This is a genomic window from Paenibacillus doosanensis (assembly GCF_025060755.1).
Taxonomy (GTDB): Bacteria; Bacillota; Bacilli; order Paenibacillales; family NBRC-103111; genus Paenibacillus_S; species Paenibacillus_S doosanensis.
In genome coordinates, this window is the sequence record NZ_JANYUY010000004.1 from 1 (window position 1) to 115343 (window position 115343).

Below are 115343 nucleotides of genomic sequence, written 5' to 3' on the forward strand. Positions count from 1 at the left end.
CAGCGGCAGACGCGACCGCTGCCCCGGGCGGGCCCGGCGGCGGCCAGGCCGCGGCGGAGCCGCTCAGCGGGCTGCCGGAGGCGTGGCAGCCCGAGCTCGCCCGCGCGGCTCGCGACCTCGCCAAGTGGCGGCGCATCCTGCCTTGGCTCGAGCAAGCGGAAGAGCCCGGCACGCTGCGCCGCGAGCTGACGCAGGACGAGGCTTGGCAGCTGCTGACCGACGGCAGCCTGCGCCTGATGGAGGCGGGCTATTCGGTCTTCCTGCCCGCCTGGTGGGAGCGCATCCGCCGCTGGCGGCCGCGGCTGAAGGCGAAGATCAAATCGTCCGTCGGCTCCGGACCGCAATCGATGTTCGGGCTGGAGCAGCTGATGCAGTTCGATTGGAAAATCGCGCTCGGAGATATCGAGCTGACAGAAGAGGAATTCCGCGCTCTGCTGGAGGAAAACCGCAAGCTGGTGCAAATCCGCGGCCAATGGGTTCAGCTCGACCCCGCCCACCTGCTGCAGCTGCAGCAGGTCATGAAGCAAGTGCAGAAGAAGCAGGGCCTCTCGCTGCGCGACGTGCTGGAGCTGCATCTGCTCGGCTCCTCCGAAGGCGAGGAAGAGTTCGGCTTCCAGCGCTCGCTGCAGATGGAAGTCGAGCTGAACGAACAGCTGCAGGAGATGGTAGACCTGCTCAATCATGCCAAGCGCCCGCCGCTGGTGGAGCCGCCCGCATCCTTCAGAGGCACCCTGCGGCCTTATCAGGTCGAGGGCATCTCCTGGCTGCTGTTCCTGCGCCGCTGCGGCCTGGGGGGCTGTTTGGCCGACGATATGGGCCTCGGCAAAACGATTCAGATGATTACCTATCTGCTTCATCTGCGGGAGCTGCAGCGCGCCGGCGGGGCTTCCGAAGCCGGAGCCGAAACGGCGCCGTCGCTGCTCATCTGCCCGACCTCCGTTCTCGGCAACTGGCAAAAGGAGCTCCAGCGGTTCGCCCCCGAGCTCAACGTCCATCTTCATTACGGACCGGGCCGGGCCAAAGGCGAAGCGTTCAAGTCGCGCTGCGAAGGCTATGATCTGGTGCTGACCACCTATACGCTTTCCCATCTGGACGAAACGGAGCTGACTCAGCTCGAATGGAGCTCCATTTGCCTGGACGAAGCGCAAAATATTAAAAACGCTTATACCAAGCAGGCGACCTCGATACGCAGCTTGAAGAGCCGGCACCGGATCGCGATGACCGGCACGCCGATCGAGAATCGGCTGACCGAGCTGTGGTCGATCTTCGATTTTCTGAACCCGGGTTACCTCGGAACGCTGCGCGAGTTTACGCATCGTTACGTCGGGGCCATCGAGCGCTCGAACGATCCGGAACTCGTCTCCAAAGTGCAGCGGCTTATTCGCCCGTTTCTGCTGCGGCGAGTCAAGAAAGACCCGGCCATTCAGCTCGACCTTCCGGATAAATACGAATACAAAACCTTTGTTTCGCTCACGGCCGAACAGGGAACGCTGTACGAAAATTACATCAAAGAGATGTTCGACAGGCTGGACAGCCTGAGCCCGATGGAACGGCGGGGATTAATTCTGGCCGCGCTGACGAAGCTTAAGCAAATATGCAACCACCCGTCCTTGATGCTCAAGGAGCCGGCGGGAGCTCCGTGGCAGCAGCGTTCCAACAAAGTCGAGCGGCTGCTGGAGATGGTGCAGGAGCTGCGGCAGGAAGGCGATAAATGCCTGATCTTCACCCAATTCGTGGAGACCGGCCACATGCTGCAGCGCATTCTGGAACAGGAGCTCGCCTCCCGCGCGCTATTCCTTCACGGAGGCACTCCGAAGGCGGCGCGGGATCGCATGATCGCCGAGTTCCAGGACGATGCGCAGCCTGCGGAGCAGCAGCCGGCTATATTCCTGCTGTCGCTCAAAGCCGGCGGGACGGGGCTGAATTTGACGGCGGCCAATCACGTCTTTCACTTCGACCGGTGGTGGAATCCGGCCGTTGAGAACCAGGCCACGGACCGCGCGTTCCGGATCGGACAGACGCGCCACGTGCAGGTTCACAAGTTCGTGACTCTTGGAACGCTGGAAGAGCGAATCGATGAAATGATCGAGAAGAAGCAGGGCTTAAGCCAACAAATCGTCGGCAACGGCGAGCAGTGGATCACCGAACTGTCTACCGACGATTTGAAAGAGCTGTTTGCCCTGCGCAACGACTGGGTCGAGATGTAGCGGCATACTCCGGCAGCAGGCTAGGCCTGCAGATCGAGAAACAAATAATGGGTGTCTCCGATCGGGCACGAGTACGTCTGCATCGGCCTGGAGGTGTCCAGATCGGTATATTCCTGCGACAGCATGCCTTGCCTCTGATGGCTCATACGCAGCATGTTCGGGATGAAATAAGGACGCCATATCCAATTGGAGCCCCGATAGCGGGCATCCTTCTCCCATTCCCCGATCGCATCGCGGACATAGTTGGAGGAAACCTGACATCCGTCATCGCGGCAAATATAAATTCGTACGACATTCAGTTCGATGCCCGGCAGCAAGCTCTCGATCATCGCATCCGCCTCTTCCGCCGAGGCGATCTGCGCATCCGGCCTGACCAACCCGCTCAGGCCGTTCTGCACAGAGAACAGCTCCCGGTAACGGGCAATTTCCTGTTCCGTATATCTCCGAAGCTCCTCCTTCAACAAGCTTTCGTACGCGTCCTCTTGCTGCAGGCAAGGGCCCGCTTCGGAGAACAGGAAACCTTGCACGTACCTCGCCCCCGCCCTCAGCGAATGGTACAAATCCCGCTTCGTCTCCACGCCCTCGATCAATAATGAAGAACCCATCTGGGACGATAAAATGGAAAACGAATTGAGCAGCGCCTTGTAGCCGTCATGCATAGCGCTTTTTTTGAGCAGCTTCAAATCGATTTTCAAAATATTCGGCTGAATGGAAGCGATTCTGTCATAGTTGCTGTACCCGCTTCCGATGTCGTCTATAGCAACCAGACAGCCATGACGGCGGTAGACGTCGACGACGGACGACAGCTCGTCCAATCGGCCGTGAAATTCCTCTTCGGTTACCTCGATGACGACCCGGGACGGGTCCAGACCGTGCTTCTCGATAAACTGCAGCGTCGGAAGTTCGCCCGTCGCCTTATACATCCTGTAGATCCAGGAAGGCTTCAAGTTCAGAAACAACATGGCACCTGAACCGGCCCGGGCCATCCGGGCAATCGCCTTTTCCCGCAAAATGCGGTCGACATGAAGATGCTGTTCATCCGTAATGACATCGTTTTGGAAAAACGGGCCTAGGCTCCGCACGCCCCCTTCATCTACCATCCTCCCCAATGCTTCGTAAGCCGTAATTTTTTGGGTTTGCAGCGATAGGATCGGTTGAAAATAAGGAACCAACTGTTCATCCTGCGGCATCCGATACCCGCTTAACATGATGTTTGCCCTCCTACAAGCCCACACGTCAGTTTCGTGATACATTTTCTAACATATTCCTTATTGTAAGTGACAATCGTCCGACTGGCAATTCATTATGTATCAAGCCGCAGCAGGCGAGCTGCCCACAACGCATTGGAAACGAAAGGATTTTGTCGAAGCTTTGTCGAATACGTTACATCGTCATCATCCGGCAACGGCCTTGCGCCGCCCAACCGGCGGCAAGACGCAAGACATGCTTTTTCAAATCATTTAGGCGGTGTTGTATGAACGTTACCCGATCCAACGTGTCCTTGCTTTATGTCATCCTCATTATCTTCCTGCTCGCCTGCATCAGCATTTCCAGCTTTGTCGCATCCACGAATATGGAAGCCGAGCTGGACAGCTTCGTGAAGGAAACGATCCCTCTTTCCTCCGTCGCGGAAAATATATTGGGCGACATGATCAATCAGGAGACCGGGGTTCGAGGCTTTGAGGTCACACATGAAGAGAAATATTTGGAGCCCTACAACCAAGGTAAAGCGCAGCTCGTCCAGGACCTGGAAGCGATAGCCCGATACGAAAGTCATTACCCCTCCCTAAAAAGCTTGATGGAGGGAGATATCGTCCCGCAAATTCATAAGCTCCAGGATTATTACGAATCCCAGATCGCCTTAGTCCGCGGGGGCAAGACCGATGAGGTGCTGAGCCGGGTGAATAGCGGCAGACAGCTGATGGACCGCTTCCGCCAGCTTCATGTGAAGCTGCGCACCGAGATCGACTCGATCGGCACCGATGTCTACAGCCATGCGCAGAAAACGGGCCACTATACGCGGATCATCATCGCCGGCGGCGGAGCTATCGCGATCATTATCGGCATTTGCTGTGCGTTTGTCTTCAAGCGGGCCGATCGGGCGGAAACCGCTTTGCGCAGAAGCGAAGAAACGTATCGCTACATGGCGGAAAGCCTGGAAGCGCAAAATGAAGAGATCATTGCCCAGCAGGAAGAGCAGGAGCAGACGCTGGAGAAGCTGTCCCAACGGGAGCAGGAGCTGGAGACGATCAGCACGTACCAAGAGAAGCTGACCGGGGCGCTGAATATGGGCCAATTTCTCGACTCGTCGATACCGGACCTGCTCCAGCTGCTGCAGATGGACGCTGCCCTGCTGGTCGTGAAATCGCCCGATCGCCAGACGCATGATTCGGGCCGCAGCCAGCCTGCCTACGACATTTTATATGCGGTAGGATATCCGAAGCAGCTTCCCTCCCGCATTGAGCAGCAGTTGTTCGGCCCCGCGCTTCGCGTATTCCGCGAACGGACGCAGATCGATCTGCGCAGGGAGCTGTCCGCCGAGGAAGTCGGCGTCCACCAATCGATGACTTATGCGCTCGACCAGTACCATCCTTTGTTCGACGATCATCAGGAAGTGATCGGCTTTTTGCTGCTGACCGGGTACTTGTCCTCCCACAGCGAGCAGACCCTGCGCGCCGGCAAAGGATTGGTCCGCCAATTCGGACTCGCCTTCCTCGCCCAGCTGATGAACGAGGAGCGCAGCCGCCAGGCGGCAAGATTGGAGCAGTTGAATGAGCAGCTGCTCCAAGAGAAGCTGCTTATTGAGGAGCAGCGCGATTTGATCGAAAACATACTGGAATCGACGCACGAGGGCATGATGATGTGCGACGCCTACGGCACGCTGATGTTCGCCAATCATCGCATGGAAAGCTATTTCGCCCTGAACCGCCGCATCGGAGAAAACTGGGTGCAATTAAGCAAAGACATCGAATCGCACACCCCTTCCTTCTCTCCTGTGCGAACAGCTATTGAAGGACTTCTCGAAGGCTCTCTGGACAAGCTGACCGAACGGTTCGTCTTGACCGGCGGGGAGGAGCACCGCTATATCGAGCTGTACGCCACCCTGGTGGGCGATAAGAAAAACCGGCAGGAGCAAGGCTACCTCTTCGTATTCCGAGACCGTACGGAAGAAGAGAAGGTTGACGAGATGAAGAACGAATTCATCAGCATCGTCTCCCATGAGCTGCGCACCCCGCTGGCCAGCGTACTCGGCTTTATCGAGATTTTGCTGCACCGCAAGCTGACTGCCGACAAGCAGCAGCGGTATTTGGAGACGATCTACAAAGAAGCCCACCGCCTGTCCACGCTGATCAACGACTTTCTCGATCTGCAGCGGATGGAATCCGGGAAGCAGGTTTATCACTTTACCCCGGTCGATTTGGCCGGAGTAGTCCGGGATGTGGCGGACCAATGGAAGGAAAAGCACAGCCACGCGATCCTCGTCGACGCTCCCGATGCGGAAGTTTGGGTTCGCGCCGACAGCGACCGCCTCAAGCAGATCGTCCACAATCTGCTCAGCAACGCGATCAAATATTCTCCGCAGGCCGATCGCGTAGATATCGCCGTCCGGCAGGAGAATGAGCGCATCAAGCTGCTCGTGACCGACTACGGCCTCGGTATTCCCGAAGAGTCCCGAGGCAAGCTGTTCTCCAAGTTTTACCGGGTCGACAATTCGGACCGGCGGCAGATCGGCGGCACCGGTCTGGGGCTGGCCATCGTCAAGGAAATTGTCGACGCGCATCAAGGGGCTATTTCCTTCGACTCGGTCATGGGCGAAGGCACGACCTTCTCCGTCGAGCTGGACAGCTACACGGTGCCTCATGCGGACGGCAGCATCATCGTACTGGAAGACGACGAGAACTTGGCCAAGCTTATCCAAGTCGCTCTCGGCAAGCTGGACATCCCGACCGTACATTTGCGTTCGGCAGAGGAAGGCATCGTAGCGCTGCGGCATATACGGACGCATCCTCCCCGGTTGTGCATCGTCGATATCCTGCTGGAGGGGACGAAGAGCGGCTGGGATTTCATGGCCGCGCTGTACGACCATCCGGTGACGTTCCGGACCCCGGTCATCGTCTCCACCGCGCTTGAGCCTCCTCTGAACTACCATGAGAAGGACATCGAGAAATTTTTGCGGAAGCCGTTCTCCATGGAGAAGCTGCTTCAGGTTGCCGAGCAGCTGCTGTATCATACGGACAGCTATCCGTCCTACGTGTTTCCGAAGCAGGACGAAGCCTTGATCACCTCTTCCTTGAAAAGGAAAGGCATGGAGGTCAATGAAATCACCCGCGGCCAGGATACGATCCGAATCGAACTCAAACGCAAGGCTCAGTCCGATCCGCAATAGAACGGCCTGCTATCGTTAACCGCCGGAGCATGTTCCGGCGGTTTTTTGCATAAAAGGCGTACCATACATTGTAAGCGCCTTCCCCTTTTGCGGGAGCGGCTGCATATGATATGGTACTTGTATAGCTGCAAGAAAGGGGTGCTTCCTATGCCGCATTTCAGCCAAGAGGAAAAAGAAGCCGTCTACAAAGCCATCTACACCCGCAGAGATATACGTACATTCCGGCCCGATCCCGTCGCTCCGGATACGATCCTGAAGCTGCTGGACGCCGCTCATCACGCCCCGTCCGTAGGCTTCATGCAGCCCTGGAATTTTATCCTTGTGCAATCGGCGGACGTGAAGAAACGGCTGGCTTGGGCGGCCGACAAAGAAAGACGGGCGCTCGCCATTCACTATGAGGGAGAGCGCGAGACCCGGTTCATGTCCTTGAAGATCGAGGGAATCGAACAAGCGCCGCTGACCGTTTGCGTCACCTGCGACCCGACCCGGGGCGGCTCACATGTGCTCGGGCGCAATTCCATTCCGGAGACGGATATGATGTCAACGGCCTGCGCCATTCAAAACATGTGGCTGGCCGCCTGCGCAGAGGGACTTGCCATGGGCTGGGTCAGCTTTTATAAGAAAAACGATGTCCGCGACATTCTGGGCATACCGCCGCACATCGATCCGATTGCGCTGCTCTCCGTCGGCTACACCGACCATTATCCGGACATACCGATTCTGGAATCGTCGAATTGGGAAAAGAGACGGCAGCTGGAGCCCCTGATCTACGCCGAACAATGGGGGCGGCAGGCTTGACCGGGCAGCCCCGCCGTCCTGCCGCTGCTCCGGCTGCAGCGGAACGGTGCTGAGCGGGCCGCCCTCGGCCGACGATTCAGCTGACGCTCGGGCGGCTACAAACGGTGAAAGCAAGCAAGCGGCCGGTTCATCCCACAGACCATGCTGTGCGCCGTGACGAAACGGAACAAATCCCCAAAAAGTGACGTGATGCTCTGAAGCCTATTCCGTCCGCATCCAGCCTAAGCTGGATCGGCGTCTACCCCTTCCTCTGGGATCGTTCTATGGGTAGACATTCCTTTCGGGGGTGCCCCCGGATTTCCACAGGATATGGCTGCGCATCATTTCCTAAACAAGCAGCAAAGACGCCTCCGCCGTTGATCGGGCGGTTTGGGGGCGTCTTCTTTGCGTGCCGGTCTCCGATGCGGGATGGGGCTGCATACAGCCGCGCCTTACCGGCGCGCCTATGCCGAGGACTTCCGCTTGCCGTATCCCGCATCCGCTCTGCGGCGATTATCTTCTCCGCGCCTCCCGAAGCCGGAATTGGTTCACAAGCTGCTGCAAAAAACCGCTGATCGCTTCAACATGCTGTGACGTATGACGGGCATTGACGGTATCCAACAGAAGCTCCTGCACCTTGCCTTCCACCTCGGTCGATATTTTGCGGTTTTCCATACTGACCGCAGCGATCTTCTCCATCAAACCGACAACTTCATCGACCACCTGCGTTTTTTGCGAGTCAACGGCGGCCGCATTCAAAATCCCCGATGCCGCGGCGGCCAGCTGCGTGCCTTCCTGGACGACCTGAGTTCCCTCCTCCATCGAAGAGAACGCCTCTTGGGCATTTTGGTAAATCTGCTGCACCGTGCCGTGAATTTCCTCCGTCGATTTGCGGGTTATATCGGCCAGCTTGCGAATTTCACCGGCTACAACGGCGAAGCCTTTGCCATGCTCTCCTACCCGTGCCGCTTCAATCGATGCGTTCAAGGACAGCAGATTCGTCTGATTCGAAATTTCTTCGATCACCTGCAAAACGTTCTTGATCTGCTGCGTCGTCTCCATAAACGTCAAAATCGTCCGGTTCGTTTCGGCAACCTTGACGGAAATTTGCTGCATTTTCCCGCCGATGCGCTCAACCTCCGATTGAGCGACGGCAATTTGCTCGGACGCTCGGTCTTCCATCATACGCAGCTTCGTCTGCATGTCTTCGACCGCGTCCTTGGCGACGTCGATATCCTTCAGCTGACTGCGGATGCTGCGGATCATATCGTGAATCTTGCCGCTCATCCGCTCCGTGGAGCCGGCGGTGCTGTCCGTAGAAACGCTCAGCTGCCGCTGGTTGTCCAGCACGTCCGAAGCCGCCTGCTTCACCTGCAGCATGATCCCTTCCAGCGAATCGATCATATTATTGATCCATTTGGCCAGCTCGCGCGTCTCGTCCTTGTCGAACCGCGTCACATCGAGCCGCTGGGTGAGGTCGCCTTTGCCTTCGGCATTGATGCGGATAAAACGGTTGATCGCATGCAGGCTGCCGACGATTTTCTGCGTACCCCGCTTATGAACCGTCCGGGCGACGATCAGGCCGCACAGCAGTTGAAGCGCTCCGAACCCGCAGGCCAGCGCAGCCGGGGAGAGAAGCGGCTTGCCCGCCGCCAAATAAATCAATACGCCCGACAATACGGCGAATATTGCGATCAGCGGCAGCTGCAGCTTGGTCAGCTTCCAGCCGATGCCGCGGACGCGGTACACCTCCTCGAGATCGCCCTCGCACATCATGCCCCATACGTCCGGACAATGCGGGAGCTGGAACGTTACGCCCTTCCCGATCACGGGAATGTGGCGGTAGTCGGAGTAACCGGGGAACGCGACGAATAGATTGCTGCCATTCGCAATCGTATCGGCGACGCCGGGATGCAGCATGCCTGTCGCAGGATCGGTGAATACGAGCTCCAGCTCCGTATGCTCCTTCACGGCAACGACGCCCCAATCGGTGGCGACGCCGTCCTTCAAATTTTCCCCGTGCGTAAACGTACGGTCTTCGAACCGGCTGCGCGACAGCGCCGTTCCCGGAGCAATATGGGCGTTCAGCCCCGCCCGCGCCATGAAAATATAATTATCCCCGGAATCGGGGTACACATGCCCGGATTCGCGCTGAATCAAATCGCCGATCACGTCGTTCGGCACTCTGCCGCAGAGCGCACCCTTCCACTGCCCTTCGGAGATGAGCGGCACGATGTAGAGCAGCGTCATTTTATCGTGAAAAGCCGAGGTCGTCGGCCCTATTTCCAGCGTTAGCGGATCGGCGTAGGGGCCGAACAAACATTTTCTCCCGACCTTTGCATATTCCAGACCTTTCGACAGCAGCCCGCTCCCCTTGTAACTTGTTCCTATATGACGCGGATAGGAGGAAAATATGACGTTGGATTGTTCATCCAGCAAGAACAGCTCCGAGAAATCCGCAGCCCGGTTCCGAACGGCCGCAAACAGCTTGCCTGCCATCTCGATTCCGCTCTCTTGCAAGCCGCCGGCGCTCCATATTCCTTCGGCCGCCATCTGGGTAAACAGCCGGTCGAGATGGGACCAATACTCATTTGCCCAGCCTCTGAGCAGCTCCATCCGGGTGTTGGCAATCCCCTCGAATATATCTTCGACATCCTCTTTTATGCCGCGATTTAGCCGGTAAGACCACCAGAGAGGAAGCCCCTTTCTGAACCCTAACCAATCAAACATATATCTCTCCCCCGTCCCGTTGCACATGTTACAGATATGTAAAATACTATAACACAAACTCCGTTTTGATGTGAGATAAATTTCCTATTTATCGCATTAAATTTATCATATAATCTTAAATTGCAGAAAAAAAGACCCATCCCGCTGAGGATAGGTCGGCAAATAACGCATCAATCTTATTGAAAACCGAACGTTCGTATAAATGTCAGGAAACCTTCGCGTCCTTTTTCCGTACGTTTATAAACCCCCGCATCCCGCAATACATCGGAGAATTTCTCCCCTATCGCGGTTTGCAGCAAGGATTGGGCCGCTTCAGGTGCAAGCCGGTTGCCGTGCGCGGCAATCAGCTCGTCAATCCAGCTCAGGTGCTTGTGCAGCGGATGCTCCGGATTCGAAGTTATTGCCCCGTCCAAGGGGAGGGAACCTGTCAGCACTTGGGCTAAAAGCTCCATCTCGTCTTTCAGACGGCCCGGCAGAACAGCCAGCCCCATAACTTCGATCAAGCCGATGTTTTCTTTCTTAATATGATGCAGGTTCCGATGCGGGTGGAAAATGCCGTCGGGATGCTCGTCGCTCGTCCTGTTATTGCGGAGCACAAGATCCAGCTCGTACTCGCCCGACGCATTGCTGCGCGCAATCGGCGTAATCGTATTATGCGGCGCTTTGGCCCCGTCCTGCTCCGTATAAGCATAAATATCATGCTCGGGATCGCTGTACGCCTGCCAAGCGGTCAGAATCGTCTCCGCCAGCTTGAGCAGCTGCAGCTTATTATGTCCCGACATACGGATGACCGACATCGGCCACTTGACAATCCCGAGCTTCACATTCGGGAAGCCGGGATGGGTCAGGCTGCCCTCAACGGGCGCTTTTTCCATCGGGAAGCAGTGGCGTCCCCCCTGGAAATGATCGTGATTCAGAATCGATCCGCCGACAATCGGAAGATCGGCGTTCGAGCCGATAAAATAATGCGGAAACTGATCGATGAAATCAAGCAGACGGTAGAACGTTTGCCGGGATGTCTTCATCGGGCGGTGTTCGCGGTCGAAAATAATGCTGTGCTCGTTGTAATACACATAAGGAGAATACTGAAAATACCACGGCTCGCCGTCCAGTTCCAACGGAATGACCCGCAGATTCTGCCTGGCCGGATGGTTCAGTCTCCCCGCATAGCCCATGTTCTCGATACACAGCAAGCATTTCGGATAATGGCTTTGCGGCGCTGATTTAAGCAGCGCAATTTCCTTAGGGTCTTTCTCCGGCTTCGACAAATTGACGGTAATCTCCAAATCGCCGTATTCGGTCGAGGCGAGCCAATACTGGTTTTTGGCGATCCGGTCCATCCGAATATAGTTGGAATCGATGCACATCCGGTAAAACTCGCCCGTCGCCCGCTCCACGCTGTCCCGCTTCGCCGTGCTCCAAAAGCGGGAGGCCACCTCGGACGGCCGCGGCATCAGACAGCCCATCATTTTGGCGTCCAGCAAATCCCGGAGCGTCGTGTTGTCGTCCTCCAGAATGCCGGCCGCCGCCGCATAATCCAGCAGCAGCTCCAGCAGCTCTGCCGGACTGTCCGCGTCCGTCTCCTTAACCTCGCCGCCCGCGTAGGGCTCGCCAAGCTGCAGCAGTTCCAGCAAAGCGTTGCGCGCAGCGAAGCAATCGAGCGGCTCCAGCAGCTTGCGCCGAACGCCGAATGCCAGCAGCTGCTCCACAGCCAGCCGTGCGGCTTCTTTAGCTGCATCCGACGCCGGATGGCTCCCGGTAGCTTCCTTCATAGCTATGTCCTCCTTTTCCCCATAAGCCGGTTTACTTCGCATATCCGTTCGGATGATTTTTGTGCCAAGTCCATGCCGAATTAATAATATGTTCCAGACTGTCCCGCTGCGGCTTCCAGCCAAGCTCCGCCTGAGTCCGGGCTGAGGATGCGATCAGCACGGCCGGGTCGCCGGCGCGGCGCTCTTGAACGACCGCTGGAATCGGGTGCCCGGTCACCTGACGGGCGATCTCGACCACTTCTTTCACGGAGAAGCCCTTGCCGTTGCCCAGATTGTAGATACTGCTGTCGCCGCCCTTACGCAGCTTCTCGACCGCGAGAATATGGGCGTCGGCCAGATCGGTAACATGAATGTAATCGCGGATGCAGGTGCCGTCCGGCGTCGCGTAATCTTCGCCGAAAATCGAGATGTGCTCTCTTTGGCCCAATGCAACCTGCAAAATAATCGGAATCAAGTGCGTCTCCGGCGAATGATCTTCCCCGATCCGCCCGCTTTCATGGGCGCCCGCGGCATTGAAATAGCGCAGCGACACATATTTGATGCCATGGGCGGTGTCGAACCAGCGCATCATTTTTTCCATCGCCAGCTTCGTTTCGCCGTATGCGTTCGTCGGCAGCGTGCGGTCGCTCTCCACAATCGGCACTTGTTCCGGTTCGCCGTAGGTTGCGGCCGTGGAAGAGAAAACGATTTTCTTCACGCCGTACTCGTTCATCTTCTCCAGCAAACATAACGTACCGTACACATTGTTATGATAATATTTCCCCGGATTTTGCATACTCTCGCCGACCAGCGAGTTGGCCGCAAAATGGATCACAGCTTCAATCTCGTTTTCCTTGAACACGGTATCCATGAAATCGGCATCGCGCAAATCGCCGACGTACAGCTTGCCGCCGAGCACCGCCTCACGATGCCCTTGCTGCAGATTATCGACGACGACCACCTCTTCGTTTCTTGCCAACAGCTCGGCCACGGTATGCGAACCGATATAACCCGCCCCGCCAGTAACCAAAATTGCCATATGAACCTCTCCTCTCCTGATCCAGCGATAATAGCTTTACGTAATTTATAGCTCCTCTACGCCATTGCCGATATCGCAGACGTAGAAATCGGCGGTCAGCCCCGTTTTTTCCTTATATACTCTTCCGACCTGATCAATGAACGTCGTCACGCTGTCTTCGTGAACCAGCGATACGGTACATCCGCCGAAGCCCGCTCCGGTCATGCGCGAGCCGAGCACGCCCGGTACCTTCAGCGCTTCCTCGACCATAACGTCCAGCTCCAGGCAGGTCACTTCGTACAAATCTCGCAACGAATCGTGCGAACCGATCATCAGTTTGCCGAACGACTCCAGATTTCCCTGCTCCAGCACTTTCATCGATTGCAGCACGCGGTCGATTTCCTCCACGACATGGCGGGCACGCTTGCGCACCGTCTCGTCCTTGATCAAATGCTGATACTCGTTGAATTGCTCCAGCGTCAGCTGGCCGAGCAGCGTAAGCTCGGGGAATTGCGCCCGCAGATCGCGCACCGCTTGCTCGCACTGCGCTCTTCTCTCGTTATAGGCGGAGTCGACAAGCCCCCGCTTCTTGTTCGTATTGCCGATCACCAGCTTGTAAGCGCCGCTGCGGAACGGAACATGCTTATATTCGAGCGTGTCGCACATCAGCAGAATCGCATGATCCTTCTTGCCCATCGCCACCGCGAATTGGTCCATAATGCCGCATTGGACGCCCATAAATTCGTTTTCGGCCTTCTGCGAAAGCAGGGCGATCTGCACCTTGTCCGCAGGCTGCCCTTCCATGGTAAGCAAGCCGAACGCCGTGACGACCTCGATGGAGGCCGAAGAGGACAGACCCGAGCCGTTCGGGATCGCGCCGCTGTACAAAATATCGTATCCTCCGACATTTACGCCGCCAAGCTGCAGCTGGCTAATGATGCCTTTCGGATAATTGATCCAGTCGTCCGCCGGATCGAAGGCAATATTGTTAATGGAAATATGTTTGTGAAGCGGAAAGTTGGTCGAGGCGAAGCCAACCTGATCGTCGGCGCGCCGCCGGATCAGCATCGTCGTTCCGAACGTCAGCGCCGCCGGAAACACATAGCCTCCGTTATAGTCCGTATGCTCGCCGATCAGGTTGACGCGTCCCGGCGCGTGAAAAGTATGAATTTCTCCGACTCCTTCACTGCCGTACAGCTTCACGAATTGCTCTTTCAACGCTTGTAGCTCTGCCATAGGTACACCACCTGTTATAAATTGGTCGCTGTTAAACTCGCAGCTGTTATTCTTGCTTTCAGTATACTGCCCGGACTTCAATCCCACTATGGAACGATGTCAGCATCGCATGGAAAAATGTTAGATCGGCAGGTAATGAATACCCCTCTATCATGATATACTGAATCTATCCGGACAACAACCGAGCTCTGAACGCCGCTTACGGCCTCTTCTGAACAAACCGGAACCAATCGATACCAATCGAGCCTTAGTATAAGCAACCGGCAAGCCTTTAGCCCATCGACTAATGGGAGGAGATGTCATCCATGTCCAATTCAAAAAAAAGCGACAGCTACTACGTCGTATCGAACCCTCAGCCCGCAGCGGACGACGAGCTGACCGTCCTGTTCACAGGCAGCAGCCAGACAAAGCCCGGGCATAAGCCCGGGCCCAAGGTCGTCGATTATTATTTGCTGCATCACGTTCAATCCGGCCGAGGCACTTATACATGCCAAGGTACGACATATGCGCTCGGGCCCGGGGACAGCTTCCTGATCGAGCCCGGGAAGCTGATCAGCTACCAGGCGGACGAAGAGGAGCCGTGGTTCTACCGCTGGATCGCCTTCGAAGGGCCCATGGCGGCCGCGATGCTGCAGCAGATCGGGCTTTCCTCCCAGCAGCCGGTCGTCCATACCGGCCGCAAGCGGTCCGTCGGCGTACTGTACCATCACGTCCAGACCGTGTTCCAATCGCGCATGATTCATGCGAACTTGAAGGCGAACGGCTACCTTCACCTGCTGCTCGCCGAATACGCCGAAGCGCTCCAGCCCGGACAGCGCAGCTCGCCGCAGCTCACGAGCAGCGGCGAGCATATCGTGCAGCAGGCAATTCATTATTTGTCCGCGCAGTATGCGGAACCGATCACGATCGAGCTGATGGCCGAAGCTCTCGGCTATAACCGGGCTTATCTCTCCACACTCTTCAAACGGCATACGGGGCTTACGCCCGTTACGTTCCTGCTGCGGCTGCGTACGGACAAAGCCCGGCTGCTGCTGCGCGAGCGGCCAGAGCTGACGGTAGAGCAGATCGCCTCCTCGGTCGGCTTCCATGACCCGCTTTATTTCTCGAAGCAGTTCAAACGAATTTACGGCCTCTCTCCGACCGATTACCGCCATGCGATGCAGCGGCTGGAGAGCTAAAAGCCTTAACCCAAGACGCGGGCCGGCTGCAGCGGCAGCGCAAAGCAGATGCAGGCTCCTTGCCCGAGCCGGCTTTCGGCCCAAATGCGCCCGCCGTGGAACTCCACGATCTCCTTGGCGATGGCAAGCCCCAGACCGCTGCCTCCTTCGGCGGAGTTGCGGGATTTATCCTTTTTATAGAAACGGTCGAATATATAGGGCAAATCTTCCGGATCGATCCCGCTGCCGTTATCCTGAACGCGCATGACCAGCGACGGCGTATCGACGGTAATCTGCAATTGAATGAAGCCGCCGACGGGGGTATGCTTAATCGCGTTGTAAATCACATTCGTCAGCACCTGATCGATTCGGTCGATATCGATAAATACGGTGCCCGCCGCGCCGCGCCCGTCCTGAGCTAAGGCCGCCGCCTGCACGCTGAAGCGCAGTCCGGCGTTGTTAACCTCCAGATCGTACCGGTCGCTGTAGTAGCCGATGACATCCTCTACCGTCATTTCCTGCATGGAGAAATCGATTTGCCGCGCCTCCAGCTTGGACAGTTGGAACAGATCGGAGATCAGCCGGCTCAGGCCGGTAATTCTGCCAAGAATGAGCCGCAAATATTTCTCCTGCTGATCGGGATCGACAACCACACGATCGATCAATGCCTCGACATAGCCTTGAATCAGCGTCATCGGCGTACCCAGATCATGAGAAATATTGCTCAGCAAATGGCGTCTGGAATTCTCCAGACGGCCGAGATCCTCGTTCATCTTCTCCAGCCGCCGGTTCGAACGTTCGAGCTCCGCCGTCCGTTCCTTGATCCGGTTTTCCAGCCCCATATTCAGCTCCCGCAGTTGTCTGGACAATGTCTCCACAGAAGCAAACGCTTTGAACGACTTCAGGCTAATAATAAAGGACGTCATAAAAATGAAGAAGAACAGCCCAAGCGTAGCGAAATCTCCGACATGAATCCATTGGTTATAATATAAAATATCCAGCATAATCGTAATGGAATATACGCCGCCTCCGAGCACCGCGAACATGGAGCCTTCCCGCCTCTGCAGCAGCGCCCTGATCATGCCCGCCATCACATAGGCGCATACGATGCCGGTAATCGCCTGGTACAACGGAGCCGTATAGGTAAACAACCACGAAGGAAGCGCCAGCACAGCCAGCGAAAACAACGCTCCGGCGCACTGCACGCCGCGAATGAACCAGAGGGGAAATTCCCGGGGATATAATGTGCGGCAGAACATCACGGCCAGCGGTACGCCGATGTAATAGCACCAGTACTCGATTCGCAAGCCGGTTAACCAATGAATGGAGGGAAACAGCTCGAAGACGGCGCCTTCCCCGACGAACATCGCGCGAATTCCGATCACTACGCAAAACATGGAAAAATACAGCGCCCCGATCTCCTTGAAGCGAATCAGAAATAATCCGAGGTGGTACATCCCCATCAGCAGCAGGCTGCCGACCAGCATCAGATCGAGCCCCATATGCAGACTATGGTCAGATGCCACCCCTGCAGCCTCTCCCATCTTCATATCTTTCCATATGCCGCCGAGCCGGTGATCGAAATTGGATACCTGAATGACAATATCCTGTATCGTGCCGCTCGTGTTGAAATAAACGACCTGCGGCATATAGCCCGGTTTGGACGAGGCCGCATCCGTGCCTACGGTCCCGCTCTCCGCCACCGGCTCGCCGTTTATCCAGAGCCGGTAGGCCGTGCGGATCGTCGGCAGTTCCATAGCGAGCACGCTGCCCGTAGGCTGCGTCATCACCCGCAGATGGAAGGTGGCGTAGCCTCTCCCGGTTCGCTCCCGCCCGTCTGCGGCTTGACCGTTCCAAGAGCCGGGAAGACGGATCCAGTCTGCCGATTGGCCGGCCGCCGCTTGACCCGCAGCTTCATCCGGAGCCAACAATCGGTTCCAGTAAAAATCCCATTCTCCGTTCAGCGACACGTTGCCGTCTTTTTTAAAATCCCACTCCCTTAAATCCATCACTCCGTGCTCCGCGGCGGGGGCCGTACGCCTGGATTGGTCGTTAACGCTGCTGCAACCGCCCAACAAAAGGATAGCTAAAACAGTTGGAATCCATATATAATAGAGATAGATTTTGGAAATGGATACCACATTCTTTCTTATCTTTTTTCTCTCATCGTAACGCAATTTTTGCCATTTGGAAACTAGATTGATAGAACTTCGATTGGAGATGGGGAGAAGCAATGTCAGCGGAAAAAATTTTAATTGTCGACGACGAGCCGGAGATTATCGAGCTTATTCGACTGTACCTGGCCAAGGAAGGCTATGAAATCATAAGTACCGACAACGGGCCGAGCGCTCTGGACTATATGGAACGTTACAAACCCGACATGGTCATCCTGGACATTTTGCTTCCGGGCATGGACGGTATTGAAATTTGCAGACAAATCCGCCGCAACTATCATATTCCGATTCTGTTCATCAGCTGTAAAAGCGAAGACATGGACATCATTCTCGGCCTTAGCATCGGCGGGGACGATTACGTAACCAAGCCGTTCAGCCCCAGCCAGCTTGTAGCCCGTGTGAAGGCCCATTTGCGCCGCAAGCAGCTGCTCGACCAGCAGAAGGAGGAATCGCAGCAGCTCTCGTTCCCGGGTCTTGAGATCGATCTGATCAGCCGCAACGTGTGGGTGAACGGTTCCATCGCTCCGCTTTCCTCCAAAGAATTCGATCTGCTCGCGCTGATGGCCAAAAAGCCGAACAAAGTCGTGCCGATCGAGCAGCTGTATCAGATGGCATGGGGCGTGGACAGCAACGGAGACACCCGCACCTTGCTCGTACACATAAGCAATTTGCGCAAAAAAATCGAGCCGAACCCGACCGAACCCGTATTCGTGCAAACGGTGCGCGGAGTCGGCTATAAATTCAACAGCTGTATCTAACTATAAGACTGGGCCTATATAACTGGCTGCATTACGGTTGGCGTGAACGCCGGAAGCGGCCGGCCATAACAAATCCCCCAAAAGTGACGTGATGCTCTGAAGCTTATTCCGTCCGCATCCAGCCTAAGCTGGATCGGCGTCTAACCCTTCCTCTGGGATCGTTCCATGGGTAGACATTCCTTTCGGGGGAGCCCCCCGGATATCCACAGGAAATGGCTGCGCATCATTTCCTAAACAATAAAAAATAAGAGCGATGTCCGTTAAGACACCGCTCTTTGGGTTTGCCGCGTTCGCTTATGCCGTTAACGTTTCCACGGCAGTCTTTCTGACGATAATCCGGGAAACCCGCAATTCATCCGTTTCTTCGACGATAAATTCATACTGATCGTTGAACGCGATCTTCTGGCCCCTCTTCGGCGGAATCTCGATGTGGGAATACACCCAGCCGCCGATCGTATCGTAATCCTCCGAATCGATATCCAGACCGAACCGGTCGTTGACTTCGTCAATCAGCATCCGGCCGTCGATAGAAAACGTTCTTTCGTCTCTTTGCTCCAAAGCCGGACGTTCATCCGTATCGAATTCGTCCTGAATCTCGCCGACGATTTCTTCGATAATATCCTCCAGCGTCACCATCCCCGAAGTGCCGCCGTATTCGTCGATCAGCAGCGCGATCTGCGCTCTTTTCTTCTGCATCAGCTTCAGCAGATTGCTGATCGGCATCGATTCGGGCACCTTGGTAATGGGACGGATGATTTTACGAATGTCCGTGCTATTGGCGTTGGCCTTCAACAAATCTTTTATATGGACAAACCCGATAATGTTATCTTTATCCGGATCGCACACCGGGTAGCGTGTTCGCATCTCATCCAGCGCAATTTTCATATTTTCCTCGAACGACAACTGGACGTACAAGCAGCCCATATCGGTCCGGGGAATCATGATCTCGCGGGCGTTCGTTTCGGTAAATTCAAATATATTGTCTACCAGCGTAAGCTCGGTATTATCGATAAGTCCGTTTTTGTGACTCTCCTTCATCAGGACGCGAATTTCTTCCTCCGTATGAGCCGAGTCATGCTCGGACCCGACTTCGATGCCGGCTTTTTTCAGCATCCAGTTGGAGATCGTATTCAGCAGCCAGTTGAAAGGGAACATCACTTTGTAAAAGACGATCATAGGTACGGCAGCCATCATCGTAATCTGTTCCGGCTTGCGGATCGCATACGTTTTCGGGAACTGCTCGCCCAAAGTGATATGAAACGTCGTAATAACGGAAAATGAGATAATGAACGAAATCGTATGAATCAACGTAGCGTTCAATCCCATATCCTTGAGCACCGGCTCAATGATTCTTGATACGGTGGGCTCGCCCACCCAACCTAAAGCTAGTGACGCTAATGTGATACCCAATTGACACGCGGACAGGTACGCATTCAAGTTGCCCGTAATTTTTTGCGCAAACTTGGCACCTGTGTTGCCGTCCTTGACCAATGTTTCAATCCTGCTGTTACGAACCTTAACCATCGCAAATTCTACTGCGACAAAAAAGCCATTCAATAAGATTAAAACAACAATCAATACAAGATTCCACAATAAAGGTAACGGGTCACTACTCAATAATTCCCTATCCCCTCGGTGAGGCGGATAGGTACACCTCCCTTAAAAATTCCGATTTTTATAATCATACTTTAGTAACACTTATATTTATTATATCGCAATTTATGACGGCATCCAAGGAACGAGTTGCCGATAAAGGACGTTATATTTAAAGATAAGAAGGATAAAGTATAGGTATACAAACTATTTTTCATTATTTTTGAGCTGTTTTGCATCGTTTTCGTCTCTAGAACACCTTCAATACCGATAATTCGGATGAATGAGACCAGGAATACGCGGTGTAGTATTGACAGACATTGTACATGACCGGGCTCCGCCGCGCAAGAGATGGGAATGAATAAATAAAGGTTACTGATTATGGAAATACGAACCGCGGCAAACCTCCGGCAGGGCGGAGGAGCAGTCTCTCCAAGTTGGGACCGTTCCTTCCTGCCCTACGCAGCCGATCGCCGGATTATTTATGCTCATGATCGATGCTGCGGAAGAGCTCGTTCAGTTCGCCTTCCGTTAAGTCGCGCCAGCGGCCCGACGCCAAGCCTCCGAGCCGAATATTCATGATGCGCACCCGCTTCAGTTTTCTCACCTCATAGCCGAAAGCGCTGCACATTCTGCGGATTTGCCGGTTTAAGCCCTGCGTAAGAATAATGCGGAACACACGCTCCTCCTGTTTAAATACTTGACAGGGCTTGGTCACGGTACCCAGAATGCGAACGCCGCCCGCCATGCCTTGCAAAAACATCGGCGTGACCGGCTTGTCCACCGTAACGATATACTCCTTCTCATGATGGTTCTCGGCGCGAAGAATTTTATTGACAATGTCTCCGTCGTTAGTAAGTAAAATCAGCCCTTCGGAATCTTTATCCAACCGGCCGATCGGAAAAATCCGCTCCTGATGGCCTACGAAGTCGACGATGTTTCCGCGGATGTGGCGCTCGGTCGTGCTTGTAATGCCGACAGGCTTGTTAAGCGCGATATAAACTCCCCGCTTCTTATCGCTGATCGGTCTGCCGTCGACGCGCACGTCGTCGCCCTCCTCTACCTGGCTGCCGAGCTCGGCGGGCTTACCGTTGATCGTCACGCGTCCGGCTCCGACCAATTTGTCCACTTCGCGCCGGGAGCAGAAGCCGGTTTCACTAATGTATTTATTGATTCTCATCCTTCAGGTCACTCGCTTCATCAAAAGGTTGCCACCATTATATCATGTCCGGGAGGAATGGAACAAAAAGGTACCCGAAGGCTCATCGGCTATTTTCACGAAATCCCTCGTTTGGTAAAATAGTCCTATGTAAAAAGCGCAGTTTACGAAAAGCATCCTATCGAAAAAGAGGTGTATTCCATTTGCTGTCCCATCTGTCTTATCCCGCGAAAACAGTATTTTATTTCAGCCTGTATATGTTCGTGCTCAGCCTGACTTTGCTGATCGTGCCGGGCCTATTGGCTCCGCTGCTCGGATATACGGCCGAAAGCGAAATATGGATTCGCGTTATCGGCATGTTCCTGCTGTTCCTTGCGTTCGATTACTGCGCCTCCGCTCTGGCGGGAATGTACCGCTTCTTTTACCTCACCGTATATACGCGGGCCTCGATCATCGTCTTTATGACGACCTTCGTCCTGCTCGGCATGCTGAAGCCGATTTTCATCGCTCTGAGCTTGATTGACCTGGGCGGAGCCGTCTGGACCTTTACGGCGCTGCGAGCCGCCAAACGGCGCCACAACAAGCATCCTGTCCATTCCGTATAAAACGCCTGCCGGCGGAGAAGCCCGCTCTTCGGGAGGTACTCCCTCGATGGCCGGGGCCAGCTCCCGTTCTCTCGCTCCACCGCCCCTTTCTCCTCCTGCAATTTGGACGTCCGGCACCGGCATCTCCGCAGAACCTCGGAAAATAACGCCGGCGTCCGAACATTGTAGCAGTACACAGCTTCGTTCCGCCCGTACGGGCAAGCGGCAGCACAATGCACAATGAGGGGTCCTTTATGTCCAATACATCTTTATTATCTCTGCTTCGCAAACGATGGCGCCGTAAGAAGACACAGTCCGCGGCCCGGGCCGCAGCCGGAACAGCGGCGGAAGGCAGCCCGTCCTCCGGCGCTTCGAGCAGTTCAGCCGCGGGGAAAAGAACTCGCCGAGGCCGGCTGCGAATCGTCCTCGCCACGGGTGCAGCGGTGCTAATCGCCAGCCTGGCTACCGCGGGAGCGGCGGCCGTCTGGGTCCGCGGGCTCGACATCGGCAAGCTTGAGCATCCGCTGCCCGAGCCTACGCTGATCATGGACCGCGACGGCCGGCCCGCCTCACAGCTATCCTCCTCCCGGATCGATCCGGTGCCGCTCGAACAAATTCCGGCCGATCTGCGCAATGCAGTCATCGCCGTCGAGGACCGGCGGTTTTACGAGCACGCCGGTATCGACCTGTGGTCGACGGCCCGAGCGCTGCTGCGCGACCTGAAGTCGGGCGAGCTCAAGGAAGGCGGCAGCACCTTGACGCAGCAGCTTGCCAAAAACCTGTTTCTGCAGTCGGATAAAACGTTGAGCCGCAAGCTGAAGGAAGCCGGCTATGCGCTCAAGATCAACGCCACTTACAGCAAGGATGAAATTCTTGAGCTTTATTTGAACAGCGTGTATTTCGGCGAAGGCCGATGGGGCGTCGAAGGGGCGGCCGAAGAATATTTCGCCAAGCCGGCGCAGCAGCTGACGCTGGAGGAATCGGCGCTCATCGCGGCTCTGCCGAAAGCTCCTTCCGTTTATTCGCCGCTGCAGCATATGGATAAAGCGCTGGAACGCCGCAATCTCGTGCTGTCGCTGATGAAGGAACAGCATTTCATCAGCGATGCCGCCTACGATCAGGCCGTTTCCAAGCCGATCGTCCTCAAGCAGCGTAACGAAGAAGAATCGTTAAAGGGCAAATATCCTTCGTACGTCGATTACGTCATTCAGGAAGCCGCCGATTTGTACGGCTTTACCGAGGAGCAGATCTTAACGGCAGGGCTGCGCATCTATACCGAGCTGGACCCGAAGGTGCAGCAGGCTGCGCAGGACGTATACTCCGATGACGCCTTGTTCCCCGAGAGCCAGCCTGACCAGCTCATCCAAAGCGGAACCGTCCTCCTAGATCAAACGACCGGCGGCATCCGCGCTCTCGTCGGCGCTCGCGGGACGCAGGTATACCGCGGCTTCAATCATGCGACCCAGCTGAAGCGCCAGCCCGGCTCGTCGTTCAAGCCGCTTGTCGTATACGGGCCGGCGCTGGAGCGCGGGTACAAGCCGAGCTCGCCGCTGTACGACGGCGAGCTCGACATCGCGGGTTACCGTCCCCGGGATTGGGACGGTCAGACCCGCGGACAGGTCACGCTGCGCGAGGCGATCATGCGCTCCTGGAACATCCCCGCGGTCTGGCTGCTTAACGAGATCGGCATCGACGCCGGCGTCGACTTCGCGCGGCGGTCGGGCATCGAGCTCGGCGCGGCCGACCGCAGCCTGAGCATCGCCCTCGGCGGCCTGTCCGAGGGCGTCTCCCCGCTTGAGATGGCGCAGGCCTTCGGCGCCATCGCCAATCTGGGCGTGCGGCAGCAGGCGCACGCCATCGTGAAGGTAACGACCAAGGAGGGTCTCCCCTTGGTCGAAGCCAAGGCCCAGCCGGCGCAGGTGACGACGCCGGCCGTGGCCTATACCCTGACTTTACTGCTGCAGGACGCAGTAAAGTCAGGGACCGGGCAGGCCGCTAAGCTGGAGCGGCCGATCGCAGGCAAGACCGGCACGACGCAGCTGCCGGGCACCGCGGAGTTCGCGGATATCGGCGCGAACGGCATTAAGGACGCCTGGTTCGTCGGCTACACGCCCGAACTGACGGCGGCGGTCTGGATCGGCTACGACCAGACCGACAAGAACCATTATTTGACGACAGGCGGAGCCGCGCCTGCCGGGCTGTTCAAGGAAATCATGAGCCGGGCGCTGCAAGGCGCACCGTCCGCGCCATTCACCGTACCTCCCGATTATGAGCCCGAACCGGAGCTTGAACCTCAGTCTGAGCCGAAGTCCGGTCCGCAGCCCAATGTCCGCTCGTCCTGGGAGCAAACGCTTCGGGAGAAGCTGGGCTTGGGGAAACGGGAAGCTAAGGATACGCCTGGAAATTCCCGCGGATCGTCCAAAGGAAAAAACAAGCCGAAGGAGCATTGACGCCTTCCGCAGCCATACGAGAACAGCCCTGTCCGCCGCCCAATCGGGCGTTATGGACAGGGCCGTTCTATTTATACCGCCTGCACGCAGTTTTATTTACCAGTATTTGGATTTCCAGTCCAGGCGGGCCGCCCGTCAATCATCGCGCGCCCCGTACTTCCCCTTGCCATAATCGTTCGCTTTCTCTTTATTCTTATCGTAACCTTTAACCTTGCCTCCAGGGGTCGTCCCAGGCGGATTTGAATCTGCGGGCTTTTTTTCGGGCCATTTGACGTCAACCTTCCAATCGGCCGGCACGCTCTTTAACCGGAATTCCGAAGCGATCTTTTGCTTTAACGCTTGTTCAAACGATTTCGGCTCCATCGGAAGCCCCTGCATAAGCGTACGGATAAAAGAGTCCGCTTCGTTTCCGTCCAGATGAATGACGGAGCGATCGTCCGTCTTCAAATACAGCTCGCTTTTTCCCTTGGAGGAAGCTCCCTGCTTACCCGGCTCCTGCTTCACCTTCAGTTCGAAGCCGCGGCTCTTCCAATCGAAGCTCAGCTTCTCCCAGCCGCCCGCATTCGCGGAAACCGGCGGAGATGCCGACGCTCCGGCCCCGGAAGCCGCGTCTCCTCTCGGCTGCTGACCGGAGTCAACCGGGCTGCCGGCAATCCCCGCTGCCGGCGCCTCGTCCGCCCGGAACGATCCTTGCGGCAGCTCCGGACCGATCAGCTTCTGATCGCCGGTCGCCGAATCCATCGGCGCTTTCTGAGCCGATGGGGCCGATAGCGACGCTTCTTCTCTTTCCCGTGCAGGCGCCCCGGAGGCTTCGGGCGCTTCGGACGCAGCCGATGAGGCTTGTCCCGTGCTTGCGGCTTTTATATACGCGACCTGATGCTTGCTGTTCAGGATAACATCCAGCGTATCGCCGCTTTGCAAGTCGCCTGTACCCGACTTTTGATTATCGCGGTATACCCACACGGTTGACGAAACCGGATAAACCTCCTGCTGGCCGCCAACGGTCATAACGATCTTCTTCCCGTCGTCATCCATCCGCACGAACTGCCCCGCGGCTTCCTGAGAAATTTCCGCCGACGCTTGGTCGTCTCCATAGCCGAAAACGCCATAGGAAACCAGCCCGATACATATGCAGCCGATGATGATCCATGCGATTGTTCTCATAGTCCCCTCCTGCACTCTTTGTCTTTCTGTAGGTTACTATAAGCTTCGCAACCGGACGGCCGTTTTGGGTCCTTGAGATATCCGAATTCAACCGCGCTGGATGTCAGCCGGCGATACTTCCGTTCCGGGTTCATCCGCAGCATGCCTTGCAACCGACGGCTTATTCAACCGCATCCCATCTTCCGGCAGCCTCCCTGAGCCGGGGATGAAGCTCTTGCGGCGTCTGCCCCGCCGACTTCAGATCGATCCAAAGCCGCAGTTTTTTAATCCACTCCTTGAATGATTCGAAGGAAGCGAGCTTGCTCGCCATTTCCGCCGTAACCCAAACAAAATGAGGAGAAGCGTATTTCTCCGCCAGGTAGCGGAAGGCGGTGTCGGCCGGAGTATATTTTTTGCGCTTGCTTTCGAAACGGTCCAGGACGATATCGACCGGACTTTCCGTCCGCTCTATAAGCAGCTCAAGCTCCTCGGCTCTGCGGTACCACGGGGCCGTATCGCGGTATCCCATCCTTTTTAACGTCTCTTCATGCAGCGGATAAAATACAAGCTTAGTTACTTGTTTGTGCTCGGCCATTCCGATCAGCCTTGCAAGCTGCTCCGCTCCGAATGCTTCGAAGCTGTCGTATACCCATACGGTGCCTCTCGCCTTTTTGCGTACATCTTCCTCCACATAACCGAAAGGAACTTTACCCGTCTGTCGAGCCATATCTCCATCTCCCAGCATCGGTCATTTTTACTCTTAAAACCTGCGTTTGAAAAAAACTTCGCTAAGCAAAAAACGTCTATAGAAAGTTGGCATATCCCTTTGTTCCCGGGGTTTCAAGAAATCGGGGGAGGGCCGAGACTAGAGGACGTTTTCACATGCGCAGTGATCGTTTTCCGCTACACTTTAGTATACCAACAGCGTTTCTAAACATGCCGATGCGGCCACGAAGAATAAATGTGCACCGTCAAGGCAAGTTTAAGAACAGACGCCGCTTCGCATCCTGTAATGCCGTCGGCAGCGGGCGCGGACGACCGAGGCAACCGCTATTGTCAGTTCAATAGAAAAAGGAGTTGTGGCAATCATGTCCGAAAACAAAAAGCATCAAGGCAATTACGAAGGAACCGCTTCGATGAAAGCGGAAAATCAGGATATGGAGTTCGTTAACGATACCGTCGAAGGCGTAAAAACGACCAAAAATTTGAACGGGGCCATTAGAACAAATCCCCCAAAAGTGACGTGATGCTCTGAAGCTTATTCCGATTACTTTCGGGGGAGCCCCCGGATATCCACAGGATATTGCTGCGCATAATTTCCTAAACAACGAAAAAGAAGCCGTAACACACGGCTTCTTGCCGCAGCAATCAGAGAAAGATCGCTGCATCACTGCGCTTATGCAAAAATGACCCCTTCGCCGCGGCCATGAGGTATCCAGTAAAGCGATGCAAAGCGTTATTGCATAAAGAGGGCCTTATCGGCCCTCTTTGTCGTTCCGGTAGGCGCCGATGCTTAGCGTTCGCCGTCGGCGGCATCCGTTCTTCCCTGCGGCATTTCGGACCGCCCGGCATCGCGCAGCTGCCGCCAAGCGGCAAGCTTCTCTTCGAACCGAACCGTATGAGCCGGGCTGGAGGAAGGCAGTACCGCGCAGCGAATCCGATCGCCGAGCCCCTGTTCCTTGAGGCGAGGAGCTACCTGTTTGTGAAACAGCTCGCCTGCCGCCTTTCCGTTAAAGAACACCCTGTCGATCGCCGGGTACGCCCGGAAAAATGAGGGAAAATCATTTGCTTCCGGTCTGCGGATATCGGTATCCAGACTGCCTTTCCGTTCGCAAGCCTCCAGCACGTCCCACAAGGCAATGCCGTGGGACAGAGCGAAGCTCAACCGCTGGCCGTAGCTGTCATCCGGCTCCGGATACTCCGAGCCATTCAAGCCGTCCCCGGCTTCGAACACCGCATAGAGCAGCCGCCAGAAATGGTTGCGGGGATGGCCGTAATATTGCTGCTTGGCAAGCGATGCCGCTCCGGGCATCGAGCCGAGCACCAGCGTCCTGCACGCAACGCCCGCTACAGGCGGCAGTCCTTGCAATTTCTCTCGCTCCGTACTCAACGTAACTCCCCCTCACCTCTTCCGTTGTTGCGGCGGAGGGTTCGCAGTCGCCCGTATCCGCCATTAAACGGATGTCATCCAAGCGACAACGATAACCCCCGCAAGCGGTCTATCCTCGAACCGTCCCGTCCTTCCCGGTTTGATCTCTTGCTTTACAAGCCGACTCAGCAGCACTTCGCAAATCAGTTGAAGCTGAGTCCCGTAATCGGCCCGAGACCGATCAACGCGGCGAGGGTCCAGCCGTTCGCCGGGCCGAAGGAATGCGCCCGAACGGGCACCGGTCAAACCTTGAACCTGCCCACCGTTTCCTGTAATTGCCGTCCCGCCTCGCCAAGCTTGTCCGATTGCTCCCGGGTCGCCTCCGATTCCCGCAGCTGCTGCTGCGAAGCGGCCGCCACCTTCCGGGAGTGATCGGATGCCGATCCGGCAATCCGTGCCATCTCTTCGATGCCGGCGGTCACTTCCTCCGTGCTTGCCGTCATCTGCTCCGCCGCAGCCGACGCTTCCTCCATCTGCTCGGAAATACGGTGAATCCTTTCGCTCATCTGGCCCAAGACATCGCGTACATGTCCTACCTGGCGAACGCTAAGATCGGCTTCGCGCCCGCCTAGCTCCATCGCTTCGACTGCCTCCTTCATCGAAGCCTGCAGTCCGTCGACCCGCTCATGAATGCTCGTGGCGGAAGCCTCCGATTGATCCGCCAGCTTCCGTACTTCGCTTGCCACTACGGCGAAGCCTTTGCCGTGCTCCCCGGCTCTTGCCGCTTCAATCGCGGCATTCAGTGCAAGCAGCCCCGTTTGCGCGGCGATGCCGGAAATGACATGCGCCATATCCCCGACCGTCTGCATGCCCTCATCGAGCTTGCGGATCGCCTCTCCGACCTTGCGGGCGGCCTCGCTCATCGTCCCCATCTGGTGCATAGCGTGCTGCGCGGCGCCGCTCCCTTGCTCGGCTTCTTGCACAAGCTGCTGCGTCGCCTCCGATACGCGCGCCGAGGCTTCGGCGATACGCTGAATTCCCGCAGCCATTTCCTCCATCGCCTTGGCGCTGTCCTCCGCTCCGATAGCCTGACTCTCGGCTCCCGCAGCCATCTCTCCCACTGTCCGGGATATGTCGGAGGCCATTGCAGTCGACTGGGAGGCGCTCTCGGTCAGCATCCCGGAGATACCGCCGATTCGGTCGGACATGTCCCGTACGGTACCGATCATCGTATGCAAATGAACGATGAACCGGTTCACCTCGGCGGCCAGCATAGCCATCTCGTCATTTCCTTTCACCGGAATGCGGTATGTCAAGTCGGCTTCATGCGAGTTCAAATTCGCAGCCGCCTTGAGCACGGATTGCAGCCTGCGGGCAACGATGAACCGCGACAATAGGAACAGCAGAACTAGAATGGCGGCGTACAGGGCTGCGAACGCCCCGCCCATTAGCGTACGCTGCTTCGCAACCAAAGCGTCGGAGCCCTCTTTGGATAAAGCGACCCTAACTCCGCCCCAATGCTTGCCGTCGATCACAAGCGGATAGGAGATATTCCACGTTTCGACCACTTTTCCGCCCATATTGCGGGGATACTTTTGCAGCAGAGCTTTGGACGTATCCTGGCTTGCCGCCGAATTGTAGCCGGTTTCGTCATTGAATACCCGATTGGCGCGATACTGCTGGCTCAGCAGTCCGGAGGCGCCCCATTCGTCCTTGGAGTTCTCTCCCTGCAGGCTGTATTTGCTGTTATGGGTAGCTATGTAGCCGGCAAAATCCGGATTGCTCGAATTCATCGCCGGGACGGCGAACAGCACATTATCGTCGGTCAGAAAGCTGTCGATGACCGCCTGCCAGCGATCGTCGGTATAATCGTCGAAAGCGCTTATATATTTGAGCTCATATTGGGAAAGCGGGATGGACCGGCCATCATACAGCTTCTGCGTCTCTTCCCCATAGCCGCCGCTCTTGGAGCGCTTCTTGGCCTCCTCCTCGCTTTCCGGTACAACCTGCAGCCGATCGTCGAACAAACGCTGCTTCAGTTCCTCTCCGGACAGCCGGGTCCCGTTTTTCATCACGATTCCGTTGCGGATATCGTCCTCGGTAATGCTTTGCAGCGTTTTGGACAGTGCAATGGCCAGGCTGCTTCCTTTATCCAACAGCTGAGCCTCTGCATCCCTGCTAATTTCGTGCCATTCCACAGCATAAATGCCGCTCATGAGCAATAATAAAATAACGCCGGTATACATCATAAATTTTCCCGTTAAAGATGAGAACCAGTTCATCGTAAGAGCCCCCCGTTTCCTGACAAAACATACCACCCATTATACAATGTTTTTAGGAAAATAGGCCTAGTATCAACTGGACAAATATGACATTTCATGTAACAATTCGACAATTCGCTCCGGCGTTTCTTTTGAGCTCCAACCGATTACAGCCACTTTGAAACTAAAGCGCTTAGCAGCATCAGAACGATAATGATGGCCAGCACGACGAAGAAGGCCTTGAAATATCCGGCCCAAAAGGAAGGCTCCCTGCCCGCGGCGCCGTCTCGCTCGATCCACTCCCGCAGCCACAATACCGCCGCAGTGCCAAGGGAACAACCGGCTGCATACCGCAGCAGCTTGAGAATATAATCCCTCATCGGCAAATCCCGGCTCGCAATCACGTTCCCCGCCTGACGGACCGTCTCTTTGTCGGAGCAAAACAGCAGCGCCAGCAACAAGCCGATAACAAAGCCGTACAGGCCTCCTTTAACCAGCTTCTTCTCCATTTCCGGCTCCCTCCTTGTTTACAAAGGTCTATGTGAAAGACGCCGACTGCGCCTGCAAAAACGTTCTCCGCTCGCAGCTGCAGCCGTGCTTCCGGGATGGTTAACCTCTTCCGGCCGCCGAAGCCGGGGCATATGCTTCCAGCAGCGGCTGAAGCTCTTTATGCAGCGCCCGCTCCAAATACGGATCGGCATGCAGAAACCTGCGAAACTCTACGTAGCTGCCGACAAGGGCGGCAAGCTCTGCGGGGGCGGGGCGTTTACCTTTAACGGCGCGGATCAGCACATTTTTGGGCGTATGCTCCATATCGATAAATTCCAGCAGCTGCGTCTTGTAACCCATAATATCGAGCAGCTTGGAGCGGAGCGCATCGGTCGCCAGCGCCGAGAAGCGCTCCTTCAGGATGCCGTGCGCAAGCAGCGGTCCGAGCACTTCGCTTTCGACCTGACGGAACAGCTCGTGCTGACAGCACGGCACCGACAAAATCACGTCCGCCCGCCAGCGGATTGCCTTCTCTAAAGCGGCGTCCGTAGCCGTATCGCAGGCGTGGAGCGTCACGACCATGTCTACGCGTTCCAAGCCTTCATATTGCGCGATATCGCCGACGAGAAACCGCAGCCGGTCGTAGCCGAACTTCTCCGCCAGCCCGGCGCAATGCGAGATGACGTCTTCTTTCAGATCCAGTCCGATGACCCGAATGTCCAATCCTTGAACTACCTGCAAATAGTAATACAAGGCGAAGGTCAAATAAGATTTTCCGCACCCGAAATCGACAATATGAAGCGTTCTGTCCTTGGCTAAATGAGGAACGACATCGGCGATCATTTCAACGAACCGGTTGATCTGACGAAACTTATCGTATTTTTTGGCCAGCACTTTGCCCTCGGCATTCATAATGCCCAGTTCGACCAAGAAAGGAACAGGCTTCCCTTCTTCCAGCACATAATTTTTTTTGCGGTTATGGTCCAGCTGCACCGCCGCTTTCTTCGTCGGAGGCTTCTTCAGAATGCCGGCCTTTCCTTTCTTGCTGATCAGCACCTGATAGTCCGCTTCCGCCGCTTGAAGCAGCGCCTGCCGGAATGTCTCCCCCAGCAAAGCTTCCATCTTCTCCGCGGCTTCCTCCGGTCTTACATTATCGTGGAGCACCTTCTTGCCGACAAAGGAGCTGAATTGATAGAACAATCCCCCCTTTAGTTCCACCGGCTTCACGGTTACTTTGGCGCACCCGTCTTGCTCGCGTTTCCTTGGCTGGCTGAACGTGCCCTGAATAAGGGCGCGGCTCTCGGCAAGCTCTTGCAATAATGAAGCTATCGATTCCATGATGATTCATTCTCCGTTCTTCTGTTCTTATCCCGTCTTCCTTATTATACCTAAACGCCCCTTGGGAAAGCGAGCCGCGGCATTTCCGCGGAACAATTAAAAAACGCCCGCCAAAAGCGAGCGCCGTCATATTGTCGATTATGAACCCAAAAACGATTTCAGCATCCAGGTATGCTTCTCCAAACTCGATTTGATCCCGAGAAGCATATCGGAAGTCGATTCATCCCCGGACTGCTCCGCAGCTTCCATACCCTCCTGCAGCTCTTTATTGATCGTATTGAAATCCTCGATTAAATGCCGGACCATCTCCTCGGCCTTCTCCCGGCCGGCGGCTTCCTTGATGGAAGCTTCCTGCACCATTTGCTGCATCGTAGCGACCGGGCTACCGCCCAACGTAAGCAGCCTTTCGGCGATTGCGTCCAGATGCAGCGTAGCCTCGTCATACAGCTCTTCGAATTTGACATGCAGCGTAAAAAATTGCTGTCCCTTCACATACCAGTGATAGTTATGCAGCTTAATATAGAGCACGCCGAAATTGGCCACCTGCTTATTTAACACCTTTTCAACCGACACCGTAGTTGCTGTCGCCATAATTGTTCACGCTCCTGTCTGTAATAATTGATCTTAAGCCCATTTATTTGTCGCCGCGGTCGATATGCAGTCTGGATTTGGTATTGCCGCTCGTATCTTTATACATTTCCTGTTCCTGGCTTTCGAGAGGAAAGCTTGTCAGCTCCCACTCGGTTTGGCCCATGACCGGATCGAAAGGAAATTCGTCGCCGCGCTTCAGCGTTTCTTCCCGTCCCCATTCGTTTTCGTAAATTCCGTCCGTTTCAACCTCTTCGCCGGATACCGGCTTCATGCTTTTATCATCAGCCATAGTTGACAATACCCTCCTTAAGTTGTCGAACTCGGACGTTATTATGCCCTTATTGCCGGTGAAGTATGTTGGAGGTTCAGTGAAGAACAACGGGAGAAAAACAAATTTTAAGCATACTTTAAGGCTGCGCGAGGCGCTGTTCTGATAAAATGAAGACAACACTACGTCATGTAGTGAGTAAAAGCCTCAATAGAACTACATAATGTAGTGTAAAAAGTTCAAAAAAAGCGAGTGTGATGCTCCGTTCGTTGAAATTTTGCCGAGATCTGTTTAGATGTATGAAAAAAGAAAGGAAGAACCGCATGGATTATATCGTGAAAAATTTGCATTTTATTTTGATTCATATTCCGCTCTCAATGCTCATTTTCAGCTTCATCTTCGATCTGCTCGCTTGGACCTTGAACAAACGCGAATGGCACACGGCGGCGGCGCTCTGCCTGTTTGCAGGCACGCTAGGGGCCGTGGCATCCGTGCTGACCGGCCCTTCCATGCCGAATCCGGCCGTCCAAAAGCATGCCTTGTACGGCCAGCTGTCGATGGCGCTGTTTATCGTTCTGTCGCTCGTACGTCTGTGGTTCATATGGAAAAAGAAAACGGCAGGAATCCCGCTTATTTGGCAGCCGCATTGGTGGGCGTTTTACTCATTACCTACACGGGGCATTTGGGCGGGCAGATGGTGCATAAGGAGAAAGGCCCCGGCATGCAGCGGCCTAACGGGCTGCCTGCATCGCAGAGCGGAACGCCTCCCGAAGGCGGCGGCAGAACGCAGCCTTAAGCCCCCGCCTGCCGCCAGGGGCTCATCCGAAAGGCAAAGCCTTCGCCTATGTCCGGTATGAAGCGCACAGAGCGGCATCTGGGCTTTCCGGCAACGGAACCGGCAAAAAAAAGACCCGGAAAGCCGGATGACTCCGGTGATCCAGGTCTAATGCTTATCGTGATTTGCGGCGCAAGCCGGTTTATCTCGTTTCCGTTTCTTCCGGGCTCTCCATAGGCGCCAGGCTTTGCAGCGCCGCCCGGTCTTCCGCCAAATCGGCGCGCGCTTCCTCGACCGCCTGCCGGTTTTGGCTTAAGCCCGCCTGATCCACTGCGCGCTCCCCGCGCTCGACTGCGGTCTCCGCCTGCTCGATCAGCTGCGCGCTCGGATGGCTCTGAGCCTGCTTGACGGCATGATGCGCCGTATGAACGGAGTTCTGTGCCTGCGAGATCGGATTTTGCGATTGCAAGCTGGAATCATGTCGTGCCATATAAGAAACGCCTCCCTTGATATAAACTTCATTCCCTGCTTACTATGGAACAAAGGGAGGCCTTTTATGCCACCTGATTTGTTATAAAGCGGCGGTTCGATCCTCCGTCTCAAACCGGCTCGTCTCATAGCCGAGCAGCTGCGGGTAGGCATGAAACCGCCAAATTTCATTGATTCGCTTCGGAAGCGGCGGGTGGGTGGATAACCATTCGTACCACGCGACGAAAAAACCTCGCTCATTGCGGCTTTGTTCGACATATTCGCCGATATTGACGCGCGCAAACAGCTGCTTGCCGACGGCAAGCACCGTAAGAGCACGAACGGCCGCCGCGGCGTTGCCGGTGTAAGCCGTCGCGATCCGGTCGCAAGTATATTCGCAGCAGCGCGAGTAGGCGTTGCCGAGAAACGGAATCCACAGCGCCGGCCAAATCCATACGTGCTTACGGATATGGTTGCGCTGAATATGCGCCAGCTCATGCGCGACCACAAAGCTCAGCTCCTCGTCGCTCCCCTGCTCGACCAGTTCGAAAATATCGGAGTATAGAACGACGAAATTCCGTCCCATGAACCGGGTAGCGAAAGCGTTCAGAATGCCCCCCGACTGGACGATGAACACATCGGGCACCTTTGCGATCTCCATATGGACGCACAGCTCCTGCACTTTATCGTAAACGACCGGAAATTGCTGTGCGGACAGCTTCACCCCCGAGCTGCGGATACCCGCTACGGCAAGCCCGTGAAAAATAACGGAAATCACGACTCCCAGAATAATATAAAAAATACCGATCACCGAAAAAATCAAGCTTACATAGATCAGCGAGCTGATCACCACACAAATCATAAATAAAGCCGTCTCATTTTCATGCACCAAACGGTGGTTCATGATCAATCAATCACGCCTCCTGTCAAAATAAATCAAGCTGCTTCGGGGCAAAGCCTTCAGGCTGCATGCCGAGCATCTCCATCAACTGCTTGGCGTTCGCCGCAGCATCCCCGCCCGAGTTGTTATTGAATATGACGCACAGCTCCTTCGTCTGCTCCTGCAGGTGCAATAAACGCCGTTTCCACTCCGAAAGCTCCTCGCTGTTATACCGGTACAAATACCGCACTTCCCTCCAGTTAGGCGCTCCTCCCTGATTCCAGCCTTGCTGATTGCGGCCGTGCATGCGAACAATAGTCAGCTCGCGGCTTGTCGGATGCGGCACGATCGGCACCGATCCCTCTCCCGCCTGCGGCTCGTCGCAGATGCTGTGAATCCAGCCTTCCTTCATCATAAAGTTCAGCGTCCGCTCCCTCATATCGGCGGTAAACCAGCTCTGATGCCGGAACTCCAGCGCAAGCGGGATCGATCCCATGCGTTCCCTCGCCTCGCGCAGCAAATCGACATGGATTCGCGTGCAGTCGAACCAGGGCGGGTACTGGAATAACACCGCTTTGAGCTTGCCCGCGGCCTGCACCGGGCGAATCGATTCGCAGAACGAGCGGAACATCGCTTCCTCGGAATCGAACGGATTTTTTCCCCGAAGATGGCCGGTCATGCCTTGATACGCCTTGACGATGAAACTGAAGCCGTCCGGCGTTTCTTGAACCCATCTCTCGTACGTGGTCTCCGCCTGCACCGCATAAAAGGAGCTGTCCACCTCGACGATAGGAAAATGCCTGCCGTATACTTTCAATTTGTCCCGTGCCGGGGTCCCTTGCATATACAGGTCGTCGTGATCCCCCCAGCCGGCGAGCCCGATCTGTATCATAGAAGTCACCTCTTGTTTCGGCTTGCTCGTCCGAATTTCATTGTATAATGGAAACCATTCCCTTTTCAATCATAAAATCGGAGACAACAGCCGCGCCACCGATTCGGCGGCCCGCTTCAGCGCCGGCCGATTATCGTAATGCTCCAGCGTCAGCAGCTGGCAGTGAAGGATATCGCGTTCGAAAATATGCTCGAGCCGCGAAGCGACGTCCGCATCGAATAAAAATGCATTGATCTCGAAATTCAGTTCAAGGCTCCGGCGGTCCATATTGGCCGTCCCTACGGACGCGGCCTGCCCGTCCACCACCATCGTTTTGGCATGCAAAAAACCGTTATCGTATAAATAACAGTTCGCCCCCGCGCGCAGCAGCTCCCCCAGATAAGCGAAGGAGGCCCATTGCACGAAGCGGTGATCGCTCTTCCTAGGAATCATGATCCGTACGTCGATGCCGGATAGCGCAGCAATCTTCAGCGCATTCAGCAAGCTGTCGTCGGGGATAAAATAAGGCGTCTGAATGTAAATGCGCCTCTGGGCTTCAAATATAAATTTGATAAACCCGTTCTTGATTTGCTGCCTGGCCGAATGAGGGCCGCTCGCTACGATTTGCACGGCGGTCTTGGCATTCCCTTGAGTTTCCGGAAACATCCCCTTCTCCACCATCGAGTCCTGATTCGAGGCGATGCCCCAATCGAGCAGAAACTGGATTTGCAAACGGTGAACGGCGTCCCCCTGCAGCTTCAGATGCGTGTCCCGCCAGTAGCCGATGCTGCGGTCTAAACCCAAGTACTCATTCCCGATGTTAAAACCGCCGATAAATCCGCTCCTCCCGTCGATGACAGCGATCTTCCGGTGGTTGCGATAATTCAGCCGAAAGTTCAAATAAGGAATTTTGGCCGGAAAGAAGGGAAACACTTCTCCGCCCGCAGCCCGCAGCTCATCGAACATGCTCCGCTTCACTCCGAGCGATCCGATATCGTCGTACAGCAGCTTGACCTGCACGCCTTCCTTCGCCTTGGCCGTCAGCGCCGCCACCAGTCTGCCGCCCGTTTCGTCGCTGCCGATCTTGTAATACAGCAGATGAATATGCAGCCGCGCGCCGGCAATCTCCTGAATAAGCGCCTCGAATTTCTCGACGCCGTCGGTATACAGCGTCACCTCATTGTTCTGCGTCAGCGGAGAAAACCCGTTCATTAAATTCATGTAGATCAGCCTTCGGTGATCTCGAACGGCCGGATCGTTATAGGCAAACGTATTGCGCTGCAAGCTCTGCGCCTGCTCCCGCATCTCCTCGCGAACCGTCTGCTCTATTCGCGGACGTATGCGGTATACCTTCTGTCTGGCTAAATTTTGCCCGAGGAAAATATACAACAAAAAACCGGCGACCGGCAGCAAAAGCAGCACCATCAGCCAAGCCCATGTAACTCCCACATTGCGCCGTTCCAAAAAAATGATCGCCGCCGCGAACAGCAAATTAATTAGCGGCAGCCAATCGTTCAGCGCCTTCCATAGGCCCGCCGTCCATACATGCATCGTGTTCACCCCGGGTTGCTTTTGTTATCATGCAGCCACCTCTTCTTCATATACTCTTGTTCACTGATGTACCCGCTGCCGCGAACGTCATGCCCGGCCGGCACAGGCTCCGCAGATTTCCAATCCTAATCGTACTATACCCTAATGCCGCCTTCGCGAACAACGGATGTTTATAATCTAGCAGATTCGGTAAATCTAGTTACTAGAATCGATTCAAGTAAGGAGGATAACCGATCATGCCCATTAAACCGAATCTAACTCTGCTTGTGCTTGTGTTGCTCGCCATAAACCTGACTGTAACCTCTTATGTCTATGCGTATCATGTCTCCGACGACGGCGACGATCTGCTGGAGATTACGTCCTATCATCTATCGCTGGACAGCGATGACCCGGCGCCGGAGGAAGAGGCTGTTCCCGAACCTCTTGTCTACCAGATTAATAGCGGTGATACGCTGTACCAAATTGCCCGCGATTTCAATGTGAGCGTCGCCTCGCTCATGGCCGAGAATGATATCGTCGATGCCCGCCTGCTTACCGTCGGGCAGCAGCTGAGAATCCCCGACTCCGAGGCGACGCTGCCGCTCCCGGACGGACAGCAGAAGGTCATCAAGCAGGTGCTGAGCTCCACGCTCACCGCGTATACGGCGGGTATCGAATCGACAGGCAAGACCCCTTCCAGCACCGGCTACGGCATTACCTACAGCGGCAGCAAAGCGGAGGAAGGACGGACGATCGCCGTAGACCCGAAGGTCATACCGATAGGCTCTACCGTTTTTATTGACGGCGTCGGCATCCGCACCGCGGAAGATACCGGATCGGCCGTACGCGGAGCTCGAATCGACGTATTCATGGACGATGTGACGCAGGCTCGGCAATTCGGCGTCAAGAAAAACGTCAAGGTGTATGTGTTGTCCTAAAGTATAAGCAAACCTCGGGATTTCCCCCAAAAAATTCATAGATTCAAAGACGGGACCATTATATTTCAGCGCATTTTTGTGTATTATATTAAGATAAACTATTACGTAAGAAAGGTTGATTCTGTTGGAGAACCCGTCTGCATCATCCAATTTCATCAAAAACATCGTCATGGAAGACTTAAAATCCGGCAAAGTCGACCAGATTGTCACCCGTTTCCCCCCGGAACCGAACGGTTATTTGCATATCGGGCACGCCAAATCGATCTGTCTGAATTTTGAGCTGGCCGATGAATTCAAGGGCAGAACCAACCTGCGCTTCGACGATACCAACCCGTTGAAGGAAGATACCGAATACGTCAAGTCGATCAAAGAAGATGTCGCTTGGCTTGGTTTCGAATGGGACGGATTGTTTTTCGCTTCGGATTATTTCGAAGAAATGTACAGCCGTGCCGTGCTGCTGATCAACAAGGGGCTTGCCTTCGTCGACGACTTGTCCGCGGACGAAATCCGTCTGACCCGCGGCACCTTGACCCAGCCGGGGCAAAACAGCCCTCACCGCGATCGCTCCATTGAAGAGAACCTCGATTTGTTCGCAAGAATGCGGGCCGGGGAATTCAAGGACGGCGAAAAGGTGCTGCGCGCCAAAATCGATATGAGCTCGCCGAACATTAACCTGCGCGACCCGGTCATCTATCGTATTTCGCATACGACCCATCACAACACCGGCGATAAATGGTGCATTTATCCGATGTATGCTTTCGCTCATCCGCTGGAGGATGCGATCGAAGGCGTTACCCACTCGATCTGTACGCTGGAGTTCGAAGACCAGCGTCCGTTCTACGATTGGGTCGTGGAACAATGCGAGATGGAGCATAGACCGAGACAGTACGAATTTGCGCGCCTGAACATTACGAATACCGTCATGAGCAAGCGGTTCTTGAAGCAGCTCGTCGACGAGAAGATCGTCGACGCCTGGGACGATCCGCGGATGCCGACGATCAGCGGCCTGCGCCGCAAAGGCTATACGCCGGAAGCGATCCGCAGCTTCGTGCGGGAAACCGGCGTCGCCAAAAGCTACAGCGTCGCCGATGAGCGGATGCTGGAGCATTTTATCCGCGAGGATCTGAAGCTGAAGGCTCCCCGGACGATGGCGGTATTGCGCCCGCTGAAGGTCGTTATCACGAATTATCCGGAAGATCAAGTGGAGATGCTGGACGCCGAGATCAATCCGGAAAACGAGGAAATGGGCATGCGGCAAATTCCGTTCTCCCGGGAGATTTATATCGAGCAGGACGACTTCATGGAAAATCCGCCGAGCAAGTATCACCGGCTGTTCCCCGGTAATGAAGTCCGCTTGAAGCACGCTTATTTCATTAAATGCAATGATTTCATCAAGGATGCGGAAGGCAATATTGTTGAAATCCGCTGCACGTACGATCCCGAAACGAAGAGCGGCAGCGGCTTTACCGGCCGCAAGGTAAAAGGAACGATCCATTGGGTCGACGCCAAACATGCGCTTCCCGCCGAGTTCCGCCTGTTCGAGCCTTTAATTTTGGATGAGGAAAAAGGCGACAGCGACAACTTCATGGAGCACATTAATCCGAACTCGCTGGAGGTCGTTCAAGGCTTCGTCGAGCCGAATATGAAGGACGCGAAAGCGCAGGATAAGTTCCAAATCTTCCGCCATGGCTACTTCAATGTCGATTCCCGCTTAAGCAAGCCGGGGCATCTCGTATATAATCGCATCGTATCGTTGAAAAGCTCGTTTGCGCTCTAATCGCATCGGGTTATGCAGCAGATCCGGACGCCGTTACAGGCGCGGGTCTGCTTTTTTCAATTTGAACGATTTTACTTTAATTATAAAACCGTTATGGTAATATAAATGAACAATACTGAACCCCAGCTCTGTGCAGCGCCGATGAAATTGGCAGCGCATTCATCATATCTTAATATGAACGATCGGGAAGGTGATTCGCATGGAATTCGATTATTTGCTTAGAGTGCTTCTGGCCGGAATATGCGGGGCGCTGATCGGGTACGAACGGAAAAACCGGATGAAAGAAGCCGGAGTCCGCACCCATTTTGTCGTGGCGGTCGGCGCTTCCCTGATGATGGTGATCTCCAAATACGGCTTTCAAGACCAGACCGGCTGGCATAATTTGACGCTGGACCCGTCCCGGGTAGCGGCTCAAGTCGTCAGCGGCGTCGGATTTCTCGGCGCCGGGATGATCTTCATGCAGAAGCAGACGGTCAAGGGGCTAACTACGGCTGCAGGCGTCTGGGCGACGGCGGGCATGGGGATGGCGGTCGGAGCCGGGCTGTACTGGGTCGGAGGCGGCGTCACCTTGATCATTCTGGCCGCCCAGAAGCTGCTGCACAGCCGCTTTCATTGGCTGGCCGCGCCCAAGACGGAGCATTTGACACTGCGCGTAGCTAACGAACCCGGATGCATCGAACGGGTACGGCAGCTGCTGCAAGACAGGAACGTGTCGATACTCAGCTTTCACGCCGAAACGGAGGAGAAGGATGCGGACGAGATCGTCCTGGACATGACGGTCCAGCTCCCCACCTCGACCGGCGCAGGGCCGCTGCTTTCGCTGATTCAGGACTCCTCGTCCATCAAAGCGGTAGAGATTCAGTAGGTGCGGCAAAAAGCCCGGCTCGCGGAGATCCCCTCCGGATGCCGGGCCTTTTTGCGCTTTATTCCCTCTGGTTTTTCATAGACCGCAGAGCTTCGCGGAACTGCTGATCGGTGGGGATTTTCCCGGGCGGCGTCTCCGCCGACTCATCCTGACGCTCCTGCTCCCCTGTGCCGCCGAAGTTGCGCAGCGCCTGCCGGTAATCGCTATCGCTATGCGCCTTGGCGGAAACCGCCGGAGCGGCGGGCGGCTGCGCCGGTTTCGGACGCTCCGCCGCAGCTTCTCTTACGACGGGGGCTGCTGCGGCCGGCCGCGAAGCAGCGGCTTCCGCCGGCACCGCAGCGTGGGCAGGCTCGGCCGGAGGCGCCGGTTCCTCCTGCGCAGGCCGGGCCGCACTCTCCTGCTCCATCGCCCGAACGGGCGGCTCGCCGGACCGCTCCGTCGCCTGCTCCCGCTTCTTCCGTGCGGCATCCACCCGCAAATTATACACGATTAAAAAGGCTAAGCCGACTACTGCTATCGCGCCAAAAATAATATATAGCATATGCAAAGCACCCGATTCGTTGTTATTTTGGATTCATTTTGAAGGCGATCTCGGCGACTCTTTTCCCCAGCGCCCGACCCAAAGCCAAATCGTTTGCCTTAGGCAAATTCGGCGGATCATTGGGCGAAGCCTCGACAGGACAAGTGACGCCGACCCCGTAATAGGAGCCGTACAGCGCATTTTCCGGAACATTGCCGGGCAGTCCGACAATAATCATCCCTTGATGGAGCATCGGCGTGATCAGATTCAGCATCGTCGCTTCGATGCCGCCATGAACCGTAGCCGTCGTGCAAAATACGGCGCCGATCTTGTTCATCAGCTTGCCCTGCGCCCATAAATAACCCAATTGGTCGATCCAGGTTTTCATCCCGGAGCTGATCGTACCGAAATGGCCCGGGCAGCCCCATATAATCGCATCCATATGGACCAAATCGTTCGGATTGGCCTGATTGACGTGCTGCAGATGCACCTCGGCGTACGGATGACTCGTCGCTCCCTCATAAATGGAGCTGGCGAGTGCTTCCGTATGGCCGTTCTCACTATCGTAAACCACTATGATTTTCATGGTATGTCCTCCCTGTCCTAGTGCTTCCTCATCAATTTTCCCCATGAAGCGACAAAGTATGAGAGTTCTCGCAAATTAACGAATTAGAAATTGCTGCATAAACGGCCAGCCGATCGGGGAAAATGTCTACAGAAAATCGGATGTTTGGAGGATGAAAAAAACATGAGCAGAGTAATACTGATCAATATTTTGGTTTTGATCCTTATATTGGGCGGTGCCGGCGCAGCAATTTACTACTATAACCGCTCAATTAACTATGTCACTACGGACAATGCGAAATTCGACGGCCAGCCCGTTACCGTAGCCGCCATAGCTTCAGGCCAGCTCGTCGAATGGACGGGCCAAGTCGGCAAAGCTTACCGTTCCGGAGACCGCCTCGGCAGCATACAAACCGCCGGAGGCGCATCCAAGGTCGATTTGACGCTGCCTATCGATGCAACGATTGTACAGCAATCGGTCGTGCCAAACTCGTTCGTGTCGACCGGCTCCACGCTGGCGCGCGGATTCGATATGGGCCATCTGTGGGTAACGGCCAATATCGAAGAGACCAAGATCAATAACGTCAAGATCGGTCAGTCGGTAGACATCTACGCCGATGCCTTCCCGGGAACGACGCTGACGGGCCGGGTGGATAAAATCGGCTTGGCGACGGCAAGCACGTTTTCGCTGCTGCCGAGCTCCAATACGAACGCAAACTATACCAAGGTCACTCAAGTTATTCCTATTACGATAACGCTTGACGGCTACAACGGTCTGGCCATCGTACCCGGGATGAACGTATCCGTACGAATTCATATTTAGCAGGGGGTTTGAATGGAGAATATATCGATCGGCCGCACGCTGACGGTGCTTATGGCCGGGGCGTTCGTGGCCATATTGAATCAAACGCTCATCAATGTAGCCATTCCCCATATGATGAACGATTTCAACGTCTCTGCCACGACCATTCAATGGCTGTCCACCGCTTATATGCTTGTGAACGGGGTACTGATTCCGATTACGGCGTATTTGATCGAGACGTACGGTACCCGCTCGCTGTTTCTGTTCGCGATGGTTGCCTTTACAGTAGGCGCCTTGATCTGCGCTATCTCCCCTAACTTCTCGATCATTTTGCTCGGGAGAATTATACAGGCGATCGGAGCCGGTGTGCTTATGCCGATGATCACCAACGTGTTCCTGGCCGTATTCCCTCCGGAAAAACGGGGGGCGGCGATGGGAACGATGGGGATCGTCATGATCTTCGCTCCGGCTATCGGTCCTACGCTGGCCGGATGGGTCGTGCAGAACTATACTTGGCGTATTCTGTTCTACGCCATGATTCCGCTCGGCATCCTGGACATCTTGCTGGCGGCCAAATGGCTTAAAAACGTCACGAAGCTCACCTATCCGCCCCTTGACCTGTCGGGAGCGATCTTCTCGACGATCGGCTTCGGCGCTCTGCTCTACGGCTTCAGCGAGGCCGGAAGCAAAGGCTGGACCGACGTTCTAGTCGTGTGCAGCTTCATTATCGGCGTCATCTTCCTGCTCCTGTTTATTTGGCGGGAGCTGACGACGGCCCAGCCGCTGCTCAATCTGAGCGTCTTCAAATACGATGTGTTCACGATGAGCACCATCATCGGGGCGGCGGTCAATATGGCGATGCTCGGGGCGATGATTTTGCTGCCGATCTATTTGCAAAATATCCGCGGCTTTACGCCGCTCCAGTCCGGTCTGCTGCTGCTTCCGGGCGCGCTGGTCATGGGGGTCATGTCCCCAATCTCAGGCGCGCTGTTCGATCGTATCGGCGCCCGCCCGCTCGCGATTGCGGGGCTCATTATTACCGCCGTTACAACGCTGGAATTCAGCAAGCTGACCGGCGATTCAAGCTATAACCATATCATGCTGCTGTACACGATTCGCATGTTCGGCATGTCGCTGCTGATGATGACCGTACAAACCGCCGGCTTGAATCAGCTCCCGCGGCATCTGGGAAGCCACGGCACGGCGATGTCCAATACGACGAGACAAGTAGCGGGCTCCATCGGTACTGCGCTGCTCGTCACCGTGATGTCCAGCCGCACGACGATCCATTTGGCCGATTATTCCAACGAAATCACCGAGACGAATACGACGCTGATGCAAAATATCGGGGAATTCGGCCAGCAGCTGGCGCTCGAATCGGGCCAAGCGGTTCAAGCCGGAGGCACTCTGGCCGTTCAAACGCTGTATTCCTTGGCGGCGACCCATTCTACTATTAACGGCATTAACGACGCGTTCATGGTAGCTACGTTAATCACCGTGATAGGCTTATTTTTCTCCCTGTTTCTGCGTAAGGCCAAGCATGCGAAGATACCGCAGGAATAGCCCGCTTGTCTGTGGCGCCCTCCCAAGCGTATTCGGCTGCAGGGGCCGCAGGCCTTTTCCGGCTTTGCAAAATCCATTGCGATTCGCTAAGATGAAAAGAAGCCGCAGCGGCCGGTACGGGGCTGTCACGCTCCTAAGCCGGATTCCGGCGGCATAACGGCATTATTTTCAAAAAACGGGGATGAAACGATGGAAGTCGGAACGGCGATTCGGGCGATTCGCAAAAAAAGAGGCGTTACGATAGGGCAATTATGCGAAGCTACCGGACTGTCCCAAGGGTTTATGAGTCTGGTGGAGAACAATAAAACCTCGCCCTCTCTGGCGACTCTGGAGTCGATCGCGGATTACTTGAAGGTTCCCCTTGCCTTTCTGCTGCTCAAACAGGAGGAACGAATGAAGGTCGTCCGCAAAGGAGAACGGACTTTCAGCCTGTTCAAGGATAAGCTGAAGGTAGAGCATCTCGGCGACGAAGGAGGCCTGCGCCTTATGCTGATCGAGATTCCGCCCGGGCCTCCCGCAAACGAGGAGACCCACGTGCACGAAGGCGTCGAAATTCATATGGTATTGAAAGGAACAGTGATCGTCTCCCAAGGGGAAGACGAATTTACGTTAGAAGAAGGAGATACCTTCTCCTGGCAGGCTTGCGTGCCCCATAAAGTCGTCAATGCGGGAGATGAACCGGCGGCCATTCTGATCGCCAGCTACAATGAAAGCAGAATTAAATAGCCCTCGATAGGAACAAAAATAAGCCGCAGCGCCCAACCTAAGGGCTCTGCGGCTTCAGTCGTCAGCTTTGCTCAAGCCGCCTCCTGTACTCGGTAGGGGTCAGCGTCAGCTTCTTGCGGAATACTTGCGTGAAATGCCTCATATCCTGATAGCCGACCCGCTCCGCAATGTCGGCGATTTTCAGGTAAGGGTCCTGCAGCAGCTCCTTCGCCCGTTCCATCCGCAGCTGAATAATATGTTCCTTAAACCCCTGGCCGGTCTTCAGCTTGAACAGCTGGCTGAAATAAACCGGATTCAAATAGACGACGGACGCGACCTTCTCCAACGACAGATCTTCCTCGTAGTGCGTCCGAATGTATTGCAGCGCCACATCGATGGCGCTCTCGTTGCCTCGGTCGTAAGTGACCGGGGACGAGCCGCCCGTCTGCTTCAGCTTCTTCACTTCGTCCGGTATGCCTGCGAAGTGGCTGAGCAATCCGCTGCCAGCGAGCTGAAACGGCACCTTCAAGTATTGGTGCAGATGGCTGCGCAGCTCTGCGGCGAACGTCTCAAACCCGGCCCCCTCCTGCAGCGTCACGAGCCCCAGCAGACTATGGGTATCCAGACTGACGACGAAGCCGCAGCCTTTGCGCTCGATCAGCTCGGAGAGCACATTGTCCACGATAAAATGCTCCAGATGCGTCCTGCCTTCGCTCTCCAGCCGCACCATGATCAAGTAATACTGCGGATGCTCGCGGGTCAGGGCGGACATATCGAAGCGGCCGATATCCAATCCCGACGCCCACCGCTGAAAGACGGCTTCGCGCAAATATTTCAAATTCGACTTCAGCAGCTGCGCTTCCTGGGTGAGCCGGCTGTCCCGCTGCAGCTCGCCGTCCAGCGCCGCAATCAGTCCGATCAGCTTCTCCTTGCCGATCGGCTTGATCAGATAATCGCGTGCTCCGAGCCGCATCGCTTCCTGGGCATAGGCGAACTCCGAATAGGCGGAGATGACGATCCACTTCACGTGGGCATGGCGGCGTCCGGCCAGCCTCATCAGCTCCAGCCCCGTCATCCCGGGCATCAAAATATCGGTGAACACGATATCGACATGCTCGCTGCGCAGCACCTCGATCGCCTCCTCGGGCGATGCCGCCAAAAACACACGGAAGGCCGGATATCCGGCCAAGATGGCCCGTTTGACCCCTTCGCGTATAATTTTCTCATCATCCACCACCAGGATGTTCATGCAGCGGCCCCCTCTCCTGCTCTTGACGTACGTTCAGCGGAATGGTAACTACGACGGTCGTGCCTTGCCCCTGTCCCCGGCTCTCCCCGTGGGCCCGGCCTGCGCTGCGACGGCTGCGGATATCCAGGCCGTACGGCTCGCCGAACATCAGCACGAGGCGGCGATGCACGTTCTGCAGGCCTATGCCTCGCCGCGGCTTTGCAGCCGCGGAGGCATGGGCGGGCGCGGCGCGGTCTTCCGCAGCCGCGGCGCTCTCCTCCAGGGCTCGCTCGCCGCCGCCCTGCGCCAAGCTGTCGCTTAGCGTGCGCTTAAGCCGCCGCAGCGTCGGCTCATCCATGCCCGGCCCGTTGTCTTCGACAAACAGCCGGAGCATGGCATCGTCCGCTTCGCCGTACACGCGAAGCCGCCCCGCCTCATGCATCGGCTCCAGGCCGTGCTTGACGGCGTTCTCGATCAGCGGCTGCAGCGTCATCTTGGGCAGCCGCATCGCCAGCCACCGCTCGTCGACCGCAATCTCCGTGCGGAGCCGCCCTTCCAGCCTCGTCTCGATAATCGTCAAATAATGGCGGATTTGCTCCAGCTCTTCGCCGAGCGAGACGACGGAATCCCCTTCCCAATGGCTGCTGTAGCGGAACATATGGGATAAGGAGAGGACGACCCGGCCGAGCCGGTCGTTCTCCTGCTCATCCAGCATCCAATAGATCATATCGAGCGTATTGTACAGAAAATGCGGATTCACCTGGGATTGCAGCGCTAGCAGCTGAGCGTTCTTCTCACTCTCCGACACCGCACGGATGCGGCCGATCAGCTCCCCCATCCTTGCGACCATCTGATTGAACGAGGCGACCAGAATATTGATCTCTTCATAAGAATTAACGCTGACGACTCCATGGAAATTGCCTCGCTCCACCTGTTTCATTTGATGAATAAGCCGCTTGAGCGGAGCCGCGAACGATTTGGACACCAGCGTCGCCATCACCGTCGAAACCGCCACCAGAATCGAGCCGACCAACAGCAAATAATGCTTCATCTGATCCATCTCCACGTTCATATCCTGCGAAGGCGTCAGGCTGACGAACTGCCAGTCGGCCAGCGCCGGGCGCGAAGCGACGACCAGCAGTCCGGCCGTCTCGCGGACGACCACCTCGTGCTCCTGCATCAGCGGCGGCCGGCCGCCAAGCTGCTTCAGCAGCTTCGAATCGCCCGGGGACGAGCCGGCCGAGCCCATGACCTCGCCCACCTTGGACAGCATGTATACTTCGCTGTGCGCCCCGAGGCTGAGATTGGACAAGGCGGATACGACCGGTTTCGGGTTCATCTCGATGAGCAGAACGCCTATAGGCTGGTGGGTATGAAAATCGTAGAGCCGTCTGCCGAACGAAAACACGGGCTGGGTCTCCTTCTGATCGATTAACGAATGCTCGTGAACCCCGAACCAGACAAGCTCCCCCGTCGATCGTTCTGCGGCCCGGTACCAGGACGACTCGGCATATTTCGGATCGATGACGCTCATCATGCTGCCGTAGCTGTACAGAGCGCCCCCATTCGAGATGACATGAATCCCGATCAGATCTTCCCTGGAATAGAAGATGCTGCCCAATATGTTGACGATCGTCCGCTCGTTAATCGCTTTCAAAGCAGAATCTTTATTATTCTCATCGGCCATCAGCCGCTGCATATCCAGATTGCCGGCAATCGATTTGGCGAGCGAATTGTAGCCCTGAAGCAGCAGGTCGAACAGCTCGACCGTCTGATAGACGTTTTTTTGCGCAATATCGCTGAATTTCTGATGAAATTGATCCGTCCACCGCTTATAATACAGGCCGCTGACGACCAGCAGCAGGCTGAGCATACAGATCAGAAACAGAAAAAACAGCCGGTTATGAATCGAATGCAACCCTCGCCGCACGGCCGACGCCCCTCTCCTACCGTCTGATTTAACTATACAACAATAATCCGCTTTTAAGCACCAACGGAAATGTTGGGAGAATGGGCGGGACCGCGCCGCGGGCGGGTTATGGCGCAGGCGGTTGGACAATCCGCAGCCTGCGCTCTGGAGGCCGGGTTCGGCCGGCATGTCGGGCAGCGCCGCAGCGCGCGCTTTGGGCGGGCTTGGCCCTAAGCCTGAAGAGGACGAACCGCCTGCCCAAGACTCAGCCTTTGACAGCCCCGGCGACCATCCCTTTGGAAATTTTTTCGGACAAAATGAAATAAATGACGATGACCGGCGCGGCGCCCATGACCAGAAACGCCCCGATGGCTCCGTAATTGACCGAATATTGGCTGACGAAGCTGTAGACGCCGAACGGCAGCGTCTTAAGGCTCTGCGATGAAATGAACGTGGCGGCCATAATGTATTCATTCCATACGGAGATGAACGTCAAGATGCATACGGTCATGATCGGCGGCGTGGAAATAGGCATAATGATACTGCGAAACATCCGGGTCACGCCGGCACCGTCCATAATAGCCGACTCCTCGATCTCGACCGGAATCGACCTCATAAAGCCCGATAGTATAAAAACGGCAATCGGGGTGGAGAACGTAATGTAGGGCAAAATCAGCGCCAGGTACGTATTTAAAATGCCGAGATGCTTGAAAATAATCATATTCGGCAGCAGGGTCGCCTGCAGCGGAATCATAATGCCGACAAGAAATACCGTCATAACCGCGGGGCCGAGCCGGAACCGGAAGCGTGTAATCGCATAAGCGACCATCGAGCACAAGACGATGACGACCAGCATCGTCACGGAGGTGACGAAGAAGCTGTTGAACAAGTATCTAAGGTACGAGCCCGAGACGTAAGCATCCTTATAATTGCCCCACATCAGCGTCCGGGGCAGGGAAAAGAAGCTGCCGCTCAAAATTTCCTCATTCGTCTTAAGCGAATACAGGAGCAGCCAGAGCAACGGGTAAATCTGGGTCACGAACAGGACGGATAACAGCAGCCACACGAGTCCCTTGCCCAAGGAAAAGCGGCCTCGGCGCACCGGTACGGTACGCGGCGCGGATACTGCATTCGGAATTTGGCGCATCGCGCTCCCCTCCTTTCGATATTAAGCATATTTATTTTCCAGCCAGCGGAACAGGGCGTTGAGCAGCATCGTGACGATCAGACATTCCACGACGAGGAAGGACGCGAGCGCGCTGCCGTATCCGTATTTCATGGACAGGAACGACATATTGTACATATGGGTCGAGATAACATCGGTCGCATGAGCCGGCCCGCCTCCCGTCATCACCATAATCATATCGAAGGCTTGCAGCGAGCCGATGACCGACAGCACGATCGATATTTTGAAGATAGGAAGCACCATCGGCAGCGTAATGTAGCGGTCGGCCGTCAATCCTTCCGCTCCGTCAATGCGGGCGGCTTCATAAATATCGGCGGGAATGTTCTGTACGCCGGTGAACTGAATCAATACGTGATAGCCGAGGTACTGCCACAGCGCGACGAAGAACAGGGCGAAGATCGCAACCTTCGGATCGGTCAGCCAGGACCGGGTCCAATGCTCCAGTCCCGCCGCCGTAAGCAGCTGATTGAGCATCCCCCCGAGCGATGCCGGGTTATAGATCGTCTTCCACAGCTGGCCGATGACGACGACGGACAAGATGACCGGCAGAAAATAGCTGGAGACGAGAAAATTCGGTTTGCGCACGAAACGGCTGATCAATATGGCAATAAACAGCGCAACCGGAATTTCCGCCATCGAGAACAAGGCGAACAACAGCGTCCTGCCTACCGACGGCCAGAACACAGGGTCGTTCATAAATATTTGCTTAAAGTTGTCCAATCCGACGAAGGTCGACGTGCCGATTCCGTTCCAATCGAGCATAGCGCTGTAAAACGATACGATAATGGGAATAAACACGAGTGTTATATAAAGCAGCAGGCACGGCAGCACGAACAACGCGATCGTCCGCCGGGGAACCTTTAACACATTCACCCGCAACACCTCCTAATCAAGTCCATTTCGGAAAACAGAAGGGAACCGTCCAGGTTCCCGGTTCCCTTCGCAGCCCATTCGCTTATTTATTGTTCGTCTCGAAGGCGGCCTGATGCTCCTTGGCAACCTCCTTCGGATCTTTTTGCTGAACGAACAGGTTCTGAATGCTGGTCAGGTGGGCTTGCGCCATTCCCGGATTCATCGTGTTGTCGAAAGCCAAATCGCCGCCCTGCACGTTTTTAAACAGCTCCAGCACGTCTATCGCCAATTGGGAATATCCTGCCGCTTTGAAGTCGCCGTCCACCTTCTGGGCTACGCCTACGGCATTTTTCATCTCGAACGAAACTTTAGGGAAATTGGTCATGAAGTAGTTTAGGAAGTCTTTCGTTTCTTTCAAATGCTTGCTGTTGGCGGATACCGCAAATCCGCTGCCCGGAGCGAGCATGTATTGATCGGGATTGCCCTTGCCGTCCACGGTAGGAAATTTGAACACGCCCACCTTATCTTTTACCGAGGAATCGTCGATCCCTCCCGTCGCCCACGTTCCCATGAAGTACATCGCGGTCTTGCCGCTCTTGAACAGATTCTCGCCGGCCGTATAGTCGAAGGAAGTTGCGCCCTCCTGGAACGCTCCGGCCTGCACCAGATCCTCCAGCTTCGAAACCGCCAGCTCGAATGCGGGGTCGGTGAACGTTTTCTTTTTATCCAGAACGTCCTTCAAGAAATTCGGCCCGCCGTTCGTGCGAAGCACCATATTCATGAACAGGAACGAACCGGTCCACGTATCTTTCTCGGGAATCGCGATAGGCGTAATGCCTTTGGCCTTCAGCTTCTTGGAGATATCGACCAGTTCCTCGAATGTTTTCGGTACCTCGACGCCGGCCTGTGCGAACAGCTCTTTGTTGTAATACACCACCGCGATATTGTTGCCGTCCGGCAGTGCGTAAACATTGTTATCGAACGTGTAATAATCGAGGATACCCTTCTGGAACGTATCCTTCAATCCGTTTTGCTCCAGCATGTCATTGAGCGGCGCCAGCAGCCCGGCATCGACGAAAGGCTTCATCTGCGCGCTCGGGTTGACGATGGTAATGTCCGGCACTTCCTTGGAAGCGGCCTGCGTCTTCAGCTTCATCTTCTGCTGGTCGGTGTTCAAGGAGTCGAGCTCGATCTTAACATTCGGATTGGCGGTCATGTAATCGCCTACAATTTTCTTCAATATTTTGTTTGTCGGGGTCGTCGGGTCCGGATAAATGTTCTGGAACGTAATCGTGATCGGGCCCTGCTTCTCCTTATCCTTGGACGCTTCGCCGGAGCTTGCTCCCTGGCTCGCAGGTCCGGCGGCTCCTCCGCCTCCGCTTCCGCAAGCGGCAAGACCGAACACGAGCGTTCCGGTTAAAGCCAGATTGACTATTTGCAGCTTTTTCATCATATTGCTTCCCCTTTCCTTCGGGTGTCCCCGTTACATGCTTATTATGGCATTCGCGCAGCTCATTCAACAATGAAGAAACTTAAGACATTAGGTTTGTTTTTTATAGCGGCCTAGTTTATAAATATAAATTAAATATTTGTATGATAAATATTTCTTCTTGACTGGCTAAGGAAATCATGGTACTTTTTTATCAAAAGTAATTTACTTACTTAATTAAAGCTTGATTGATTAAAGCTGTAATCACGCTACAAGGAGAGGATATTATGTCTATCGGCAGTATCATTCATACGATCGTACGCATCCTGTTCGGAGCCATGTTCATGTTTCACGGCATCGCCAAGCTGCAGATGGGCCTCAGCAACGTCGCAGGCTGGTTTAACAGCATCGGGCTGCCGGGCAGTCTCGGTTATGCCGTCGCCATCCTGGAGCTTCTCGGAGGCGTGCTGCTGATCGTCGGATTGGCTACCCGCTACATTTCATTGGCTTACATTATTTTGATGGCCGGAGCCATCATCAGCGTCAAGCTGCCTATGGGGCTGCTCGGCGACGGCAAATCGGCGGGCTTCGAACTGGAACTGGCCTATATGCTGATCGCTTTGTTTCTCACCGTGGAACCGAAGAAAGGCTGGGGACTGGACCGGCTGGTCGGAGGCTCTTCGAGCGGTGCGCAGGCGTAATGCAGCAAATATCGGATAATTCCCCCCTATACTAAGGAGGCGTTAATGATGGGAACTTCACTATTTATCGGTCATGGCTCGCCGATGCTGGCTTTGCAGGACTTGCCGTACACCAGAGAGCTGCGCAGTCTTGGCGAGCGGCTCGGCAAGCCGGAGGCGGTCATCCTATTCTCGGCCCACTGGGTCAGCCGCGGGCAAGCCGTTACTTACACGGACGGGGTCTATGAAACGATCCACGATTTCGGCGGATTTCCCGATGAGCTGTTTCAGGTTCAATATCCGGCCCGCGGCTCGCGCGAAATCGCCGATGACATTCACTCCTTGTTCGCCGCATCGGGCATCGCCGCCGAGCGCAATGCGAGCCGCGGGCTCGATCACGGCGTCTGGGTGCTGCTGCGCCATATGTACCCGGAAGCCGACGTGCCGGTTATCGCGCTGTCGGTGAACCCGCTGCTCCCGCCGGATCGGCAGTACCGTATCGGCGAAGCGCTGGCGGAGCTATGCGAGCGTCGCAACGTTGTGATCATCGGCAGCGGCGCGACCGTGCACAATTTCCGGGCCATGGACTTCGGCAAGCCCGATCAGGCCGACGGTTGGGCTAAGGAGTTCGACGACTGGCTCATCCGCCATATCGAAGCATGGGATACCGAAGCGCTGTTCGATTTCTTGAAGCAGGCGCCCCATGCCCGCACAGCGACGCCCGATTACGAGCACTTCCTCCCGGTCTTTCTCGCTATGGGGGCCGGGGCTTCCAACAAGAAGGCGAAGCTGCTCCACCAAAGCTATCAGTACGGCTCGCTGAGCCATTTGATCATCGAATATTAACCCGTCAAGACGGCCTTCAAGAGGCCGTCTTATTTTTCTATGGCCTCCGTTTCATCCCGCAACCGCCGGGGAAGATTGAAGCTTACATTTTGTGGAAATCATATGTAGTATGGCGAAGAGCCATCCATTGGAAAGGGGCTTGCGGATGCAATATAATCTCACGACCAAACATGATCTGAAAGAAATCATTCAATCGGCGGTAGAGCAAGAAAAATGGCAGGCGGCGATCAAATTGATACAAACGGTCCTCGAGATGGAACGCAGAGGGCGCGAGACGATTTTGATCGAAATCAAACAAGCTCCGACCGTTTCGGATTAATCGATTTATTGATTCTGACGCATCTGGCGCGGTGAGCACGGGCGACAGACTCGTTTTTTCGTATGCCAAGGTACCGCCCTCCCCTCCTCCTCATACGCTATCCCATGGAGGGGGTCCGCTTATGTCTTGGAACCAAGGGGTTTATCATTTGAATATTTGTACCATACCCAATTCGCCACCAAGCATTATCCGCTCAGCCAAATCCGGCACATTCTCCCGTATCCCGGATGCTATGCTCCACAACAACCGCTGTCATCTCCTGTGGGCCTGCGGCCATAAACCGTATGCATTCCGTTGACGCCGCATCCGAGCTGCCGGTGATGGCATCGCAAGCTGTCTTTCCGGGCTTCAGCATCGGGGGCAGCTTTTTTATGCCGAATTTTCAGCAAATGCTCAGCTTCGTTTAATCGGCGCTTTATAAATACCGGCTATACTAGGAGTTAACTTATAACAAGAGGAGCATTCCGATGGAACACTCTAATACTTCGGCAGTCAAACGGCGCCCGTCCTTCATCCCCTCCCAGGACAGAATCCCGTTCTACGCGGCAACCGCCACAGCGGCCGTCATTGCGGTGATGGGGCTATGGAACTTGCTTCACACCTCCCCGGATATGGTTCATGCCAGGAGCTTTAAAGAGGAATTTAAAGCATTCGGTTCCTTGGCGCGCATCGCGTTATTTGCGGTTTTGTCTCATTACGTTCTCGTTGCTATTATGAAAAGGCGATGGCTGACGCGCTGGGCGAGGGTGAAATCATTCATCGCAGCCTTGTCCAGGCTGGCAAGGAAGTGGCATACTCCTGTCGCCATTCTATCCCTTTCCCTGATCCTGCTTCATGTCGTCGGGGCGTTCATGTACGGATTCAAGCCCGATTTCCATAGTATCAGCGGGCTGCTGGCTCTGCTTGCGCTGCTTCCCGTCCCCCTGTCCGGGCTGTTCCGATACCGGCGTTTGGACCGCCAATGGCATTTGCGACTGGGATTGGCCTTTGCCGTTCTGTTTCTTATTCATGCCTTCGTATAACTCCTTCGCCGATCAGCGGCAGGCCGGTTCTCTCGAACCGGTCTTTTTGCGTACGCGGACGGCGGTCCAGCCGACGATGGGCACAGCGTTCAGCCCCGTTTACATTCAGTTTATAAAAGTATCGTATACTTCTTTCATATAAGGGTATTAAAGGAGAGATGCTATCGATGTCTTCCGTGAAACCGAATGTTCGTCCGATCTTGAAAAGCTTACTGCCGGACTTGCCGCCGCGCCCCGCTGACGGCTTGTCTTCGAGCCGAAGCTCGTAACGCAGGCGGAACTGGTGTATGCTGTTTCATATCCCGTTTTTTATTCCGTATGAACCGTTGGAGGATATTGCAGAAAGGCGGCTGTTATTATCGATGACGAAAATTATGATCGTAGATGACGATCCGCATATTCGGGAGCTGGTGCGCGTATTTTTAGGCAACGAAGGCTTTGACGTGTATGAAGCTTCCGACGGCCAGGACGCGCTGGTTAAGCTGGAGTCGCTCACTGTAGATATGGTCATTCTCGATATTATGATGCCTAATATGGACGGCTGGGAGCTGTGCCGCGAGCTCAGGGAACATTACGAGCTTCCCCTGCTCATGCTGACGGCCAAAGGGGAAACTTCGCAAAAGGTCAAAGGCTTCGAGCTCGGCGCCGACGATTACCTCGTCAAGCCGTTCGATCCGCCGGAGCTGGTCGCTCGCGTAAAAGCGCTGATGAAGCGGTACCGCATCGCCGTCTCGCAGACGATCCAGATCGGGGAGCTGTCGATGAACCGCAAAACGTATGAGCTGACCGTTGCCGGGGAAAGTTTGACGCTGCCTTTAAAAGAGTTTGAGCTGCTGTTCAAATTGGCCAGCTACCCGGGCAAAACCTTCTCCCGCGAGCAATTGATCGAGCAAATCTGGGGCTATGATTTCGAGGGAAACGAACGTACGGTCGACGTTCATATTAACCGGCTGCGCGAACGATTTCCCGAGGAGCAGTGCGCCTTCCGGATCAACACAATCCGCGGGCTCGGCTATCGCCTGGAGATCGTTACATGAAGCTGCTGCGGATCATATCGGGCATCGCCGGCTTCTTGGCGTTTTCCATCTTCGTCTGGACTCTCGCTTTTCTCATTACGACGTACGCCTACAATGTAAAAGATACCGAAGCGCGGTGGAACGATATGCTGGAAGGCGGGAGGACGATCGCGGCCCTGCAAGGGGCGAACGAAGCGAGCACGGAGCTGCTGATGAAGCAGCTCGCCCTGCTCAAGCATGAACGGCTCGTGCTCATCGACGGCTCGGGCCGACGGCTCGTGTTCGGGGGAGAAGCTGCCGAAGCGTTCGCCGCCGGCATCGATTCGGAGGATGTCGAACAGGTTCGCAGCGGCGCCGACGTGAAAAAGTTCGAGCATCCGCATCTGCTCGGCCCGGGCCTGACCACAACGGGCCAGGCCGTTACCGTCGGCGGCCGTCAGTATGCGCTGTTCATCCAGCAGGAGACCGACAGTCTGTTTCACGATTACGGCAAGCAACTCGTTACCGTCGTCGTCCATCTGCTCATTTTCTTCCTGCTCCTGCTATGCACGACGCCCATGCGTAAAAAACAGATGCACATGTTCCGGCGGATGATCGCGCTGATTCGCCGAATCGGCAAAGGCGACTTCAGCGTCACCTTCGATATTACGAAAGACCGCCACGGTCCATGGGGCGAGCTCGCGGAGAGCTTGAATCATATGACGCTCGAACTAAATCAGATGGAGCAAATGCGTCAGGAATTTATTTCCAACGTTTCGCATGAAATTCAATCTCCGCTCACGTCCATCGGCGGCTTCGCCCGCGCGCTTCACAACGACAATTTGAGTGCCGAGGAACGCCGCCATTATCTCGATATTATCGAAACCGAGAGCCGGCGGCTGTCCAAGCTCAGCGACAATCTGCTCAAGCTGACCTCGCTGGAATCGCGGCATCACCCGTTCGATCCGAAGCCGTTCCGGCTGGACAAACAGCTGCGCCGCCTGGTGCTGGCCTGCGAGCCGCAATGGCTGGACAAAGGCATCGAGATGGACGTCTCCCTGGATGAAATCACGATTGTCGCCGACGAAGATATGATGAGTCAGGTATGGGTGAACCTGCTTGGCAACAGCATCAAGTTTACGCCGGCCGGAGGCACGATCGGCGTACAGGCCGGGCAGGAAGGGCCGAATGCCGTCATCCGGATATCGGACACCGGAATCGGCATTTCCGAGGAGGAGCAGGAGCATGTCTTCGAGCGCTTCTACAAGGCGGACAAATCACGCAGCCGCGCAGCCGGCGGCAGCGGTCTTGGCCTGTCGATCGTGAAGAACATCGTCGAGCGGCATCACGGCTCGATCCGCGTGCAGAGCCGGCTGGGCGAAGGCACCTGCTTCATCGTGACCCTGCCGCTCAAGCCGCAGCAGGACAAAGCGTGAGCCCGCCACAAACCGCGGCGGCTTCTTGTGACAAACAGGATGCTGCTTCGCCCAGCGTATCGTCGTAACGTTATCGGCTGCACAACATTTCGGAGAGACGGCCCGCCTACCGGCAGGGCCGTTTCATTTTGCTCTTTTTCGTTTCTCCTCGAAAGTTAACGCCATCCGTTATAATCCCGCAAGCCGCCCTCGCAAAGCAAGAGACTGGCATGCCGTTGTTGTATGCAAGCCAGGGTTATGAAGAACACACTCTAGTACAAATTACCCAATATCATCCAAATGAACATTTCATTCATGAAAAGTCACAAACAAGGAAAATTTTCCCGAAAATTAGAGGGATCTCAGGTTTTGAAATGATGTTATCGTGTCATTTTTCACAAAAACACCGATTGCTTTACAAGTCCCGACCTCACTATAATAGTACTTATGGACTATTCCGGTCTTGGCTTACAAACTTTGAAGTAAAGAGGGGAGCAGCAATTGGTTAATTTAATGCAAAGATGGATTTTCCGAGTCATGTTGTCGGTTATTTTTCTTACCGCCGGATTGACTTTTATCCTCAGAAACGACCAGGTTCATGCGGAGGGAAGCCGGGAGCTTGTGCAGAATGGAGGGTATCGACCTTATCTTGAATGGGATGTTGGAAACTTCACTTCCGGGATAGAAAGGAAAGCGACGCTATATACATACGCAATCAGCGGGGAGACTCTAAATTTGGGCTCGAGTGTCCCGGTTTCAAGCGATGGTAGAGATATCGTCGTCACTAAGCCAAGCGGGGACGTCATAAATCTAGACGTTACAACAGCCGATCAAGGCCTGATCAACACCGTGGCCAAAGAAACCGCCGGCCCTTATGTCGCTAGTTCGAATACCGCAGGATATAACCCGCTGACTGTTCACGCGGACCAAACCGGCTGGTATAAGGTAGAGTTCCACTCGCCGGGCGGTGGTACAGGCAACCCGAAAAAGCTCCTCGGAAATCAAAACGGATTTTATAGCAGCACAACCACCGCCAATAAGACGATTCAGTCGAAGACCGTCGGCGCCTGGGATATTACCGTTAAAGATGCGTCAGGAAATATCAAAAATGGCCGTACATTCAGTTACTATCTTCCTCTAAACATGGGGAGCAATGGTATCAACTTAAACTCCAACCTGTATGTTCTGACTAAGGACGGATATCTCTATTTAACGGATATGAACGGGATCGACCCGTGGGGCTTCATTTTCTTTTCGAATAATCGCGGGTATATTGATGGGAATACCACCCTATACCGTTCAATCAGCTTTAGCAAGCTTACTGATAGCGGTGTTACGGTTCAGAACCCCGGAGAAGCGGATACGGAAACGGATAAGACCCACCGGATCTTTTTTAACAAGCCCAGTGCGGATTTGCCGGCAGATGTCCCTACATCTCCTGTCGATCTGCCAACCATTTCCGGCTTTCAGTTTAAAAACAAGCAAGAAACGAGCAATATGGCTAAACCCGGGGACGGCGGTACGTTCGAATTCGTTTCGGATAAGTCCGGAACGTACCAGCTTATTATAGACACCGATGGAGATAAAGAATTCGACCCGACCAAGGACGTCGTCCTGGAAAATGTCTTAAGCAAAGGTCTTAATAAAGTGAATTGGAACGGCAAAAACCGGAGCGGTACGGCTAATCTCCCGGTAGGTACTTACCCGGCGAAATTAATTATTAAGGGCGGGGAATACCACTTCCCGCTGCTGGACGTCGAGGTCGCGACTAATGGAATTAAAATCAATATGGAAAACCCTCCGGGCCATTTTCCCAGCGGGATTACTAGCAGCACAATCTACTACAACGACAGCAATTATACAACCTCTAACGGAACTTTTTTAAACGATATCAACGGCACAGATGCAAGTAAAGGCGTCAATAGTACGAACGGGGCGCATGCTTTTCCAGATGGAAATAATATCGCTATGGATACCTGGACCTATTTCCCGGGGCCAACGGCAACGGCCGATGTTGTCATTACCAATACCACCATATCGGGAAATATTTATAACGATATTAACGGCAATGGAGTTAAAGATACTGGCGAGAGCGGGCTAGCCAATGTCACGCTGACGGTTACCGATTCCGCCGATATTGTCCAGACGATCACGACGGACACCAATGGAGATTACAGTACTCCGGTAACTCAAGGGTCCGTAACGGTTCAAGTGACTGGAGGAGCCGGTCTAACGGGTTATTCCCTCGTATCCGGCAGCGCCTCCCAGACAAAGTTGGCAGCTGCCGACGGGAATACCGCTTTCGAGCTCGTCGGATACGCGATGGATACGACGCCGCCGGCACCGCCTGTGATTACAGGGATCACTAACGACACAGGGAACAGCGGGAGCGACGGCCTGACTAACGATAATACACTGGAAATTAAGGGTACGGCTGAAGCCAATAGTACCGTATCGGTTTATAAAGATGGCCAGTTTATTGGAACAGTAACGGCAAACGAAAGCGGCTCATGGAGCTTGGACTACACCTCCACAGCTTTGCCAGACGGATCGTTCTCTCTTACGGCTACGGCAACAGATAGATCAGGGAATACAAGTGACCCTTCCGCGGCTTTTCCAGTAGCGATCGATACGGCGACTCATGTGAGTATCACGTCTCCAGTCAATGGAAGCTCGACAAAAGAATCCAAGCCGGTCATCTCCGGTACTGCCGAACCGGGCGATACTATAGTGGTGAAGATCGATGGCATTATGGTATCCGATTCCGTGATCGCTGGTAACGACGGCAAATGGTCGTTCACGACTACAGATGCGTTGACGGAGGGCGTCCACACGGTTGACGCCACGGCTGCCGATGCTGCTGGCAATACTGCCGATGCAGTGCAAGTCAGCTTTACCATTGATTCAAGCACCTTTGTTGCCATCGCGGCTCCGGCTAATGGCAGCAAGACAAAAGAAACGAAACCGGTTATCTCCGGTACAGTCGAAGCCGGCGATACCATCGTACTGAAGATCGACGGCGTTATGGTATCTGATTCCGTGATCGCCGACACCGACGGTAAATGGTCGTTCACGACTACAAATGCTTTGACAGAGGGCGTTCACACCGTTGACGCTACGGCAACCGATACATTGGGCAATACTGCCGATGCAGCGCAAGTCAGCTTTACTATTGATTCAAGCACCTTTGTTACTATCGCGGCTCCTGCGGATAGCAGCACAACAAAAGAATCCAAGCCGCTGATCTCCGGTACAGCTGAACCTGGCGATACCATTGTCGTGAAGATCGATGAGGTTGTGGTATCCGACTCCGTGATCGCAGGTAACGACGGTAAATGGTCGTTCACGCCTTCAAATGCTTTGATAGAGGGCGTTCATACCGTTGATGCCATGGCGACTGACACACTCGGCAATACTGCCAATGCCGAGCAAGTTAACTTTACTATTGATTCAAGCACCTTTGTTGCTATCGCGGCTCCCGCTAATGGCAGCACAACAAAAGAATCAAAACCGCTCATCTCCGGTACCGCCGAAGCCGGTGACACTGTCGTAGTTAAGATCGATGGCGTTATGGTTTCCGATACCGTAATCGCCGGTAACGACGGCAAATGGTCGTTCACGACTTCAGATGGGTTGACGGAGGGCGTTCATATCGTTGATGCCACGGCAACCGATACATTGGGCAATACTGCCGATGCAGCGCAAGTCAGCTTTACCGTGGATACGAGCACCTTTGTTGCTATCGCGGCTCCCGCAGATGGCAGCACTACGAAAGAAACCAAACCGGTCATCTCCGGTAACGCCGAAGCTGGCGACACCATCGTACTGAAGATCGACGGCGTTATGGTATCCGACTCCGTGATCGCTGGTAACGACGGCAAATGGTCGTTCACGACTACTAGCGCTTTGACAGAGGGCGTTCATACGGTTGACGCCACCGCAACTGACACATTGGGCAATACCGCCGATGCAGTGCAAGTTAACTTTACTATTGATTCAAGCACCTTTGTTGCTATCGCGGCTCCCGCAGATGGCAGCACTACGAAAGAAACCAAACCGGTCATCTCCGGTACAGCCGAAGCTGGCGACACCATCGTACTGAAGATCGACGGCGTTATGGTATCTGATTCCGTGATCGCAGGTAACGACGGTAAATGGTCCTTCACGACTACAGATGCGTTGACAGAGGGCGTTCATACCGTTGACGCTACCGCAACTGACACACTCGGCAATACTGCCAATGCCGAGCAAGTTAACTTTACTATTGATTCAAGCACCTTTGTTGCCATCGCGGCTCCGGCGGATGGCAGCACAACAAAAGAAACGAAACCGGTCATCTCCGGTACCGCCGAAGCCGGTGACACTGTCGTAGTTAAGATCGATGGCGTTATGGTTTCCGATACCGTAATCGCTGGTAACGACGGCAAATGGTCGTTCACGACTACAAATGCGTTGACAGAGGGCGTTCATACCGTTGATGCCACGGCAACCGATACACTCGGCAATACTGCCGATGCAGCGCAAGTTAGCTTTACCATTGATTCAAGCACCTTTGTTGCCATCGCGGCTCCCGCTAATGGCAGCACTACGAAAGAGTCCAAACCGGTCATCTCCGGTACTGCCGAAGCCGGTGACACCATCGTACTGAAGATCGATGGCGTTATGGTATCTGATTCCGTGATCGCAGGTAACGACGGCAAATGGTCCTTCACGCCTGCCAGCGCTTTGACGGAGGGCGTTCACACCGTTGACGCTACGGCAAACGATACATTGGGCAATATCGCCGATGCAGTGCAAGTTAGCTTTACTGTGGATACGAGCACGAATGTAGCCATTTCGGCTCCAGCGAACGGCAGCACTACAAAAGAAACAAAGCCAGTCATCTCCGGTACTGCCGAAGCCGGTGACACCATCGTACTGAAGATCGATGGCGTTATGGTATCTGATTCCGTGATCGCGGGTAACGATGGCAAGTGGTCTTTCACGACTACAAATGCTTTGACAAAGGGCGTTCATACCGTTGATGCCACCGCAACCGACACATTGGGCAATACTGCCGATGCAGCGCAAGTTAGCTTTACCATTGATTCAAGCACCTTTGTTGCTATCGCGGCTCCGGCTAATGGCAGCAAGACAAAAGAAACGAAACCGGTTATCTCCGGTACTGCCGAAGCTGGCGATACCATCGTGGTCAAGATCGACGGCGTTACGGCATCCGACTCCGTGATCGCCAACGGCGAGGGCAAATGGTCTTTCACGCCTGCCAGCGCTTTGACGGAGGGCGTTCATACGGTTAACGCCGCGGCAACCGACACATTGGGCAATATCGCCGATGCTGCGCAAGTTAGCTTTAACATTGATTCAAGCACCTTTGTTGCCATCGCGGCTCCCGCTAATGGCAGCACAACGAAAGAGTCCAAACCGGTTATCTCCGGTACAGCCGAAGCTGGCGATACCATCGTCGTGAAGATCGACGGCGTTATGGTATCCGACTCCGTGATCGCCGGTAACGACGGTAAATGGTCGTTCACGCCTGCCAGCGCTTTGACAGAGGGCGTTCATACCGTTGACGCTACGGCAACCGACACATTGGGCAATACTGCCGATGCAGCGCAAGTTAGCTTTACCATTGATTCAAGCACCTTTGTTGCTATCGCGGCTCCCGCTAATGGCAGCACTACGAAAGAGTCCAAACCGGTGATCTCCGGTGCTGCCGAACCTGGCGCTACCATCGTGGTCAAGATCGACGGCGTTACGGCATCCGACTCCGTGATCGCCAACGGCGAGGGCAAATGGTCGTTCACGACTACAAATGCTTTGGCGGAGGGCGTTCATACCGTTGACGCCACCGCAACTGACACACTCGGCAATACCGCCGATGCAGCGCAAGTCAGCTTTACAGTGAATACACTGCCCGATAAACCTGCTGCGCCGATCCATCTGGCTAGTTCCAACACCACTCAAACAACAACCGATTTGAGTTGGGACTCCGTCAGCGGCGCAACGTATTACACCATCTATAAAGACGATCAAGTGTATAAGACAAATGTGGCTAGCCATGTATTTGAAGTAACCGGGCTAACTCCCGATACGACTTATGAGTTCACAGTGAGCGCCTCCAATGCAGGCGGAGAATCGGTTCCAAGCAACACCGTTCAGGTGACGACACTCCCTAGCTGGTCGCTAGCCTTAACAGCCGGCGACACCACACAAACGGCCGTAAACTTAAATTGGAATACGGTCACGGAAGCCACTTATTACATTTTGTACAAGGATAATGCCAAGTTAGCCACGGTCACCGATACAGTATACCTGGCAGACGGCTTGTCATCAGGAACGACGTACACTTTTAAAGTCGATGCATTCCAGAACGGGAAATGGATGATTACATCCAATACGGTTACCGTAACAACAGGAGTTCATTATACGGATTCCGGAATTTTTGGAACCATCTACAGCGCTACGGGAGGTAGAGTAGCGAACCTGGGGGTAGAGCTTCTCGACGGCACCGGTACCCGAGTCATCGCTTCTGCTGTGACAGATGCCTCCGGACAGTATACATTCACCGAATTGGAAGCGGGGACCTACAACGTAGTAGCTCCCAGACTGACCAAGCAATTTGTAAAATCACAAGCCGCTATCCAGCGGGCGGAACATGTTAAAGTCGATCTAATACTGCCCGAAAACGGCGCACTCGGCTTAACGGCTGTTCCTGACCAAATTGTCGGAGACGGAGTTTCGACTAGCGAACTGCAGGCTACGCTCTTCAATAAAAGCGGTCAGCCGGTTCAAAATGTACCTATCCAATTTTTCATCTCAGCCGGCAGCATCAGCGATGCTAACAAGAATACCGATGCAAACGGCTTAGCCAAATCCATACTGACCGCTCCGGTTATTGAAGGTGTTTTGCCTCGTGTGGAAAAAGCCAGCGTTATGGTCCGGGATGAAGAACACGGGATTTTTGCTGAAAAAGAGATTGCCATCACGTTCCTGCCTGCATCCGTGGAAGGGATAGTAACGAACGGCGGGCTCCCTGTGGCTCATGCAATCGTTCATATTGCCGAGGATTTCGATGGCGACGGGGTAATTGACTACGACGCCCAAGTGGTAACAGGAGCAGACGGCAAGTACAATATCGTCGTTCCGCGCGGGGATTGGGAATATACAATCCATATCGCCGCCCCGGTGAAAGTAGGAAATAAAACCGTAACTGTGGAATCCGAACAAACCAGCAAGGTGGGCACATTAACAGGTAAAGGTGAAACGGTTCAGGCTAATCGCCAAATTACGGGAAGCGTATTTGTCGCAGACTCCAATAACGGAGACCCGCAAGAAGTGAACCGGGTGTTTACTCAAGGCGAGCATTTATCCGGCCTGGTCTTGGATCAGGATGGCAGGCCGTTAGATAAAACCATCACGATTCATTCTAACGGAAGCTATAAAGTAGATAATATCGAACCGGGAACGTACAACATCATATTCCAAGTCACTGCACCTACGGGCGAAAAGCTGGCGGGTGCCCGATTGCAAATAACTGTCAAGCAAAACGGCGAGCTTGCGATCGCGACGACGTTGATCGACCCTTACGGAACCGTAACCGATAAGACGACCAATCAGCCCGTAAGCGATGTCCATACGGAGCTTTACTGGGCGAATACGGCACTGAACATTAGCAATGGCAGAACACCGGGGGAATTGGTGCCGTTGCCGGAGCTGCCGGGCTTTATGCCGAACATGAACAAAAACCCGCAGTCCACGACAAACACCGGTCAATACGCATGGATGGTCTTCCAAGATGCCGATTACTATATCAAGGCTGCCAAAGAAGGCTATGCAGCCTATGACAGCCGGGTGGAAGGCAGAAATCAGGCGGCTGACCCAGGAGAGGACAGCTATATCGCGAACGGGATCATTCATGTAGGCAAATCGATTGTATTGTATAATTTTTCAATGACACCTAATGTCGTTAGCGACGACTCGTCATCCGATAGCAGTGACGATAGCTCCAGTCCCGGCACCTCGGCGGGACCTGCTCCAACGGCTCCAGAGACACCGGAAGAGACTCCAACGGAGACAGGAACACATTTTTATTACGTGACCGGTTATCCGGATGGAATGTTTAAACCGGAACGCAATGTAAGCCGCGCAGAAGTGGCGACCGTATTTACCCGCATCTTGTACGATACCATTGATGCGCCGGAAGCCAAGAGCGCCTATGCAGATGTACCGGAATCGCACTGGGCCAAGAACTATATAGCGGCGGCCACGAAGGAAGGCATCATGCAGGGCTATCCCGGGAATGTGTTTCTTCCGGAAGGCCCGATTACCCGCGCAGAAATGGCTGCGGTAGTCGTTCGGTACAAGCATCTTGCCTTGCTGCAAGAAACGGGATTCAACGATACGGAACAAAGCTGGGCCAAAGCATACATCAGCACGGCGAAAAAAAGTAACCTATTAGACGGATATTTGGACGGTTCCTATCGTCCGGATCAACCGTTAACAAGAGCCGAGTTCGTAACCATCGTCAATCGGCTGCTTTCTCGGGGACCTCTGAAGGGGGTTCTTCAACCGAGCTGGCCGGATGTTCCTAAGAACTACTGGGCATGGGAGAACATCGAAGAAGCTTCCCGCCAGCATGAGTATGAGAAAACTACAGAAGCAGAACGTTTAATTCGATTTATAGACTAGCAAAAGGAAGAAGCCGCCCTTTCGGAATTCAAGAAGGGGCGGTTTTGTTTTATGCAGCGTCATAATGACCGGAAACACCGTCATGAGCACGATGCGTTCCGAGTATTTGCTTAGCTTGGACGCGCGCTTGTGTCCGGCATGGGCGATTGCCGATGCGCTATCCATCATCTTTGCTCTCCTTCCCAGCACCGTAATCCCAATCCGATATACCAGAACTTTTGCGCTTCGTCGGCTCCTTCCGCGCCCCCGTTCGAGCGATCCTATTGATTACCGAAGGTGTAGGATATGCGATATTTATCGAAAACGCTGTCTCGTCCCGGCCGTCTAATCCAAGTATCTAACGGCCGCCGGGTATGGTACACTATAAGAAGTTTGCTAGAATCTGCTAGTAGGGTAATAGCGAAGCTAGAGTACCGCATTGCAGTAAAGGAGAATTTTGCAGCCCTATGATTCGCCATCTTAAAAAAATAGATTATCCCGTCGTCATCATCCTGCTCCTGTTTATGCTTATCAGCACCTTGCTCATCAAGAGCGCCACGGTCTATGATCCGCAGTACGAAAGCTTGCCAATGAAAAACATCATTAACTATGCGATCGGATTCGCAATTCTGCTGCTCACCGCCGCCACCGATTATCGGATTTTCGTCAAAATAGCGTATTATCTGTATGGCATCGGCGCTCTGCTGCTGCTGCTCGTCTATAAGCTGGGCGACGAGATTCACGGAGCCAAAGGCTGGTTCTCTCTGCCCTTCGGCTTCACCTTTCAGCCTGCCGAGCTGATGAAAATTTTTCTCATTTTGGCGCTGGTCAAATATCTCGAAAACCGCGAATACGATCATCTGCGGCTGATCAAGGACGTCGGGCCGCTGACATTGCTTACGCTGCTGCCTTTCGCGCTGGTGCTGATCCAGCCCGATCTGGGCAATGCAATCATCTATATCGTCATCTTCCTTAACCTGCTGTGGGTCGGCAATCTGAAATACAAGCATTCCGTTGCGCTCATTCTGGCCATTGCGCTTTCGTTAACGGCTTTCGTCTACAGTTATATTCATTATCATGAGCCGATAGAGGAGTACTTGCTTAGCAAAAAACTCGGACACTGGTCCGAGCGGATCGATACGTTTCTCGTGCCGGAGAGCGCTTCGCGGGATGCCCGATATCATGTGGAAAATACGATTACCGCCATCGGCTCGGGCCAATTGAAAGGCGAGGGCTACTTGCTCGGCGATTCCAAAAACAACGGCAGCATTCCGTTCGCCTATTCCGACTCGATCTTCGCCGTGATCGGCGAGGAATTCGGCTTTATCGGCAGCTCCCTGCTCATCGCGCTTTACTTGGTTTTAATCAGCAAGCTGCTTTTATTCAAGCTGCAGGAGAGCTATGCCGCCGCCTTTATCGCGGCCGGCGTATCGGCCATGCTGCTGTTTCAAATCTTCGAAAATATGGGGATGCTGATGGGCATCATGCCGCTGACCGGGATTACGCTTCCGTTCATCAGCTACGGGGGAAGTTCAATGGCCATTAACATGTTCTCCATCGGGCTGATTCTCAGCTCGCGCATTCATCAGCGGCCGTAAGACAGAACGGCAGAAAATCGATGAGGGTAATATTTGCTTTACTCGCGGACACTGACACTATTCCATGTGGCTTCGATAAGACGTTTGATTTCTTCGTCCGAAAGCGTAAGCTTCCCGTGCAGATAGGCTTTAACTGCGTATACGAAAGAACCGTAATGCATTTGAGCCATGAGCGATGGATTCATTTTGATGAACAGGTTCTCCTGAAGCGCTAACTTCGTGCCTGCGTAAAAATATATCCTTATGCCGCTCTGGCCAGCGACAGCGCGATCCGATAATGAAACAAATTGTCGTAGCATCTTTGCTGAAACGACAAATATTGCTCCACGTGCAACAATTTTTTCATTTTTTTCTTCACGTTTGTCAGTTCTTGTCCTTTATTCAAGCAGAGCCTGCCCGAGCACTTGTCCAAGCTGATCGATACGGCTAACGAGCGAAACGTTACCGTCAAAACCACCCTGCAGGAGCTTCACCGTCAAATGAATGAGAGAGGAACGACGCTTTCCATTTCCGAGATGTGAAAAGAAGCCAAGGACCATTGGGGCGAGGCGCTGGTCCGCTCGGTCATCCGCGTCACCTTCAAGACGGAAATCGCGAAGATAGGACCGATTAGGCACAATATACTGCGGCGGTCTGCCGCATTCTTCGCCTCAGTAAACAAGAGACTGCCCTCAAGCGCTCGTGCGCGCGAATGGCAGTCTTCGTATGGTTATACTATAGGTTTATGCTATGAGTACGCTATAAGATCTTTTACAGCAGCGCTTCAATCGCCGGCTCCATATCCATCGGCTCCACAGCCGGCTCATACCGGCCGACGATCCGGCCGCTGCGGTCAACGAGGAACTTGGTGAAATTCCATTTGATCTCGTCTCCGATCAACAGTTCCGGCTGCTTCTCCTGCAGGAAGGCGTGAAGAAGCCGGCCGCTGGCATTGCTCAGGTCGAACCCTTTGAACGGCGCCCGCTCCGTCAAGTAGCGAAACAGCGGATGGGCTTCGCGGCCCCGCACATCGATTTTCTCAAACAACTGGAACTGTACGCCGTAGTTCATCTGGCAGAAAGTATGTACCTCTTCATGACTGCCGGGCTCCTGCTCGCCGAACTGATTGCAAGGGAAACCGAGGATTTGCAGCCCCCGCTCGCCATACCTTTCATGCAGCTTCTGCAGATCCGTATATTGCGGAGTGAATCCGCATTTGCTCGCCGTATTGACGATAAGAAGCACTTGGCCCTCATACTGCCCCAGATTGACGTCCTTGCCTTGAATGGTCGTTGCCTGAATATCATAGATGGACATGGTTCATTCCTCCGTTGTATGGTGTTGGATTCGGCGCAGCAGCTCAGCGCGCTTCTCCCGTCGCTGCGCCGCTGGCGCCTCGTCAAGCTCGACTTGGCATTTGTCAGCGAGGCAGACGGTACACGGCGAACGGTTCGCCGTAGCGGAACGGCCGGCTGATCTCCTCCAGCATCTGCAGACGCTCCGGATCAAGCTGAATGGACAGGCTCCGCAAGTTTTCCTTCACTTGCTCCACGCGTGTCGCCCCTACAATAACGGTCGACACGGCAGGCTGCCGCATCAGCCAGGACAGAGCCAGCGCTCCCGGCGTGCAGCCGGCCTCTTCTGCCAGCTTGACGGCTTCCCTGCCTAACGCGATTCTTTCTTCGCTTAGAAATTTACGGAAGTTCGGATCGGTAACGGCACGCGAGCCTTCAGGAGCCTCTCCTTCGGAGGCATACTTGCCGGTCAATATCCCCCCGGCCAGCGGGAAATAAGGGATGATGCCGACGCCTTGGTCCAGGCAAAGCGGCGCCAGCTCCTGCTCGGGAGTCCGGTCGGCCAGCGAATAACTGGTCTGCGTCGATACGAAGCGGTTCAGACCGAGCCGGTCGCTGATTCCTAGCGCCTTCATCAATTCCCAGGCCGCGTAATTGGAAGCCCCGATATACCGCACTTTGCCGGAGCGGACCATATCGTCGAGCGCCCGCAGCGTCTCCTCCAAAGGCGTATCCGGATCGAATGTATGAATCTGGTACAAATCCACATAATCCGTCTTCAGTCTGCGCAGGCTGTCCTCCAGCTCCTTCTGGAGGTGATAGCGCGACGACCCGCTTTCGTTAGGCCCCGCACCGCGAACCAGCCCCGCCTTGGTGGCGAGAACGACGTCATGGCGTCTGCCTTCCAGAGCCGAGCCGATGATCCGCTCCGACTCCGTCTGGGCATAAATATTGGCCGTATCGATGAAATTAATTCCTTGATCGATCGCATAGCGAATGATTTGCTCGGAAGTGTCCCGATCCGCCCGCTTGCCGAACGCATTCGTACCGAGTCCCAGCGCGGATACTTTCAATCCGCTGTTTCCTAATCGCCGAAATTGCATGAGCATAAGCCTCCTTTTATCCGGTTAACATGCTTCGGGCTTCTCTGCCGCGCTTCGCCGCGAGGATGTCGGATTACTCCAGCGCCGTCATAGCGGCCCGGACCATCCCCTCCAGCTGCTCCCTGTCTTTGCTCGCCCTGGATACGACATTGATCCCTTGGGCGAGCCCGAGCAGCATTCGCGCTATGCTGCGAATATCCTTATCCGCGGCGATCTCACCCGACTGACGTCCCCGTTCCAAAACATCGTACAACTGCTGTTCCAACTGGTTCAGACTATGCAGAACCGTCTGCCGAACCGACTCATCCGCCGTTTCCAAAGAGGTTGCCAGGTTGGTGAACAAGCAGCCTCCGGGATGCGTTCCGTCGCCGCTAAGCGCCGTATCGACCAGCAGCTGCAAGTAGCTCCGAATACACTGCTTGGCCGAATCGCTCCGGAGCAGCGGTTGACGTTTGGACTCCCCTATCGTCTGCCGGTAATGAGCGACCACTTCATGGAATAGCGCCAGCTTGTCCCCGTACGCGTTGTACAGGCTCGACCGGCTGACCCCCATCCCTTCCAGCAGATCGGGCATCGTCGCTCCTTCATACCCCTTGGACCAAAATATATGCATAGCCCGCTCCAGGGCCTGCTGCCGGTCAAAATCTCTGGGTCGCGCCATAACGTCCCCCTCTCTCGCATTGTAACATCTATTATATTATTTTGGAACGAAAAGTACAGAATTATTCGCCGCCCACGGCTTTGCCGGATAGATTCGGCTTCTTCCCGCCTACTTCGGGCGTTCTCGCATATAGTAGAGTATCGGAAAACCGGCCCGGCAGCGGGTCGTTCTCAGTATTCTTAGGGTCACCAAAGGAGCGGAGGCGGTCTTGTTGAAAAAGAAGCCCAATATTCTTCTTTTCCTCGTGGACGAGGAGCGATTTCCCGTCAGTTACGAGAACGAAGCGCTGCGCGCATGGCGCAGCAGCCATCTTGTACTGCAGGAGCAATTGCGCGAAAAGGGGATGGAGCTGAAGCGGCACTATATCGGCAGCGCCGCCTGCTCTCCGAGCCGGGCGACGCTCTTCACCGGCCAGTATCCCTCTCTTCACGGGGTGAGTCAGACGCCGGGCGCAGCCAAAGGGGATTTCGACGCCGATATGTTCTGGCTCGATCCGAACACCGTGCCGACGATGGGCGACTATTTCCGCGAGCTCGGCTACCGCACATACTTGAAGGGAAAGTGGCATGTGTCCCAGGCCGACCTGCTCATACCCGGTACGAAGGCGCCGCTTCTTAGCTATGACGAGCGCACCGGCGTCCCGGACCTGCAGAAGGTGCGCCAGTATCTTGGAGCGGACCGGCTCCAGGACTACGGCTTCCACGACTGGGTCGGGCCCGAGCCGTTCCACCGGAGCCCGCGCTCCACAGGCGGTTCGGCCGCCTATGGCGTCAGCGGCAGAGATCCCGTCTATGCCGAGGAAACCATCGAGCTGCTGGCGAGTCTAGAAGCGGAGCGGCAATCGCTGCCATTGGGGTCATCCTATACGCCGTGGCTCATCGTTTCTTCTTACGTAAATCCGCATGACATTGCGCTGTACGGAGAAATTTCGAAGCATGTCCCGGCCTTCCGATTCGATGCCGACCCTTCCGTCCCGGATGTCCCTCCGGCGCCGACCTCGGGGGAATCGCTCGATACGAAGCCCTCCGCGCAGCGAAGCTACCGCGAAGTGTTCCCTCATGCATTCCAGCCGACCCGGGATACGCTTCATTACCGCCGCCTGTACTATTCCCTGCAAAAGAAGGCCGATCAGCAGATGCTGAGGGTGTTTCGGGAGCTGCAGCGGTCATCGTTCTATGAAGATACGCTGGTCGTCTTCACCTCGGATCACGGAGACCTGCTGGGCGCCCATGGCGGCTTGTTTCAGAAATGGTATCAAGCCTACGAGGAAAGCATTCACGTCCCGTTCATCGTCCACAATCCGGTATTGTATGCCGGCCGATCCTCCGCCGACATGCTTACAAGCCACGTAGACCTGCTGCCGACCTTGCTCGGTCTGGCCTGCGCCGACATTCCGGCCATCCAGGAGCGGCTGCGACGCACCCATAACGAGGTGCGTCCACTCGTCGGGCGCAATCTCGCGCCGCTGCTGCTCGGTCAAGGCCGACCGGACCGGGCCGGCGAGCCGGTTTATTTCATGACGGACGACGACGTAACCCGCGGGCTGCATCAAGTTTCGCTTTTCGGCGTCCCCTACAGCTCCGTCGTTCAGCCGAACCATGTGGAGACAGTCATAGCGGAGCTTCCTAGCGAGAACGCTGTAAAAGTGTGGAAGTATACCCGCTATTTCGATAACCCGCAATTTTGGAGCGACCCCGTCGCAATCACAGCGCATACGGCAAACTCCGTCTGCGTTACGGTTACAAGAGAAACCCCGGCGCCCGATGAATTCGAGCTGTACGATCTGTCCGACGATCCTTGGGAGCAGCGCAATCTGGCCTGCCCGGTCTACGCCACCGCCGAAACCAGGCGCATCCAAAGCGTCCTCGACCGGCTGCTGAAGGAACAATGCGCCGCGAAGCGGCTTATCCCCAGCAGCGGCAGCGTTCCCGGCGCGCCGGACTGCGGCGTTCCGCAGCCGCCGAATGCTCCGCAATAAATCATGCAGGGCCGTTAGGTAACGGCTCGGAGCCACCTAAGCGCCACGGCAACCGTTACCCTTGGGAGTGCGGCCGATTGGAATCCGTTGACCGCCGCTGCGGCCGCCCCTCTTCACAGACCGATTCATCGAAGTTTCCCTGCAATCCGGTTCTCCCCTTCAAACAAAAAAGGCAGAGGTCCCCCTCTGCCTGCCGCTTTGGCTCTAGCTCGTTCTATTGCGGATGAAACAACCCTTGCTTCACAATCGCATCGGCCAGTTCCGCGTCTTTCATAGTAATATCGACATCGGGAATGCGGACGATAAAGCGCCGTTTGCTTGCATCGTAGGCCACTTCTCCGATCGGGTGAATCCGGTACAGCGGCATGCGGTCCACAGGTACTTTCTTCATTTGGTGAAGCACTGCAAACACTTCCCCCCAGAACGGCAAATCCGCATTGGCTGCGCACTGCCTTATCGTCAGCTTCAATTGCTCGGCAAGCGCTTCTTGGCCGGCGGACGTAAGCGGCTCTTCTCTGCGAAGCATCGTCATCGCTTACTCCAGCTCCCTTGCCGGAAGCTGAAAGGCGTCCGCAAGAAGACGGTACGACTTAAGCCTCGCTTCAAAATCATGGGTAATCGTGACCACCATCATTTCGCCCGTGCCGTAACGTTCCGCCAAGCGAAGCATACGCTCCTTGACCTGTTCCGGCGTGCCGACAATCATTCGTTTGCGGTTATCTTCAATCCGGCTCAGATCAAACGGCGTATAAGGATAACGCTTCGCCTTGTCTATCGAGGGCGTCCCTTGCTGGGAGCTGCGCCCCTTCTCTAACAGCAGCAGCGTCAGATCAAGGCTCGAAGCCACGTCGTTCGCCTCTTCCTCCGTCTCCCCGCAGATAACGAAGACGGCAAGCAGCGAACTCGGCCGCTCGCCCAACACAGACGGCTGAAACTGCCTCTGATAGCCGCGCATTTCATCCGCGCCGCCGTATCCGTTAATGAACTGGGCAAAGGCGAAACCGGCTCCGGTACGGGCCGCAAGCCTGGCGCTCTCCCCGCTCGAGCCGAGCAGCCAAAGCTGCGGAGCCGAATCCACTACAGGGGTTGCCCGCAAGCCCGCGAAGCGGTGCGAATCCCCCAGCGTATCGTGAAGATACGCGATCAGATCTTCGAGCTGTTCCGGATACTTGTCGAGCGTTCCCGTCTTGCCTTCCTGCAGCGCCATCGTAGCCAGCGGCATGCCTCCCGGCGCTCTCCCGATCCCCAGATCGATGCGGCCCGGATACAATGCTTCAAGCAGGCGGAAATTTTCCGCCACTTTATAGGCGCTGTAATGGGGCAGCATAACGCCGCCCGAGCCGATACGGATCTTCTTCGTCTTAGCTGCCAAATGGCTGATCAGCACCTCCGGGCTGGAGCCCGCCAGACTGATCGTAAAGTGATGCTCCGAAACCCAGAACCGGTGGTAGCCGAGCTTCTCCGTCTCTTGAGCCAGCCTGGCCGTTTGCGCCAGCGCTTCCGACGCGGTACTGCCCTCCGCAATCGGAGATTGGTCCAGTACACTTAACCGCACGGGGTATCCCTCCTCATTCGTCTATGTACGCACAGCTCCCGGCAGCCCGCTTCCAAGCTATCCGCAAATAGCCGGAACCGCAGGCGCGGGACCCGAAATTTCAGATTTCGACATTTATAGTATACAATGAGAGCAGCATTTTATCGAAGAATTTCGCTGTGAACGGAGGAAAGCAGATGACAATCAGAACCGCGCAGCCGTCCGATGCCGTAGCCGTCGTACAGCTCTTGTTCGATGCCATTCAAGATATCGGGTATCAATTGACGGGAGCCAAGACGCAAGAAGAAGTACTGGATGCGCTTCAACAGTTTTTTCTGCAACCGGGCAACCGGTTCAGTCATTCCAATATTTTGGTAAAAATCGCCGGCGAGAATGTCGCCGGAATGATCTTATGCTATCACGGCTCGGAGGCCGAAGCGATAGACAAGCCCATAAGAGACCGGTTGCGCCGATTGAAGAACGACCCTGCGCTGACTCTCGATAAAGAAGCGGACGAGGACGAATATTATATCGACGCTCTCGCCGTATCCCCCGTATGGGGCGGGCGCGGCTTCGGCACCGAGCTGATTCAAGCGGCGGAGAGGCAGGCGCAGCGGCGCGGCTACGACAAAATCGCCTTGAACGTAGAGGAATATAACGAACGGGCGCGCAGCTTATATACGAAGCTCGGATATAGCACCGATAAGGAAACGATCATTAATAAGAAAACTTATTATCACATGGTCAAACAGATATAGCTTTCTGCCCACAATAACCCTACGAAGCGAGGCCTTGGCTTCGAAGCTGCTTCAAGCAAAAAAGGAGCACTTCAATCCGGCATGAAGTGTTCCTCTTTGCGTGCCTATATCTTCCTACAGTTATCGGTCCGTTTTATGCCGCAGTAAGCTTCTTCCGCCCCTCTTGCGCGTGTGGCGGTTCTCCTGTCATAAATATACGAAACGGGTACGGCCAGCTCCCTACGGCTCCTGACTTACTTGATGTACAATTTGCTGCAGCGTTACTTTTCTCAGCTCTTCCTCCATCGCCTTCTGCGCCTGGGCGAATGTTCCTTCCAAAGCCCCTTGAATATTCCTTCCCACCGGACACTGCGGGTTCGGATTGTCGTGAAGCGCGAACAGTTCCTCCTCCGGATCCGACTGAACGGCACGGTAAACATCGAGCAGCGTGATACGGTCAATGGGCCGCGCCAGCTGCGCTCCCGCCACTCCCGGATTCGTAATCACGAGCCCGGCTTTGCCGAGCATCCCGATAATCCGGCGGATCACGACGGGATTCGTATTGACGCTGCCGGCGATGAAATCGGAGGTGATGCGCTCTTCTTTATTAATCTCAAGCAGCGAGAGTATGTGAATGGCGACCGCGTAGCGGCTGCTGATTGTCATTGGGTTCACCACCTAAAATTTTGCGATAGCAAAATTAGCTTCGTAAGCCTATGCTCGGTTTGCGTTAACAAAACTGGCTTCGTACGCTTGTGCTTAAGCTTTGCCTTAGCAAATCATCCGCATTGAACGGTCTCATCGAACTTGTAATGATTTTAGTTACAATGCTCCGTTTTGTCAACGTCCTCATTGCTTGCTCTCTTCCGATCTTTGAACCGTCCTATTATCTCCCCGGCCCTATTAAAAAATAACCGGCGCGCTTTAATGACACGATGCTCATGGACAAAGTAATCTTCCGGAACCGATTCTTGATCTGCGTCGATAGCGCCGATAAAAACGCCCATTCACGCCCATTCAATAAAATTCATTTGACGCTGCCCCAGACTCACTTTTTTTTGGAGGGAGCGTTGACGCCGAGGCTTCCACTGTTTTACAATTTGAATTAGTCGGCTAATTAAATAAAGGAGGACAATCGGTGCATCCCAACTCTTCCGAAGCGTTGACCCATACGATGTCGAACATCATGAGACTTCATCGCCACACCTTGCATCTGCTTTTGCAGCAGCAAGGCATCGAAGTGTATCCCGGCCAGCCGCCCCTTCTGTTCCGGCTCTCCGAGGAAGACGGGCAGAGCCAGAAGGAGCTCGCTCGCAAGCTGCGGATTAAGCCCGCTACACTGACCGTTATGCTGACGCGCATGGAGAAGACGGGGCTAGTCCGGCGCATGTCGGATACGCGTGACCAGCGCATATCGCGGGTATTTCTCACTGAGCGGGGCCGTCAGGCCATTCAAGCAGTGAAGGAGACGATGCAGTCGCTTGAGCTTCATACGTTCGAGGAGTTTACGGCAGAAGAAAAACTGCTGCTGCGGAGGTTCCTTCTTCATATGCAAAACAATCTGAAACAGATCGAGGAAAGTATTTAGTCGACAAAATATTAGCGAGGTGCAAGGCTGTGTTGAAATTATTTCGTTATTTGAAGCCTTACTGGAAATCGGCGCTGTTGGCCCCTCTTCTTATGCTGATTGAGGTCTATATGGATTTGCTTCAGCCTAAACTCATGGCCAGCATTGTGAACGAGGGCGTTCTTCAGGGAAATCTGCCGCATATTCAAACAACCGGGCTGCTGATGCTCGGCACGGCGCTTATCGGCCTTATCGGGGGGATCGGATGCACCTACTTTTCCAGCATCGCCTCTCAGCATTTCGGGGCTGACATTCGCAGCGATCTTTTTCAAAAAGTGCAATCGTTTTCTTTCCGCAATCTCGATCAATTTAAAGCCGGATCGCTCGTCACCCGATTGACCAACGATGTCGTGCAAATGCAAAATCTGGTGCAAATGACACTGCGCATCTTGGTCCGGGCGCCGTTTCTGGCGATCGGCAGCTTGATTATGGCCGTTACGATCAGCTTCCGTCTGGCCGGTATTCTGGCCGTCGTCATTCCGGTTTTATTCATCGTCTTATTCCTGCTTATACGCTATGCGTTTCCGCTCTTCTCCAAAGTGCAGAACAAGCTGGATACGGTGAACAACGTGCTGCAGGAAAATTTGGCGGGCATTCGCGTAGTCAAAGCGTTCGTGCGCTCCCGCTATGAAACGGGGCGCTTCGGCAAAGCCAACAACGATTATACCGACATGGCGATGAAGGCGACGCGGATTGTCGCTTTGAATATGCCCGTCATGACCTTGATCATGAACGTCAGCATCGTCGCCGTGCTCTGGTACGGGGGCAATCTGACTTGGGAAGGGTCGCTTCCTGTCGGGGATTTGATCGCTTTCATCAACTACGTGACGCAGGTGCTATTTTCCCTGCTATCGGTAGGGATGATGCTCATGTTCATTTCGCGGGCCAAAGCTTCCGCCGACCGGATTCACGAGGTGCTTCGGACCGAATCGGAAATCGCCGACGCCGGGCCTGCCGCGCACAGCGCCGTGCGCTCGGGCCAAGTCCGCTTCGAGCGGGTGTCGTTCACGTATAACGCAGACTCCTTCGCCCCGGCCGATACGCTGGCAGAACAAAAAGAACTGGTGCTGAAGGATATCGATTTTACCGCCGAGCCCGGACAGACGATAGCCATTCTCGGAGCGACCGGATCGGGCAAATCGACCCTGGTCAACCTCATTCCCCGCTTGTATGAAACGACCCGGGGCCGGGTATTGATTGACGGCACCGACATTCGCCATATCGGGCTTGAGCAGTTGCGCAGTCATATCGGCATGGTGCTTCAACAGGCAATACTCTTCACCGGCACGATCCGCGACAATATCCGCTTCGGCAGGCCCGACGCCGCGCAGGAAGAAGTCGAGGCGGCCGCCAAAGCCGCCGATGCGCATGATTTCATCATGCGGATGCCTGACGGCTACGACACCCAGCTCGGACAGCGGGGCGTCAATCTGTCCGGCGGGCAGAAACAGCGGGTCTCAATCGCCCGCGCGCTGCTCCTTCGGCCGGCCATTCTCATTCTCGACGACAGCACCAGCGCCGTCGATCTGGGCACCGAATCGCGGATTCAAGCGGCGATCAAATCGCTGATGCAGGACACCACCTGCTTCATCATCGCGCAGCGCATCACCTCGGTGCTCGACGCCGACAAAATTCTCGTGCTGGACGACGGCCGCATCGTCGCCGAAGGAACGCATGACGAGCTGATCCGGCGCAGCCCGGAATATCAGGACATCTACAACTCACAGCTTGGAAAGGGGGCGGTGGCCCATGGCTGAGTCGAACCGCGACACGCAATCTGCAAGCTCCGCAAGACCGATGAGCCCTCCGATGGGAATGGGCGGACCTATGGGCGGCGGACCTGGGGGGCCGGGCCGCGGCATGATGGCCAAGGTGCGTCCGAAGAACACGCGGGCTACCCTGCAAAGAATATGGCACTATTTGCGCCGGCAGCGGGCCGGGCTGATTTCGGTGTTCATCCTGACCGTTATCGGATCGGGCTTGGCCTTGGCAGGGCCTTACATGATCGGTCTGGCGATCGATAAGTACATTATTCCGCACGATTACGGCGGTCTCATCCGGTTGTGCGCCGCCTTGTTGGCCATTTACGTACTCAGCGCCGCTATGACCTGGGCCCAAGCCTATGTCATGACCGGGGTATCGCAGCGCACCGTCTGCGAGCTGAGAGCAGATTTGTTCGCGAAGATTCAGAAGCTGCCGCTGCAGTTTTTTGACAGCAGAACTCACGGCGAGCTGATGAGCCGAACGACCAACGATATCGAGAATGTGTCCAACACGCTGAATCAAAGCGTAACTCAGCTTATTTCAAGCGTCATTACGGTGGCGGGCGCGCTGCTGTTCATGCTTAAGCTGAACATTTGGCTGACTCTGCTCAGCCTGATCACGATTCCGCTCGTCATGCTCGTCACAGGCAAAATATCCGGGTATACCCGGAAGCATTTCAGCGGACAGCAGAAGCATTTGGGCGAAATCAACGGCTTTATCGAAGAAACCGTCTCCGGGCAAAAGGTCGTGAAGTCGTTCCGGCGCGAGGCCAAAACCATCGAACAATTCAACGACATTAATACGAAGCTGCGGGACGTCGGCACGAAGGCGCAAATCTTCAGCGGCATGATGGGGCCGGTAATGAACGTGCTGAACAACATCAGCTTCGCCTTGATCGCCGCCGTCGGCGGCTGGATGGTCCTAAACGATATGTCCACCATCGGCATCATCGTCAGCTTCCTGAACTATTCCAAACAGTTCGGCCGGCCCATTAACGATCTGGCCAACCAGTTCAATATGATCCAGTCCGGCGTGGCGGGAGCCGAGCGCGTATTCGAGATTATGGATACAAAGACCGAATACGAGGACGCTACGGCCAGCCGGGAGCTGCGCCAGGTGAACGGGGAAGTCGTCCTGAGCGGCGTGTCGTTCGGATACAAGCCGGACATTCCCGTGCTGAAAAATGTATCGCTCACGGCCAACCCCGGCGATACGATAGCCCTGGTCGGACCGACCGGCGCCGGGAAAACGACCATCATCAACCTGCTGACGCGCTTCTACGATATTCAGGAAGGCACCATTACTATCGACGGCCAGCGGATACGCGACCTCGATAAAGACCAGCTTCGGCGTCAGCTCGGCATCGTCCTGCAGGATGCGTATTTATTCGCCGATACGATTCGCGAAAATATTCGCTACGGCCGGTTGGACGCGACGAATGAGCAGATTGAGGATGCGGCGCGGCTGGCCAACGCCGACAGTTTCATCAGGAAGCTTCCGCAAGGCTACGATACGGTGCTGTCGGCCGAAGGCAGCAACTTAAGCCAGGGGCAGCGGCAGCTGATTACGATCGCCAGAGCGATCCTGGCCGACCCGGCCATCCTGATCCTGGACGAAGCGACCAGCAGCGTCGATACGCGCACAGAAATGCATATTCAGGAAGCGATGAATTCCCTGATGAAGGGGCGCACAAGCTTCGTCATCGCTCACAGGCTGAGCACGATTCGCGAAGCCGATCAAATTCTGGTTATTAACGGCGGCGAAATTATCGAACGCGGCACTCATCAACAGTTGTTGGACAGCCAAGGATTTTATTACGAGCTGTATAACAGCCAGTTTAAACGGGTCGGGTGAAATCCGCTCTGCCGACGAGAAGCCCCAGGCATATATGCTTCATGCCGCGGGCTTCTTTTTTTGCCGTTTCATAGTCCGAATAGAGATCTTTCTTACAGCCTCCCCGTCGGTATCCCGACCGGCTTGAATCCATCCTTCCGTCGTCACCTTCCGCCTCATTCGTCCATAAAATAATTACGAAATATACCCGCAGCAGCCCGCAGGCTTGGACGGGCGAAACCGGTAAACCGGGACACCGAAAGGATGGAGCGCATGAGCAGCAAACCGTTTGTCGTATTTCCCCATTGCAGTTGGAGGGCGTTCCCGTTCCAGAAGCTGCTTCTCCTCTTAAGCAGAGAAAGCGAAGTTTGGTTTGTGCACGACGGTTCGGAGGATGCGGTGACTTCCCTCCCACCGTCGCTCTCCCCTTTATCCAGAAGCAGGCTCGGTTCCCTGCCGCAGCGGGAAATGACCGCCATCGTCACCCATCCTTACTGGGTGGCAGACGCAGCCGCCTTGCAGCCGGCCCGCTTGATCGTCATGCTGCCCCATCCGTCTCGCGAGGAAGAGACCCCTTTATGGGAAACATGCTGGCGCCGTTTGACCGCTCTGGCGGATCTGGTCTGTACGGAATCGGAGACACGCTATCTGGACCAAAGCTTCCGGGCACCCGGAGCGCTGTTTCTGCAAGGAGAGAATTCTTCTCCCTCCGGCGACGCCATCGTCGGCGGCGAATCGGTACCGCTGCGCGATTATGAAGTGTTATTCCTAAAATGCATGCGCGAATTGACGGATCACGGACCGTCCGCCGCCGCGCAAATCGCCGCGCTGCAATGGGAGCTGCGGGCCGATTATTACGGACGGCTGCGCGAGCAATCGGGAGCGCACGAAACGATCTCCTTCCTGCTTGCGGTGTACTTGTATTTGCTCGGCAAAGACAGCGCGAAACGGCATTTGATCGAGTCGTTCCAACAGGCCGCAACGGGAGGGAAAGCCGGCAACTCCCTGCATACGCATTATCGTTTCCTCTCGGCCATCCACGCCAAACTTGACGAGCTGGAGGAAGCGGTGACCGTCTACGGGATTACCGCCGTGTCCGAGCCGGATGCGATATGGTATGAGCATCTGTGCCGATGGATGGAACAAGGGCAGCGGGAGCTGGTGAAAGGAGAGCTGTACAGGCTGAACGACGACTTTCGCTCCGCCATTCAGACGCTTGAAGTCCTTGATCCCTTGTCTGCAGAAGCGAGACGCCTCGGCCTGCGAACCCATCTGGTTGCCGGAAACATGGAAGCGGCGTTGGCCTGCCTCGATCCCGAAGAGCTGACGATTCCTGCCGATAAAAGGGATTACCTTCTGCTGTGCGGAATCGTTCTCGCGCTGAAAGGGAACCGGCACGAAGCCATTCATCGCTTTCTGGAAGCCGCTTTGGACGAAGAAGAAGCATTGGTCCAAATCCTGGAAATGAAAGCCATCGATCAGGGTCTGGAACGAATAGGAGGAGAATCGGATGATTGACCCTACCTCTGCGCACAGAGACGATCAGCCGGAGCGGGAACTGCCTGCGGAAAGCCGCCGAAGCGACGAGTTCGCGACGGGCTTGCTTCCGCAGGATGCCGGAATCGCCGACACGGACGACCGTTCCGGCGTCCATCCTCAAGCGGCGGCGGCAGAAGCCGCCAGTGACCGGCCGCGGCCGCATCGGCCATTAAGGAGAGTACGCAAAGCTTCCGGCAATCGATTGACCGCCATGATGCAAGTGCGTAACGAAAGCGGCCGCTATTTGAAGCAAGTGCTTGCCGAGCTGTGCACGTTCGTGGACGACATTGTCATAGTCGACGACGGAAGCACCGACGACACCGTTGCGATATGCCAAGCTTGTCCCAAAGTCGCCAAGCTCGTTGCCCTGGAGACGTCCCGCTTCGGTCAAGAGTGGGAGCTGCGTTCCCTGCTCTGGGAGACCGCCGTATCGACCAGCCCCGATTGGCTGCTGTCGGTCGATGCCGACGAGTTGTATGAGGATAAGGCCAAGCGCCAAATGCGCGAGCTGATCGATCAGGACCGGTACGATTGGGTCGGGTTTCGCTTCTATGATCTGTGGGACGGAACGACCCACTACAGGGAGGATGAGCATTGGAACGTGCATAAGCATCATACGATGGCGCTTGTCCGCTATTTCCCGCAGTTCCCTTACGCCTATCCGCAATGGGATCACCATGTCCCCCGGCTTCCTTTGCCGTGCATCGCGCTGCCCGGCTTGCTCACGGACCTGAGAGTCAAGCATCTGGGCTGGGCGGGAAGCCTGGAGGATCGCGTGCGCAAATATCTCCGATACAAGCAAATCGATCCGGAGGGCCGCTGGGGAAGCCTCGCCCAGTATGAATCGATTCTTGATTTGAAACCGAATCTGATCGAATGGAAAGAGGATCGCTAAATGGGCAAAGTCAGTATATTTACGCACAGTTTTCTTGACGGCTACAACCGCGATTTGAGCCGTATTTTCGGCGGAGGGCTGGAGCGTTACATTTATGACCTGTGCGGCGTTATCCGCGATATGGGTTACCAGCCGCAGGTTCATCAGCTCTCGTTCTTCGAAGCGTTCCATCGAACGGTAGAGCATATCGAAGTATTCGGCTATCCGTACGATCCGGATCGGATCGACGAAGCGTTCAACCGGATGGCCGAGCAGGCGGAGGGCCCGCTCCTTTACGCCAGCTGCATATGGCACCCGATCCGCTACCGGCCGGGCAGCCTCGGCATTTGTCACGGGATCAACTGGGACCGTCCCAGTCTGCCCGAAGAGGTCAAGCGAAGCGTCGCCGACCAGATCGGGAACGCGGTTCGCAGCCTGAGCAAAATCGTCACGGTCGATTCGCATTTCCAAACCTATTGCCGCTCCGTATGCACCTATAACGACCCCGAACGCATCGAGCTGATTCCGAACGCGGTCGACACCGGTTATTTTTGCCCGGAAGCGGTGCAATCGGGCGATACGCCGCAGCCCGAATCTGCGCCGGTAAACGAACCGGACGCCGCCGGCGCGGAACGGGGCCTGGCCGCCGAGACTGCGCAGCGAACCGAAGCCGCGCCGGACTCCCAGCCGCTGCGCATCCTGTACCCGCGCCGCCTCAGTATGGAACGGGGCATTATCGCCATGATGCTCGCCGCAGACGAGCTGCTGGCGCAATACCCGCAAATCGAAATCGAATTTGCCGGAGAGCAGGTAGAGGGGAGTACGATCAGCGAAGCTTTTTCCATATGGCATAGCGCCCACCCTCACCGCGATCGCATCGTTCACCGCACGTATTCCTTCGAAGAAATCCGCCGCGCCTACCGGCAAGCGGATATTGCGGTTATCCCTACCCTTTATTCCGAAGGAACGTCCTATTCTTGCCTGGAAGCGATGAGCTGCGGGCTGCCTATCGTCGCCGCCAATGTCGGCGGGCTGAACGATCTGATCATCGACGGATACAACGGGCTGCTTGTCCCGCCTACGGTAGAGCGGCTGTGCTCCGCCCTCCGCCGGCTGCTGAACGACCGGGCTCTGCGGCAAAGACTGGGAGGCAGCGCCAGGCAGGTTGCGCTCGCCTTCGATAAGAAAGAGTGGAGGCGCAAGTGGCGGGCCGTGCTGGAAGCCTATTTGCCTCCGGCCTCCGCCGCCCCGGAGCCTCTCCCAGCGGAGCGTAAACGCCGCGAGCGGTCACTCGGCGAGGAGGACCGCTCTGACTTCGCTGGTTAACATCGGCGGAGCCAGCCTTGCGCCGCTGCCGCGAAGGCTGCGGGCCGCAAGCTGCGTCAGCGCGTGCAGCACGCCCACGGCGGCGGCGCCAGCCTCGGGCATGCCGTCCGCCTGCTCCCGCGCGGCCCAGAACAGCCCCAGCGCGTCATGACTGCGGCCGCGCTCAAGGGCAAGCAGCCCGGCCAGCAGCAGGCCGGGACGGTCCGTCTCCGGCTGCCCGGACGCGAGCAGCCGCCCGATAATCCGCTCCTGCACCGCGGCAGGAGCACGCAGCAGGCCGCAGCGCAGCGCGGGCGGCAGTACGCCGAGCGGCTCCGGCTGCGGCAGCGCCTCCTGCAGCCGGAGCCAGCCGTCCCAGGCGCCGGTGCGCAGCAGCGCCGTCCTCGCGCCCGCGTAGACGGCCGGCGGCAGCGCGGCGCCGGACGCAGGCTGCGCCAACGCGGCGTAGGCGCCGTCGGCGCGGACAAGCCGCTCGAGCTGCCGGCGGGCTTCCGCCTCGGCCGGCTCGCGGTCCGGCCCGCCAGCGGCATCGGCCCGCTTGACGGCCAGCGCCCAGCGGTAGATCAGCGCCTGCCTCCCGTGCTGCGGATGGCCGGTCCACCGCTCCCATGCCGCCTCAGCCTGCGCATCGTCGCCCTGCTGGGCCAGCAGCAGCCCTTCCGTCAGCGGCTGGCGGGCGAAAGCCGCCTGCAGCAGGCTTCGGCCCTGCAGGAGCCATTCCGGCCGCTGCGCATCGGCGGCCGTCTCTAGCAGCGCCAGCTGCGCGTGCAGCGGCAGCCGAGCGGCATGAGCCTGCATCGCAGCCATCAGCCGCTCCTGCTGCCCGAGAGCCGCGCAGACGGCAGCGAACCGCTGCCAGGCGGGGGTATAGCCCGGCTGCCAAGCGAGGGCCTGCTCGTAGCTGAGGCAAGCGTCCTCCCAGCGGTACAACCGCTCGTAGACGATACCGGACAAATACCGGCTCCGGTAAGTGCCTGCCCCCGAACAGGAAGTGTATTGATGCGACACATCACCGCATGCTATCGCCTTCTCCAAAGAACGCAGCGCCTCGGGGTATTGGCGCAAATCGGTCAGCACGATCGCCTGAAGCTCGAACAGGTCGGTAAAATCCGGGTACAGGCGCAGCGTCTCCTCAATCATGCGAAGCGATTCGTCGCGGCGGCCGGTCTCCCGGTAGGCAAAAGCCATTTTTAGCAGCAAATCCGACGTATAGCCGCCATAAACCGGCACCTTCGGAAGCATCGTTTCAAATACAAGCAGCGCCCGTCCGTATTGGCCTTGCTGATAATATTCCGTGCCGAGCGCGTACATCAGCTGCAAGTCGTCCTTATTCGCTTTTAATGCTTCGCGGATGATCGTCAAATTGCGCTCGCTTTTGTTTTTTTGCGCAATGATGCGGTCCGTATAGCCGTAATGCACGATTTCCAGATCGGAGAATTCGAGCGCCCCGGGCCGCAGCGCCAGAATACCCGAGGCGACGTCTTCATGAATCGCTCCCTTATAGCGGATACCCGGATTGTTGCGGAACAGGCGGCAGACGGCATCCGTCACATACTCCTCCCCGGCGGCCCCCACATAGCTGAACAGCCGGACGTAATAGCCTAGCGTCCCCTCTTGGCTGAGCAGCCTCTCCAGCTTCCCCTCTTGCGGTTCGACCCACTCCTCATCCGCATCGAGCACCAATATCCACGGCTTGGTCGCCAAGTCCAAGGCCACATTGCGAGCCTTGGCGAAATCGCCGGTCCACGGCACGGAGACTACCCTGGCTCCGAAGCTGCGGGCGATCTCCACCGTCCTGTCGGCCGATCCGGTATCGACGATGACGATCTCGGATACGGTAGAAGCCGCGGAAGACAGGCAGCGGGCCAAATGCTCCTCCTCATCGCGCACGATCATACACAGCGAGATTTCCGTTCGTCCCATCAAGACCTCCTCCCCTCCATCCAATCATCCTTAGAAGTGTGGTGAAAAAGTCCGCTGCGGCGCCCATTTGATCCTCCAATCGCTGTTGCTTTCAAAGGCGAACGCTAACGCTTTTCCAGATTCAAATGGCCCCTCCGCTCTTTGTTCGCCGGACTTTTAGATGCGTGGCGATTTATGCATGGCCTGCGGTCGTTAGGGGCTTCACTCGCTAATGCAGCCGGATTTTTTGAATTTCGGCCCCATGGACAGGAAAAAATCCGACTGCCAAGGCGATCGCTTACGCCGTTTCAGCTCCCTAGCGGCTATCCGGCCGTATTTTCACGCAGACTTCGCTCAAAAGCCGTCCATACAAGGCAGTCCCAGACGAACGGCCTCGCTCCACCGTTGATACGGCATCGCCGCAGTCAGCCGGTTCCGTTCATCCGGCTCCCCGGATGAGGCGGTCTGACCGGCCCCATTCGATTCCGGGTTCGGCTGCTCCCGATCCGCGCTGGATCGCTGCCCGCTCTCTCCGCCATCGGAGAGCGGCATACCGCTGCGCCCCAGCTCAGCGGCATGCCGGTCAGCCAGGGCAGCCAATCCCCGTACAAGCGAAGCCGCTCCCGATGCCTGCGCAGCTTTCCCGCACGATTCCAGCGCCCCGTTCCAAGCGGCGAGAATGTGACCGGCGGCTTCATAGCGCCCCGACTGAGCGGCGGCCAGCAGCAGATTCATCCACTCGTCCCACGGATCGTTCGCGCCGTACAACGGACCGGCAGCCTTCTTTGGCAGCGGCCGTTCGCATGGCGGGATAGAGAAGCTTCTCGCAGCGACTCCTTCTTCTCGTCCTTCGGTTCTCCTCATTCTTTTTCCCGAGGATGCAGCGGATGAAGACGATTCGGCCGGACGCATGGCGAGCCCCGGCTCCCGCTCCGGTTCCGGTTCCAGGCTCGCTCCAGCCAGGTCTTCTTGCACGTGAGCGTTCCCGGCCAGCCTGCCGACGATCCGGTCTCGACCTTGAACCGCTCTGCCTTCGAGCCAGTTCAAGCGAAGGAGCAGCGCCTTCAGCCTATCGTCTCCGGATTGCTTGCATTCCTTGTTCAGCAAGCTCCTCAACCGCCCAAGCTCGCCGGTCTGCATATACGCCTCCGCCCGGATACGGCGGTTCAATTCCCTAGGCAGACGGACGTCTTGATCCGCGGCAAGCAGAAGGAGCAGCGCCCGCCCGCAGCGGCATTGCAGCATAATCGCCGCAACCTTCCACAGCGCCTCCGGCGAGCGGATTGCAAACCGCCGGTTCACCCACTCCGGAATCTGTTCCTCTCGCCCCGTAATCCGGAAAATATGAAAAAGCCGATAGAGCGGCGGCGTCAAGCTGGGCTTGAAGCGGATCGCCTCCGTGTACCAGTGCGCCGCCTCGATCGCCTCGCCGTCCTCCTCCATCAATTGGCCCAGTAAGTAAGCGCTCTGGAACGTGCCCATTCCTTCCTCGGTATGATACATAGCCGGCGGAGGGCCGAGCTCCAGCGCCTGCAGCAGCGACCGCTTCGCCTCTCGGCTGCGCCCGAGCGCCTTCTCGCATACCGCCTTGTACTGCAGCAAATCGGTATATTCCGGGAACAACTCCAGGGCCGACCCGATCCGGTTCAGCGCCTCCTCCCACCGGCCGAGAGCCTGATAGCAGCGAACTTCATACTTATAGAGAAGATGCGCGTAGCTGGCCGTATAAGGATCGATGCGACGGACCGCTTCGCCGAAGGAGTCTAACGCCGCCAGCGGCTGGCCCGAGCGAAGCCGCTCTACCCCCATGTTATAGCGGTAAAAAGCGTTCTCCGGCTCTGCGGCGATCGCTTCTTCGAGCAGCCGGATGTTGCGGCGCACCTTATCCTTGCTTACGACGACCTCCTGCCGATAGCCGTAGTGATGAATCACGATATCCGTAATATGAAACGCGGCGGTCGGATTCCGGCGGCAAATCGCTTCGGCGATCTGCTCGTGGATGCGCCCTTCGAAACGATGCTGCGGATCGCTGCGGAACAACCGCAGAACCGGATTGATCGTCGCCCCCTGATGGCCGCTGCCGACGTAGTTATGAATCTGCAGAAAAAAACCGTCATACCCCGCAAGCTGCACATACTGCCGCAGCTTGCTCCGGTCGGCCCGGTTCAGCTCCTCGTCGGCATCGAGAAACAAGATCCACTCGCCCGCCGCTTGATCGATACCCGCGTTGCGGGCTGCGGCGAAATCCCCGGTCCAGGCCGTCTCGATCACTCGGGCCCCGAACCGGCGGGCAATCGCCGCCGTACGGTCCGAGGAACCCGTATCGACGACGATGATCTCGTCCACCGCTCCCTGTACGCTTGCCAGACAGCGCAGCAGCTGCTCTTCCTCATCCTTGACGATCATGCATAACGAAATCCGATTGCGCCGCATCCGCGTTCCTCCTTTGCCGGCCGCTGCGCCATGTTTTCCAGCCAAGGCCGCCGAACCGGCTCACAGCTTGATCGAGCTTCCGCAGGTCTTTCTTTAGCGGTTCCATATCCTGCAGCTTGCCAATGCTGTCCGCCGCCACCTCGCGGGCCAGCTGCAAGTAGCTGAGCGCAGCCCCCGTATGAGCCCGCGGCCAGTCCGGCTTAAGGACGAGCGCTTGCTCGAATAGAGCGGCGGATTGTCCGTAGAAGCCTTTGTCGTACAAAATTTCCGCCAAGTCGAACAACCCTTCGGCATCCAGCCCTCCCTGATCCATCAGGGCAAGAAGGCGATCCGCGGCAGGCAGCACATAACCGTGCCGGTACAGCGCCTTGGCTTGCCGCAGCCGAAGCGGCTCCGCCAGCTCGGCGAGCTGCTCCGAGAGCTGCAGAAGACGCAGCTCCACCGCGCGTTCGAGCTGCTGCGCCGCCAGCTCCAGCAGTTCCGGCCCGGCCTGCGGCATAGCCCGCTCCCCGCCGCCCGGGCCGGCCGACAGCCGGCGCTCAAGCGCCGCGTAAGCGGCATGACGGCGCGGATCGGCCGCGGCATAAAAGCTCCTCGGCAGCGTTCCTTGCTCGCTCCAGCAGCACAGCGCCCAATCGGCTATGCTGCCCGCCGGGAGCTCCGCCCCGCCCTCCTGCCGCCATGCGGCAAAGCGCAGCGCGGCGGCGCCGAACTGCCCCGTCTGCATGAGGCACTCGCAGACGAGAGCCCGCTCTTGCTGCGCCCCCGGGCTCTGCAGCATCGCCAGTGCGGCCGCATACGCTCCGCAGCTTGCCAAAGCGCGGGCTGCAAGCGCAGACGAACCGTCCGGCTGCAGCACCTCCAGCAGCCGCTGCTTAATGTCCTCGTCGTCCATCCCGCGCAACTGCAGCAGATCGGCCCAGCCGCATAGCGCAGGCTCATAATGCGGATGCTCCGTCAGCGCCTGGCGGTATAGCCGGTCGGCGAGCTCCTTCTCGCCTTGGCGCACGGCGATCCGGCCCAGCCCAGTGCAAGCGCGGTATCCGCGCGAGCCCGATTCCGTAATATAGCCATCCGCCGTTTGCTTGTCGACGGTCAGGGCGCAGCCATACGCCGAGAAGGCGTCCGCCAGCAGCCCCTGCTCCTCCAAGCATTGCCCGAGCAGCATATGAAGGTCGGGATAATGCGGGTACCGCTTGACCTCGCGCTGCAAAAGCTCGCCCGCCTGGGCGGGCTGCCCCAAAGCAAGCAGGACCTTGGCGTAATCGCGGATTAAGGTAGGCCGATAAGGCGCATCCGGGGCGGCATCAAGAGCGCAGCCAAAAGCTTCCGCCGCCTGCGGCCAATCCCCCAGCTGGCAGTACGTCACCGCCAAATTATAAGTATGAAACGGGTCCCCCGGGCTCTCAGACAAGCATTTTCGGATAATTCGCAGGTTTCGTTCCGGTTTCCGTTTGCCCTCCAGTTCGGCCGGCAAATAACCGGTATGGTTTAAAAGCAGCGGGCTTAAAGGGATGCTTCGGCCGCCTAAAGAGCTCTCTTCTCCAGCCTCTTGCTCTCTCTCCGCATAGTCCTCGCCGCGTATCAGCTGCTCGTGAATGCGTCCGCTAAACCGGTAGCCTTGGCCCGTACGGAACAATCTTACGCTTTCATGCTCGACTCGCTCCTCATGCCGATCCCCAACCGGACTGACAATGCGGACGCTGCATCTCTCGGCGCCGGTTTGCCGTAAAAAGGCGGGAAGCTTCTCTATGCCTTCCATTACCTCTTCATCCGCATCGATGATCAATACCCATTCGCTGGCGGCATGGGAAAGCCCCGTATTTCGCGCCTGCGCGAAGTCGTCCTGCCATTCGCTATAAACGACCTTTGCCCCGTAAGACTGCGCTATTTGCGAAGTACGGTCGTCGGAGCCCGTATCTACGACAATAATCTCGTCCGCCGCCGCGCGGATGCTTTCCAGACAGCGGGCCAGCAGCGCTTCTTCATTTTTGACGATCAAATGAACGCCTAACAACGGCTTCTCCATATGCACTTCCCCCATAAAAGTAAAGAGTACATGAGATCCCCTCCCGAGGATTCCATGTACCTATATGTTACAGCGACCTATTATGTGCCTTGTCCATTGAAAAACACATCGATATTCGTTGAATCGCCAGCCGAACTGGAGCGATACGACAACCGCGTGTATTTCAAAAATCTTTGCGGCACAAGCACATCGACCGAACCCGAAGCGATCCCCGTAACCGTATCGACCTCGTCGTACCAATGGGACCCATCCGCGCTAATTTCAACGCGCGCATCCGCATTATTTGTCCCCCGGTTATATACGAAGAACGAATAGTTGCCGAACACGCTTGTCGTCACGGCCGGCAGAGCAGTGAAGTCATCTCCGGTAGGAATATCCAGCGTCTCCTGCTCCTGGAAGGTTTTTTGCGAGATAGAGGTTACGCTGCTCAGCGTTCCCGCCGTGATCGTCGCTCCCATGACGCTTGTCAGCGTTCCGTCCAGCAGGTTCGTCAGCGTTCCGGCTGTAATCGTCGCTCCCAGCACGCTGGTCAGCGTACCATCCAGCAGGTTCGTCAGCGTTCCAGCTGTAATCGTCGCTCCCAGCACGCTGGTCAGCGTTCCGTCCAGCAGGTTCGTCAGCGTTCCGGCTGTAATCGTCGCTCCCATGACGCTTGTCAGCGTTCCGTCCAGCAGGTTCGTCAGCGTTCCAGCCGTAATCGTCGCTCCCAGCACGCTTGTCAGCGTACCATCCAGCAGGTTCGTCAGCGTTCCGGCTGTAATCGTCGCTCCCATGACGCTTGTCAGCGTTCCATCCAGCAGGTTCGTCAGCGTTCCAGCCGTAATCGTCGCTCCCAGCACGCTGGTCAGCGTACCATCCAACAGGTTCGTCAGCGTCCCGGCTGTAATCGTCGCTCCCATGACGCTTGTCAGCGTTCCATCCAGCAGGTTCGTCAGCGTTCCCGCCGTAATCGTCGCTCCCATGACGCTCGTAATCGTCCCGTTCAGCAGGTTGGTCAATGTTCCCGCCGTCAACGTCACACTTTGCAAACTTACAGTCCCGTCCATAATAACGGTCAACAGATTGCCGTCGGTATCCGTTGCAAGAGGATGGTTAACAGCTGCGCTGTCCTGACCGAATATCAACGTACGCAATCTGTCCGGGTTTGTATTAAACGTTGAAAAGTTAGGCAAGCCGCATTTCTCCCTTCACAGAAAATGTAAAACTAACGAAGACACTCCAGGCCGTTTACGCTACGGTCCTTGCCTGGAAATACACATCGACCGTCGAGCTCTGGTCAGGGTCCTCGGCACGGACAGCGACTCGCGCATAATACAGGAAGCGGACCGGCACCAGCGCCAAAGTCGCACCGCTATCAATGACCTCTTCTACGTCATCGGCAAAATCGTGGCGGTTGGGACTAATCTGAATTTTGGCCACGATCGGATGTTCGCCCCGATTTACGATACCGTAAGAGTACATAGTCAATTGCGATACGTCCTGAACGGGAAGTACCGTAAATTCACCCCCCGCTTTAATATTAAGAAACGTATGGGGAGCTTCCTTATGACATGAATGGCGGCATTTCCGCTTTTTTTTGCGCAAACATACAGCACAAGCCGGTCTCAGCAGAATTCGGCACTTGTTTTTGCACTTATGCTTGCTTTTGCCCGTCTTGGCTTTTTTCCGTTTGCGCATATCGCAATCCATTCTTGATCCCATAGTAACTCCCCTTAAAAGTTGTGCTGCCATAGTGTATGGTTTCTCAAACGAAGGTGAAACGGCTCATGCCTCCACAAAATGTAAATCGTTACCAATAAACCCAAACAACGCAATTCTATACTTACATATTGTATAGTATCGCGCGATGAATGCAGTTAGCCTATGAACTGAAAAAAGCAGGTGTGCCGATGACGAATTATTCCGTATTCAATAAATCGAACAGCCCTTTGTACACCCAAATGACGAATACGTACACTTCACCGGGAATCGAATCCGAACCCGAAGGAAGCGCAGCCAAATCCGGAATTCTATACACGCTCTCCTCCGGCAGCGTCAGTGTTCCGGCAAGCCAAAGCTTGCTGCTGCAAGCAGTCAATCCCGCCGGCAGCGGCAAAACCATGTACGTATCGCGCATTATGGGAGGAGTCACGGGTTCGGCTGCGGTTTTCGTCTACTCCGGCGGCACGATAACGGGCGGTACGAACCCCGTTCCCGTCAATATGCTGTTTGGAAGCACGAGTAAGAGCAGCATGACGACGAAGCAGAGCACAGGCACTTTGGGGGCAACCTTTATCAACGTGATCAGTCTGCCCGTCTCCTCAGGTCTGTACAGCATCCCGTTGACCGGCAGCATCGTCGTCCCGGCAGGACAAATCTTAACGGTAACGGTAGGTACCGGAGCATTGACCGCGTCCATTAACATAGTCTGGTGGGAATTTTAAACAACAGCCTTGCAAGGAGAGGAGAACTATGCCGAACCATTCCGTCTTCAATCCGCATAACCAACCCGTGTTTACCCTTATCACCAATGCTTACAGCTCTCCCGGAACGGTCGCCCCTCCGGAGACAAGCGCCGGCAGCAACGGCAGCATGTATATCTCAACCGCCTCCAATTCTTCCTCGCTGGGGCTGTTGGGAGGGTCCGTCACCATTACATTGCAAATCAGCAATCCCGGTTCCAGCGGCAAGACGCTGTACGTGTCGCGCATTGCAGGGGGGACGGGGATTTCGCTAAACCTTTTGTCCTCCTTCTCCGCCAACTTTACGCTGATCAAAGGAGGAACCCTGACTTCCCCTACGTCGGCAAGCAAATTGAACACCAACTTCTCCAGCGCCAACGTCAGCGTCATGACGGCCAATTCCTCCACCTCGGCCGTCTCCGGCGGCACGGCCTTTTTTGCGCTTCCTGTCAATGCCGGACAATTCGCGCTCGAGCAGACGGGGAGCATCGTAGTGCCGGCAGGACAATCGATAGCTGCGACGCTCAGCGCCTCTTTGAGCGTTGCCGGCGTCCTTTCGACGACTTTGAATATCGCATGGTGGGAGGCATGATGGAGGAGGGCCCGTACTGCAAAAAAAGAGCCGGGGCCTCAACTAGAGGCACTCGGCTCTTATTCTTCAACTATCGTTCTTCTTACCGGCTCCAGACACAGCCTTCCGCACTACGGGGCTACCCGCTCCACTATGGAGCGCGCGATCCAGATGCCCGCGGCTCCGGCCTGCGCCAGTCCCCGGGTTACTCCCGCGCCGTCGCCGCCGCAGTACAAACCGCCGATCTCGCTCTCCAGCTGCGTGGTCAGCTTCGGCCGAGCGGAATAAAACTTCGCTTCCACGCCGTAGAACAGCGTATGCTCGGAAGCGATGCCCGGCGTAACCTTGTCGAGCGCCTCGACCATTTCGATCAGACTTTTCATCGTATTGTACGGCAGTACAAGGCCCAAATCGCCGGGCACGGCCTCTTTGAGCGTCGGCTCGAGGAACCCCTCCTTGATGCGCCCTTCGGTGGAACGGCGCCCGCGGATAATATCGCCGTACTTTTGCACGATCACGCCTCCGCTCGATAAATCGTTGGCCCGCTTGCATATTTCCCGGGCATATTCGTTCGGCTTGTCGAACGGCTCCGTGAAGCGATGCGAGACAAGCAGCGCAAAGTTCGTGTTGGCCGAACCGAGTGCAGGGTCCTTGTACGCGTGGCCGTTGGCCGCCATAACGCCGCTGTGATTCTCCACCACCACATGGCCGGACGGATTGCTGCAGAACGTGCGGACGCGCGTCCCGACCGACGTATTGAAAATAAATTTACCCTCATATAAATGCTCGTTGATTTCCTGCATCACGACATCCGAGGTTTCCACGCGCACTCCGACATCCACCTGGTTGTTAAACATCGGGATGCGCCGTTTCTTCAGAATATCCGTCAGCCAAGCGGACCCGTCCCGCCCCGGCGCAACGATAACGTAATCCGCCTCGATCTCCTCGCCGTTTGCGAGCGCGACGCCTTTCACGCGTTGGCGACCGTCTTCTTTGACCGTCAAGATGTCGGCCGCCTCCGTCTTGTTCATCATATCGATATGCCGCTTCAAATGGCGGTTGATCGATTGCAGAATCTCCAGATTTTTCTCCGTGCCCAGGTGGCGCACCTGCGCCCGCAGCAGCTTTAGTCCCGCCGCGTAGCCGCGCTGCTCGATCGAGCGGACGACGTCGGTCAGCGGGTCCGTAATCGTATCCGGAGCGCCGTGCTCCAGGTTGAGGCGGTCTACATAAGTGATCAGTTCAAGCACTTTGGACGGAGCCAAATAATCGGTCAGCCAGCCTCCGAACTCCGTCGTAATATTGAACTTGCCGTCGCTGTACGCTCCCGCTCCTCCGAACCCGCTCGTGATGGAACAGGCGGGAAGACAGCCTGCATAAGATTTTTTGCCCGCTGGCGGCGGACACAGCTTGATCTTCTCCTCCAGAATCGGACAGCGCCGGCTGTCGATATCATGACCTTTATCCATAAGCAGCACCTTCAAATGCGGCGCTTTCAACAATAATTCATAAGCGGCGAAAATCCCCGCCGGTCCGGCTCCTACAATAATGACATCATAACGTCTGCTCATCCTTCTTAGCTCCTCCGCAAGATAGAATTCATTGCCATACCGCTGCGAGCAACCGAAGACCCTTCGAGAAAACGATTTCATTGCATTTCGGGATATTGCTATTCGGCGGCAATACCCGATAACAACAAAAAACCCCGGCTGCGAGAAGGTACGGTAAGCCCGCCCACTCGTAGCCAGGAATTTAAGGTTCCTTGTAGAGACCTCCGGCCCATATCGCCGAAGATATACGAACAGTTGTTAAGTTGCGTCATATTCCATTGCCATCTAGAATGGTAAATCAGTTCATTACAATTGTCAAGAGCTTCAGCGGAATTCATTCGTATTTAGGCGAAATATAACAGGTTTTATCTTTATACCATGGAATTTTCGATAAAAAACACGAACGTTGTTATCTATCGTCCGATGTTTCTCGGGCCGGCTTTTTCCAGTAAAAACGCTGCCAGGTTCATATTCGTATTTTACGATGGATTTTTGACATGCATTCTTTTCTGCAATTCGCGAATCGTCGCTGCAATGCCGTCGGCCGGCTTCGTTGTCGGGATCGGGCCGATATGCCGCTTGTATTTGTCTCCGCTTAGGCGCAGCGGCTCTTCGGTTAAGTACAGCATTTCGACAACCTCCTTCATGACGGGGACAAATAAACCGAGCAGCCTTAACCCGGTCCGGCCCAGCGAAATGACCGGTTTCTTCAAGCCGCTCGCTTGCCGGGCGATCCGAACGATTTCATATCCGGAAATGATATCGGAGCCGGGAATATGCCAATTTTGACCATACGCCTGATCGCGTCCCGCAAGCTCGACAATCATTTCGGCCGCGTCCGGCAAGTACACATATTCACGGGGAACCTTCATGTTTCCGATGAAGAAGGCCGGTTTGCCCGCAGCGATCGCTTCGAACGTTCCGCCCAAATACGAAGCTTGATTCGCGGTCGGTCCGTAATAGTCCGGCAATCGGACAATCATTGCGCGCGCATGCGGCCATCTGCCGCTAAAGATCATCTGCTCAAAAGCAAGCCGCACTCGCCCCTTCTTCGTATGAGGCTGCTTCGGATGCTCCTCGGTTATCCAGTCCGACCGTCCCCGTCCGTAAGGGTAAATGCCGTCTACCGCCACCACCTTCAAGCTCAATCGGTTAGCCGCTTCCATGACCGACTCGCCCAGCGGAATCAGTTTGCTTTCCATCTCATGGTAAGGGACGTTCGCGCAATGGAACAATACATCCGCTTCTGTCGAGGCTACGGCTATGTCATCGGGCCGGAAAGCGTCCCCGACGGATAATGACAGATGCGAAGGATGGCCAAGCTCATCCGCAAGCTCCTCCAGCTTACGGCGTGAACGTCCGAAGGCAATGACGGGCACACCCCTTTTGACCAACTCGGCCGTAACCACCGCACCGGTTCCGCCCGTCGCGCCTAATACAATCGCTTTTTTCATCAGACAGCAACTCTCCTTCGAATTGTAATTGATCAGTCACTAATTAATGATTAAACTATATCAATAGGTTAGTGATTGGTCAATAACTAATTTTCAAGAGAAGGCACCGTTCTGTGCTTCGGCAACACGTCCACCATGACCGCGTTCACATCTAGAAGTCCGGTGAAAAACGAGCGGAGGGGCCATTTGAGTCTGGAAAAGCGTAAGCGGTCGCCTTTGAAAACGGATTCTCTCCACAGAAAAACGAAAGAACAATCCAAAGCATCCGTTTTCAACAGCGATTGGAGGATCAAATGGACGCCGCAGCAGACTTTTTCACCACCCTTCTAGGAACGGCAAAAAAGAGGGCCGATTACAGCCCTCTCTCTTGTTCCCGTCCGTTATTGCTGCTGCAAATACACCTTGAACAACGCCTGCGTGCCGCTATCCTCTTCTCCCATTCGGGCCAGCCGTTCGTATAACGAAAGAGCAAGCGACAATCCAGGCAGGTCCAGATTCATTTCCTTCGCAGAGTCCAGCGCAATTTGCATATCCTTAATAAAATGCTTCACATAAAATCCGGGCGCATAATCGCCGTTGATCACCCGCGGAGCGAGATTGCTCAAGGAGAAGCTCCCTGCAGCCCCCGACTGGATGCTTTTCAATACGGTCGAGGGGTCGAGCCCTGCCTTCTCGGCATAAATCAGCGCCTCGCAGACGCCCATCATATTGGATGCGATGGCAATCTGATTGCACATCTTCGTAAATTGGCCGGAGCCCGCAGGCCCTTGATGGACAATCTGCGTCCCCATCGCTTCCAGAACGGGTACGGCCTGCTCAAAGGCTTCCTTGCTGCCGCCCGCCATAATGGACAGGCGCGCCTCTCTGGCCCCGATATCCCCGCCGGAAACGGGAGCGTCCAGCGCCCAGATTCCCCGCTTCGACGCCTCTTCCTCAATCCGCTTGGCGAGCGAAGGACTAGAGGTCGTCATGTCTATGACAAGCGCTCCCTGCTTGGCGAACGGAATGACGCCCTGGTCTCCCAAATACACTTCCTCAACGTCGCGGGGATAGCCCACCATCGTAATGATGACGTCGCACAATGGAGCCAGCGCGGCAGGCGATGAGTGCCAGGATGCCCCTTGGGCTACCAACGATTCCGCCTTCTCCTTCGTACGGCTGTAGACATGCAGCTTGTGGCCTTTGCTCATCAGGTGGCCGGCCATGCTTTTGCCCATAACCCCTGTGCCGATAAAACCGATTACCGTGTTTTCCGCAGTTCGTTCCAAGATGAAGTCCCCTTTTCGTTTGAAATCTTCAGCTGGGATGATGCAGCCATCCTGTAACCAAACTAACACTGCGGATTAGGATTGTCAATTTGTGGAGAGCAGGGCAAAAGGGCGCAAAGAAAGCGCATTCGAATTATTCCTTCGGTTTCTCCAGCATCTCTTCTTTCTCCCAGCTCGTAAAACGGTCCTCCCAAATGATGTGATAGAAGCCTACCTCCGCTTCGGCTTCCACAATGACGCCCTTGGCGCCATCAAGCACAAACACGACGCGATCGCCTACTTCAAACATTCCGGTCACCCCAGTCTAAAGACGATTCCATGACCGCCCTTCGGGTACTCCCATTTAATGTTTTGGTGGGGGCACCCGATCCGGCAGCTTCCGCATTCGTGACATCCCTCGTAACCGACATGCATGCGGATATCTTCCCACTTGTATACTTCCGCCGGACAAAAAATCGTACAGATTTTATCCGGGCATTGCGTCAAACACGTATTTGCGTTGAGAACGGTAAGATGGGATTTCGTATCTGCGTTGAAGCGAAGGAGGTACTGTTTCTCTTCGATGCTCGCGGCTTTCCCCTGCTCGCTCATCACTTCATCACCTTCCATGCCCGGTACATGTCGCGGGCCAATTTCAGTTTCTGCTTGGCCGTGCCGATGTCTCGCCATATTTTTCGCTGCTTCTCCCGCTTGGAGGTTCCGTCTACGGTGAACATCTGGCTGGCCGCTCTGTTCATCATCGGGATGTATTCCTCGAAATATTGCGGGAATTTGTCGAAATGATGGGTGGCATCCTTGTATTTATGCAAATCTTGACCGACGAAGCTCTCCATCAGCCGCTGCCGGTAATAATCCAGCATGTCTTCGGAGAAATTGCCCGCCTGTTTGGCCATGACGATCGTCTCCGCCGCCAGCCGCCCGGACGTCATAGCCATGTTCGAGCCTTCCCTATGAATCGCATTGACCAGCTGCGCCGCATCCCCGACGACCAGAACGCCGTTGCCGGCGACTTTCGGCATCGAATGGTAGCCGCCCTCGGGAATAAGATGGGCCAGGTATTCCTGCGGCTCGCCGCCTTGCAAATACGGCCGGATCATCGGATGACGCTTGACGTATTCGAGAAGTTCGTACGGTTTTATTTTATGCTTGATCAGCCCGGACAGTAACGTGCCGACGCCTATGCTGAGCGTATCTTTATTGGTATATAGAAAGCCTGTGCCTAGGATGCCTTTGGTCGCGTCGCCGAACAGCTCGATCGTGCAGCCCTGGCCTTCCTCCAGGTTAAAACGGTCCTCGATCACCTTGCGGTCCAGCTTGACGATCTCCATCGTCGCCAGCGCCACTTCGTCGGGCTTGAATTCCTTGTGAAAGCCGAGCGATTTCGCCAGCAGGGAGTTCACGCCGTCGGCCAGCACGACGACATCGGCGTACAGATCGCCGTCCGGACGGTCCGTACGCACCCCGACGACCCGGCCCTCTTCGACGATGCATTCCAGCGCCACCGTTTCATTGATCAGCAGCGCGCCCTGATCGACCGCCTTCTGCGCGAACCACTGATCGAATTTGGCCCGCAGCACAGTGAAGTTATTGTACGGCTCGCGCGCCCACTCCAGTCCCTTATAGCCGAAGGTCAGCGCCGACTCCTTATCCAGCATCATAAACCGCTGCTCGACAATAGGCCGCTCCAGCGGAGCTTCCTTGTAGAACTCGGGGATGACGTCCTCCATCATCTTGCGGTACAGCACGCCTCCCATCACGTTTTTGGAGCCTGGGTACTCTCCCCTCTCCAGCAGCAGCACGTCGACGCCGGCTTTCGCCAGCTCGTAAGCGCAAGCGATGCCCGCGGGCCCCGCGCCGACGACGATGCAATCAAACTTTTCCGACATAGCCGTCTTCCTTTCCGCCCAATGCCTTGGTAAACTGCTCGATCAGCAGCGGGATAATCTCGAACGCGTCGCCGACGATCCCATAGTGGCAGGATTGAAAGATCGCCGCCTCCGGGTCCTTGTTGATCGCAATGATCAAGCCCGAATTTTGCATCCCGACAATATGCTGAATCGCGCCGGAAATACCGATGGCAAAATAAATTTTGGGCGTCACCGTGACCCCGGTCTGCCCTACCTGATGGTGATGCTCGATCCAGCCCGCTTCGACGACATCGCGGCTCGCCCCGACGGCGGCTCCGAGCACCCCGGCCAGCCGGTGAATCAGCTGAAAGCCTTCCGGCCCGCCCATTCCCTTGCCGCCGGACACGACAATATCGGCTTCGTCAATGCGCACTTGCTGCGTCGTCCGGCGGACTATTTCGAGCACCTTGGTTCGCACATCCTCTTCCTGCAGCGGAATGCTCTCTTCGATGAGCTTCCCTGTGCGCCCTTCCTCCCGCGGCAACGCTTTCATAACTTTGGGGCGAACGGTAGCCATCTGCGGTCTGTACTTCTTGCACAAAATCGTCGCCATAATATTGCCGCCAAAGGCAGGACGGCTCGCCAGCAGCAGCCCCGTATCCTCCTCGACATCCAGCAACGTCGTATCCGCAGTCAGTCCCGTCGGCAGATCGGTCGCTACCGCGCTGGCCAAATCTTTGCCTGTGGAGGTCGCCCCGTACAAAATAATTTCCGGTTTATATTTCTGCGTACAAGCGAGCAGCGCTTTCATAAACGTTTCCGTGCGATAATGGGTAAAGATCGGATCGTCGTAGACGTATACGGTATCTGCGCCGTATTCGAATGCCGCCGCCGCGAGTCCGGTCACCCGATGGCCGATGAGCACGCCGGCCAGCTCCGTCTTCCGCTTGTCGGCAAGCGTCCTGCCCGCTCCCAGCAGCTCCAGAGATACGGGAGCGACCGCCCCGTCCTTCACTTCAATGAACACCCATACGCCGCGATAATCGTCAAAGCTCATCCGCAGCACCGCCTCCCGTTTGGAACAGCTCCCGCTTCGTAAGCAGGATGCCGATGAGCCGGTCGATTTGCTCTTGGGGCGTTCCCTGTAATAGTTCGCCGCCCTGCGGCTTCGGCGGAGCCCACACCGAGGAAACGATCGTAGGAGAGCCCTTAAGGCCCAACTGGGTCCGGTCTACGCCCTCCAAATCGTTAACCGACCAAATATGCGGCTGGTAACGGGCGGCTCGAATGACGTCGGGCATGGCCGAATAAGGCACCTCGTTGATCTCCTTCTCCACCGACAAGAGGCACGGCAGCTTGGACCGGACGACCTCATAGCCGTCCTCCAGCTTGCGGTGTACGATGGCGTATCCCTCCTCCCGGTTGACTTCCGCAACCTTGTTCACCGAGGTGAGCGGCGGGATGTCCAGCCGGCGGGCTATGCCCGGGCCGACTTGGCCCGTATCCCCGTCGATCGTCATTTTACCGCAGATGATCAGATCGATCGGCGCGCTTTGCGCGATCTTCTCCAGTGCCTTGGTCAGCGAATAGCTCGTAGCCAGCGTGTCGGCCCCGGCAAAAGCGCGGTCGGTGATCAAATACCCCTCGTCCGCTCCGATCTCGATGCATTTCTTAATCGCCTTGACGGCAGGCGGCGGCCCCATCGTCAGCACGGACACCGTCCCCCCGTATCTGCGCTTAAGCCGCACCGCTTCCTCTACCGCGTGGGCGTCGTACGGGTTCAAAATCGCCGGCGCGCTCGCCCGGTCCATCGTATTCGTCTTCGGGTTCATCTTGATGATCTTCGTATCCGGCACCTGCTTAATACAGGCGACAATATGAAGCATAGACGCAGCCCCTCTCCATGATCGGCATCAATCGCAAAGCTTGCCTTGCTATGAACACCCAATACTTTAATATATAAGCCGCGGCGGGATAAAATGCATAACAGAACCGGGCCGCAGCGTCCGGCCGCGCTTTTATTTCCGCACGGCCGGGAACATGCAGTAAACCCGCCCTGACCGGGCACGTCGACGCCAAAAAGACACACGGCCATCGGTCGTGTGTCTCAATGTTCCTTTACAATCTGCTCCTGCCTATCGCTTAAGCAGCCTTTACAGAGTCAACCCGCCGTCGACAAGCACAATGGAGCCTGTCATATAGCTGGACTCCTCGGAAGCGAGGAACGCCACCATGCCGGCGATCTCGTCCGGCTGCGCGAAGCGTCCCATTCTCATAACCGATACTTCCTCCGGCACATAGCCGGTTTGCTGCATGGTCACGGGAACGCTGTCCGTCAGAGCCGTTTTTACGCCTCCCGGACAAATGGCGTTGACGCGAATGCCTTTTTTCACATATTCCAGCGCCGCCGATTTGGTCAATCCGATTACCGCATGCTTGCTTGCCGAGTACACGCCCGCGCTATGCTCGCTGCGAATTCCCGCCGTGGAGGCCGTATTAATGATCGTGCCGCCGCCTTGGCTCTCCATCACTTTCAACACATATTTCAAGCCGAGGAACACCCCTTTGACGTTGACCGACATGATGCGGTCGAATTCCGCTTCCTCGGTATCCGCAAGCATCGAGAACGGTTGAATAATTCCCGCGTTATTGAAAAAGACATCGATCCGTCCGTATGTCTTCACGGCTTCGTTCACATAATATTGGACATCCTCGCTCTTGGCGACGTTAGCCTGCACGAAGATTCCTTCGCCTCCTTGCTCCTGCACGAGCTTCAAGGTTTCTTCTCCGGCTTCTTTATTGTAATCGACCAATACCACCTTGGCTCCGTTCTTGGCGAGCTTCAAGCTGCTTGCTCTGCCTATGCCGCTTCCTGCTCCGGTAATGACTGCAATCGGGTTCGTATTTTCCACGTTCATCCAGCTCCTTTAGCAGTATGGGTGTTCTATCCTCGGAGGATAAGATAAAATAATGAGGTATGATACTCAAACAATCATCGTGATAGTATTAATATCATTACAATACTCATTATATCACCGCTTATTTTTCTTTTCAATCCCGCCTCCCCGCATTCAAGCGAGAGAATGCCTTCCAACATTGACAACGATTGGTCCTTTTGATAGCATGGCATCGATTATGACATGACTTGGTTGAGGAGTTGAAGCGCAAATGGACCCCAAAAGCAGATGGGAACAGGAACGGCTTGAAGGCAAGCAGCAGCGACTCAGCAGCATTATCGCGTCCGCGGAACGCGTGTTTCTGCGCAAAGGCTTGGAGAAAGCCACCATGCAGGATGTAGCCAAGGAAGATAACGTAGGCATCGCCACCTTGTTTCGCTATTTTCCCAAAAAAGATAAATTAATCGTCGCGGTCGCTACGAAGCTTATGGAATCTCAAGCCCCTGTCTTCGAGGAAATCGCCCAGAGACAAGAAAGCTGCCTAAGCAAGCTTGAGCGCGTGTTCGATTATTTCGTCTCCTTCAGCAGAGAAAGCCGCGAAGAGCGGACGAAGCTGTTGGAAGCCTTCCAAAGCTATGCCGCCCAATCGCCGGAGCCTCTGGAGGATATCGACAAATATAACGCCGTATATCACCGGATTTCGGCGATCTACCGTCGTATTATCGAAGAAGGCATCCGCGACGGCTCGATCCGTTCGGATATTCCGATCCAAGAGACGCTGTCGACTATGGCCAACGCGTTCGGCATATTTGCGCAGAAGCTGTCCTTGCAAAAAAACATCGTCATGCTGGAATCCGATATGGATGCCGAAACCCAGCTGCTGCTTATGAAAAGCATATTTTTGGAGTATTTGCGGGGGCCGCGCGGCTCCGGAGCTGCTTCGGATGCATAGAACGCCAATATCGGCTGTTGCCGGTAGCGTTGCAGGCTCTGCCTTTTGGGGCAGGGCTTTTTCTTTAGTGCAAAAAAGCGCCGCAGCGCGGCGCCTTCCCTTACAGCTAATAGGTTCTCTTCTCCATCTGATCCAGGCTTTTGAACTCATAGCCCTGTTCCCGCGCAGCGGTAATGATGCGTCCGAGCGCTTCGGCGTTATCGCTGGAGACGGAATGGAGCAAAATGACGGCGCCCGGATGCAGCTGGCCCATCACGTTATCGTAAGCGTACTTCCAGCCTTTTTGCGCTTTCGGCTCCCAATCCCGGTAGGCGACCGACCAAAAGACGCTCGTATACCCGAGCTCCTTGCTGGCCGCCAGAATACGGTCGTTGAAGATGCCGCGGGGCGGCCGCAAGTAATGCATCTCCTTCTGGCTGGTCAAGCTGCTGACGGCGGTCTGTACCTTCGCCAGTTCCTCCTGCAGGCGGGCGTTGGAAATTTGACTCATATCCGGATGACTCCACGAGTGGTTGCCGATCAAATGGCCTTCAGCGACCATCCGCTTCACCAGCTCCGGCTGCTCCTTCACGAAATGCCCGGTGACGAAAAAAATCGCCGGAACCTTATGCTCCTTCAAAACGTCCAAAATTTTCGGAGTATATCCGTTCTCATAGCCGTTGTCGAAGGTGAGATAAAGCTCCTTGCGGGAGACGTCCCCGAGAAAAATGGCTTCGTTTTTCTGAATAATGTCCTTGAAGCCTTCTTCATTGATAGAGGCCAGCTGCTGGTTCTTGCTTTTTTTGAACCCGAAATGATACGGGTTGCCCGTCGCCGCTTCGCCGGCTTGCACAGAGAACGGAATCGTCAAGGCAAGCAGCAGCAGTGAAACGGCAAGTACAGCGACTCGTTTCAAAAGCGATTCACCCCTTGGCGTTAAAATAAGCTCAGCGATAATATGCCCTATTCGGAAACGGTTATGTACTCGGGGGAAGCGGAATACCGCCGCTGCAGCTCCTTGGCCGATATGGCGAGCACTTTGGGCGTCAGCAGCTCCTTCTTCACCTCCAGCCGCTGTTTCCCCTGGGGATGAATGACCAGCAGCAGAAGCCGCAAGTACAGCTTGCTGACGATATAGAACAACCCTTTGGGCAGATCGGTGACGGTGAATCCGAACTGCTTGGGACCGCGGTTAATCATGGTAATGCCGTAGATCCCCTTAATGTCGCGCGTCACGGCGTCGCTCATAAGCCGCTCCGCCATCTTGGGGAGAAGCTCCTGCACCGCCCGGATGAGCTGAACGGCCAGCTGCATCATCGACCGGGTCCCCCCTGCGATATGGAAGATCATTTCATTGTTGAAATGCAGCTCGATCACGCGGTCGCCCTTGCGGATTTCCTCGCCGTCCGGCAGCAAAATGCTGCGTCCGTGATAAGTGCACACCCGGTAATACAGCAGCTGATTGTCGGGATCGACCGGCTCCAGCGCAAACAGCGCATGATAAACCGCTTCCCACTTCAGCCACAGCGCAACGGGGAGTCTGCGATACCAGGCGAGACCGGACGGCTTCCCCTTCTCCCGGTTCAGCTCGTCTACCCTAAGGAACGTATACTGCCGCTCGCGCATGCCGCCGATGAACTCCTCCAGCGCCTGCAGCATGTACTGCGGAGCGTCCTCGTCCGCCCCCAGCGTCTGTCCGCTGTCGTGAAGCACGATCACCGCTCCGTCCCTAAACCGCGACTCCAGCCTGCGCTGAATTCTCGCTTTGCCTCCGCGGCTGCGCCAATCCCCCGGAATCAGCGACCAGAGCACCATGCGGAATTCCCGGAGCAGCCCGAAGTCAAACAGGTTGATGATCCCCCAAGGAGGCCGGTAATACACAGGCCGTTCCCCGGTAATTTCTTCGATCACCCTGGCCGCCGCCGCAACCTGCCGCCGCACTTTCCCGGGCGACATCAGGGCGTTGGCCCAGTGGGAGTAGTTATGGATGCCGATCAGATGCCCTTCGCCGCGCATTCGCCGGATCAGCTCGGGATGCTCCTGCGCCTTGGCTCCGAGCACGAAGAACGTCGCCTTGACGCCGTACTGCCGCAGCAGATCAAGCAGCTTCGGCGTATATTCGGGGTCCGGGCCGTCGTCGAACGTCAAATACGCCGTCCGCCGCATCTCTCCCCTCCGGTACACTCCCCATCCGAGCAGCCGCACCAGCAAAGTGGGGATTACCGTATAAATGCAGAGCGCAATCAGGATGAACCAGAATACAGGCCCCATGGCCATTCCTCCTTCCTAATGTTCAACTGCGGCCTGTGAAGCGGAGCTTTCCGGCGGGGACAGAAAGTAATACACGGCGATGGCTCCCAGCAGGACGGCGCTTGCCAATACGGTCATGCTTTCGCTGAATGTATCCGCTATCCATCCTCCCAGCACAGGACCGATAATGACGCCTATGCCTTCGACGCTGGAGAACAACCCCCATCCCATTCCCTCATGATTTTTGGGGACGTAATGAGCGATCAGAGCGTTCCAGGCCGGCAGCACGGCGGCATAGGAAATCCCGAGCACCGCGGCAAGCAGCATGGCGACCCAGAGATGAAAGGCAAGCGTCAAAGAAAACAGGGTCAAAGCGAAGGCCGCGAAGCCTAAGACCAGAAACCATTTTTTACCGAATCGATCGGACAGCCGCCCCATAGGAATGAGCGCCCCGACGGTTAACAGACCGCCGGCAATAAGCAGGTAGGAATATTGGGAATAATTGAAGCCTAAATAATTGGTGGTGAAGCCGGGCAGCACGGGAACGAGCATGCCTGCCGCCATCGTTTGCAGGGTCATGCCGGGAACCAGCTTCTTCATCGAGCGAAGCCGTTCCCAGAGCATGGCGATTTGTTGTTGAAGGGGAATAGGTTCAGGAGCGGATAACTTCGTATTGGTGATGAGTAACGATAAGGCCAGACCGATTCCCCATAAGACCAGCATGATCCAGAAAGACAAGGAATAGCTCTTATCCATAATAAAATTAAGCACGATGGGCCCTGAGCCCAGACCGGCGAGCCAGCACGTATACAGCATTCCCATATGCTCCGCCCTATGCTCGGGCCTCACCTTGCTCAGGCAGACAAGCCAGATCGGCGACAACCCCATGCCGAACAATGCCGAGGCGGCGATAAGCAGCCAGAGCGAATGTACGCTGTACATCAGCCAAAGACCGCCCATCGATACGGCGAGCCCCAGCGGCACGATAAACCGCAGCGGAAACCGGTCGAGCAAGTAGCCTGCGAAGCATTTGATCAGCGTATCCGTTATGTAATGAATGGAAACCGCCCAACCTACCGCCGTAACAGAAAAGCCCAACGCTTTCACCGCATACGTCGGCAGGAACGATACGAGAAAAGCTCCGCGGACAAATTCTACAAGGAATAAAATAATACCGTATAACATCATATGTGCAGCAAAGGCTTGTTTATGAGAAACTTCGGACAATTCGCCCCACCTTCTTCCTGCATAATACATTAACCTGCATTATACCCTGACTCCGACAGGATTATTTATGCGCGCCGACCGTCCGGTTCACGGTGCGAAGCACATCCTCCGCAATAAACTCCGCGGCGCATTTCGGCTGCAGCTTGGTCATCCGCGCTTTAATGTCGGCCGCCAGCTTCTCGTCGGAGAAGAACGAACGGATTTGGCTCACAAGCTCCTCGGTATGGTTAGAAATCGCAGCCACTCCTTTGTTGGCAAGAAACAGCGCGTTTTCTTTCTCTTGTCCGGCGAACGGCTTGTAAATAAACAGCGGTATTCTCAGCGCCAGCGACTCGGATAAAGTCAGCCCGCCCGCCTTTGATACGATGCAGGAGGAGATCGACATCAATTGATGAATGTTTTCCAAAAAACCGAAAATATGCACGTCCGGCTGATCCGCGTATTGCGCCAGCAGCTTCTGCTCCAGCTTCCGGTTGCGGCCGCAGACGACGGCCACCTGGCAGTCATCGATCGCCAGCAGCTCGCGAATCATCTCGTCGACATTGCCGAGAACGCCGTAAGATCCGGCCAGAATCAGCACGCTTTTGCGCCAAGGGTCCACTTGCATGGCAAACTCGTTAGGCTGGCTGTAATCGTAATGGATAAAATCGCTGCGAATCGGAATGCCGCTTACTTCAACCTGCCGCGGGGCACAGCCTATGGAGACGAGCTGCTCCTTCAGCTCTTCCGCCGCTACGTAATACTTGTCGATATCCGGGTGAATCCAGCGCGAATGCAGAGCGAAGTCCGTCAATACCGTAAAGCATGGGATGCCAAGGCCGCGGCACAGCTCCGGCGTCGCTCCGAATGGAAACGTATTGATGATGGCGTCCGGCCGCTCCTCGGCGATAATTTCCTTCAGCTTCTTCTTGCCGATAATTTTAAAATAACGGTTCCAGGCGAGATCCGGCTTCGTCTCCCGCGTCATATAATAGCTCCAGCCGTAATAATCCAGTCCGAATTTGGATGTCTGGGTGCTGGTCAAGTATAAAGTCGTTGTAATTGTATTTAAAAAAGGATGCGCTTCTCTCATGAGATCGACGACCCGAACACATTCCACTCCCTGGTTCAGAAAGGATTGTTTCAGCGCCCGCGCAGCCTGTAAATGTCCGTCTCCATAACTCGCCGTCAGGATCAAGATCTTAGGTTTATGGTTCATGGCAGCCCCCCCTTTCTACAAAACCAAACATACTGATTATGATAGTTATTTCCCTGTTGAAAATAAACCACTCCGTCATCGATTCATCAATAATTCACTCCACATACATATCTACGTAACTCCGCATGAAAGCATGCCCCATTCCGGCATCCCGGCATAAAGAAGTTTGTTTTTACTTTGCCAAATAAAAAAAGTTTGCCGCACAAAACGTCCCGGCCGAGCCGACTGCGTTTTGCAGCAAACTTATTGTATCACGCTTTGGTCAGCCATTCACGCGAATCGCTGATTAGACGAACAGAATGAAGCCCATCCCTTCAATTTGCGGTAAACGGCAGCCGCTAACTTCCCGACTGCATCAGCAGACGGACCGTCTGGTCGACCAAGCCTTCGTGAGCCGCGGCATTATACAGCAGCGGGTCGTCATGGCGCACGAACAGACAGCGCTTCTTGCCGCGGCTCTGCTTCAAGCCCTTCCAACGGTCGGCGAGCTGCTCGCAGAACGATTGCGGCTTGGCCGCACCGACCAGAAACAGCACGTTATCGCAATCGAGCTTCGCAACATCGCTTAGCGAAGTGACGTCCAGCGCTCCGATATGCTGCGCCGGCCCCGAGGGAGGCATGACTTGCAGATCGTCGTAGAACAGATCCTTCATCTTCTTCATCTTCATGCCGAAGACGCGGAACCGCTCCTCTCCGGAGGCATGCACGAGCAGCATCGGCTCGTCGCCCAAATGCTGGCGAATATGAATCCGCGCATTCTCCACCTTCATATCGAAATACGAGAGCCATCTCTCGGCTACGCTGGACAAGCCGAACAGCTTGCCGATGTCGAGCAGCCGCTCTTTCCAGGGATACTGCTTCCAGGCGATCACGACGACGGGAGCGATGGCCGACAACGTTTCGTGCACATCGTCGGGCAGAGGCGGCGCAATGATGAGCTCGGGCTCGAATCGTTCGATCCGCCGGAGCGCCTTCTCCTTGACCGGCTCGTCGTCCATCCAGCCTCTGTCCAGAGACAGCTGGGGCGTAATGCCGAGCACGCTCAGATCGCCGCACAATACGGGGGACAGACAGGCAATCTTTTTCTTCGTCCGGGCGGCGTATTCCGTAGGGGTGATCCCCATATGCTTCTTGAAAAGCCGGCTGAAATAATATTCGTCCGGATACCCGACGGAATGCGCCACATCAATGACCGGGGAGAGCGTATTGGCGAGCATGGAAAGCGAAGCGTCGAGCCGGATCTTCGTAATGAATTTATTCGGGCTCAGCCCGGTCTGCCTGCGGAAAGCTTGGTAAAACCGGCTCGGGCTCGCTCCCGACAGCCGGGCGATGTCCTCCATGTCCATCGCTTCATGATAGCGCTGCTCCATGTACTGCCGGGTCCGTTCCACGTAGGCGACCAGGTCCTGTTCCATTTCGCGCGGATTTTGCACGACCATCATCAACGCGGCCACCATGGCGTACAAATGCGATTGCAGCTGATAGTACAGCGCGGGCTCCGGACTGCCGCAATCGCTTAAGAAATCTTGAATCCAGCTGCGAATTTGCGGCGTACGGAAGCAATACAGCTGGTAATCGTCGATCAGCTCGGCCTTCGCCGCGCACAGCGGTCCCGGCGTCTTATCCGCCCATTGGATCTGAGCGCAATGGAAGCGAATGAAAAGTAGCTGAACGGGCGCTTCCGATATATTTTCAAGCGCGCACCGGCTGTCCGGCGGGACGAGAAATAGCTCCCCGCACAGCGCTTTACCGGAGCGTCTGCGGTCTTGACCGGTCAAGGTTACTTTTAATTTTTCCTGCAATACGAAGCCGAAGGCATGCTCATCCCGAGTAGACAGCTCTTGGCTCAGCCCGGGCTGAAGCTTGAATTCCTCGGTTTGAGCATATTCCAGCTGCAGATGACGTATGGAATCGGACCTGTATAGCATCGGTTTTCACATCCTCCCATAAAAATGGCATTCATTTCAATATTAAATGAAAATGATTCTCAATGTCAAATAAATTTATATTGAAATCGGGGGTCGATTTGCTTTATAATCTTGATAATGATTCTCATTATTATCGGATGACGGCACAGTGTTCAACACATGATCAATCAGGCTTGCCAAAAGGAGTGGACTCATGGTGCAGGAGCGCTTATACACGAATCAATTGGATATTTCTTACGGGGAACGTTCCATTGTCAACAACTTAAATATCAGCATCCCTTCGGGAAAAATTACCGCCTTGGTCGGCTCTAACGGGTCCGGCAAATCGACGATTCTCAAGACGATGGCCAGAATTATGAAGCCTTCCAGCGGCGGCGTATTCCTGGACGGGAAGTCGATTCATCAGCAATCGACCAAAGAAGTGGCGAAGCAGCTCGCCATCCTGCCGCAAAATCCGGTCGCCCCGGAAGGGCTGACCGTGTCGGAGCTTGTCACCTACGGACGTTTCCCGCATCAGAAGGGCTTCGGATCGCTGTCCAAGGAAGATAAGGACATCGTCCGCTGGGCTATCGAAATGACCGGCATGAACGAATTTTACGACCGCCCCGTCGATCAGCTGTCGGGCGGCCAGCGCCAGCGCGCCTGGATCGCCATGGCCTTGGCGCAGGGAACGGACATCTTGTTCCTCGACGAGCCGACCACGTTCCTCGATATGGCGCATCAGCTGGAGGTGCTGAAGCTGCTGCAGAAGCTGAACGGCGAGCAGCGGCGCACCGTCGTTATGGTCGTTCACGACCTGAACCATGCCACGCGCTATGCGCATCATATGGTCGCCATCAAGAGCGGTCAAGTGATCAGCAGCGGTACCCCGGAAGAGGTCATGACGCTGGATGTGCTGCGCGAAGTATTCGGCATCGAAGCCGACATTATCCGCGACCCGCGCACCGGCGTTCCGCTCTGCCTGCCGTATGAGCTGGCTCACGATCGCTTGGGATCGGCTTCCGCTCCGGCGCAGAAGGAGCTTGTCGCCGCCGCCCGCTAAGCAGCCGGCGCCGCGCTGTGCCGCGTCCGCCGAACGGCCGGAATCGAACGGCCCCGAATCGTCCTCTCCGGCAGGAGCGGCGTTCGGGGCCTTTTTGCGCTAGCGCCCCCTTTCCACTTATTCCCTCGCAACATAATGAAACGCCGCTCCGTCTATACTCATGTCGGCATGTTGTTGCAGAAAGAGCATCTTTCCCCTAATAGATACAGACATTTAGAGAGATTATCCAAGAGATATGAAACAAGGTTTAGAATTTACGCCGACCCGGCGGGCGCACAGGAACCGCCGGCCGCGCCTCCAAGGCAGAGAGAGAGAAAGTGCAGCAAGACCCTTTAGAGATTGCGATGCGGAGGAACAGTCCGCCGCCATCTCTTTTTTGTTATCGTAAGAAATTTGTAAGACTTTTTACCGGGCTTTTGTTAAAATTACCCTTTACTATAGAGATACAGCCGCGGATGCCAGCCCGGCAACTTATACATAGCAAGGTGGAGAAGCTGATGATAACGATGCAAGCCTATAATGTGTGCTGGTAGTGGACGACGAAGCGGAGATTCAGGATGCCATTGAAATCTATTTGCGGCATGAACATATGAACGTATACAAGGCGGGGAGCGGCCTGGAAGCGCTGGAGCTGATCGGCCGGGAGGACATTCACCTGATTATTCTGGACAACATGATGCCCGAGCTGGACGGCATTCTCGACCGTAAGTCGCAGCGGTTGAAAGTACTGATCGACGACTTGTTCGAGGCCTCCAAGATGGCCAGCGGCGCGGTCGAGCTGACGCTGGAGGACGTCAATGTGTCCGCTCTGCTCGGTCAAGCATTAGCCGAGTATAGCGATAAAATCGAAGCTGCTCCCCTGACCTTTCGGGTACACATTGCGCATCCGCATATCCGTACTCGGCTGGACGGCAAAAAAACGTGGCGCGTGCTCGAAAATTTGCTCAGCAACGCTTTAAAATATTCCTTGCCCGGCTCACGTGTCTATGTTGCTCTGACCGAAGACGATGCCCATGTCGTTTTGACGATCAACAATATCTCTGCTTACGAGATCGATTTTGAGGTCGAGGAGCTGTTTGAACGATTTAAGCGAGGCGACGCATCGCGGCATACGGAAGGCTCGGGACTCGGCCTGGCGATCGCCAGAAGCATCGTCGAGCTGCAAGAAGGGCGGCTGCAGATCGAAATCGACGGCGATTGCTTCAAGGCAACCGTCACATGGCCTAAAAACGCGAGCACCGCGGGGGCCGCCTCTGGTTCCGATCATTGCGCAGGTACGACCGCCGCCGCGCTTCTTTGAACACCAGCCCTTTTCCTCGCCAACGGAGGAAGGGGCTTTTTCGCACAGCATCGCTCCACCATTCCAATATTTGGGTGGTTACGCTATAATAAAGGGAATGACACCATCTTTTCCGAAAGGCGGTTATTTCCCGATGGCTATCATTCCTTTGAAGGACAGTCCGCGCAAAGATCAGCTTCAGGCTCTGCACGCCGAGCTGTGGGACAAGCTGCAAGAGCAGGACGAAGAGCTGGCCGTCCGTATGCTGGAGGACGGTCTTAAGTCGCTGGAGCGCGAGCCGGCAGCGAAGCTGGAAGTCGTTAAAAACTTTTTGCGAACAAAAGGATTTTGGATTTCCGTGACGTTGGGCGTCCTGACGGTTCCTCTGCTCTTTGTCCTGTTCGTTTGGGCTGCGCTCTGGGTAGAGTAATAGCGCAAGCCGGGCGCACGGCCGATTCGGCCTCTCCTGCCGCTTAATCGCTGTCCGCATACCAATGCGGAGCTTGCCGCAGCATTCGCTGGGTAAATGCGATCCATTCTTTGGCGGCGTACGACAAATAGCTGTTCTTGCGCCAAATCATCGCCAAATGCCAAGGAATCGTCGGCTTCGTCAGCGGAATCATCCGCAGCCGCTCCTCGTCCAGCTCGCGGCAGATCGTCTCCGGCAGCAGGGCGATTCCCAGGTTGGCCGCCGCCATCTCGCTGATGAAATCCCACTGGGAGCTTTTGTAGACGATCAACGGCTCGAACCCCAGCCTCCCGCACTCCGCGATAATCCGGTCATGGAGAGCAAAATCCTCATGGAACATCAGGAACGGCTCATCCTTCAGCTCTATAAGCGCCGCTTCCTTATGGCCGGCCAGCCGGTGGGAAGGATGCACGACAAGCATCAAACGCTGTTTGACGAAGGAAAACGAATCGAACACCTCCTCATCGGTCGGCAGCAAAATTACCCCGATATCCAGCTCGCCCGCGCCGACTTCCGCCTCTACCTTCTTCGAGCCGTGCTCGTACAGCTGCAATGTTATTTCCGGATACTGTTCTCTGAACTCCCCGATCACCTTGGGGAAGAAGCTCGCCCCGACCATCGGCGGCAGGCCGATGCGGATGCGTCCCCGCTTTACCTTCATTAATTCGTCCAAATGGGAGGTCATCTCCTCGAAAGAGGTCACGATATGCTGCGCTTGCGTCAGCAGCACCGTTCCCGCATCCGTCAGCTCGATTCGTTTGCCGATCCGGTCAAACAGGACGACCCCGAGCTCTTCCTCCAGATTTTTGACCATTTTACTGATCGTAGGCTGAGTAATATACAGCGATTGCGCCGCCTTCGTGAAGCTTTTCCACCGGGCTACCTCCAAAAAATATTGCAGATGCCGCATATCCATACCGCGATCCCCCTCATGCGCCATTCATAGACAAATGGAATGAAAAACATTCTGTATATGTATTTTACCTATGAAAGAAGCTGCTGTACACTTTCAATTGAAAGGAGCTAGCAGCGATGAAATCCGCATGGAAAATTATGGCCCAGATTATATTCTTCATTTTCATTTCTTATATCATGAATCAACTCGTCGCATGGCTCCATCTGCCGATTCCTAGCAGCATTCTCGGCATGATCGTCGTGTTCCTGCTGCTTCAGACAAAGATGTTGCGCCGCGAATGGCTGGAGGCGGGGTCCAGCTGGCTGATTGCCGAGCTGCTGCTGTTTTTCATCTCCCCTGCCGTCGGCATCATATCGTATCGCAGCTTGCTTATGAGCGACGGTTTGCAGATCGTGCTCGTCGTCGCACTCGGCACCGTCGTCGTCATGGTCTGCAGCGGCCTAGTCGCCCAACTGATCGCAAGGAGAAAGGAGCGTGCCCGTCCATGATGATCGCAGCACTGAGTCTCGTCGGGACGATACTCCTATATATGCTGTCCAAACGGCTGTACCGGTATAAACCGGTGCTGCTGCTGTCTCCGCTGATCGTTACTCCCGTGGTGCTGGTCGTCGTTCTCGTCTCTACCGGCACGACGTTCGATTCCTATAATTCCGGAGCCCACTGGTTGTCGGATATGCTCCAGCCCGCGACCATCGCCTTTGCGATCCCGCTGTCGAAGCATTTCGACCTGATCAAGAAACATGCCGCCGAGATTTTGGTCAGCGTTTTGGCCGGATCAGCCGTGGCGGTCGCCTCCTCCCTATGGATGGCGGAGGCGCTGCATATGAACGATCAGCTCATTTACAGCCTGCTGCCCCACTCGGTTACGACGCCGATCGCGATGAGCGTCTCGCAGACGATCGGAGGCATACCGACGATCACGGCCGTGGCGGTTATGATGACGGGCATTTTCGGATCGATCATCGGGCCGACCGTGATCCGGATGTGCCGTATCCATAACGATATCGCCAGAGGTGTCCTGCTTGGCACGAGCTCTCACGGCGCGGGCACGTCCAAGGCGTTCGAGTTCAGCAGCGTCTCCGGCACGGTGTCCAGCATCTCGATGATTCTTGCGGCCGTCATTACTCTGCTGGTCGCTCCATGGATGTTGGCCGCCGTGTTCTAAGTCAAATAAGTTCCCTGAGCGATGTTAATTAAACCCTCCGTTGACCCGAATCGTCTGCCCCGTTATCCAGCGCGCCTTGCCGCTGACGAGCAATTCGATCGCATTGGCGATATCCTCCGGTTCGCCGAGCCTTCCGAACGCGTTCATCCGGCGGTAGGAATCGACCAGCTCCGGCGTCTTTCCGTTCAGAAACAATTCGGTCGCCACTTGGCCGGGGGCGATGCAGTTGATGACGATGTCCTTGGGCCCGAACTCCTTCGCCAGTTGGCGGGTCAGTTGCTCCACCGCTCCCTTCGTTGCGGCATAGACGCTGTACGCGGGAAGCATCGCGCCGGACACGGACGTCGAGAAGTTGATGATCGTGCCGCCGCGTGCCATATGCTTCATCGCTTGCTGGCAGGCAAAATAAGTTCCCTTCACATTGATCGCGAAGTGGCGGTCGAATAGGTCCTCCGTCACGTCCTCAATCGCCTTGCACTCCATAATACCGGCATTATTGACCACAATATCTACGCGTCCGAACCGTTCAAGCGTATCTGCGAACAGCGCTTCGACCTCGCTTACCTTGCTGACGTCGGCGCGGATGGCCGCGGCTGCGCCGCCCGCTTGCTCAATCGTCTTTACGACTTCCTCGGCTTTCGCCGAATTGGAGGAATAATTGACGACGACCTTCGCTCCGGCTTGCGCCAATTGAATGGCCGCTTGCCTTCCGATCCCTCGGGAAGCCCCGGTAATTATGGCAACTTTTCCGCTTAAACTCATATTCATGCTCTCCCTCTGCCTTGGATTTGCGGCCGGCCGTTACAGCCGCCGCGCTTTATCCCGATGATTTCATTATAGTAATGTTTGTACCGGGCCGTTAGACCATACCTGGCTGATTCTTGCCTGATTCTCTTCGGTCCCGATATAATCGATATAATAAAAGGACTGACATCCTCCCGGAAAGGAGCCCGCAGCGATGAGCATAACGAACGATTCGCCGCGTATGGAGCAAGCTCTGCGGCAGCTGGCGCTCTTCATACGCCGCCACGCCCCGTCGCACGGCACGTTTCGGACAAGCGTACCCTCGTTGACGCTGATGCATGCCGTACAGCCTTCGCATCCGATGGAATCCGTATACAAGCCGTCGATTTGCGTCGTGGCCCAAGGGGCGAAGACGGCCTCGCTGGCCGATGAAACGTACCGGTACGATCCGTCGACTTACCTGGTCACTTCCGTTGAACTGCCGATCGTCGGCAGCATTGTCGAAGCTTCGCCCGAAATCCCGTATTTGAGCTTGAAGCTCAGCTTTGACGCCGACGTCATCCTCGACATCGTGAAGGAAGCGAACCGCCCCGGGTCCGCTGCCGCCGAAAGCTTTCGGGGCATCACCGTAAACCGGACGTCTCCCGCATTGCTCGAAGCGATCGTGCGGCTCCTGCAGCTGCTGGACGAGCCTGAGGACATCCCTGCTCTCGCGCCGCTCGTGATCCGTGAAATTTTGTATCGCGTGCTCCAAAGCGAGCAGGGCGCGCTCCTCCATTCGTTCGCCATGATCGGCAGTCATGCGCACAGCATCGCGCAAGCGCTCCGGCTGATGAACCGGCAATACGACCGCCCGCTTGCGGTCGACCAGCTTGCCAAGTCCGTGAATATGAGCGCTTCGGCGTTTCACAAGCATTTCAAGCGCGTCACGGCGATGAGCCCGCTGCAATACCAGAAAACGGTGCGTCTGCAGGAAGCCCGCCGCCTC

Annotated in this window: 96 protein-coding genes and 1 riboswitch (1 of these 97 running past the window's edge); of the genes, 40 read left to right on the plus strand and 56 right to left on the minus strand. The window is 55.6% G+C overall.

From position 1 onward, the window contains the following. On the plus strand, positions 1-2207 hold a 2207-nt coding region (locus tag N0M98_RS05110), incomplete at its 5' end, for a DEAD/DEAH box helicase (RefSeq protein WP_259617117.1). Between the two features lie 20 nt (positions 2208-2227). Here N0M98_RS05110 and N0M98_RS05115 read toward each other — a convergent pair. After that, positions 2228-3415, minus strand: coding sequence for an EAL domain-containing protein (locus tag N0M98_RS05115; protein ID WP_249860550.1), 1188 nt, complete (start codon positions 3413-3415; stop codon positions 2228-2230). A 266-nt stretch (positions 3416-3681) separates the two neighbouring features. Between N0M98_RS05115 and N0M98_RS05120 the strand changes: the two genes are divergently transcribed. Continuing rightward, entirely contained in the window at positions 3682-6594 is a 2913-nt protein-coding gene (locus N0M98_RS05120; protein ID WP_259617118.1) for an ATP-binding protein, read from the plus strand. A gap of 105 nt (positions 6595-6699) precedes the next feature. Further along, the gene (bluB, locus tag N0M98_RS05125) at positions 6700-7392 is read left to right on the plus strand and encodes a 5,6-dimethylbenzimidazole synthase (protein ID WP_249860547.1); all 693 of its coding nucleotides are present in this window, start codon (positions 6700-6702) and stop codon (positions 7390-7392) included. Positions 7393-7884: 492 nt separating this feature from the next. Here bluB and N0M98_RS05130 read toward each other — a convergent pair whose 3' ends face one another. From N0M98_RS05130 to N0M98_RS05145, 4 genes are all read right to left on the minus strand, one after another. Next, complete coding sequence (locus tag N0M98_RS05130) at positions 7885-10101, minus strand: methyl-accepting chemotaxis protein (RefSeq protein WP_259617119.1); 2217 nt, start codon at positions 10099-10101, stop codon at positions 7885-7887. A 176-nt stretch (positions 10102-10277) separates the two neighbouring features. Then, positions 10278-11873 (minus strand): UDP-glucose--hexose-1-phosphate uridylyltransferase, encoded by a 1596-nt coding sequence (locus N0M98_RS05135; RefSeq protein WP_259617120.1) that lies wholly within the window; start codon positions 11871-11873, stop codon positions 10278-10280. 31 nt (positions 11874-11904) lie between these two features. After that, positions 11905-12891 carry a UDP-glucose 4-epimerase GalE gene (gene galE / locus N0M98_RS05140; RefSeq protein WP_259617121.1) on the minus strand — a complete coding sequence of 329 codons (987 nt, stop codon included), beginning with the start codon at positions 12889-12891 and terminating at the stop codon, positions 11905-11907. Positions 12892-12936: 45 nt separating this feature from the next. Then, positions 12937-14106, minus strand: a complete 1170-nt coding sequence (locus N0M98_RS05145; protein ID WP_259617122.1) for a galactokinase — start codon at positions 14104-14106, stop codon at positions 12937-12939. Between the two features lie 305 nt (positions 14107-14411). On the opposite strand from N0M98_RS05145, the gene N0M98_RS05150 reads away from it, so the two are divergent. Beyond that, the gene (locus tag N0M98_RS05150) at positions 14412-15284 is read left to right on the plus strand and encodes an AraC family transcriptional regulator (RefSeq protein ID WP_375295442.1); all 873 of its coding nucleotides are present in this window, start codon (positions 14412-14414) and stop codon (positions 15282-15284) included. A 5-nt stretch (positions 15285-15289) separates the two neighbouring features. On the opposite strand, the gene N0M98_RS05155 is transcribed toward N0M98_RS05150, so the two are convergent. Further along, the gene (locus tag N0M98_RS05155) at positions 15290-17272 is read right to left on the minus strand and encodes a sensor histidine kinase (protein WP_259617124.1); all 1983 of its coding nucleotides are present in this window, start codon (positions 17270-17272) and stop codon (positions 15290-15292) included. Between the two features lie 224 nt (positions 17273-17496). On the opposite strand from N0M98_RS05155, the gene N0M98_RS05160 reads away from it, so the two are divergent. Further along, positions 17497-18195: a response regulator gene (locus tag N0M98_RS05160; RefSeq protein WP_249860540.1), complete on the plus strand. Its 699-nt coding sequence runs from the start codon at positions 17497-17499 to the stop codon at positions 18193-18195. 294 nt (positions 18196-18489) lie between these two features. On the opposite strand, the gene N0M98_RS05165 is transcribed toward N0M98_RS05160, so the two are convergent. Both N0M98_RS05165 and rluF read right to left on the minus strand, forming a co-directional pair. Continuing rightward, complete coding sequence (locus N0M98_RS05165) at positions 18490-19812, minus strand: hemolysin family protein (protein WP_249860539.1); 1323 nt, start codon at positions 19810-19812, stop codon at positions 18490-18492. A gap of 454 nt (positions 19813-20266) precedes the next feature. After that, positions 20267-20968 carry a 23S rRNA pseudouridine(2604) synthase RluF gene (gene rluF / locus N0M98_RS05170; RefSeq protein WP_259617125.1) on the minus strand — a complete coding sequence of 234 codons (702 nt, stop codon included), beginning with the start codon at positions 20966-20968 and terminating at the stop codon, positions 20267-20269. A 182-nt stretch (positions 20969-21150) separates the two neighbouring features. Here rluF and N0M98_RS05175 point away from each other — a divergent pair, with 182 nt between their 5' ends. Together N0M98_RS05175 and N0M98_RS05180 are read left to right on the plus strand one after the other, a co-directional pair. Continuing rightward, a complete protein-coding gene (locus N0M98_RS05175) occupies positions 21151-21552 on the plus strand; it encodes a hypothetical protein (RefSeq protein ID WP_249860537.1) in 402 nt (133 codons plus the stop codon). Positions 21553-21785: 233 nt separating this feature from the next. Then, positions 21786-23981: a transglycosylase domain-containing protein gene (locus N0M98_RS05180; protein ID WP_259617126.1), complete on the plus strand. Its 2196-nt coding sequence runs from the start codon at positions 21786-21788 to the stop codon at positions 23979-23981. A 135-nt stretch (positions 23982-24116) separates the two neighbouring features. Here the strand turns inward: N0M98_RS05180 and N0M98_RS05185 are convergent, their stop codons facing one another. Both N0M98_RS05185 and N0M98_RS05190 read right to left on the minus strand, forming a co-directional pair. Then, positions 24117-25145, minus strand: coding sequence for a hypothetical protein (locus N0M98_RS05185; protein WP_259617127.1), 1029 nt, complete (start codon positions 25143-25145; stop codon positions 24117-24119). A gap of 160 nt (positions 25146-25305) precedes the next feature. Beyond that, positions 25306-25851 (minus strand): hypothetical protein, encoded by a 546-nt coding sequence (locus tag N0M98_RS05190; protein ID WP_249860534.1) that lies wholly within the window; start codon positions 25849-25851, stop codon positions 25306-25308. 361 nt (positions 25852-26212) lie between these two features. Between N0M98_RS05190 and N0M98_RS05195 the strand changes: the two genes are divergently transcribed. Next, on the plus strand, positions 26213-26371 hold the full coding sequence (locus N0M98_RS05195; RefSeq protein WP_249860533.1) for a hypothetical protein: 159 nt from the start codon (positions 26213-26215) through the stop codon (positions 26369-26371). Positions 26372-26637: 266 nt separating this feature from the next. On the opposite strand, the gene N0M98_RS05200 is transcribed toward N0M98_RS05195, so the two are convergent. The 6 genes from N0M98_RS05200 to N0M98_RS05225 all read right to left on the minus strand — a co-directional run bounded on the left by N0M98_RS05200 (position 26638) and on the right by N0M98_RS05225 (position 32181). After that, positions 26638-27234, minus strand: a complete 597-nt coding sequence (locus N0M98_RS05200) for a DNA-deoxyinosine glycosylase (protein WP_259617128.1) — start codon at positions 27232-27234, stop codon at positions 26638-26640. Positions 27235-27515: 281 nt separating this feature from the next. After that, entirely contained in the window at positions 27516-29495 is a 1980-nt protein-coding gene (locus tag N0M98_RS05205) for a methyl-accepting chemotaxis protein (RefSeq protein ID WP_259617129.1), read from the minus strand. A gap of 146 nt (positions 29496-29641) precedes the next feature. Then, entirely contained in the window at positions 29642-29983 is a 342-nt protein-coding gene (locus N0M98_RS05210; protein ID WP_249860530.1) for a hypothetical protein, read from the minus strand. Between the two features lie 100 nt (positions 29984-30083). Next, entirely contained in the window at positions 30084-31301 is a 1218-nt protein-coding gene (locus N0M98_RS05215; RefSeq protein WP_259617130.1) for a class I SAM-dependent methyltransferase, read from the minus strand. Positions 31302-31439: 138 nt separating this feature from the next. Further along, positions 31440-31892 carry a Dps family protein gene (locus N0M98_RS05220; protein ID WP_259617131.1) on the minus strand — a complete coding sequence of 151 codons (453 nt, stop codon included), beginning with the start codon at positions 31890-31892 and terminating at the stop codon, positions 31440-31442. 43 nt (positions 31893-31935) lie between these two features. Next, the gene (locus tag N0M98_RS05225; RefSeq protein ID WP_259617132.1) at positions 31936-32181 is read right to left on the minus strand and encodes a hypothetical protein; all 246 of its coding nucleotides are present in this window, start codon (positions 32179-32181) and stop codon (positions 31936-31938) included. 302 nt (positions 32182-32483) lie between these two features. On the opposite strand from N0M98_RS05225, the gene N0M98_RS05230 reads away from it, so the two are divergent. Beyond that, on the plus strand, positions 32484-33017 hold the full coding sequence (locus N0M98_RS05230; RefSeq protein ID WP_259617133.1) for a DUF2231 domain-containing protein: 534 nt from the start codon (positions 32484-32486) through the stop codon (positions 33015-33017). A gap of 120 nt (positions 33018-33137) precedes the next feature. Here N0M98_RS05230 and N0M98_RS05235 read toward each other — a convergent pair whose 3' ends face one another. The 4 genes from N0M98_RS05235 to cls form a co-directional block, all read right to left on the minus strand. After that, positions 33138-33425: a hypothetical protein gene (locus tag N0M98_RS05235; protein WP_249860524.1), complete on the minus strand. Its 288-nt coding sequence runs from the start codon at positions 33423-33425 to the stop codon at positions 33138-33140. Positions 33426-33506: 81 nt separating this feature from the next. Next, the gene (locus N0M98_RS05240) at positions 33507-34307 is read right to left on the minus strand and encodes a M48 family metallopeptidase (protein ID WP_259617257.1); all 801 of its coding nucleotides are present in this window, start codon (positions 34305-34307) and stop codon (positions 33507-33509) included. A gap of 22 nt (positions 34308-34329) precedes the next feature. Continuing rightward, the gene (locus tag N0M98_RS05245) at positions 34330-35175 is read right to left on the minus strand and encodes a DUF72 domain-containing protein (RefSeq protein ID WP_259617134.1); all 846 of its coding nucleotides are present in this window, start codon (positions 35173-35175) and stop codon (positions 34330-34332) included. Positions 35176-35244: 69 nt separating this feature from the next. Then, positions 35245-36705, minus strand: a complete 1461-nt coding sequence (cls, locus tag N0M98_RS05250) for a cardiolipin synthase (protein WP_249866381.1) — start codon at positions 36703-36705, stop codon at positions 35245-35247. Positions 36706-36941: 236 nt separating this feature from the next. Between cls and N0M98_RS05255 the strand changes: the two genes are divergently transcribed. The 3 genes from N0M98_RS05255 (at position 36942) to N0M98_RS05265 (ending at position 40264) form a co-directional block, all read left to right on the plus strand. Then, positions 36942-37622, plus strand: coding sequence for a 3D domain-containing protein (locus tag N0M98_RS05255; protein ID WP_249860522.1), 681 nt, complete (start codon positions 36942-36944; stop codon positions 37620-37622). Positions 37623-37746: 124 nt separating this feature from the next. Continuing rightward, entirely contained in the window at positions 37747-39399 is a 1653-nt protein-coding gene (locus tag N0M98_RS05260; RefSeq protein ID WP_259617135.1) for a glutamine--tRNA ligase/YqeY domain fusion protein, read from the plus strand. A gap of 199 nt (positions 39400-39598) precedes the next feature. Then, positions 39599-40264, plus strand: a complete 666-nt coding sequence (locus N0M98_RS05265; protein ID WP_259617136.1) for an MgtC/SapB family protein — start codon at positions 39599-39601, stop codon at positions 40262-40264. Between the two features lie 58 nt (positions 40265-40322). Here the strand turns inward: N0M98_RS05265 and N0M98_RS05270 are convergent, their stop codons facing one another. Together N0M98_RS05270 and N0M98_RS05275 are read right to left on the minus strand one after the other, a co-directional pair. Then, complete coding sequence (locus N0M98_RS05270; protein WP_249860521.1) at positions 40323-40805, minus strand: hypothetical protein; 483 nt, start codon at positions 40803-40805, stop codon at positions 40323-40325. Positions 40806-40827: 22 nt separating this feature from the next. Continuing rightward, the gene (locus tag N0M98_RS05275) at positions 40828-41415 is read right to left on the minus strand and encodes an NAD(P)H-dependent oxidoreductase (RefSeq protein WP_259617137.1); all 588 of its coding nucleotides are present in this window, start codon (positions 41413-41415) and stop codon (positions 40828-40830) included. 117 nt (positions 41416-41532) lie between these two features. Here N0M98_RS05275 and N0M98_RS05280 point away from each other — a divergent pair, with 117 nt between their 5' ends. The 3 genes from N0M98_RS05280 (at position 41533) to N0M98_RS05290 (ending at position 44439) form a co-directional block, all read left to right on the plus strand. After that, entirely contained in the window at positions 41533-42171 is a 639-nt protein-coding gene (locus tag N0M98_RS05280) for an HlyD family secretion protein (RefSeq protein WP_249860519.1), read from the plus strand. Positions 42172-42183: 12 nt separating this feature from the next. Then, positions 42184-43713, plus strand: coding sequence for a DHA2 family efflux MFS transporter permease subunit (locus N0M98_RS05285; protein ID WP_259617138.1), 1530 nt, complete (start codon positions 42184-42186; stop codon positions 43711-43713). A gap of 189 nt (positions 43714-43902) precedes the next feature. Continuing rightward, positions 43903-44439: a helix-turn-helix domain-containing protein gene (locus tag N0M98_RS05290; protein ID WP_259617139.1), complete on the plus strand. Its 537-nt coding sequence runs from the start codon at positions 43903-43905 to the stop codon at positions 44437-44439. Between the two features lie 61 nt (positions 44440-44500). Here N0M98_RS05290 and N0M98_RS05295 read toward each other — a convergent pair whose 3' ends face one another. From N0M98_RS05295 to N0M98_RS05315, 5 genes are all read right to left on the minus strand, one after another. Continuing rightward, positions 44501-45667, minus strand: a complete 1167-nt coding sequence (locus N0M98_RS05295) for a response regulator (protein WP_249860516.1) — start codon at positions 45665-45667, stop codon at positions 44501-44503. Continuing rightward, a complete protein-coding gene (locus N0M98_RS05300; RefSeq protein ID WP_259617140.1) occupies positions 45645-47576 on the minus strand; it encodes a cache domain-containing sensor histidine kinase in 1932 nt (643 codons plus the stop codon). The genes N0M98_RS05295 and N0M98_RS05300 overlap by 23 nt, the downstream gene beginning before the upstream one ends. 244 nt (positions 47577-47820) lie before the next feature. Beyond that, a complete protein-coding gene (locus N0M98_RS05305) occupies positions 47821-48702 on the minus strand; it encodes a carbohydrate ABC transporter permease (protein ID WP_249860514.1) in 882 nt (293 codons plus the stop codon). 21 nt (positions 48703-48723) lie between these two features. Next, entirely contained in the window at positions 48724-49614 is an 891-nt protein-coding gene (locus N0M98_RS05310; RefSeq protein WP_249860513.1) for a carbohydrate ABC transporter permease, read from the minus strand. Positions 49615-49696: 82 nt separating this feature from the next. Continuing rightward, positions 49697-51043, minus strand: a complete 1347-nt coding sequence (locus N0M98_RS05315; RefSeq protein WP_375295443.1) for an extracellular solute-binding protein — start codon at positions 51041-51043, stop codon at positions 49697-49699. 266 nt (positions 51044-51309) lie between these two features. On the opposite strand from N0M98_RS05315, the gene N0M98_RS05320 reads away from it, so the two are divergent. From N0M98_RS05320 to N0M98_RS05350, 7 genes are all read left to right on the plus strand, one after another. Continuing rightward, the gene (locus N0M98_RS05320) at positions 51310-51723 is read left to right on the plus strand and encodes a DoxX family protein (RefSeq protein WP_259617142.1); all 414 of its coding nucleotides are present in this window, start codon (positions 51310-51312) and stop codon (positions 51721-51723) included. Positions 51724-51768: 45 nt separating this feature from the next. Continuing rightward, positions 51769-52548 carry a DODA-type extradiol aromatic ring-opening family dioxygenase gene (locus N0M98_RS05325; RefSeq protein WP_310943178.1) on the plus strand — a complete coding sequence of 260 codons (780 nt, stop codon included), beginning with the start codon at positions 51769-51771 and terminating at the stop codon, positions 52546-52548. Between the two features lie 145 nt (positions 52549-52693). Then, the gene (locus N0M98_RS05330; RefSeq protein WP_249860510.1) at positions 52694-52867 is read left to right on the plus strand and encodes a hypothetical protein; all 174 of its coding nucleotides are present in this window, start codon (positions 52694-52696) and stop codon (positions 52865-52867) included. Between the two features lie 467 nt (positions 52868-53334). Further along, positions 53335-53889, plus strand: a complete 555-nt coding sequence (locus N0M98_RS05335; protein ID WP_259617143.1) for a hypothetical protein — start codon at positions 53335-53337, stop codon at positions 53887-53889. Positions 53890-54251: 362 nt separating this feature from the next. Next, on the plus strand, positions 54252-54926 hold the full coding sequence (locus N0M98_RS05340; RefSeq protein ID WP_249866378.1) for a response regulator transcription factor: 675 nt from the start codon (positions 54252-54254) through the stop codon (positions 54924-54926). Beyond that, entirely contained in the window at positions 54923-56320 is a 1398-nt protein-coding gene (locus N0M98_RS05345) for a HAMP domain-containing sensor histidine kinase (protein WP_249860508.1), read from the plus strand. The genes N0M98_RS05340 and N0M98_RS05345 overlap by 4 nt, the downstream gene beginning before the upstream one ends. 480 nt (positions 56321-56800) lie before the next feature. After that, entirely contained in the window at positions 56801-64987 is an 8187-nt protein-coding gene (locus tag N0M98_RS05350) for an Ig-like domain-containing protein (RefSeq protein WP_259617144.1), read from the plus strand. Here N0M98_RS05350 and N0M98_RS05355 read toward each other — a convergent pair. Beyond that, on the minus strand, positions 64967-65155 hold the full coding sequence (locus N0M98_RS05355; protein ID WP_259617145.1) for a hypothetical protein: 189 nt from the start codon (positions 65153-65155) through the stop codon (positions 64967-64969). The genes N0M98_RS05350 and N0M98_RS05355 overlap by 21 nt on opposite strands. Positions 65156-65433: 278 nt before the next feature. Between N0M98_RS05355 and N0M98_RS05360 the strand changes: the two genes are divergently transcribed. Further along, a complete protein-coding gene (locus tag N0M98_RS05360) occupies positions 65434-66564 on the plus strand; it encodes an FtsW/RodA/SpoVE family cell cycle protein (protein WP_259617146.1) in 1131 nt (376 codons plus the stop codon). A gap of 241 nt (positions 66565-66805) precedes the next feature. Here N0M98_RS05360 and N0M98_RS05365 read toward each other — a convergent pair whose 3' ends face one another. From N0M98_RS05365 to N0M98_RS05380, 4 genes are all read right to left on the minus strand, one after another. Continuing rightward, entirely contained in the window at positions 66806-67015 is a 210-nt protein-coding gene (locus N0M98_RS05365; RefSeq protein ID WP_259617147.1) for a hypothetical protein, read from the minus strand. A gap of 299 nt (positions 67016-67314) precedes the next feature. Further along, the gene (locus N0M98_RS05370; RefSeq protein ID WP_259617148.1) at positions 67315-67860 is read right to left on the minus strand and encodes a glutathione peroxidase; all 546 of its coding nucleotides are present in this window, start codon (positions 67858-67860) and stop codon (positions 67315-67317) included. Between the two features lie 103 nt (positions 67861-67963). Then, a complete protein-coding gene (locus N0M98_RS05375) occupies positions 67964-68941 on the minus strand; it encodes an aldo/keto reductase (RefSeq protein ID WP_259617149.1) in 978 nt (325 codons plus the stop codon). A 73-nt stretch (positions 68942-69014) separates the two neighbouring features. After that, entirely contained in the window at positions 69015-69602 is a 588-nt protein-coding gene (locus N0M98_RS05380; RefSeq protein ID WP_259617150.1) for a TetR/AcrR family transcriptional regulator, read from the minus strand. A 211-nt stretch (positions 69603-69813) separates the two neighbouring features. Between N0M98_RS05380 and N0M98_RS05385 the strand changes: the two genes are divergently transcribed. Beyond that, positions 69814-71580, plus strand: coding sequence for a sulfatase-like hydrolase/transferase (locus N0M98_RS05385; RefSeq protein WP_259617151.1), 1767 nt, complete (start codon positions 69814-69816; stop codon positions 71578-71580). Positions 71581-71794: 214 nt separating this feature from the next. Here N0M98_RS05385 and N0M98_RS05390 read toward each other — a convergent pair whose 3' ends face one another. Continuing rightward, positions 71795-72112, minus strand: a complete 318-nt coding sequence (locus tag N0M98_RS05390; protein WP_249860500.1) for a hypothetical protein — start codon at positions 72110-72112, stop codon at positions 71795-71797. Positions 72113-72115: 3 nt separating this feature from the next. Further along, on the minus strand, positions 72116-73135 hold the full coding sequence (locus tag N0M98_RS05395; RefSeq protein WP_259617152.1) for an LLM class flavin-dependent oxidoreductase: 1020 nt from the start codon (positions 73133-73135) through the stop codon (positions 72116-72118). A 176-nt stretch (positions 73136-73311) separates the two neighbouring features. Between N0M98_RS05395 and N0M98_RS05400 the strand changes: the two genes are divergently transcribed. Then, positions 73312-73872 (plus strand): GNAT family N-acetyltransferase, encoded by a 561-nt coding sequence (locus N0M98_RS05400; RefSeq protein WP_259617153.1) that lies wholly within the window; start codon positions 73312-73314, stop codon positions 73870-73872. A gap of 219 nt (positions 73873-74091) precedes the next feature. Here N0M98_RS05400 and N0M98_RS05405 read toward each other — a convergent pair whose 3' ends face one another. After that, the gene (locus tag N0M98_RS05405; RefSeq protein WP_259617154.1) at positions 74092-74517 is read right to left on the minus strand and encodes an Rrf2 family transcriptional regulator; all 426 of its coding nucleotides are present in this window, start codon (positions 74515-74517) and stop codon (positions 74092-74094) included. 508 nt (positions 74518-75025) lie between these two features. On the opposite strand from N0M98_RS05405, the gene N0M98_RS05410 reads away from it, so the two are divergent. The 6 genes from N0M98_RS05410 (at position 75026) to N0M98_RS05435 (ending at position 82814) form a co-directional block, all read left to right on the plus strand. Then, positions 75026-75439 (plus strand): MarR family transcriptional regulator, encoded by a 414-nt coding sequence (locus N0M98_RS05410; protein ID WP_375295444.1) that lies wholly within the window; start codon positions 75026-75028, stop codon positions 75437-75439. Between the two features lie 29 nt (positions 75440-75468). Further along, positions 75469-77235 (plus strand): ABC transporter ATP-binding protein, encoded by a 1767-nt coding sequence (locus N0M98_RS05415; RefSeq protein WP_259617156.1) that lies wholly within the window; start codon positions 75469-75471, stop codon positions 77233-77235. After that, positions 77228-79096, plus strand: coding sequence for an ABC transporter ATP-binding protein (locus N0M98_RS05420; RefSeq protein WP_259617157.1), 1869 nt, complete (start codon positions 77228-77230; stop codon positions 79094-79096). Before N0M98_RS05415 ends, N0M98_RS05420 begins: the two co-directional genes overlap by 8 nt. 252 nt (positions 79097-79348) lie before the next feature. Beyond that, positions 79349-80593: a hypothetical protein gene (locus tag N0M98_RS05425; RefSeq protein WP_259617158.1), complete on the plus strand. Its 1245-nt coding sequence runs from the start codon at positions 79349-79351 to the stop codon at positions 80591-80593. Then, positions 80586-81509, plus strand: a complete 924-nt coding sequence (locus tag N0M98_RS05430) for a glycosyltransferase (RefSeq protein ID WP_259617159.1) — start codon at positions 80586-80588, stop codon at positions 81507-81509. Before N0M98_RS05425 ends, N0M98_RS05430 begins: the two co-directional genes overlap by 8 nt. Beyond that, entirely contained in the window at positions 81510-82814 is a 1305-nt protein-coding gene (locus N0M98_RS05435; RefSeq protein ID WP_259617160.1) for a glycosyltransferase family 4 protein, read from the plus strand. On the opposite strand, the gene N0M98_RS05440 is transcribed toward N0M98_RS05435, so the two are convergent. The 5 genes from N0M98_RS05440 to N0M98_RS05460 all read right to left on the minus strand — a co-directional run bounded on the left by N0M98_RS05440 (position 82776) and on the right by N0M98_RS05460 (position 90645). Beyond that, positions 82776-84737, minus strand: coding sequence for a glycosyltransferase (locus N0M98_RS05440; protein ID WP_259617161.1), 1962 nt, complete (start codon positions 84735-84737; stop codon positions 82776-82778). The genes N0M98_RS05435 and N0M98_RS05440 overlap by 39 nt on opposite strands. 333 nt (positions 84738-85070) lie before the next feature. Beyond that, a complete protein-coding gene (locus N0M98_RS05445) occupies positions 85071-87149 on the minus strand; it encodes a tetratricopeptide repeat-containing glycosyltransferase family 2 protein (protein ID WP_259617162.1) in 2079 nt (692 codons plus the stop codon). Beyond that, entirely contained in the window at positions 87106-89178 is a 2073-nt protein-coding gene (locus tag N0M98_RS05450) for a glycosyltransferase (protein WP_259617163.1), read from the minus strand. Before N0M98_RS05450 ends, N0M98_RS05445 begins: the two co-directional genes overlap by 44 nt. Before the next feature lie 80 nt (positions 89179-89258). After that, positions 89259-90350, minus strand: a complete 1092-nt coding sequence (locus N0M98_RS05455; RefSeq protein WP_259617164.1) for a DUF6385 domain-containing protein — start codon at positions 90348-90350, stop codon at positions 89259-89261. Between the two features lie 55 nt (positions 90351-90405). Further along, a complete protein-coding gene (locus N0M98_RS05460) occupies positions 90406-90645 on the minus strand; it encodes a DUF6385 domain-containing protein (protein WP_259617165.1) in 240 nt (79 codons plus the stop codon). A gap of 422 nt (positions 90646-91067) precedes the next feature. Here N0M98_RS05460 and N0M98_RS05465 point away from each other — a divergent pair, with 422 nt between their 5' ends. Both N0M98_RS05465 and N0M98_RS05470 read left to right on the plus strand, forming a co-directional pair. Beyond that, a complete protein-coding gene (locus N0M98_RS05465; RefSeq protein WP_259617166.1) occupies positions 91068-91601 on the plus strand; it encodes a hypothetical protein in 534 nt (177 codons plus the stop codon). 28 nt (positions 91602-91629) lie between these two features. Beyond that, positions 91630-92211: a hypothetical protein gene (locus N0M98_RS05470; protein WP_259617167.1), complete on the plus strand. Its 582-nt coding sequence runs from the start codon at positions 91630-91632 to the stop codon at positions 92209-92211. A 110-nt stretch (positions 92212-92321) separates the two neighbouring features. Here the strand turns inward: N0M98_RS05470 and N0M98_RS05475 are convergent, their stop codons facing one another. The 9 genes from N0M98_RS05475 to N0M98_RS05515 all read right to left on the minus strand — a co-directional run bounded on the left by N0M98_RS05475 (position 92322) and on the right by N0M98_RS05515 (position 101221). After that, complete coding sequence (locus N0M98_RS05475) at positions 92322-93761, minus strand: NAD(P)/FAD-dependent oxidoreductase (RefSeq protein ID WP_259617168.1); 1440 nt, start codon at positions 93759-93761, stop codon at positions 92322-92324. A gap of 150 nt (positions 93762-93911) precedes the next feature. Continuing rightward, positions 93912-94011: riboswitch (purine riboswitch) on the minus strand. 208 nt (positions 94012-94219) lie between these two features. Next, entirely contained in the window at positions 94220-95194 is a 975-nt protein-coding gene (locus tag N0M98_RS05480; RefSeq protein WP_259617169.1) for an NAD-dependent epimerase/dehydratase family protein, read from the minus strand. A 380-nt stretch (positions 95195-95574) separates the two neighbouring features. Next, entirely contained in the window at positions 95575-96465 is an 891-nt protein-coding gene (locus N0M98_RS05485; RefSeq protein WP_375295445.1) for an NAD(P)-dependent oxidoreductase, read from the minus strand. 130 nt (positions 96466-96595) lie between these two features. Then, positions 96596-96751, minus strand: coding sequence for a hypothetical protein (locus N0M98_RS05490; protein ID WP_259617171.1), 156 nt, complete (start codon positions 96749-96751; stop codon positions 96596-96598). 5 nt (positions 96752-96756) lie between these two features. Then, positions 96757-97071 carry a ferredoxin family protein gene (locus tag N0M98_RS05495; RefSeq protein WP_249860482.1) on the minus strand — a complete coding sequence of 105 codons (315 nt, stop codon included), beginning with the start codon at positions 97069-97071 and terminating at the stop codon, positions 96757-96759. After that, complete coding sequence (locus tag N0M98_RS05500) at positions 97053-98348, minus strand: FAD-dependent oxidoreductase (protein ID WP_259617172.1); 1296 nt, start codon at positions 98346-98348, stop codon at positions 97053-97055. The genes N0M98_RS05495 and N0M98_RS05500 overlap by 19 nt, the downstream gene beginning before the upstream one ends. Beyond that, complete coding sequence (locus N0M98_RS05505; RefSeq protein ID WP_259617173.1) at positions 98332-99366, minus strand: electron transfer flavoprotein subunit alpha/FixB family protein; 1035 nt, start codon at positions 99364-99366, stop codon at positions 98332-98334. Before N0M98_RS05505 ends, N0M98_RS05500 begins: the two co-directional genes overlap by 17 nt. Further along, a complete protein-coding gene (locus N0M98_RS05510) occupies positions 99356-100195 on the minus strand; it encodes an electron transfer flavoprotein subunit beta/FixA family protein (RefSeq protein WP_249860479.1) in 840 nt (279 codons plus the stop codon). The genes N0M98_RS05505 and N0M98_RS05510 overlap by 11 nt, the downstream gene beginning before the upstream one ends. Positions 100196-100462: 267 nt before the next feature. After that, complete coding sequence (locus N0M98_RS05515) at positions 100463-101221, minus strand: SDR family NAD(P)-dependent oxidoreductase (RefSeq protein ID WP_259617174.1); 759 nt, start codon at positions 101219-101221, stop codon at positions 100463-100465. A 256-nt stretch (positions 101222-101477) separates the two neighbouring features. Between N0M98_RS05515 and N0M98_RS05520 the strand changes: the two genes are divergently transcribed. Next, positions 101478-102158, plus strand: coding sequence for a TetR/AcrR family transcriptional regulator (locus N0M98_RS05520; protein WP_259617175.1), 681 nt, complete (start codon positions 101478-101480; stop codon positions 102156-102158). Between the two features lie 106 nt (positions 102159-102264). On the opposite strand, the gene pdaA is transcribed toward N0M98_RS05520, so the two are convergent. From pdaA to N0M98_RS05545, 5 genes are all read right to left on the minus strand, one after another. Next, the gene (gene pdaA / locus N0M98_RS05525; RefSeq protein WP_249860476.1) at positions 102265-103053 is read right to left on the minus strand and encodes a delta-lactam-biosynthetic de-N-acetylase; all 789 of its coding nucleotides are present in this window, start codon (positions 103051-103053) and stop codon (positions 102265-102267) included. Positions 103054-103100: 47 nt separating this feature from the next. Continuing rightward, positions 103101-104408, minus strand: coding sequence for a polysaccharide deacetylase family protein (locus tag N0M98_RS05530; protein ID WP_259617176.1), 1308 nt, complete (start codon positions 104406-104408; stop codon positions 103101-103103). Between the two features lie 15 nt (positions 104409-104423). After that, a complete protein-coding gene (locus tag N0M98_RS05535; protein WP_259617177.1) occupies positions 104424-105614 on the minus strand; it encodes an MFS transporter in 1191 nt (396 codons plus the stop codon). Between the two features lie 61 nt (positions 105615-105675). Further along, complete coding sequence (locus N0M98_RS05540; protein ID WP_259617178.1) at positions 105676-106812, minus strand: MGDG synthase family glycosyltransferase; 1137 nt, start codon at positions 106810-106812, stop codon at positions 105676-105678. 338 nt (positions 106813-107150) lie between these two features. Continuing rightward, the gene (locus N0M98_RS05545) at positions 107151-108740 is read right to left on the minus strand and encodes an AraC family transcriptional regulator (protein ID WP_259617179.1); all 1590 of its coding nucleotides are present in this window, start codon (positions 108738-108740) and stop codon (positions 107151-107153) included. Between the two features lie 193 nt (positions 108741-108933). Between N0M98_RS05545 and N0M98_RS05550 the strand changes: the two genes are divergently transcribed. The 3 genes from N0M98_RS05550 (at position 108934) to N0M98_RS05560 (ending at position 111491) form a co-directional block, all read left to right on the plus strand. Further along, on the plus strand, positions 108934-109782 hold the full coding sequence (locus N0M98_RS05550) for an ABC transporter ATP-binding protein (protein ID WP_259617180.1): 849 nt from the start codon (positions 108934-108936) through the stop codon (positions 109780-109782). A gap of 532 nt (positions 109783-110314) precedes the next feature. Then, positions 110315-111082, plus strand: a complete 768-nt coding sequence (locus N0M98_RS05555; protein WP_259617259.1) for a hybrid sensor histidine kinase/response regulator — start codon at positions 110315-110317, stop codon at positions 111080-111082. Positions 111083-111215: 133 nt separating this feature from the next. After that, a complete protein-coding gene (locus N0M98_RS05560; RefSeq protein WP_259617181.1) occupies positions 111216-111491 on the plus strand; it encodes a hypothetical protein in 276 nt (91 codons plus the stop codon). A gap of 43 nt (positions 111492-111534) precedes the next feature. Here the strand turns inward: N0M98_RS05560 and cidR are convergent, their stop codons facing one another. Beyond that, on the minus strand, positions 111535-112446 hold the full coding sequence (gene cidR / locus N0M98_RS05565) for a cidABC operon transcriptional activator CidR (protein ID WP_249860469.1): 912 nt from the start codon (positions 112444-112446) through the stop codon (positions 111535-111537). 116 nt (positions 112447-112562) lie between these two features. Here cidR and N0M98_RS05570 point away from each other — a divergent pair, with 116 nt between their 5' ends. After that, complete coding sequence (locus N0M98_RS05570) at positions 112563-112934, plus strand: CidA/LrgA family protein (protein WP_259617182.1); 372 nt, start codon at positions 112563-112565, stop codon at positions 112932-112934. Next, entirely contained in the window at positions 112931-113611 is a 681-nt protein-coding gene (locus N0M98_RS05575; protein WP_259617183.1) for an LrgB family protein, read from the plus strand. The genes N0M98_RS05570 and N0M98_RS05575 overlap by 4 nt, the downstream gene beginning before the upstream one ends. A gap of 24 nt (positions 113612-113635) precedes the next feature. Here the strand turns inward: N0M98_RS05575 and N0M98_RS05580 are convergent, their stop codons facing one another. After that, entirely contained in the window at positions 113636-114373 is a 738-nt protein-coding gene (locus N0M98_RS05580; RefSeq protein WP_259617184.1) for an SDR family oxidoreductase, read from the minus strand. Positions 114374-114569: 196 nt separating this feature from the next. On the opposite strand from N0M98_RS05580, the gene N0M98_RS05585 reads away from it, so the two are divergent. Beyond that, positions 114570-115343: the 5' portion of an AraC family transcriptional regulator gene (locus N0M98_RS05585; RefSeq protein ID WP_259617185.1), read on the plus strand. Its footprint extends 162 nt past the window's final position; only the first 774 of its 936 coding nucleotides appear in the window; it begins with the start codon at positions 114570-114572; its stop codon lies off the right edge, out of view.

Bases quoted from the DNA above. Each gene is read 5' to 3' on its own strand.
- N0M98_RS05115 (WP_249860550.1), bottom strand. From the start codon at position 3,415: ATGTTAAGCGGGTATCGGATGCCGCAGGATGAACAGTTGGTTCCTTAT.
- N0M98_RS05120 (WP_259617118.1), top strand. From the start codon at position 3,682: ATGAACGTTACCCGATCCAACGTGTCCTTGCTTTATGTCATCCTCATT.
- bluB (WP_249860547.1), top strand. From the start codon at position 6,700: ATGATATGGTACTTGTATAGCTGCAAGAAAGGGGTGCTTCCTATGCCG.
- N0M98_RS05130 (WP_259617119.1), bottom strand. From the start codon at position 10,101: ATGTTTGATTGGTTAGGGTTCAGAAAGGGGCTTCCTCTCTGGTGGTCT.
- N0M98_RS05135 (WP_259617120.1), bottom strand. From the start codon at position 11,873: ATGAAGGAAGCTACCGGGAGCCATCCGGCGTCGGATGCAGCTAAAGAA.
- galE (WP_259617121.1), bottom strand. From the start codon at position 12,891: ATGGCAATTTTGGTTACTGGCGGGGCGGGTTATATCGGTTCGCATACC.
- N0M98_RS05145 (WP_259617122.1), bottom strand. From the start codon at position 14,106: ATGGCAGAGCTACAAGCGTTGAAAGAGCAATTCGTGAAGCTGTACGGC.
- N0M98_RS05150 (WP_375295442.1), top strand. From the start codon at position 14,412: ATGTCCAATTCAAAAAAAAGCGACAGCTACTACGTCGTATCGAACCCT.
- N0M98_RS05155 (WP_259617124.1), bottom strand. From the start codon at position 17,272: ATGGATTTAAGGGAGTGGGATTTTAAAAAAGACGGCAACGTGTCGCTG.
- N0M98_RS05160 (WP_249860540.1), top strand. From the start codon at position 17,497: ATGTCAGCGGAAAAAATTTTAATTGTCGACGACGAGCCGGAGATTATC.
- rluF (WP_259617125.1), bottom strand. From the start codon at position 20,968: ATGAGAATCAATAAATACATTAGTGAAACCGGCTTCTGCTCCCGGCGC.
- N0M98_RS05180 (WP_259617126.1), top strand. From the start codon at position 21,786: ATGTCCAATACATCTTTATTATCTCTGCTTCGCAAACGATGGCGCCGT.
- N0M98_RS05185 (WP_259617127.1), bottom strand. From the start codon at position 25,145: ATGAGAACAATCGCATGGATCATCATCGGCTGCATATGTATCGGGCTG.
- N0M98_RS05190 (WP_249860534.1), bottom strand. From the start codon at position 25,851: ATGGCTCGACAGACGGGTAAAGTTCCTTTCGGTTATGTGGAGGAAGAT.
- N0M98_RS05195 (WP_249860533.1), top strand. From the start codon at position 26,213: ATGTCCGAAAACAAAAAGCATCAAGGCAATTACGAAGGAACCGCTTCG.
- N0M98_RS05205 (WP_259617129.1), bottom strand. From the start codon at position 29,495: ATGAACTGGTTCTCATCTTTAACGGGAAAATTTATGATGTATACCGGC.
- N0M98_RS05210 (WP_249860530.1), bottom strand. From the start codon at position 29,983: ATGGAGAAGAAGCTGGTTAAAGGAGGCCTGTACGGCTTTGTTATCGGC.
- N0M98_RS05215 (WP_259617130.1), bottom strand. From the start codon at position 31,301: ATGGAATCGATAGCTTCATTATTGCAAGAGCTTGCCGAGAGCCGCGCC.
- N0M98_RS05220 (WP_259617131.1), bottom strand. From the start codon at position 31,892: ATGGCGACAGCAACTACGGTGTCGGTTGAAAAGGTGTTAAATAAGCAG.
- N0M98_RS05225 (WP_259617132.1), bottom strand. From the start codon at position 32,181: ATGGCTGATGATAAAAGCATGAAGCCGGTATCCGGCGAAGAGGTTGAA.
- N0M98_RS05230 (WP_259617133.1), top strand. From the start codon at position 32,484: ATGGATTATATCGTGAAAAATTTGCATTTTATTTTGATTCATATTCCG.
- N0M98_RS05235 (WP_249860524.1), bottom strand. From the start codon at position 33,425: ATGGCACGACATGATTCCAGCTTGCAATCGCAAAATCCGATCTCGCAG.
- N0M98_RS05240 (WP_259617257.1), bottom strand. From the start codon at position 34,307: ATGAACCACCGTTTGGTGCATGAAAATGAGACGGCTTTATTTATGATT.
- N0M98_RS05245 (WP_259617134.1), bottom strand. From the start codon at position 35,175: ATGATACAGATCGGGCTCGCCGGCTGGGGGGATCACGACGACCTGTAT.
- cls (WP_249866381.1), bottom strand. From the start codon at position 36,705: ATGCATGTATGGACGGCGGGCCTATGGAAGGCGCTGAACGATTGGCTG.
- N0M98_RS05255 (WP_249860522.1), top strand. From the start codon at position 36,942: ATGCCCATTAAACCGAATCTAACTCTGCTTGTGCTTGTGTTGCTCGCC.
- N0M98_RS05265 (WP_259617136.1), top strand. From the start codon at position 39,599: ATGGAATTCGATTATTTGCTTAGAGTGCTTCTGGCCGGAATATGCGGG.
- N0M98_RS05270 (WP_249860521.1), bottom strand. From the start codon at position 40,805: ATGCTATATATTATTTTTGGCGCGATAGCAGTAGTCGGCTTAGCCTTT.
- N0M98_RS05275 (WP_259617137.1), bottom strand. From the start codon at position 41,415: ATGGGGAAAATTGATGAGGAAGCACTAGGACAGGGAGGACATACCATG.
- N0M98_RS05280 (WP_249860519.1), top strand. From the start codon at position 41,533: ATGAGCAGAGTAATACTGATCAATATTTTGGTTTTGATCCTTATATTG.
- N0M98_RS05285 (WP_259617138.1), top strand. From the start codon at position 42,184: ATGGAGAATATATCGATCGGCCGCACGCTGACGGTGCTTATGGCCGGG.
- N0M98_RS05290 (WP_259617139.1), top strand. From the start codon at position 43,903: ATGGAAGTCGGAACGGCGATTCGGGCGATTCGCAAAAAAAGAGGCGTT.
- N0M98_RS05295 (WP_249860516.1), bottom strand. From the start codon at position 45,667: ATGAACATCCTGGTGGTGGATGATGAGAAAATTATACGCGAAGGGGTC.
- N0M98_RS05305 (WP_249860514.1), bottom strand. From the start codon at position 48,702: ATGCGCCAAATTCCGAATGCAGTATCCGCGCCGCGTACCGTACCGGTG.
- N0M98_RS05315 (WP_375295443.1), bottom strand. From the start codon at position 51,043: ATGAAAAAGCTGCAAATAGTCAATCTGGCTTTAACCGGAACGCTCGTG.
- N0M98_RS05320 (WP_259617142.1), top strand. From the start codon at position 51,310: ATGTCTATCGGCAGTATCATTCATACGATCGTACGCATCCTGTTCGGA.
- N0M98_RS05325 (WP_310943178.1), top strand. From the start codon at position 51,769: ATGATGGGAACTTCACTATTTATCGGTCATGGCTCGCCGATGCTGGCT.
- N0M98_RS05330 (WP_249860510.1), top strand. From the start codon at position 52,694: ATGCAATATAATCTCACGACCAAACATGATCTGAAAGAAATCATTCAA.
- N0M98_RS05335 (WP_259617143.1), top strand. From the start codon at position 53,335: ATGGAACACTCTAATACTTCGGCAGTCAAACGGCGCCCGTCCTTCATC.
- N0M98_RS05340 (WP_249866378.1), top strand. From the start codon at position 54,252: ATGACGAAAATTATGATCGTAGATGACGATCCGCATATTCGGGAGCTG.
- N0M98_RS05345 (WP_249860508.1), top strand. From the start codon at position 54,923: ATGAAGCTGCTGCGGATCATATCGGGCATCGCCGGCTTCTTGGCGTTT.
- N0M98_RS05355 (WP_259617145.1), bottom strand. From the start codon at position 65,155: ATGATGGATAGCGCATCGGCAATCGCCCATGCCGGACACAAGCGCGCG.
- N0M98_RS05360 (WP_259617146.1), top strand. From the start codon at position 65,434: ATGATTCGCCATCTTAAAAAAATAGATTATCCCGTCGTCATCATCCTG.
- N0M98_RS05370 (WP_259617148.1), bottom strand. From the start codon at position 67,860: ATGTCCATCTATGATATTCAGGCAACGACCATTCAAGGCAAGGACGTC.
- N0M98_RS05375 (WP_259617149.1), bottom strand. From the start codon at position 68,941: ATGCAATTTCGGCGATTAGGAAACAGCGGATTGAAAGTATCCGCGCTG.
- N0M98_RS05380 (WP_259617150.1), bottom strand. From the start codon at position 69,602: ATGGCGCGACCCAGAGATTTTGACCGGCAGCAGGCCCTGGAGCGGGCT.
- N0M98_RS05390 (WP_249860500.1), bottom strand. From the start codon at position 72,112: ATGACGATGCTTCGCAGAGAAGAGCCGCTTACGTCCGCCGGCCAAGAA.
- N0M98_RS05400 (WP_259617153.1), top strand. From the start codon at position 73,312: ATGACAATCAGAACCGCGCAGCCGTCCGATGCCGTAGCCGTCGTACAG.
- N0M98_RS05405 (WP_259617154.1), bottom strand. From the start codon at position 74,517: ATGACAATCAGCAGCCGCTACGCGGTCGCCATTCACATACTCTCGCTG.
- N0M98_RS05410 (WP_375295444.1), top strand. From the start codon at position 75,026: ATGTCGAACATCATGAGACTTCATCGCCACACCTTGCATCTGCTTTTG.
- N0M98_RS05420 (WP_259617157.1), top strand. From the start codon at position 77,228: ATGGCTGAGTCGAACCGCGACACGCAATCTGCAAGCTCCGCAAGACCG.
- N0M98_RS05425 (WP_259617158.1), top strand. From the start codon at position 79,349: ATGAGCAGCAAACCGTTTGTCGTATTTCCCCATTGCAGTTGGAGGGCG.
- N0M98_RS05430 (WP_259617159.1), top strand. From the start codon at position 80,586: ATGATTGACCCTACCTCTGCGCACAGAGACGATCAGCCGGAGCGGGAA.
- N0M98_RS05435 (WP_259617160.1), top strand. From the start codon at position 81,510: ATGGGCAAAGTCAGTATATTTACGCACAGTTTTCTTGACGGCTACAAC.
- N0M98_RS05440 (WP_259617161.1), bottom strand. From the start codon at position 84,737: ATGGGACGAACGGAAATCTCGCTGTGTATGATCGTGCGCGATGAGGAG.
- N0M98_RS05445 (WP_259617162.1), bottom strand. From the start codon at position 87,149: ATGCGGCGCAATCGGATTTCGTTATGCATGATCGTCAAGGATGAGGAA.
- N0M98_RS05450 (WP_259617163.1), bottom strand. From the start codon at position 89,178: ATGGAGAAGCCGTTGTTAGGCGTTCATTTGATCGTCAAAAATGAAGAA.
- N0M98_RS05465 (WP_259617166.1), top strand. From the start codon at position 91,068: ATGACGAATTATTCCGTATTCAATAAATCGAACAGCCCTTTGTACACC.
- N0M98_RS05470 (WP_259617167.1), top strand. From the start codon at position 91,630: ATGCCGAACCATTCCGTCTTCAATCCGCATAACCAACCCGTGTTTACC.
- N0M98_RS05475 (WP_259617168.1), bottom strand. From the start codon at position 93,761: ATGAGCAGACGTTATGATGTCATTATTGTAGGAGCCGGACCGGCGGGG.
- N0M98_RS05480 (WP_259617169.1), bottom strand. From the start codon at position 95,194: ATGAAAAAAGCGATTGTATTAGGCGCGACGGGCGGAACCGGTGCGGTG.
- N0M98_RS05490 (WP_259617171.1), bottom strand. From the start codon at position 96,751: ATGTTTGAAGTAGGCGATCGCGTCGTGTTTGTGCTTGATGGCGCCAAG.
- N0M98_RS05495 (WP_249860482.1), bottom strand. From the start codon at position 97,071: ATGGAAGGTGATGAAGTGATGAGCGAGCAGGGGAAAGCCGCGAGCATC.
- N0M98_RS05500 (WP_259617172.1), bottom strand. From the start codon at position 98,348: ATGTCGGAAAAGTTTGATTGCATCGTCGTCGGCGCGGGGCCCGCGGGC.
- N0M98_RS05505 (WP_259617173.1), bottom strand. From the start codon at position 99,366: ATGAGCTTTGACGATTATCGCGGCGTATGGGTGTTCATTGAAGTGAAG.
- N0M98_RS05510 (WP_249860479.1), bottom strand. From the start codon at position 100,195: ATGCTTCATATTGTCGCCTGTATTAAGCAGGTGCCGGATACGAAGATC.
- N0M98_RS05520 (WP_259617175.1), top strand. From the start codon at position 101,478: ATGGACCCCAAAAGCAGATGGGAACAGGAACGGCTTGAAGGCAAGCAG.
- N0M98_RS05530 (WP_259617176.1), bottom strand. From the start codon at position 104,408: ATGGGGCCTGTATTCTGGTTCATCCTGATTGCGCTCTGCATTTATACG.
- N0M98_RS05540 (WP_259617178.1), bottom strand. From the start codon at position 106,812: ATGAACCATAAACCTAAGATCTTGATCCTGACGGCGAGTTATGGAGAC.
- N0M98_RS05545 (WP_259617179.1), bottom strand. From the start codon at position 108,740: ATGCTATACAGGTCCGATTCCATACGTCATCTGCAGCTGGAATATGCT.
- N0M98_RS05550 (WP_259617180.1), top strand. From the start codon at position 108,934: ATGGTGCAGGAGCGCTTATACACGAATCAATTGGATATTTCTTACGGG.
- N0M98_RS05560 (WP_259617181.1), top strand. From the start codon at position 111,216: ATGGCTATCATTCCTTTGAAGGACAGTCCGCGCAAAGATCAGCTTCAG.
- cidR (WP_249860469.1), bottom strand. From the start codon at position 112,446: ATGGATATGCGGCATCTGCAATATTTTTTGGAGGTAGCCCGGTGGAAA.
- N0M98_RS05570 (WP_259617182.1), top strand. From the start codon at position 112,563: ATGAAATCCGCATGGAAAATTATGGCCCAGATTATATTCTTCATTTTC.
- N0M98_RS05575 (WP_259617183.1), top strand. From the start codon at position 112,931: ATGATGATCGCAGCACTGAGTCTCGTCGGGACGATACTCCTATATATG.
- N0M98_RS05580 (WP_259617184.1), bottom strand. From the start codon at position 114,373: ATGAGTTTAAGCGGAAAAGTTGCCATAATTACCGGGGCTTCCCGAGGG.